93 protein-coding genes (2 of these 93 only partly in view) are annotated in these 115343 nt (G+C 55.4%); 61 read left to right on the top strand and 32 right to left on the bottom strand.

Going from position 1 to position 115343, the window contains the following annotated elements; translation table 11 throughout:
• Together mfd and Q0796_RS00955 are read right to left on the bottom strand one after the other, a co-directional pair.
• Positions 1-963: the 5' end (the start) of a transcription-repair coupling factor gene (gene mfd / locus Q0796_RS00960; protein ID WP_298439316.1), read on the bottom strand. The gene continues 2490 nt to the left of window position 1, outside the view; the window shows 963 of its 3453 coding nt (coding positions 1-963); its start codon is at positions 961-963; the stop codon falls past the left edge of the window.
• A gap of 58 nt (positions 964-1021) precedes the next feature.
• Positions 1022-1594 carry a hypothetical protein gene (locus Q0796_RS00955; RefSeq protein WP_298439314.1) on the bottom strand — a complete coding sequence of 191 codons (573 nt, stop codon included), beginning with the start codon at positions 1592-1594 and terminating at the stop codon, positions 1022-1024.
• Between the two features lie 72 nt (positions 1595-1666).
• Here Q0796_RS00955 and Q0796_RS00950 point away from each other — a divergent pair, with 72 nt between their 5' ends.
• The 4 genes from Q0796_RS00950 to ppiC all read left to right on the top strand — a co-directional run bounded on the left by Q0796_RS00950 (position 1667) and on the right by ppiC (position 5142).
• Positions 1667-2860, top strand: a complete 1194-nt coding sequence (locus Q0796_RS00950; protein ID WP_298439312.1) for a lipoprotein-releasing ABC transporter permease subunit — start codon at positions 1667-1669, stop codon at positions 2858-2860.
• Positions 2853-3539, top strand: coding sequence for a lipoprotein-releasing ABC transporter ATP-binding protein LolD (gene lolD / locus Q0796_RS00945; RefSeq protein ID WP_298439309.1), 687 nt, complete (start codon positions 2853-2855; stop codon positions 3537-3539). The genes Q0796_RS00950 and lolD overlap by 8 nt, the downstream gene beginning before the upstream one ends.
• The gene (gene lolE / locus Q0796_RS00940; protein WP_298439307.1) at positions 3532-4761 is read left to right on the top strand and encodes a lipoprotein-releasing ABC transporter permease subunit LolE; all 1230 of its coding nucleotides are present in this window, start codon (positions 3532-3534) and stop codon (positions 4759-4761) included. The genes lolD and lolE overlap by 8 nt, the downstream gene beginning before the upstream one ends.
• A gap of 99 nt (positions 4762-4860) precedes the next feature.
• Positions 4861-5142, top strand: a complete 282-nt coding sequence (gene ppiC, locus Q0796_RS00935) for a peptidylprolyl isomerase PpiC (protein WP_298439305.1) — start codon at positions 4861-4863, stop codon at positions 5140-5142.
• Positions 5143-5207: 65 nt separating this feature from the next.
• On the opposite strand, the gene Q0796_RS00930 is transcribed toward ppiC, so the two are convergent.
• Positions 5208-5735, bottom strand: a complete 528-nt coding sequence (locus Q0796_RS00930; RefSeq protein WP_298439303.1) for a DUF2062 domain-containing protein — start codon at positions 5733-5735, stop codon at positions 5208-5210.
• A gap of 26 nt (positions 5736-5761) precedes the next feature.
• On the opposite strand from Q0796_RS00930, the gene Q0796_RS00925 reads away from it, so the two are divergent.
• From Q0796_RS00925 to kdsB, 5 genes are all read left to right on the top strand, one after another.
• Complete coding sequence (locus Q0796_RS00925; RefSeq protein WP_298439301.1) at positions 5762-7954, top strand: DNA internalization-related competence protein ComEC/Rec2; 2193 nt, start codon at positions 5762-5764, stop codon at positions 7952-7954.
• A 71-nt stretch (positions 7955-8025) separates the two neighbouring features.
• Positions 8026-9771 carry a lipid A export permease/ATP-binding protein MsbA gene (msbA, locus tag Q0796_RS00920; protein WP_298439300.1) on the top strand — a complete coding sequence of 582 codons (1746 nt, stop codon included), beginning with the start codon at positions 8026-8028 and terminating at the stop codon, positions 9769-9771.
• Position 9772: 1 nt separating this feature from the next.
• Positions 9773-10759, top strand: coding sequence for a tetraacyldisaccharide 4'-kinase (gene lpxK / locus Q0796_RS00915; RefSeq protein ID WP_298439437.1), 987 nt, complete (start codon positions 9773-9775; stop codon positions 10757-10759).
• Positions 10749-10928: a Trm112 family protein gene (locus Q0796_RS00910; protein WP_298439298.1), complete on the top strand. Its 180-nt coding sequence runs from the start codon at positions 10749-10751 to the stop codon at positions 10926-10928. Before lpxK ends, Q0796_RS00910 begins: the two co-directional genes overlap by 11 nt.
• On the top strand, positions 10928-11668 hold the full coding sequence (gene kdsB / locus Q0796_RS00905; protein WP_298439296.1) for a 3-deoxy-manno-octulosonate cytidylyltransferase: 741 nt from the start codon (positions 10928-10930) through the stop codon (positions 11666-11668). The genes Q0796_RS00910 and kdsB overlap by 1 nt, the downstream gene beginning before the upstream one ends.
• 122 nt (positions 11669-11790) lie before the next feature.
• On the opposite strand, the gene Q0796_RS00900 is transcribed toward kdsB, so the two are convergent.
• The 6 genes from Q0796_RS00900 to Q0796_RS00875 all read right to left on the bottom strand — a co-directional run bounded on the left by Q0796_RS00900 (position 11791) and on the right by Q0796_RS00875 (position 22035).
• Entirely contained in the window at positions 11791-12177 is a 387-nt protein-coding gene (locus tag Q0796_RS00900) for a hypothetical protein (RefSeq protein WP_298439294.1), read from the bottom strand.
• A gap of 1 nt (position 12178) precedes the next feature.
• The gene (locus Q0796_RS00895; RefSeq protein WP_298439292.1) at positions 12179-13033 is read right to left on the bottom strand and encodes an MBL fold metallo-hydrolase; all 855 of its coding nucleotides are present in this window, start codon (positions 13031-13033) and stop codon (positions 12179-12181) included.
• Between the two features lie 107 nt (positions 13034-13140).
• Positions 13141-16185 (bottom strand): efflux RND transporter permease subunit, encoded by a 3045-nt coding sequence (locus tag Q0796_RS00890; RefSeq protein ID WP_298439289.1) that lies wholly within the window; start codon positions 16183-16185, stop codon positions 13141-13143.
• Entirely contained in the window at positions 16178-19387 is a 3210-nt protein-coding gene (locus Q0796_RS00885; protein ID WP_298439287.1) for an efflux RND transporter permease subunit, read from the bottom strand. The genes Q0796_RS00890 and Q0796_RS00885 overlap by 8 nt, the downstream gene beginning before the upstream one ends.
• Positions 19388-19399: 12 nt before the next feature.
• Positions 19400-20467 carry an efflux RND transporter periplasmic adaptor subunit gene (locus tag Q0796_RS00880; protein ID WP_298439285.1) on the bottom strand — a complete coding sequence of 356 codons (1068 nt, stop codon included), beginning with the start codon at positions 20465-20467 and terminating at the stop codon, positions 19400-19402.
• 281 nt (positions 20468-20748) lie between these two features.
• Positions 20749-22035 (bottom strand): citrate synthase, encoded by a 1287-nt coding sequence (locus Q0796_RS00875; RefSeq protein WP_298439283.1) that lies wholly within the window; start codon positions 22033-22035, stop codon positions 20749-20751.
• Positions 22036-22441: 406 nt separating this feature from the next.
• Here Q0796_RS00875 and sdhC point away from each other — a divergent pair, with 406 nt between their 5' ends.
• The 21 genes from sdhC to Q0796_RS00770 all read left to right on the top strand — a co-directional run bounded on the left by sdhC (position 22442) and on the right by Q0796_RS00770 (position 51239).
• A complete protein-coding gene (sdhC, locus tag Q0796_RS00870) occupies positions 22442-22840 on the top strand; it encodes a succinate dehydrogenase cytochrome b556 subunit (RefSeq protein ID WP_298439281.1) in 399 nt (132 codons plus the stop codon).
• A complete protein-coding gene (gene sdhD / locus Q0796_RS00865; protein ID WP_298439279.1) occupies positions 22834-23181 on the top strand; it encodes a succinate dehydrogenase, hydrophobic membrane anchor protein in 348 nt (115 codons plus the stop codon). Before sdhC ends, sdhD begins: the two co-directional genes overlap by 7 nt.
• The gene (gene sdhA, locus Q0796_RS00860; protein ID WP_298439277.1) at positions 23182-24942 is read left to right on the top strand and encodes a succinate dehydrogenase flavoprotein subunit; all 1761 of its coding nucleotides are present in this window, start codon (positions 23182-23184) and stop codon (positions 24940-24942) included. It begins immediately after the preceding gene.
• Positions 24943-24954: 12 nt separating this feature from the next.
• Positions 24955-25662, top strand: coding sequence for a succinate dehydrogenase iron-sulfur subunit (locus tag Q0796_RS00855; RefSeq protein ID WP_298439275.1), 708 nt, complete (start codon positions 24955-24957; stop codon positions 25660-25662).
• 124 nt (positions 25663-25786) lie between these two features.
• Positions 25787-28588, top strand: coding sequence for a 2-oxoglutarate dehydrogenase E1 component (sucA, locus tag Q0796_RS00850; protein ID WP_298439273.1), 2802 nt, complete (start codon positions 25787-25789; stop codon positions 28586-28588).
• A gap of 25 nt (positions 28589-28613) precedes the next feature.
• Positions 28614-29810, top strand: coding sequence for a 2-oxoglutarate dehydrogenase complex dihydrolipoyllysine-residue succinyltransferase (odhB, locus tag Q0796_RS00845; RefSeq protein ID WP_298439271.1), 1197 nt, complete (start codon positions 28614-28616; stop codon positions 29808-29810).
• A complete protein-coding gene (gene sucC, locus Q0796_RS00840) occupies positions 29807-31063 on the top strand; it encodes an ADP-forming succinate--CoA ligase subunit beta (RefSeq protein ID WP_363322297.1) in 1257 nt (418 codons plus the stop codon). Before odhB ends, sucC begins: the two co-directional genes overlap by 4 nt.
• A complete protein-coding gene (sucD, locus tag Q0796_RS00835) occupies positions 31064-31936 on the top strand; it encodes a succinate--CoA ligase subunit alpha (protein ID WP_298439269.1) in 873 nt (290 codons plus the stop codon).
• A 164-nt stretch (positions 31937-32100) separates the two neighbouring features.
• Positions 32101-32937 (top strand): 2OG-Fe(II) oxygenase family protein, encoded by an 837-nt coding sequence (locus Q0796_RS00830; RefSeq protein WP_298439267.1) that lies wholly within the window; start codon positions 32101-32103, stop codon positions 32935-32937.
• A 287-nt stretch (positions 32938-33224) separates the two neighbouring features.
• Positions 33225-35252: an ATP-binding protein gene (locus Q0796_RS00825; RefSeq protein WP_298439265.1), complete on the top strand. Its 2028-nt coding sequence runs from the start codon at positions 33225-33227 to the stop codon at positions 35250-35252.
• A gap of 223 nt (positions 35253-35475) precedes the next feature.
• Complete coding sequence (locus Q0796_RS00820; protein ID WP_363322296.1) at positions 35476-37266, top strand: type I secretion system permease/ATPase; 1791 nt, start codon at positions 35476-35478, stop codon at positions 37264-37266.
• The gene (locus Q0796_RS00815) at positions 37263-38537 is read left to right on the top strand and encodes an HlyD family type I secretion periplasmic adaptor subunit (protein WP_298439263.1); all 1275 of its coding nucleotides are present in this window, start codon (positions 37263-37265) and stop codon (positions 38535-38537) included. Before Q0796_RS00820 ends, Q0796_RS00815 begins: the two co-directional genes overlap by 4 nt.
• Positions 38538-38556: 19 nt before the next feature.
• Complete coding sequence (locus Q0796_RS00810; RefSeq protein WP_298439261.1) at positions 38557-44490, top strand: calcium-binding protein; 5934 nt, start codon at positions 38557-38559, stop codon at positions 44488-44490.
• 857 nt (positions 44491-45347) lie between these two features.
• Positions 45348-45902, top strand: a complete 555-nt coding sequence (locus Q0796_RS00805) for a GNAT family N-acetyltransferase (protein ID WP_298439259.1) — start codon at positions 45348-45350, stop codon at positions 45900-45902.
• A gap of 11 nt (positions 45903-45913) precedes the next feature.
• Positions 45914-46177, top strand: a complete 264-nt coding sequence (locus tag Q0796_RS00800) for a hypothetical protein (protein ID WP_298439257.1) — start codon at positions 45914-45916, stop codon at positions 46175-46177.
• Between the two features lie 32 nt (positions 46178-46209).
• A complete protein-coding gene (locus tag Q0796_RS00795) occupies positions 46210-46740 on the top strand; it encodes a GNAT family N-acetyltransferase (RefSeq protein ID WP_298439255.1) in 531 nt (176 codons plus the stop codon).
• 238 nt (positions 46741-46978) lie between these two features.
• The gene (locus Q0796_RS00790) at positions 46979-48721 is read left to right on the top strand and encodes a formate--tetrahydrofolate ligase (RefSeq protein WP_298439253.1); all 1743 of its coding nucleotides are present in this window, start codon (positions 46979-46981) and stop codon (positions 48719-48721) included.
• 118 nt (positions 48722-48839) lie between these two features.
• Positions 48840-49226 (top strand): hypothetical protein, encoded by a 387-nt coding sequence (locus Q0796_RS00785; RefSeq protein WP_298439251.1) that lies wholly within the window; start codon positions 48840-48842, stop codon positions 49224-49226.
• Between the two features lie 108 nt (positions 49227-49334).
• Positions 49335-49793, top strand: coding sequence for a DUF1456 family protein (locus tag Q0796_RS00780; protein WP_298439249.1), 459 nt, complete (start codon positions 49335-49337; stop codon positions 49791-49793).
• Between the two features lie 270 nt (positions 49794-50063).
• Positions 50064-50321, top strand: coding sequence for a Rho-binding antiterminator (locus Q0796_RS00775; protein ID WP_298439247.1), 258 nt, complete (start codon positions 50064-50066; stop codon positions 50319-50321).
• A 90-nt stretch (positions 50322-50411) separates the two neighbouring features.
• Positions 50412-51239, top strand: a complete 828-nt coding sequence (locus Q0796_RS00770) for a prohibitin family protein (protein ID WP_298439431.1) — start codon at positions 50412-50414, stop codon at positions 51237-51239.
• Positions 51240-51358: 119 nt separating this feature from the next.
• Here Q0796_RS00770 and Q0796_RS00765 read toward each other — a convergent pair whose 3' ends face one another.
• A complete protein-coding gene (locus Q0796_RS00765) occupies positions 51359-51733 on the bottom strand; it encodes a hypothetical protein (protein ID WP_298439246.1) in 375 nt (124 codons plus the stop codon).
• A gap of 34 nt (positions 51734-51767) precedes the next feature.
• On the bottom strand, positions 51768-52298 hold the full coding sequence (locus Q0796_RS00760) for a prepilin-type N-terminal cleavage/methylation domain-containing protein (RefSeq protein ID WP_298439244.1): 531 nt from the start codon (positions 52296-52298) through the stop codon (positions 51768-51770).
• Positions 52299-52514: 216 nt separating this feature from the next.
• Between Q0796_RS00760 and Q0796_RS00755 the strand changes: the two genes are divergently transcribed.
• A complete protein-coding gene (locus Q0796_RS00755; protein WP_298439242.1) occupies positions 52515-52901 on the top strand; it encodes a VOC family protein in 387 nt (128 codons plus the stop codon).
• 150 nt (positions 52902-53051) lie between these two features.
• Complete coding sequence (locus tag Q0796_RS00750; RefSeq protein WP_298439240.1) at positions 53052-54029, top strand: transposase; 978 nt, start codon at positions 53052-53054, stop codon at positions 54027-54029.
• Between the two features lie 699 nt (positions 54030-54728).
• Here the strand turns inward: Q0796_RS00750 and Q0796_RS00745 are convergent.
• Positions 54729-55310 (bottom strand): hypothetical protein, encoded by a 582-nt coding sequence (locus tag Q0796_RS00745; protein WP_298439238.1) that lies wholly within the window; start codon positions 55308-55310, stop codon positions 54729-54731.
• A 116-nt stretch (positions 55311-55426) separates the two neighbouring features.
• Positions 55427-56056, bottom strand: a complete 630-nt coding sequence (locus Q0796_RS00740; RefSeq protein WP_298439236.1) for a hypothetical protein — start codon at positions 56054-56056, stop codon at positions 55427-55429.
• A 523-nt stretch (positions 56057-56579) separates the two neighbouring features.
• Here Q0796_RS00740 and Q0796_RS00735 point away from each other — a divergent pair.
• The 7 genes from Q0796_RS00735 to Q0796_RS00705 all read left to right on the top strand — a co-directional run bounded on the left by Q0796_RS00735 (position 56580) and on the right by Q0796_RS00705 (position 66282).
• Positions 56580-57512, top strand: a complete 933-nt coding sequence (locus Q0796_RS00735) for a DmsE family decaheme c-type cytochrome (protein WP_298439234.1) — start codon at positions 56580-56582, stop codon at positions 57510-57512.
• A gap of 14 nt (positions 57513-57526) precedes the next feature.
• Positions 57527-59551, top strand: a complete 2025-nt coding sequence (locus Q0796_RS00730; RefSeq protein ID WP_298439232.1) for an MtrB/PioB family decaheme-associated outer membrane protein — start codon at positions 57527-57529, stop codon at positions 59549-59551.
• A gap of 63 nt (positions 59552-59614) precedes the next feature.
• The gene (locus Q0796_RS00725) at positions 59615-62116 is read left to right on the top strand and encodes a DMSO/selenate family reductase complex A subunit (RefSeq protein ID WP_298439230.1); all 2502 of its coding nucleotides are present in this window, start codon (positions 59615-59617) and stop codon (positions 62114-62116) included.
• A 12-nt stretch (positions 62117-62128) separates the two neighbouring features.
• Positions 62129-62764, top strand: a complete 636-nt coding sequence (locus tag Q0796_RS00720) for a DMSO/selenate family reductase complex B subunit (protein WP_298439229.1) — start codon at positions 62129-62131, stop codon at positions 62762-62764.
• A gap of 348 nt (positions 62765-63112) precedes the next feature.
• Positions 63113-63763, top strand: coding sequence for a molecular chaperone TorD family protein (locus Q0796_RS00715; RefSeq protein ID WP_298439227.1), 651 nt, complete (start codon positions 63113-63115; stop codon positions 63761-63763).
• A 280-nt stretch (positions 63764-64043) separates the two neighbouring features.
• On the top strand, positions 64044-65639 hold the full coding sequence (locus Q0796_RS00710) for a hypothetical protein (RefSeq protein ID WP_298439225.1): 1596 nt from the start codon (positions 64044-64046) through the stop codon (positions 65637-65639).
• Positions 65640-65751: 112 nt separating this feature from the next.
• Positions 65752-66282, top strand: a complete 531-nt coding sequence (locus Q0796_RS00705) for a hypothetical protein (protein ID WP_298439224.1) — start codon at positions 65752-65754, stop codon at positions 66280-66282.
• A 60-nt stretch (positions 66283-66342) separates the two neighbouring features.
• On the opposite strand, the gene Q0796_RS00700 is transcribed toward Q0796_RS00705, so the two are convergent.
• Positions 66343-66675, bottom strand: coding sequence for a PBPRA1643 family SWIM/SEC-C metal-binding motif protein (locus Q0796_RS00700; protein ID WP_298439222.1), 333 nt, complete (start codon positions 66673-66675; stop codon positions 66343-66345).
• Positions 66676-66815: 140 nt separating this feature from the next.
• Here Q0796_RS00700 and Q0796_RS00695 point away from each other — a divergent pair, with 140 nt between their 5' ends.
• On the top strand, positions 66816-67253 hold the full coding sequence (locus Q0796_RS00695; protein WP_298439220.1) for a hypothetical protein: 438 nt from the start codon (positions 66816-66818) through the stop codon (positions 67251-67253).
• A gap of 57 nt (positions 67254-67310) precedes the next feature.
• Here Q0796_RS00695 and yidZ read toward each other — a convergent pair whose 3' ends face one another.
• The 4 genes from yidZ to torS all read right to left on the bottom strand — a co-directional run bounded on the left by yidZ (position 67311) and on the right by torS (position 73063).
• A complete protein-coding gene (gene yidZ / locus Q0796_RS00690) occupies positions 67311-68273 on the bottom strand; it encodes an HTH-type transcriptional regulator YidZ (RefSeq protein WP_298439216.1) in 963 nt (320 codons plus the stop codon).
• Positions 68242-69441 (bottom strand): MFS transporter, encoded by a 1200-nt coding sequence (locus Q0796_RS00685; RefSeq protein WP_298439214.1) that lies wholly within the window; start codon positions 69439-69441, stop codon positions 68242-68244. The genes yidZ and Q0796_RS00685 overlap by 32 nt, the downstream gene beginning before the upstream one ends.
• A gap of 180 nt (positions 69442-69621) precedes the next feature.
• Positions 69622-69903, bottom strand: coding sequence for a hypothetical protein (locus Q0796_RS00680; RefSeq protein ID WP_298439212.1), 282 nt, complete (start codon positions 69901-69903; stop codon positions 69622-69624).
• 217 nt (positions 69904-70120) lie between these two features.
• Positions 70121-73063, bottom strand: coding sequence for a TMAO reductase system sensor histidine kinase/response regulator TorS (gene torS, locus Q0796_RS00675; protein ID WP_298439209.1), 2943 nt, complete (start codon positions 73061-73063; stop codon positions 70121-70123).
• Positions 73064-73244: 181 nt separating this feature from the next.
• Between torS and torT the strand changes: the two genes are divergently transcribed.
• Positions 73245-74252, top strand: coding sequence for a TMAO reductase system periplasmic protein TorT (torT, locus tag Q0796_RS00670; RefSeq protein WP_298439207.1), 1008 nt, complete (start codon positions 73245-73247; stop codon positions 74250-74252).
• Positions 74253-74345: 93 nt separating this feature from the next.
• Entirely contained in the window at positions 74346-74597 is a 252-nt protein-coding gene (locus Q0796_RS00665; protein WP_298439205.1) for a PfkB family carbohydrate kinase, read from the top strand.
• A gap of 167 nt (positions 74598-74764) precedes the next feature.
• Here Q0796_RS00665 and Q0796_RS00660 read toward each other — a convergent pair whose 3' ends face one another.
• The 3 genes from Q0796_RS00660 to Q0796_RS00650 are packed head-to-tail and all read right to left on the bottom strand — an operon-like array spanning position 74765 to position 75958.
• Positions 74765-75103 carry a hypothetical protein gene (locus Q0796_RS00660; RefSeq protein WP_298439203.1) on the bottom strand — a complete coding sequence of 113 codons (339 nt, stop codon included), beginning with the start codon at positions 75101-75103 and terminating at the stop codon, positions 74765-74767.
• Entirely contained in the window at positions 75100-75477 is a 378-nt protein-coding gene (locus tag Q0796_RS00655) for a hypothetical protein (RefSeq protein ID WP_298439201.1), read from the bottom strand. Before Q0796_RS00655 ends, Q0796_RS00660 begins: the two co-directional genes overlap by 4 nt.
• A gap of 46 nt (positions 75478-75523) precedes the next feature.
• Positions 75524-75958: a hypothetical protein gene (locus tag Q0796_RS00650; RefSeq protein WP_298439199.1), complete on the bottom strand. Its 435-nt coding sequence runs from the start codon at positions 75956-75958 to the stop codon at positions 75524-75526.
• A gap of 361 nt (positions 75959-76319) precedes the next feature.
• Here Q0796_RS00650 and Q0796_RS00645 point away from each other — a divergent pair, with 361 nt between their 5' ends.
• On the top strand, positions 76320-76655 hold the full coding sequence (locus tag Q0796_RS00645; protein ID WP_298439197.1) for a zinc ribbon domain-containing protein YjdM: 336 nt from the start codon (positions 76320-76322) through the stop codon (positions 76653-76655).
• Between the two features lie 48 nt (positions 76656-76703).
• Here the strand turns inward: Q0796_RS00645 and torR are convergent, their stop codons facing one another.
• Entirely contained in the window at positions 76704-77438 is a 735-nt protein-coding gene (gene torR / locus Q0796_RS00640) for a two-component system response regulator TorR (protein ID WP_298439195.1), read from the bottom strand.
• Between the two features lie 268 nt (positions 77439-77706).
• Here torR and Q0796_RS00635 point away from each other — a divergent pair, with 268 nt between their 5' ends.
• Both Q0796_RS00635 and Q0796_RS00630 read left to right on the top strand, forming a co-directional pair.
• Positions 77707-78351 carry an MBL fold metallo-hydrolase gene (locus Q0796_RS00635; protein WP_298439193.1) on the top strand — a complete coding sequence of 215 codons (645 nt, stop codon included), beginning with the start codon at positions 77707-77709 and terminating at the stop codon, positions 78349-78351.
• 14 nt (positions 78352-78365) lie between these two features.
• On the top strand, positions 78366-78836 hold the full coding sequence (locus Q0796_RS00630; protein WP_298439191.1) for a hypothetical protein: 471 nt from the start codon (positions 78366-78368) through the stop codon (positions 78834-78836).
• Between the two features lie 136 nt (positions 78837-78972).
• Here Q0796_RS00630 and Q0796_RS00625 read toward each other — a convergent pair whose 3' ends face one another.
• The 5 genes from Q0796_RS00625 to Q0796_RS00605 form a co-directional block, all read right to left on the bottom strand.
• Positions 78973-80112, bottom strand: coding sequence for a glycerate kinase (locus Q0796_RS00625; protein ID WP_298439189.1), 1140 nt, complete (start codon positions 80110-80112; stop codon positions 78973-78975).
• 218 nt (positions 80113-80330) lie between these two features.
• Positions 80331-82307, bottom strand: coding sequence for an MtrB/PioB family decaheme-associated outer membrane protein (locus tag Q0796_RS00620; protein ID WP_298439187.1), 1977 nt, complete (start codon positions 82305-82307; stop codon positions 80331-80333).
• A 12-nt stretch (positions 82308-82319) separates the two neighbouring features.
• Entirely contained in the window at positions 82320-83273 is a 954-nt protein-coding gene (locus Q0796_RS00615; RefSeq protein ID WP_298439185.1) for a DmsE family decaheme c-type cytochrome, read from the bottom strand.
• Between the two features lie 55 nt (positions 83274-83328).
• Positions 83329-85287 carry a hypothetical protein gene (locus Q0796_RS00610; RefSeq protein WP_298439183.1) on the bottom strand — a complete coding sequence of 653 codons (1959 nt, stop codon included), beginning with the start codon at positions 85285-85287 and terminating at the stop codon, positions 83329-83331.
• Positions 85288-85554: 267 nt separating this feature from the next.
• On the bottom strand, positions 85555-87993 hold the full coding sequence (locus tag Q0796_RS00605) for a hypothetical protein (RefSeq protein WP_298439180.1): 2439 nt from the start codon (positions 87991-87993) through the stop codon (positions 85555-85557).
• 424 nt (positions 87994-88417) lie between these two features.
• Between Q0796_RS00605 and Q0796_RS00600 the strand changes: the two genes are divergently transcribed.
• The 13 genes from Q0796_RS00600 (at position 88418) to Q0796_RS00540 (ending at position 105307) form a co-directional block, all read left to right on the top strand.
• Entirely contained in the window at positions 88418-88975 is a 558-nt protein-coding gene (locus tag Q0796_RS00600; RefSeq protein ID WP_298439178.1) for a NapC/NirT family cytochrome c, read from the top strand.
• Between the two features lie 200 nt (positions 88976-89175).
• Positions 89176-89403, top strand: a complete 228-nt coding sequence (locus Q0796_RS00595) for a FeoA family protein (RefSeq protein WP_298439176.1) — start codon at positions 89176-89178, stop codon at positions 89401-89403.
• 4 nt (positions 89404-89407) lie between these two features.
• A complete protein-coding gene (feoB, locus tag Q0796_RS00590; protein ID WP_298439175.1) occupies positions 89408-91585 on the top strand; it encodes a ferrous iron transport protein B in 2178 nt (725 codons plus the stop codon).
• Between the two features lie 308 nt (positions 91586-91893).
• On the top strand, positions 91894-92463 hold the full coding sequence (locus Q0796_RS00585; RefSeq protein ID WP_298439173.1) for a NapC/NirT family cytochrome c: 570 nt from the start codon (positions 91894-91896) through the stop codon (positions 92461-92463).
• Positions 92464-92572: 109 nt separating this feature from the next.
• Positions 92573-93148 (top strand): NapC/NirT family cytochrome c, encoded by a 576-nt coding sequence (locus Q0796_RS00580; RefSeq protein WP_298439171.1) that lies wholly within the window; start codon positions 92573-92575, stop codon positions 93146-93148.
• Positions 93149-93266: 118 nt separating this feature from the next.
• Positions 93267-94937 carry a glutamine--tRNA ligase gene (gene glnS, locus Q0796_RS00575; protein WP_298439169.1) on the top strand — a complete coding sequence of 557 codons (1671 nt, stop codon included), beginning with the start codon at positions 93267-93269 and terminating at the stop codon, positions 94935-94937.
• A gap of 492 nt (positions 94938-95429) precedes the next feature.
• A complete protein-coding gene (locus tag Q0796_RS00570; protein ID WP_298439167.1) occupies positions 95430-97445 on the top strand; it encodes a hypothetical protein in 2016 nt (671 codons plus the stop codon).
• Positions 97446-97561: 116 nt separating this feature from the next.
• Positions 97562-98062 (top strand): hypothetical protein, encoded by a 501-nt coding sequence (locus tag Q0796_RS00565; protein WP_298439165.1) that lies wholly within the window; start codon positions 97562-97564, stop codon positions 98060-98062.
• Positions 98063-98082: 20 nt separating this feature from the next.
• Entirely contained in the window at positions 98083-98901 is an 819-nt protein-coding gene (locus tag Q0796_RS00560; RefSeq protein ID WP_298439163.1) for an FTR1 family protein, read from the top strand.
• Entirely contained in the window at positions 98898-100310 is a 1413-nt protein-coding gene (locus Q0796_RS00555; RefSeq protein WP_298439161.1) for an FAD-dependent oxidoreductase, read from the top strand. The genes Q0796_RS00560 and Q0796_RS00555 overlap by 4 nt, the downstream gene beginning before the upstream one ends.
• 22 nt (positions 100311-100332) lie before the next feature.
• Positions 100333-100905, top strand: a complete 573-nt coding sequence (locus tag Q0796_RS00550) for a hypothetical protein (RefSeq protein WP_298439159.1) — start codon at positions 100333-100335, stop codon at positions 100903-100905.
• A gap of 11 nt (positions 100906-100916) precedes the next feature.
• A complete protein-coding gene (locus tag Q0796_RS00545; protein WP_298439157.1) occupies positions 100917-102368 on the top strand; it encodes a hypothetical protein in 1452 nt (483 codons plus the stop codon).
• 11 nt (positions 102369-102379) lie between these two features.
• The gene (locus tag Q0796_RS00540; RefSeq protein ID WP_298439155.1) at positions 102380-105307 is read left to right on the top strand and encodes a hypothetical protein; all 2928 of its coding nucleotides are present in this window, start codon (positions 102380-102382) and stop codon (positions 105305-105307) included.
• Between the two features lie 94 nt (positions 105308-105401).
• On the opposite strand, the gene Q0796_RS00535 is transcribed toward Q0796_RS00540, so the two are convergent.
• The 4 genes from Q0796_RS00535 to fur form a co-directional block, all read right to left on the bottom strand.
• A complete protein-coding gene (locus tag Q0796_RS00535) occupies positions 105402-105929 on the bottom strand; it encodes a hypothetical protein (protein WP_298439153.1) in 528 nt (175 codons plus the stop codon).
• A complete protein-coding gene (locus tag Q0796_RS00530) occupies positions 105922-108636 on the bottom strand; it encodes an Ig-like domain-containing protein (RefSeq protein WP_298439151.1) in 2715 nt (904 codons plus the stop codon). Before Q0796_RS00530 ends, Q0796_RS00535 begins: the two co-directional genes overlap by 8 nt.
• A gap of 262 nt (positions 108637-108898) precedes the next feature.
• Positions 108899-110500 carry an NAD(P)/FAD-dependent oxidoreductase gene (locus Q0796_RS00525; RefSeq protein WP_298439149.1) on the bottom strand — a complete coding sequence of 534 codons (1602 nt, stop codon included), beginning with the start codon at positions 110498-110500 and terminating at the stop codon, positions 108899-108901.
• 160 nt (positions 110501-110660) lie between these two features.
• The gene (gene fur, locus Q0796_RS00520) at positions 110661-111089 is read right to left on the bottom strand and encodes a ferric iron uptake transcriptional regulator (RefSeq protein ID WP_298439147.1); all 429 of its coding nucleotides are present in this window, start codon (positions 111087-111089) and stop codon (positions 110661-110663) included.
• 155 nt (positions 111090-111244) lie between these two features.
• On the opposite strand from fur, the gene cobB reads away from it, so the two are divergent.
• On the top strand, positions 111245-111958 hold the full coding sequence (gene cobB, locus Q0796_RS00515) for a Sir2 family NAD+-dependent deacetylase (RefSeq protein WP_298439145.1): 714 nt from the start codon (positions 111245-111247) through the stop codon (positions 111956-111958).
• Here cobB and bioA read toward each other — a convergent pair.
• Entirely contained in the window at positions 111951-113243 is a 1293-nt protein-coding gene (gene bioA / locus Q0796_RS00510) for an adenosylmethionine--8-amino-7-oxononanoate transaminase (protein ID WP_298439143.1), read from the bottom strand. The genes cobB and bioA overlap by 8 nt on opposite strands.
• A 104-nt stretch (positions 113244-113347) precedes the next feature.
• Here bioA and bioB point away from each other — a divergent pair, with 104 nt between their 5' ends.
• A complete protein-coding gene (gene bioB, locus Q0796_RS00505; protein WP_298439141.1) occupies positions 113348-114382 on the top strand; it encodes a biotin synthase BioB in 1035 nt (344 codons plus the stop codon).
• A protein-coding gene (locus Q0796_RS00500; protein WP_298439139.1) for an 8-amino-7-oxononanoate synthase crosses the window boundary here: on the top strand, positions 114369-115343 show its 5' portion. The gene runs 174 nt beyond the window's last position; the window shows 975 of its 1149 coding nt (coding positions 1-975); the start codon lies at positions 114369-114371; the stop codon falls past the right edge of the window. Before bioB ends, Q0796_RS00500 begins: the two co-directional genes overlap by 14 nt.

Raw genomic sequence — 115343 nt, 5'->3', positions numbered from 1 at the left:
GTGCGGCGCCAACAGGGGCCGCAGGGGATCGATCCGCTGATTGTCGTAGCGGCTGTTGGCGTCATTAAGGTAGCGTTCACTGGCGTGTTGTATGTCACCAACGCTTAACAGCTGCACTTGCTCGGGCAAGAAATCAAAAACGGTGCTGGTTTGGGCAAAAAACAGCGGCAGGTAGCTTTCGATCCCCGCAGGCATAATGCCTTTGCTCACCTGCTGATAGATGGACTCGGGTTCGTTGCTGATCCGCTCAAAGTGCTGGCGGTAGTTGGTGCGGAAGGTGTCGATCCCCGCCTTATTGGTTGGGAACTCGCGTGCGGGCAGCAAGGAGATCGCGTCGATGCTGCCTTCCGAGCGTTGGCTGTCGATATCAAACGGGCGGATAGACTCCAGTTCATCGTCAAACAGATCCAGTCGCAGCGGTTGCTCGGCGCCCATTGGGAACAGATCAACAATTGAGCCGCGTACGGTAAACTCGCCATGTTCATACACCTGCTCCACGGTGTGGTAACCCGCCCGCGCCAGTTGCGATCGCAGTGCATCAATGTTGACGGTTTGCCCTTGCTTAAACGCCAGTACGTTGCCCGCCACAAAATCCGCTGGGCACAGCCGCGTTAACGCGGTTGATACAGGCAGGATCACCAGCCCTGCTTGCATTGATGGCAGCGCATTCAGTGCTTCTAAGCGTTGCGAAATAATATCCTGATGAGGCGAAAAGCTGTCGTAGGGCAGGGTTTCTCTGTCTGGAAACAGCTGCACCGGATAATCGCCGTTACTGAGGTAGCGCAGTTCCTGTTCGAGCTGCAAGGCCGTGGGGGTGTCTTCGGTTAGCAGCAAGGTCAGTTGGCCGTGGCGGCGGATCAGTTGATCGGCGCTGAGGCTTAAGGCTGAACCAGTTAAACCGGTTAATTTCATCTTGCTGCCTGCACCACCTTGTGGCGGCTGCAGTGGGGAAAATCGACTCATACAGGATTCCGTGGGCGCACTGGGCAGGCAGTGCACCGTTTTTAGCTTCAAATAGGGGTTATTCGGAACGGCGCAGCTTGGCGCGATCTCGCAGCTGTTTTTGTTGTACTTGCAAACTGGCACGCACCAACTGTTCTTGGGCAACTTCGCTGATGCTGCAGAAGCGGATCTGCGCCACCATGCCCAGTTCGTCGTGGTTGCATTCCACCACTTCACCGTGGGCGTAAACCGCCACTTGTTCTGCCGCAATAAATATTCTCATCGCTAAGGCTTGCCCTGGTGAGAGTGGGTTTGGCAGCACCACGCTCAGCCCCGAGCCGCCAAAACGCAGCCCACCGGCTTTGATCTCGGCGTTGGGATCTTGGGCCAGCTGTTGTTGCAGCACCAGATCAATTTTGCTGGATTGCAGCTTTAAGTACTGGGCTAAGCCTTTGGCGTGCTGTTCCATATTTTGCAGCAATGGTAAGCATTCATGTTCTAAATCGGTAACTTGCGCCATCAATCTAAAGGCCGTGGGCATCGCTTCAAGCAGCTGTGGCGGCTCTAACCACAGCTGTTCAGGGGAAATTTTGTCCAGCAAAACATCAAATGAACTGGCGACACTAAAGAACGATTCGTCGGATGCTGACATTGCCAGTCCTTGTTAGTTACATGGATTTGCCATTATTATCTGCGAACTTATGGATTTAGCCAACCTAACCCTATGATTTCTCCTGTCGCCTTGAATATTGGGTTGCGCTATTGGCGTGCTCGCAAAGACACGCGCTTTGTTTCATTTATCACTTTGTTTTCAGTGCTTGGGATCACCATTGGGGTGGCGGCATTGATCATCGTTAGTTCGGTGATGAATGGTTTAGAAGATCGTTTAAAAGGGCAGATCCTTGGTTCCGTACCACAGATCACCCTTTCAACCGTAGCCCAAACTCCCATTCCTACCTTACCGCCCTCGGCGTTGATCAAAGCGCAGGTGCCGATGCTCACCAGTGAAGCGTTGCTCAGCCAAGGCAGTAGCATGGCGGGGGCGCAACTCTTGGGGATCGATCCTGCCTTAGAACAAACGGTATCGCCACTGGCCAGCGCCATGCTGCAAGGTCAGTTAAGTCATTTGCAGGCCGGCAAATACCGCATCGTACTGGGCAGTGCCTTGGCCAACAAACTGAATGTGTGGAGCGGCGATACCGTGCGAGTAATGACCGCAGGCGGTGCCCGTTATACGCCCATGGGCCGAGTGCCCGGGCAGCGCTTGTTTACGGTTGCGGCGGTCTTTGAGCTGGGGGCGGAGGTGGATCAAGCGATGGCGCTAATTCACATCAGTGATGCCAAGCGCTTGCTGCGCCAGCCAGCACAAAGCCGCTTGTATCTGTACGATGCTTTTACTGCGCCGCAGTTAAGTGCCGAGCTTAGCCAGCAGTATCCGCAGCTGCAGGTTGAAGATTGGCGTGCCCGTTACGGCCAACTGTTTGCCGCGGTGAAAATGGAAAAACGGATGATGTCGTTGTTACTGGGGCTTATCATCGCCGTCGCGGCATTTAACATTGTGTCGGCGTTGGTGATGATGGTGACCGACAAAACCGCCGATATGGCGATTTTGAAAACCCAAGGCTTTGGCCGTGGCGCCATTATGCAGGTGTTTAGCGTGCAGGGCATGAGCAGCGCGGCTTTAGGCACGGGGATCGGTGCCGCCATTGGCTTATTGCTGGCGTGGGATCTGCAGCCGATCTTAACGGCGCTGGGGATCTGGTTATTGCCACCGGGGCAACCGCTGCCGGTACTTATTGATTACCGCCAAGTCGCTTTGGTGGTGATGGGTGCGTTGGCGCTCAGTTTTTTAGCAACGTTATACCCCGCGTGGCGGGCGTCTCACGTCAATCCTGCAGAGGTTTTACGGCATGAATAAGCCATTACTACAGTGCTCTGGTTTGGGCAAAGTGTATCAAGAGGGCAAACAGCAGACACGGGTGCTGACGGATCTGTCGTTAACCATCAATGCCGGTGAACTGGTGGCTATTATCGGCAGCAGTGGCTCGGGCAAAAGCACGCTGTTGCACTTGCTGGGCACTTTAGACAGCCCAACCGAGGGCAGCATTGAATTTAACGGTCACGATATTGCCACGTTGTCAGAGCGGGCTCGCAACACATTGCGAAATCAACAGCTGGGGTTTATCTACCAGTTTCACCATCTGTTGCCGGAATTTACCGCCTTGGAAAACGTGGCCATGCCACAGCGGATCGCTGGCAGCAGCGTGGCCGAGGCGAACGCCCGTGCCGAACAGCTGCTGAGCCGCGTAGGGTTAGCCGAGCGGTTGCACCACCGCCCCAGCGAACTGTCTGGCGGCGAACGCCAACGAGTGGCCATCGCCCGTGCCTTAGCCAACAAACCCGCGTTGGTGCTGGCGGACGAACCCACCGGTAACTTGGATGAAACCAGCGCCAATTCGGTGTACGAACTGCTGCGCGAATTGGCGCAAGAACAAGGCACAGCCTTTGTGGTGGTAACCCACGATCGCGAATTGGCCGCCAAGCTGGATCGGCAGCTAGAGATGCGCGCAGGCCAGTTGGAGTTCAACCATGGCTAAAGGGTTGGCGCTGCAAATTGGCTGGCGTTTTTGGCGTGGTCGCAACAACAACGGTTTTGTGTCGTTTATCTCGCTGTCGTCGGTAGTGGGGATCACCCTTGGGGTGGCGGTACTGATTTTAGTGCTGTCGGCCATGAACGGCTTTGAACGTGAACTGCAACAGCGTTTGTTAGCGGTTGTGCCCCACGGTGAATTTATCGCGGTGGATGCGCCGCTGCACGACTGGCAAGCGTTGGTGGCCGAAGCGGAAGCTGAAAACGAAGTGCTCGCCGCTGCGCCGTTTGTGCCGATCCAAGGGCTGTTGCAGCGCGGCGATGCAATGAAACCGGTGCAATTGCGTGGCATCGACATCGAGTTGGAGCAGCGAGTTTCGGCGGCACCGCAGTTTATTGATGCGGCGGGCTGGCAAAGTTTGCGTTCCGAGCAGCCCAACGTAGTGCTGGGCTCCGCATTGGCGCAACACCTTAATGTTAGCGTTGGTGATCGAGTCAGCTTGTTGATCCCCGCCAAAGAGGCGCGACAGGGGCCAACGCGGCAGGTGCTCACCGTAACCGGCCTGTTTGATTTAGGCGGTGAAATCGACAACAGCATCGCCTTCAGCAACATCAACTTCGCCGCATCGATGGCGGGGCTGGCCGGCCCCAACGGCGTACGGATTAAGGTTGCGGATCTGTTCAGCGCCTCGCGGGTGGTCCGTCGCATCGGCTTTCGCCAAAGCCAATACATGATGCTGCAAGATTGGACCCGCACCCAAGGCCACCTGTACAGCGACATTCAGCTGGTGCGGATGTTGACCTATCTGGTACTGGTATTGGTGGTCGCCGTCGCCAGCTTTAACATCATCTGTTCCCTGGTGATGGCGGTGCGAGATAAGCAGCACGAAATCGCCATTTTACGCACCATGGGCATGAGCAAAGGCAGCATTCTTTCTAGCTTTATGGTGCAAGGCGCGGTTACGGGCGCCATTGGCTGTGCCCTTGGGGCGGCGATTGGCTCGTTGCTGGCGTGGCGCTTACCGCAGCTGGTGGCTTGGGTGGAACAGACGTTCTCGGTGAAGGTGTTGTCTGGCGATGTCTATTTTATCGACTTTTTGCCGTCGCAACTGATGCTGCGTGATGTGGTGCTGGTGTCGTTGTTGGCCTTTATCGTTACCCTAATTGCCACCTGGTATCCGGCGTGGCAAGCCAGCCGCTTGCAACCGGTGCAGGCGCTGCATCGCTAACGCGGATCGCAGTGCTGGCGTGCGGCAGGCATCGCTGCTAGGATCCGCGCGCTTTGCAACAGGTATCAATCCGCACCACGAAGTCTGAAGGAGACGGCAATGGCGAACACCGCAGCAGCGTTACACATTTTGGTGAAACACGAAGATAAAGCGAAAGATCTGCTGGCGCAGCTGGAAAAGGGCGCAAACTTTCAGACTCTCGCGAAGAAGCACTCCACCTGCCCATCGGGCAAAAAAGGCGGCAGCCTTGGCGAGTTTCGCAAAGGCGACATGGTGCCACCGTTTGATAAAGCGGTCTTTACCGGCGCCATCTTAAAGCCCATTGGGCCAGTAAAAACCAAATTTGGTTACCACATCATTAAGGTGCTGTACCGCACTTAATTGAACGATGGCCTTTCAGCCCGATAACGAAAAACGGCAGTGCTAAAAGCACTGCCGTTTTTGCATCAACTGTAGCGATCGGCGCGCAGTCGCTGCCGCTTGCGCCAATTGAACAAGATGCCGTAGCGCCACAGGCTGTTGATGATGAAGTAGGTGAAGATGGCGCTGATCGCGCCGAGCAGGGCGCAGCCAAACAACATCGGTGGGCCCACCGAGTGAATGCTTTGCGCCAACCAATGCCAACTGAGCTCAAAGTTGAAGTCAGTCCGTTCCCATCCTAAGACCGATGCGCCACAAAGGTAGGCGCTGTAAAACATCACCGGCATGGTCAGCGGGTTCGAAACCCAAACCGTGGCAACCGCTAACGGCAGGTTAACCCCAAAGACGATGGCGGAAAACGCCGCCAATACCATCTGAAACGGAATGGGGATCCAGCACACTAAGATCCCTAACGCCAACGCGCCAGAGGCGGAGCGTCTGTTCAGATGCCAGATATTGGCTTGTTGCATCCAAGGCCCGAATAGCTTGAGGTACTTATGCTGCCGCAAGTTTTCTGGATCGGGCATGATGCGTTTAAATGTTCTTCTTGGCATAGAGCTGCAACGCCACCTTGTACCCAATGATCAATCACATTTTATTGGGGTGGGTATTGGCACTGTCCACAGTGGTTATATGGCCAGATCTGCTCCCACTCCCTTTTATTATCGCCAGTATACCTGCGTTTGGGCTACTTAAACGTTACCCAGTGCTACTTGGTGCTACCGCAGGGCTGCTATTTGGTCAACTTGCTTGCCACCGATTGGCGGGCGAGTTGCGCTCGTTTCCCTACGGGCAGGTTACCGTGGTGGCAGAACTTTCTTCACCAACAACCGGCGCCGCACTATACCAGCGTAACCGTTGGTTGGTCGAGTCCATCAACGGCGAAACGCTGCCTTGGTACGCCAGCCGTAGCATCGAATTAAGTTGGTACCGACCACCGCCATTACGCCTTGGCCAGCGCTACCGATTGCAGGTAAAACTGCGGCCGCCAAGCGGCTATTTGAATCAAGGTGGATTCAATCGATATCGACACCAACTGGCCAATCACATCGCGGCCAGTGGTTATGTGCGGCAGGGCGAATTAGTTGAAGATCGCCGCCATTGGCGCCAACCGTTGCTGGCAACCTTAGCGCAGGCAACACAGGAACTGCCCCAAGGGGATCTGTTGCGTACCTTGGTTTTGGCCGATGACCGTGGGGTCAGCAGCGAACGGTGGCAGCAGATGCGTCAAGCGGGCTTGATCCATCTGTTGGCGATTTCGGGGTTGCACCTGTCGATTGTGGCTGGGCTGACACTGGCGGTGGGGACGTGGTTACGACAGCGGCTGTTTGCCAACCCTTATGGTCGCGGCCGCGGGATGGTGTGGCTGCTTACGGCCGCGATGGCGCTGTTATACGCCAGCTTGGCTGAAATGGCGCTGCCAACCATGCGCGCCACCGCCGCGGTGTTGTTGACGTTGCTGCTGTTGTGGCAACGGCGGCAGGGGCGGCCGTGGGAACTGCTATTGCGGGTGGCCGCGCTGGTGTTATTGCTGCAACCGTTGGCGTCGTTAGCGCCGGGCTATTGGCTTAGCTTTGGGGCGGTGGCGCTGATCTTATTGGTGAACTGGTGGTGGCCGCTGCCTGCAACGCGCTGGCGGCGATTGGTGTGGTTTGGGCGGTTGCAACTGCTGCTGACCTTGGCGCTGTGTGTCTTGCAGGGGCTGTGGTTTGGCCAATTCAGTGTGCACGGGGTGTGGACTAACCTGCTGTTGTTGCCCTATTTCTCGCTGTTGGTGCTGCCGCTGTGTCTGCTGCTCAGTACAGTAGTGTTGCTGGGGGCCGATCCTATGCTGCTGCAACTGGCCGATTGGTCGTTGTGGCCCTTAGCGCAGTTGGCGCGTGGCGCCAGTGCGGCAGAGTTTGGCTATGGCACCTTGCCATTGCTGGCGGTGGCGGTGTTGGCGCTGATCGGGTTTAGCCTAACGTTGCTGCATGCGCGCCAGTGGCTGGCTGCTGCCATTGCCTTACTGTTGGCACTGGCGTGGGCGACGCCACCGCGAGTGCAATGGCAGTTGGATATGATTGATGTGGGGCAGGGGTTGGCGCTGTTAATTACTCAAGATCAGCGTGCCATGGTGGTGGATACCGGTGCGGCTTTCGCTGGCGGCTTCAGTTACGCCGAAGCGGCGTTGTTGCCACTGCTGCGCCAGCGCGGCATCACGCAGCTGGATCTGTTGTTGTTGTCCCACGGTGATAATGATCACGCCGGTGGGGCTAAGATCTTGGCGCAGCAGCTGCCCATTGCCCAACAGTACGGTTTTGGCGGTGGCGCTTGTGGCCGCGGCCCCAAACGCTGGGGGCAGTTAACGCTGCATTGGTTTCAGGCGCCGCTGGAGGGCAATGACGGTTCCTGTGTGTTGTTGCTGGATTCGGGCCAACATCGATTGTTGCTGCCTGGCGATCTTGAAGCGGCAGGCGAACAGGCGTGGTTGGCGGCCACGCTTCAGCCCCAAGTGGACGTGCTGGTGGCACCGCATCATGGCTCATCCACATCGAGCAGCGCTGCATTTGTTGCGGCCACAACAGCGAAGTGGGTGCTCGTGGCCGCAGGGCGCAATAATCGTTGGCGGTTTCCGAAAGCGGAGGTGTTGCAGCGTTATCACGAACAAGGGGCTAAGGTTTTGGTCTCTGGGCAACTTGGGCAGATACAGCTGAGGTTTACCGAGGATGGTGAAATAACCGCCAGCAACTACCGTCAACACTGGGCACCTTGGTGGTATAACCAGCAGTAGAGGCGGCAAAATTTGGTATCAACCCGATGGCGAAGTAGAATGACCGACTTTCTAAGCAACGAAGTGCTGACATGAGCTCAGACAATTCCAGCCCATTTGTGGCCACGTTTAAACGGCTTTGGCCTTACGTCCGCGCCTACAAGGCGGGCTTTTTCGCGGCCATCATCGGCATGGCGATCTATGGTGGCGTTGATGCCTCCTTGGTTTATATGGTTAAGCCGCTGATTGATAACGGTTTGGCTCAAAGCGACTCCACCACCTTACGGTTAGCGCCGTTTGTGATCGTGGGCTTATTTGTGCTGCGCGGCGGCGCCAACTTTGTCTCGACCTACTGCTTGGCTTGGGTCAGTCAAAACGTTATCCACACCATGCGTCAGCAGGTGTTTGAAAAATATCTGCGCCTGCCGGTCACCTTCTTTGATAGTCGTTCCAGCGGCGATCTGATCTCTAAAGTCACCTACGATGCCGAACAGGTATCCCGTGCTTCATCCGGTGCGTTGATCAACATGGTGCGGTCCACCTTCACGGTGATCGGCCTGTTATTCATCATGTTTTGGGAAAGCTGGCAGTTGTCGGCGGTGTTCTTTTTGGTTGGGCCGGTGATTGCGGTGGTGATCAACATCGTCAGCAAGCGCTTCCGAATGATCTCGAAACGGATCCAAGGGGCGATGGGCGGCGTTACCACCACCACCGAGCAGATGCTCAAAGGCCATAAAAACGTATTGGCTTTTGGTGGGCAAGAAGTGGAAAAAGCGCGCTTCGGCCAAGCCAGCAATCGCAACCGCCAACAAAACATGAAGTTGTCGGCGGCCACCGCCATTAGCCAACCGGTGATCCAGATCTTAGGTGCCATCGCCTTGGGCGTGGTGCTGTTTATCGCCAGCTTCCCCGCCATTTTAGAAACCCTGAGCCCTGGCTCCTTTGTGGTGGTGATTGGCGCGATGATGGGCTTAATGACCCCGGTGCGACAGCTCACCAAGGTTAATGCTGAGCTGCAACGGGGCGTGGCGGCGGCAGATAGCATCTTTTTGGTGCTGGATCAGGCCGACGCCAACGACAGCGGTACTAAGGAGCTCACCGATTGCCAAGGCGCGATTGATGTCACGGATCTGAGCTTTCAGTATGAAACCTCTGATGGGCCGGTATTGAAGCAGATCAACCTGTCGGTACCTGCGGGGAAAACCGTGGCACTGGTGGGCCGTTCTGGCTCCGGCAAATCGACGTTATCCACCCTGTTGCCACGCTTTTACGAGATCGGTTCGGGCAGCATCAGTATTGATGGCGTTGATATTCGCGAGTTGACCATGGCGAACCTGCGCAGTCAGATGGCCATTGTGTCGCAGCAAGTGACGCTGTTTAACGACACCATCGCCAACAACATCGCTTATGCCTGCGAAAACGTCAGCCGCGAACAAGTGGAAGCCGCCGCCGAAGCCGCCTACGTGATGACCTTCGTTAAGGATCTGCCCGAAGGGCTGGATACCGTGGTTGGTGAAGATGGGGTGATGCTTTCCGGTGGCCAGCGCCAGCGCATCGCCATTGCCCGTGCCATTTTACGCGACACGCCAATCTTGGTGTTGGATGAAGCCACCTCGGCGCTGGATACCGAATCGGAACGCGCCATCCAAACGGCGTTGGATAAGTTAGCGGCCGAGCGCACCTCGATAGTGATTGCGCACCGTTTATCCACCATTGAAAATGCCGATGAAATTATTGTGCTGGATCAAGGCGCGATAGTTGAGCGCGGCAGCCACCACGAATTGCTGGCGCGGCAAGGCGCCTACGCGCAGCTGCATTCAATGCAGTTTGGTGACTAAGGTGCAGCGTTGGTTTGAACAAGCCTGGCAACAGGGGCACCCGCTGCTGTGGTTATTGCTGCCGTTGAATTGGTTGTTTATCGCGCTTAGTCAGCTGCGTCGGGCGCTGTTTTCGTTGGGGCTAAAGCCGGTGGTCACGTTGCCTGTGCCAGTGGTGGTGGTGGGTAACATCAGCGTTGGTGGCAACGGCAAAACCCCAGTGGTGCTGTATCTGGTGGAGCTGTTGCAGCGCAATGGTTACCAACCGGGAATCATCAGCCGCGGTTATGGTGGCGACGCCAGTGCTCAGCCAATGTTGGTTAATGCACAAAGCGATCCCCGTTTGTGCGGCGATGAACCCAGGTTGTTGGCCCAGCGCAGCGGGGTGCCGCTGGCGGTGGGGGCCGATCGGATCGCGGCGGCGCAGTTGCTGCTAACGTCTGGCGAGGTGGATATCATCATCAGCGACGATGGCATGCAGCATTACCGTTTAGGCCGCACCCTTGAAGTGGCTGTGATTGACGGCCAGCGCCGTTTTGGCAACGGCCATCGTTTGCCAATGGGGCCACTGCGCGAGCCAATATCGCGATTGCAGCAGTGCGATCTGCTTATTTGCAACGGGGGCCGCGCGCACGGAGCTGAGCACCGAATGACCCTAGAGCCCAGCGATTGGCAACGGGTGGACGGCAGCGGCGCCGAAGCCCCCCAAGGCGAGCTGATCGCCATGGCCGGCATTGGTCACCCACCTCGATTTTTTCAAACCCTTGCCGAGCTCGGGTTGTCTCTGAGTGCCAGTCACGGCTTTGCCGATCACATGGCTTACAGCAGCGCGTTATTGCAGCCGTTAGCGCACGCCCAGCAATCCCTATTAATGACCGAGAAAGATGCGGTTAAGTGTCGCGACTTCGCCCAGCCTAACTGGTATTACCTACCGGTCAGTGCTAGTTTGGGCGCAACGTTCGACAGTCAATTTATGACCCAGTTAAAGGAAAAACTCGATGGCGTTTGACCACAAATTGTTGGAAATCATTGCTTGCCCAGTATGTAAGGGCAAGTTGGAGTATGACCGTGACGGCCAGCGTTTGATCTGCCGTGCCGACAAACTGGTGTACGCCATTGATGAAGGCATTCCGGTACTGTTGGAAGACCGTGCTACGGCACTTGAGAGTAACGACTAATGAGCTTTGTGGTTGTGATCCCCGCCCGTTACGGTTCAAGCCGGTTACCGGGTAAGCCGTTGGCCGACATTGCAGGCCAGCCGATGGTGGCCCATGTGGTTGCGCGGGCGCAGGAATCCGGTGCGGATCGCGTGGTCGTTGCGACCGACGATCAGCGGGTGGTTGCGGCGTTAGGCAATCGGTGCGAGGTGTTGATGACCTCACCGGATCACCAATCGGGCACCGAACGCTTGGCTGAAGTCGTGGAGCTGCTGCAGTTAAGTGACGACACCATCGTGGTGAATGTTCAGGGGGATGAGCCTTTGATCCCGGCGGCGAACATTCGCCAAGTCGCCGATAACTTGGTGGGCAGCAAGGCGCGGATGTCGACCCTGTCGGTTTCGATTGATGACGCTGAAGAGATGCACAACCCGAATGCGGTTAAGGTGATCAGCGATAACGAAGGTTACGCGCTGTATTTCTCTCGTGCCGCCATTCCGTGGCACCGCGATGGCTTTGCTCAGCAGCTGGGGATCAGCCCCGGGGCGCAACGTCATGTGGGCATTTACGGCTACCGTGCTGGCTTTATCCGCGATTACGTGGCGTGGCCAATCAGCCCGTTAGAGCAGATTGAATCCCTCGAGCAGTTACGGGTGTTGTATCAAGGTGAGAAAATTCACGTAGCTGAGGCGGTAGAGCCGCCACCGGCTGGGGTGGACACCGCTGCAGATCTTGCCCGAGTTCAGGCGATATTACGTTAATTTGCCTCGCGGCGTATGCCGTGGTTGAGGTGAGCTTCAGTCGATAAAAAAGAGCACGCTTAGCGTGCTCTTTTTTGATCTGGTGGACTGACTCGGCGTTAGCGCGCAGCGGCTTTTGCTTATCAGTAGTAATCCGGCCACAGCTCTTTTTGGGTTTCCAGCACCAGATGGCTTAGGTGTTCTGGGGCTGGGGTGCCCCCCAAGAACGCGTTGGTGGCCAACACTTGGATCAAGATAATAAAGGCGCAGATGATGGCGGCTTTCCAGTACGGGCAGTCGAGCATCAAACTGACCGCAAATGAGCCAGCAAAGATGCTGGCAATCCAGGCGAGATCGGTGTCTTCAACAAAGCGAAATGCCATGTCCTGCAGGGCAAATACCGCCACCAAGGCCAGCACCGCGCCAAACCAACTGGGGTTGCCCGTTCGCAGTATTCGTGCCCCAAGGTAAATTGGCGCTAGGCCAACAGCTAAGGTGGCCATGATAAAAACCACTAATTGAATCAACATATTATTTGCCTTGTATCTCGGTCCAGAGGGTTTCTATCCAGCGTTCATTGCTGATGAATGACCACTGCCAAGATTGCAGATGGACAGGCAAGCCTTGGGCTAACCAGACCGATTTCGGGTGTTCTTGCATCGATTCTGCCCACGCGAGCGACTGTTGCAACATCACTTTAAAGCGGGTGAGGTCGTTGCGGTTGCCTAAGTCGCCGTGACCGGGAATGATTTTGGTTTGATCATTCACCAGCTGCAGTGCTTCTTCTACCCGAGCGAGGTAGTGACGCACGCTGCCGCCGTGGCCTTGATCCACATAGGGGAAGGTGTTGTTGAAAAACAGATCGCCCATGTGCAGCACGTTTTGCTGGGCAAACCACACCATCGAGTCGCCATCGGTGTGGCCAATGCCTTGGTGCATCACCTCAATTTTCTGCTGGTTAAAGTGGAAGGTGATGCCATCGTCGTAGGTGACCACCGGATAGGCGGCGGCACTGACGCTGTTGTCAGCCTGCAGGTGTTTAAGCACATTATGGTGGGCGAAGATGGTGCCATCGCGGCCAAAGGTGGCGTTAGCCCCGGTGTGATCGCCGTGGTGATGGGTGTTGATCACAAACTTGGGTTTACCGGCAGAATCCGGGTGTAAGGGCGTCAGTGCGGCAATAATTTTGTTGGCCAAGGGCGCAAACTGATCATCAATAATCAATAAGCCGTCGCTTCCAGCACTCACGCCGATGTTCCCGCCAGCGCCTTGCAGCATATGGATCCCTGGGGCGACTTGAGTTGGGGTGATCACCACATCGGCAAAGCGATCGGCGGCCAACGCGGGCCAAGCCAGCAATGCCAGCAGTAAAGTCCGTTTACGCATGATTGATGGTTCCGTTATCAAAGGTGAGCATCAGCCTAAAACAAAGCGGCACGACAATGAAGTGCCGCTTGCGAACTGTTGCAACGGATTATTCTACAAACCGTGTATTAGCGTAACCATGATGGCACCTGTTGTTGCTGCCATTGCCAAATTCGGGTGATCCCTTGGCTGCAGCGATGGCGTAAGCGGCTGAGGATCAAGTAGAGGTAGGGCACCAGCAACAAACTGGTGGCGGTAGAGAAGGTGAGCCCACCAATAATGGCAATGGCCATCGGCGTGTAGCTGGGGCCGCCGCCAGCGATGCGGGTGTCGCCCAACGCTAACGGCAATAGGCCCAAGATGGTGGTGGCCACGGTCATCAATACCGGCCGCAATCGACCCACGGCGGCATCCAAGATCGCTTGCTGTAAGTTTTCCAGTTTGGGTTGGCGTTGATTGATTTGATCCACCAGCACAATGCCGTTATTGACCACCACCCCCATCAACACCAAGATGCCGATCATCGCCATCACGCTCATGGTTTGGCCGGTAAACATAAAGGTCCAAAATACGCCAGTAATGGCAAATAAGATCGAGCTGATCACCGCGGTTGGCAGCAACAGCGATTCAAACAGCGCGGCCATCACGATGTAGATCATCACCACCGCCAGCAGCATGTTGGTCAGCATTAACGCTTCGCTTTCATCTTGGTACTGAAAGCCACCACTGAAGCTGTAGCTGTACCCTTCGGGCCAGTTGATGCCATCCAGTACGGTGCTGATCTCTTGCTGCAACTCATCGAAGTCGCGGTCGTCGATGTTGCCGCCAATGGCCAACGAGGTTTGTCGATTGTAGTGGCGGATCTCGTCCAGGCGTGGTTGCTCGGTAAAACGAGCGACCTGCTGCAAGGTGATCACTTTGCCATCGACTTTGCCGAGGGGCAGCTGCGCCAGTTTGTCGCCGGACTGCTGCCACGGCTCTGGCCACTGCAAGCGGATGGCGACTTCGCCGTTGGCGTCGTGACGGTAAGAGCGCAGGGTTTGCCCGCGCAGCGCCGTTGCTACGGTGGCGGCGCTTTGTTGCAGCGAGAGCCCCAACTGCGCCAAGCGTTGTCGGTCGAAGCGGATCAGCAGCTCTTGCTGACCCGCAGACAGATCGCTGCGTACATCGGATAACCCTTCGATGCCAGTCAGGAGCGGAATGACCTGTTCAGACAGCGTCATCAGCTGCTCGGTGGAGCGGCCGCGCAAATGAATGCGCATGCCGCGATCGTCGCCGCCATTCCAGCCAAACATCGGCTTGGCGTAGGCATACTTAGGAAAGCCAGCGGCGATCTTCTCTTTCAATTCGTTCATCGGCAGAGGCAGTTCATCCCGCATCAGCAAGGTGGTTTGCAGGTCATGGTTGGCGTAATAGCTGTACACCGATTCAAACCCAAACTCCTGCTGGTTGGCGTACAGGTACTCCTCCATGGTGTTGATCATCGCTTCGCTGTAATCCAGATGGTGCCGTCCTTGCATCTGGTAGTTGATGAACAATCGCTCTTGGCTGCCTTCATCGTCGTCACCACCGGTTACTTGGGACAGCGGCAAGGCGGTGCTGGCCAACAGCCCCACGGCGATAACGCCGCTGGCAACCGGATGCGCCAAGGTCCAGCCCAGCATGCGTCGATAGCGGGGGGATTCCATCTTTTTGCCGCTTTGCCCTAAGTTGCTGAACTTAAACAGCAGCAGCGGCAATAAGGTGCGCGAGATCAGCAAGCTGGCCAGCAGCGATAAACAGATAGAGATGGCTACGTGCTCCAGAAATACCGTGAGCTCGACCTTAACCCCAAAGATGTTCGGCAAGAACACAATGGCGGTGGTTAGGGTGCCGGCCAACACCGCCAAGCCCACATTATCAACGCCGTCGATCACCGCTTGGCGGCGATTTTCCGGCGGCTGCTGCAACACGCTTTCACTGACCACCACGGCGTTATCAATCAGCATTCCCACCGCCAACAGCAAGCCCATCATCGACAAGATATTGAGGCTGTAGCCCAGCAGATACATCAGCCCTAGGGTGATGCAAATGGACATCGGCACCGAAATCACAATGATGGCAGTGGTGAGCGGGTTACGGATAAACAGAAACAACACGGCAAACGACAATAACGCCCCAAGGCCACCGGCTTGAGCCAGCGAGCTGAGGGAGTTTTTGACTCCGTCGGCCTGATCGTCCATCACAAACAGTTCAATGCCATCAAACTGGGCGCTGTTGCGTACCGCTTCAATCACCGGCATAACCCGATCCGCCACCTCAACCAAGTTGGCGCCGGACTCTTTAAACAGATCCAAGCCGACCGCGTAGCTGCGATCCAGATGACGACCTTCGGTGGCTTCGGGCTGCTTGAGGCTAATGTCGGCGATGTCACCTAGGCGCACATCACGGCGAACCACCAGTTGTTCGATCGCCTCTAGGCTATGGTATTCCCCTTGTTGCGACACCTGCCACAGCTGTTGGCCGTTACGCAGATTACCGGCGCTGAGGATAAAGTTTTGCTGTTGCAGTTGCTCGCTGAGCCACTGTTGATCAATGCTTCGTGCCAGCATCCGCTCTGGGGAAACTCGGATCTGGATCTGCATCGGCTCCACCCCATACAGGCTGACTTGCGAGATCCCTTCTATCCGCTCCAGAGGCCGTTTTAACTGCTTATCAAGCATGTCGAAGGCACGGGACAGATCCCGCTGCGACGACAAGCGCAGGGTCATGATGGGGGCATCGGAGGTGGCGAATTGCCAGATCATCACCCGTTCCACATCGGCGGGCAGCAGGTGCCGCACGGAATCGACCCGTTCGCGCACCTCCACCACTTTATTGCCGATGGACTCTTCCCAGGCGAAGTCCATTCGCACCCATGCTTCATCTTGGTTGGAGCCAGAGCGCATCTTTTTAACGCCGCTTAAGGTGGCCAGTGATTCCTCTAACACGGCGGTGATCTCGCGCTCGACTTCACGCGGTGAACTGCCGCCATAGGGCACCTGCACCGTGATCTGTGGAATATCCAGCCCCGGAAACATCTCCAGTGGCAGCAAGCGGGTGGACAGGCCGCCCAGTAACAGCAGGGCGATAAAGACCATGGTGATGGTAACGGGGCGCTGTAACGCCCACGCGCTGAGGCTGAACTTAGTCATGGGCAGGCTCCTTGCCGATAAAGCTGGCGTACAACACCGGCAGCACCACTAACGTCAGTAAAGTGGCCAAGCCCAAGCCGAAGATCACCGTAATGGCCATCGGCGCGCGCAACTCGGCACCGGCACCAAAGCCAATCAACATCGGCAATAACCCCAAAATGGTGGTGAGGGTGGTCATCATAATTGGCCGCAAACGGTTGGCGGCGGCTTGTTTGATCGCCTCGGTTAACGGCACCGATTGGCTGCGAAGCTGGTTGATCCGATCTAACAGCACAATGGCGTTGTTGACCACGATGCCACACAGCATGATCAGGCCGATGAACACCAACACCGAAATTTGGGTGCCGGTAAGCCATAAGCCCATGATGCTGCCCGCTAACGCCATGGGTACTGCGGCCAAAATCAGCAAGGGCTGACGGAAGGATTCAAACTGGCTGGCCATGACGATGTACACCAAGAATACGGCCAAGGCTAAGGCGATATAGAGCGAACGGCTGGACTGTTCCATCTCCTCGTTTTGACCACCAAAGTGCAGCTCTAAGCCAGGCGGCAGGCTCATTTGCGCCAGCATCGTTTTCGCTTCCGTCACCGCGGCGCTGAGGCTGCCGTAGCTGATCCCCGCGCTGATCACCGCGACCCGCTGCTGATCAATGCGGCTGATGGCGGCCGGCCCCACGGATTCGGTAATGTCGGCGACCGCACTCAGTGGGATAGGGCGGCTGCTGCCGGGGTTGATCACCAAGGCGCCAATGTCGGCCAGTTGATCCCGTTGCTGCACTTGGGCGCGCACGCGAATGTCGATCTTTCGATCCGCTAAGGTGTAGCGCGAAGCCAAGCTGCCACCGACCATTGTTGCCACCTGTTTGGCCACCTCGGGGGCGGTTAGACCAAGGCTGGCTAAGCGAGCGTGATCGAAGCGGATAGCAAGCTCTGGTTGGCCGTTACGCAAACTGTTGCTGATGTCGCTAAAGCGGTTGTTGTCGGCCATCGCTTTGGCAATGCGGCGGCTGGTGGTTTTTAGCTGTTCTAAATCGTAGCCACTGAGCTCAATCGCCAGTGGTTGTTTAAAGCTCAGCAGTTGTGGCTGTTTCAGCTCCGATTCCAGATCGGGAATGCGTTGTGCTTGCTGGCGCAGTACGGCCATAACCGTCTGCTGTTGGCTGGCATCGTCTAACACCACTTGCAACCGTCCCCAGTTTTCACCGCTGCGGCTGCTGGCGGACGCCATCTGGCTGGCACTGCCAGCTTGCGAGTAGGCGTGTGCCACCCCTTGCAGTGGCAACACCGCTTGCGCCAATTGATCCAGTACTGCATCGGTTTGCTGTACATCGGTGCCCGGGGGCAGTTGCAGCTCTAGGTAGAATTCGCCTTGGTTAAGGCTTGGCACCAGCTCCATGCCTAAACGTGGGGTTATCCAGGCGGCCACGGCGGTAAAACCAACCGCGATGACTAAGGTGATGGTTTTTTGCTTCAGTGCGGCGGCCAAAAGGTGCGGGTAGAACCATTCGACGGCTTGGTAACTGCGATTGAACAGCCAGCTTAGCGGCGCAAACAGCAAGCCAAGCGCTTTGCCTAATACGGTACCGAGCCATAGCAACAGCACCAATAGGGCACTGGGCAACCACTGAAACAGCAACACAAATGGGAAGCTGGCCAGCGTAGAACCGTAGTGACCGACTTTACCTAAGGTGCTGCTTGGTACTGGCTTTTTGTGACGTTTGGCCAAGGTTGGCCATTGCCACTGTTCACGACCGGCGAGCATCGGGATCGCGGTTAATGCAATGAGGAGAGACGCCACTAATGCAAAGGTGACGGTGAGGGCCTGATCGCCAAATAGCGCACCAGCAACGCCCTCCACAAAGAGCAGCGGTACGAACACCGCTAAAGTCGTTAAAGTTGATGCGGTAATTGCGGTGGCCACTTCACGTGTGCCTCGCTCTGCCGCTTGTTTGGCGCCTAAGTCTTTATGGCGATCGATGTTTTCCAATACCACGATGGCGTTATCAACCAGCAAGCCCACGGCAAGGGCGATGCCACCCAGCGACATCAGGTTGAGGCTGATCCCAGCGAAGTACATCAGGTTAAAGGTGGCGATCACCGACACTGGAATGGTTAACGAGATGATCAGGGTGGGCTTGAGTTGGCGTAAAAACAGGAAGATCACCAGCATCGCCAGCAGGGCACCAATAATGGCGGCGTTGGTGACCTCTTTTACGGCCCCAGCAATGAATTGCGATTGGTCGTATAAGATCTCCAGTGGGCGGCTGTCTGGCCGTTCTTTCAGCTGTTCTAACTTGGCTTTGACGGCGTTGGCTACCGCGACGACGTTCGCATCGCCTTCTTTATAGATGGCCACTTCGACCGCATTGGCGCCATCAACCCGAGACACATCGGTGCGCTCGGCATAGCCATCAACCACAGTGGCAATGTCGAGCAAGCGCAGTTGGCGATTGCCGTCGCGATAGATAACGATGTTGGCCAGCTCATCAATGCTGTTGAACTGATTTAAGGTGCGGACCAGCAGCTCTTTGCTGCCTTGGTTGAGCTTGCCCGCAGACAAGTTAATGTTTTCCGCACTAATGCGGTTGATGATCTGCTCTGGGGTTAACGCCAGCTGCGCCAACTTATCTTGGTCGAGTTGGATCTGCACTTCGCGCACCAAGCCACCGGCGGGGCGAACCGACGCCACTCCGTCGATGATCTCCAGTTGCCGCTTCAGATCGTCATCCGCCCAGGTGCGTAGGGCAATCAGTTGCGACAGTTCACCGCTTTCGCTTTTTAGCCCCAGCCGCATGATCGGGTCTAAATTGGGGTTAAAACGTAAAATCAGCGGCTTATCTACATCTAACGGCAGCAAGATGGCGTCGAGTTTTTCTCGTACGTCCAGCGCCGCGAGATCCATGTCGGTGCCCCAGTTAAATTCCAGCTGCAGATCCGATAAGCCAGAGCGCGAGGTTGAGCTCATGCGGCGCAGCCCTTTCACCGTGCCGACCGATTCCTCAATCGGTTTAGAGACCAACTGCTCTAACTCTGCCGGCGCAGCGCCGGGGTAGAGGGTACGTACGGTTAACGTGGGGTAGTTCATGTCGGGCAGCAGCGTTACTGGCAAGCGGCCAAAGCCAACCATGCCGAACAACATCAGGGTTAACATCCCCATCCACACGGTGACCGGCCTTTTGATGGCGGTTTTAATTAGGCTCATGCTGATCAGTCCTTAATCTTTGGCGGCTAAACGCAGGGTGTTAACCACCTCAACATCGGCGTCATCCTTCAGCTGGTGCTGACCTCGGATCACCACCTGCTCTCCGGCATCCACCCCACTGAGCACTTCCACTTGACCGTTATCGCTGTATCCCAAGGTGACGTTGCGGATCTGCGCTTTGTTGTTGCTGATCACAAACACGGCGTGGCCGTTGTCTTGGCGCAGCAGGGCGTTGCGCGGCATGACGGTGGCGTCCATGTGGGTATCAAACTGCAACTTGGCTTTGGCTAACATGCCGCTGCGCAGTTGGCCGTGTTGGTTGGGCACCGCGAGGGTTACTTTGATGGTGCCACTGGCGCTGTCTACGGTCGGTGCAATGCGCAGCACCTTGGCGTTGTGGCTGTGAGCAAGGCCATCAATCTGTAATTTAGCCAATTGGTTTAAGGCCACATTACTGATCTCTTGCTCCGGCAGGTGAATGATGGCGTGCAGCTGCTGCTGTTGCACTACATGGAACAGGTTGGTGGCCATTTCGGTGGCCATGTTGCCACGGTCAATCTGGCGCTTGGCGACGACACCGTTGATGGGGCTGCTTACTTGACTGTATTGCAGGTTGAGCTGGGCTAAGTCGCGATCGGCGAGGGCGGATTGGCGCCGGTAAGATAACTTCGCCATCGCTTCTTCACTCACCAATTGTTTGTTGGCAATCGCCTGCATCCGCGCTAATTCTTGGTCAATCACGTCCAATTCCGCTTGGGCCTTGTTCAGGGCCAAGCGGTAGTGTTTGGGATCGATGCTGGCCAGCAGTTGCCCAGCCTGAACGTTATCGCCCTCTTCGGCATGAATTTCTTCCACCATGCCGCTGACTCGGGCCACAACTTGCGCTTCTTGGGGCGCTTCTAGTAAGGCGGTGGTTTGATAAAAGTGCGAAATGGCACTGCTACTGGCCAATTGAATTTCCACTGGCATGGCGATGATTTTTGCCTGTTCAGGCTCAGCATCAACGCTTTCTTCCGCGGTGGGTGCGCAGGCACACAGTAATCCAGTAGCAAAAACAGCGGCGACAAGTTTCAATTCCATGATGACAGTACCCATTTGGTTAATTTTCTGAGGACTAACCAAGCTAGAATCGTGCCAACAAATAAATCCTTTAATTACAGTTATTTATATTGGATTCGGGATAATGAAGTGACCGGTTGGCGCACTTGTTGGTGAGATGTGAAATTTCGGTGGTGAATTTAACAATCTTGTTTTTGGGCAGTGAATATCGATTGCCATAATCGAGGTAAACGGTTGCGTAACCCTTTTTTATGGATAAAAAAAGCCAGCCCGAAGGCTGGCTTAGTTAACGCAACATCGTATTAACGTTCCGTACCGGGCACGTATTGGCGTTGTTTGGCGCCGGTGTACAGCTGGCGCGGGCGGCCAATTTTGTGGCCGGGTTGGCTTAACATCTCTTGCCAGTGAGATACCCAACCTACGGTACGAGACAGGGCGAAGATCACCGTGAACATCGAGGTTGGAATGCCAATGGCTTTCATGATGATGCCAGAGTAGAAATCGACGTTCGGGTACAATTTCTTCTGGATAAAGTACTCATCAGACAGCGCGATGCGCTCCAGTTCCATCGCTACGTCGAGCAGTGGATCTTGAATGTTGAGCTCAGCCAGCACCTCGTGACAGGTTTCACGCATTACGGTGGCACGCGGATCGTGGTTCTTGTAAACGCGGTGACCGAAGCCCATCAGACGGAACGGATCGTTCTTATCTTTGGCTTTGGCAATGAACTCAGGGATGCGATCCACGCTGCCGATCTCAGCCAGCATCTCTAGGCAGGCTTCGTTGGCGCCGCCGTGTGCTGGGCCCCACAAAGAAGCCACGCCAGCAGAGATACAGGCGAATGGGTTGGCACCAGAGGAGCCCGCCAGACGCACGGTCGAGGTTGACGCGTTTTGCTCGTGATCCGCGTGCAGGATAAAGATCCGATCCATGGCGCGTTCAACGATTGGGTTCACCACGTAATCTTCGCAGGGTACCGAGAACATCATGTTCAGGAAGTTACCGGCAAAAGAGAGGTCGTTACGTGGGTAAACGAATGGCTGACCCAAGTTGTACTTGTACGCCATCGCCGCCAAGGTTGGCATCTTCGAGATCAAACGGATGGCCGCGACAGCGCGGTGGTGCTCATCGTTGATGTCCAACGAGTCGTGGTAAAACGCAGACAAAGCACCGACAACGCCACACAAGATGGCCATTGGGTGTGCATCACGACGGAAGCCCTTGTAGAAGGTGGCTAACTGCTCGTGAACCATGGTGTGGTTGGTTACCAAGTCTTTGAAATCTTGCATCTGTTGAGCAGAAGGCAACTCACCTTTCAACAACAGATAACACACTTCTAAATAGCTGGACTGGGTGGCCAATTGGTCAATTGGGTAACCGCGGTGCAGCAAAATACCCTTGTCACCATCAATAAAGGTGATCTCGGATTCACAAGAGGCAGTCGCCATGAATCCTGGGTCGAAGGTGAAATGGCCATGCTTCCCTAGAGAGCTGATGTTGATCACATCGTGACCTTCAGATCCGGATTTGATCGGAAGCTCAATGGCGTCTTGACCAGGGATCTGGAGTGTAGCAACGTTCTCAGCCATAGCTGATTCTCCTTACTTCTTTTGTTATTCCATTTCTAACAGCGGGCTCATATTAAGTGAGCTAACTCACAAAAGCCAATTTGCAGGAATTAAACCATTTTTACGCCCCTGTAACATCTATCTGTTCGCCATGGATTAATAATCACTCGAGAGTAAGGGTCTGATTCTCAAATATTCCCAAAGTGTGATGTTTGTATTTGTTTCGGCACGTTTGTATACTGGCGCCGTCTCTCCACCACGGCCTGTTCTTAGGCTTATCTCAGGGTGAGTATCAAGTGATAAAAAATGTGACCAAGTACTATTAAAGTCGCATGTGGAGAGGGCTTGGCGAAGTGCTAGTTTCATGCTTGTGAGGCGTGAGGTTACAAATGACTCAGCCTGGCTAAAAACGATAATTATTTGCTCAATGGAGCTGAGTGAGCAGAACGTGAATAAGCAAAGACCTGTCAATCTGGATCTATCCCAGATCCAATTCCCGGCAACGGCTATTGCATCTATCTTGCATCGTGTTTCTGGTGTGGTGATGTTTGGTGCCCTTGCGGTTTTACTTTGGCTATTAGCCACTTCCTTGCAATCCGAAACTGGATTCAATTACGTCACCAGTTTGCTTTCCGGTGCGTTCTTCAAATTTATCCTGTGGGCTATTTTAACCGCCTTCGCTTATCACCTGTGTGCCGGGATCCGTCACCTGCTGATGGACCTAGGGTATTTTGAAGGCTCAATGGAAAGCGGCAATAACTCCGCTCGAGCAGCGTTTGGTATTGCGGCGTTGTTGTCGGTCATTGCGGGGATCTGGTTATGGTAAAGAATGCAGCAACCCTTGGACGCAGCGGCGTTCACGATTTTGTTTTACTGCGCGCCAGCGCACTGGTGCTGGCCAGCTACCTGATTTTTATTGTTGGTTACCTAGCCCTTACACCGAACGTTGATTACGCCGTCTGGCAGCAACTGTTTTCTGGCATCATGATGAAGGTTTACACCTTGATGACGTTGCTGGCGGTACTTATCCATGGCTGGATTGGCCTGTGGCAAGTACTGACCGATTACGTTAAGCCTGCGGGCTTACGTGCTGCTGGCCTGTTTGCGGTCATCCTAGTGTTACTGGCGTACTTATTCGCTGGTGTTGTAATCCTGTGGGGTGTGTAAGTGTCTATTCCAGTTAAAGAGTTTGACGCCATTGTAATTGGCGCTGGCGGCGCAGGCATGCGCGCTGCCCTGCAGATCTCCAAAGAAGGCAAAAGCTGTGCCTTGCTTTCTAAAGTGTTCCCGACCCGTTCTCACACCGTATCGGCGCAAGGCGGCATTACCGTCGCGCTGGGCAATGCCCACGAAGATAACTGGGAATGGCACATGTACGACACCGTTAAGGGATCCGATTACATCGGCGACCAAGACGCGATTGAATACATGTGTAAAACCGGCCCTGAAGCGATCATCGAAATGGAGAACATGGGTCTGCCATTTTCTCGCTTCGAAGATGGCCGCGTGTACCAGCGTCCATTTGGCGGTCAGTCAAAAGAGTTTGGCGGTGAACAAGCGGCTCGTACTGCCGCCGCCGCTGACCGTACTGGCCACGCGCTGCTGCACTTGCTGTACCAGCAAAATGTAAAGAACAAAACCGAAGTGTACTCAGAGTGGTACGCCTTGGATCTGGTGAAAAATGAAGACGGTGATGTGGTCGGTGCCACCGCCATCGACATTGAAACCGGTGAGATCGTTTACTTCAAAGCCAAGGCCACCGTCTTAGCCACTGGCGGCGCAGGCCGCATCTACGCTTCGACCACCAATGCCCACATCAACACCGGGGACGGCGTTGGCATGGCACTGCGCGCTGGCGTGCCAGTGCAAGACATGGAAATGTGGCAGTTCCACCCAACCGGCATCGCTGGCGCAGGGGTACTGGTAACGGAAGGTTGTCGTGGTGAAGGCGGTTACTTACTGAACAAAGACGGCGAGCGCTTTATGGAGCGTTACGCGCCCAACGCCAAAGACTTGGCCGGCCGTGACGTTGTAGCCCGCTCCATCATGACCGAAATTCGCGAAGGTCGTGGCTGCGATGGTCCTTGGGGCCCGCACGCTAAGTTGAAGCTGGATCACTTAGGCGCCGAGGTCTTGGAGTCTCGCCTGCCGGGGATCTGCGAACTGTCCCGTACCTTTGCTCACGTTGATCCGGTGAAAGAACCCATCCCAGTGATCCCAACCTGTCACTACATGATGGGCGGCATTCCAACCAACGTAACCGGTCAGGTTATCGACGTTGAAGAGAAGCCGGTGAAAGGGTTGCTGGCGGTAGGCGAGATCGCTTGTGTATCAGTACACGGCGCCAACCGCTTAGGCGGTAACTCGTTGCTGGATCTGGTGGTATTTGGCCGTGCTGCAGGTAAGCACTTGGGCGCAACCTTAGACGCTCAAGGCGAGCTAAAAGAAGCGACTCAAGCCAACATTGATGCCGCACTAACGCGCATTAACCGTTGGAACGCGTCGGCGGATGGCAACGGCGAAGATCCGGTGCAGATCCGCAAAGATCTGCAGCAGTGCATGCAGCTGAACTTCTCGGTATTCCGTCAAGGCGAAGCGATGGCCGAAGGCTTAGAAGAGCTGAAGAAAATTCGCGAGCGCCTGAACAACGCCAAGTTGTCTGACACCTCCAAAGCGTTCAATACCCAGCGTATTGAGTGTTTAGAGCTGGATAACTTGATGGAAACGGCCATTGCTACGGCAACCGCAGCCAACTTCCGTACTGAAAGCCGCGGCGCACACTCACGGGAAGACTTTACTGCCCGTGATGATGCCAACTGGCTGTGCCACACCATCTTCGATCCGCGTACTGGCGAGATGGGCCGTCGTGACGTCAACATGTCACCTAAGTTGCGGGAAGCATTCCCGCCGAAAGAGCGTAAGTACTAAGGAGGGCGGAAGATGAGTTTGCAAGTTTCTATCTATCGCTACAACCCGGAAACGGATCGTAAGCCGATGATGCAAGATTACACCTTGGATCTGCCGGAAGGCTCCGATGTGATGGTGTTGGATGTGTTGCACATGCTGAAAGAGCAGGATCCCACCCTCTCTTTCCGTCGCTCTTGCCGTGAAGGCGTGTGTGGCAGTGATGGCGTTAACATGAACGGTAAGAACGGCCTCGCCTGCATTACCCCAATTTCCGCCTTCGGTGGCAAGAAACTGGTGATTCGACCCCTGCCGGGCATGCCCGTGGTGCGCGACTTAGTGGTGGATCTCACTCAGTTCTACAAGCAGTACGAAAAAGTGAAGCCATACCTGATCAACGATGGCAAAACTCCCGCTCGTGAAAACCTGCAATCACCGGAAGAGCGTGAAAAACTGGATGGTTTGTACGAATGCATCTTGTGCGCTTGTTGTTCTACCGCGTGTCCGTCGTTCTGGTGGAACCCCGATAAATTTGTTGGCCCAAGTGGCTTGCTGCACGCCTACCGCTTCTTGGTAGACAGCCGTGATACCGCCACCGATGAACGTTTAGGTGAACTGGATGATGCCTTCAGCGTCTTCCGTTGCCACGGCATCATGAATTGCGTCGACGTATGTCCAAAAGGACTGAACCCAACAAAGGCGATTGGTCACATCAAGTCGATGCTACTAAACCGCGCGGTCTGAAGTAGGATACCGTTCTCGGACGGTTGAAAAGACACAAGGCCACGCTGTCAGAAATGATGGTCGTGGCCTTTTAGTTTGATGTTCGGGAAACGAGTTCCCGTGACGTATTACTCAAGGAATAAGAATGCGACAGGATTCCCTCAAGGCATGGCAGGATAGTACGCACTTCGCCGGCGCCAACGCAGCTTATATAGAAGAGCTGTACGAGGCCTATCTGGAAGAGCCGACTTCGGTCAGCGAAGAGTGGCAGGCAATTTTTGCTGAGCTACCGGGGCAGGGAGATGAAGTCGCCCATACCCCAATTCGCGAGTATTTCCGTGCCGCAGCACTGGATACCAACCGGTCTAAAAAGACCACGGTTGATCCAGAGCTAAGCGAAAAGCAGGTGCGGGTTTTACAGCTGATCAACGCGCACCGCTTCCGTGGCCATCAAGGCGCCGATCTGGATCCATTAGGTTTGTGGAAACGCGAGCCGGTAAAAGAACTGGATCCGCAATACCACGGTCTGACAGAAGAAGACATGGCTCGCCAATTCAACACCGGTTCTTATGCCGTTGGTGGCGATGCAATGAAGCTGGGCCAGCTGATCGATTCATTGAAACGCACCTACTGTGGTCATGTGGGCGCTGAGTACATGCACATCACCTCCACCGAAGAGAAACGCTGGATCCAGCAGCGGCTTGAAGGGGTCGTTGGGGTTGATAAGCTGTCGAAAGAGAAAAAAGTCCAGATCTTAGCGGGCCTGAATGCCGCGGAAGGGCTGGAAAAATACCTTGGTGCTAAGTTCCCCGGTGCAAAGCGATTCTCGTTGGAAGGCGGCGATGCCACCATTCCAATGATGCGTGAACTGATCTACCGCAGTGGCGATCATGGCGCCAAAGAGATGGTTATTGGCATGGCCCACCGGGGTCGTTTGAACATGCTGGTTAACATCTTGGGGAAAAAGCCTGGGGATCTGTTTGACGAATTTGCGGGCAAACACGACGAACTGCTGGGCTCTGGCGACGTGAAATACCATCAGGGCTTCTCGTCCGATTTTGCCACCCCAGGCGGCAACGTACACTTGGCGCTGGCGTTTAACCCATCCCACCTCGAGATCGTATCTCCGGTCGTGATTGGCTCGGTTCGCGCACGGATGGATCGTCGCGGCTGTACCGATGGCAAAAAAGTGGTGCCGGTGACCATTCACGGTGATTCGGCTATTGCCGGGCAGGGCGTAGTTCAAGAGACCTTGAACATGTCGCAAACCCGCGGCTTCTCTGTGGGCGGCGCTATCCGCTTGGTGATCAACAACCAAGTTGGTTTCACCACTTCAAACCCAATGGATACCCGTTCGACCGAATACTGTACCGACATCGCCAAAATGGTGCAGGCACCGGTATTCCACGTGAACGCAGATGATCCTGAAGCGGTGGCGTTTGTCGCTCAACTGGCGATTGATTACCGTTACGAATTTGGCCGCGATGTGTTTATCGATCTTATCTGCTACCGCCGTCATGGCCACAACGAAGCGGACGAGCCCAACGCCACGCAGCCGTTGATGTATCAGAAGATCAAAAAACACCCAACCCCACGTCGGATCTACGCCGACAAGTTGGTGGCCGCGCAGGTGATGGCCGCTGAAGAGGTGACCGAGCAAATCAACACCTACCGTGAGCAACTTGATGCCGGTGATTGTGTGGTGCCAGAGTGGCGCACCATGACCGAGCACAGCGTCGATTGGAGCCCATACATCGGCCACGATTGGGACGTTGAGTGGGACGCTAAGGTTGACGTAGCAGAGCTGAGCCAGATGGCGGCAATGCTGTCGGAAGTGCCAGAGTCGCATAAGCTGCAATCCCGAGTGGCCAAGATCTACCGTGACCGCCAAATCATGGCCAACGGCGATAAGCCGTTGGATTGGGGCATGGCGGAAACGTTGGCCTACGGCACCTTGCTGAAGCAGGGCTACCGTGTGCGCTTAACCGGCCAAGATTCCGGCCGTGGTACCTTCTTCCACCGCCATGCGGTTTTGCACAACCAAGAGAACGCCACCACCTACATGCCGTTACGGCATGTGGCCGCAGAGCAAGGCCCGATCGAGATTCACGATTCGGTGTTGTCTGAAGCCGCGGCGATGGCGTTTGAGTATGGCTACGCCACCGCGGAACCCTCAGGGTTAACCATCTGGGAAGCGCAATTTGGTGACTTTGCCAACGGCGCCCAAGTGGTTATTGACCAATTCCTGTCCAGTGGTGAACAAAAGTGGGGCCGTTTGTGCGGCTTAACGTTGTTGCTGCCACACGGTTATGAAGGCCAAGGGCCAGAGCACAGCTCGGCGCGTTTAGAGCGTTTCTTGCAACTGAGTGCTAACCACAACATGCAGGTGTGTGTGCCAACCACGCCAGCACAGGTTTATCACATGTTGCGCCGCCAGACCGTACGGCCAATGCGCCGCCCACTGGTGGTGATGAGTCCGAAATCGTTGCTGCGCCACCCAATGGCGGTCAGCAGCCTTGAAGAGTTAGCCAACGGCACCTTCCAGAACGTGATTGCGGAAATCGACGCGCTGGATCCAGCCAAGGTTGATCGGGTGGTGTTCTGTTCCGGTAAAGTTTATTTCGAACTGCTGGAGCGCCGCCGCAAAGAGGAACAGGATAACGTTGCCATTATTCGTATCGAGCAGCTGTACCCGTTCCCCGCGCAAGAGTTAGGCGACATTTTGGAAGCCTACCAGCACGTAACCGATTTCGTTTGGTGTCAGGAAGAACCACAGAATCAGGGCGCTTGGTATTGCAGCCAGCACCATTTCTGGGCCGCCATTCCAAAGCGTGCTCAGTTAACCTATGCCGGCCGGAGCGCGTCTGCGTCACCAGCGGTAGGGTACATTTCATTGCATAACACTCAGCAACAAGCGTTGATCGAAAGCGCGCTGAATCTGAACTAAGAACAAGACAAGGATTGAAGAACCGATGAGCATCGAAATTAAGGTCCCCGTTCTGCCGGAATCGGTAGCCGATGCCTCCATTGCGACGTGGCACGTTAAACCAGGCGAAGCGGTAAGCCGCGATCAAAACCTGGTGGACATCGAAACCGATAAAGTGGTTTTGGAAGTGGTTGCTCCAGAGGATGGTCAGATCAGCGAGATTTTGCAGGGTGAAGGCGAAACCGTCTTAGCAGAGCAACTTATCGCGAATTTTGTGGCGGGCGTGAAAGCCGGTCAGGAAGTGTCTAAAGCGGAAGCCGATGCCGCCCCTGCGGTTGAAGAGGGCGACGATGCCCTGAGCCCATCCGTGCGTCGCTTGGTGGCTGAGCATAACATCGACATCAGCGCCGTTAGCGGCAGCGGTGTCGGTGGTCGCATCACCAAAGAAGACGTAGAAGCCTTTATTAAAGCGAAACCGGCCGCCGTGGCGAAAGCCCCGTCTGCCCCCGCTAAGGCGCCAACCCCCGCCCCAGCGCTGAACGGCCGTACTGAAAAGCGCGTGCCAATGACCCGCCTGCGTAAGCGCATTGCGGAGCGTCTGCTGGAAGCGAAAAACTCTACCGCCATGCTAACCACCTTTAATGAGGTGAACATGGCGCCGATCATGAGCCTGCGTAAGCAGTACAAAGACGTCTTCGAACAGCGCCACGGGATCCGCCTTGGCTTTATGTCGTTTTACGTTAAAGCGGTAGTGGAAGCCCTGAAACGTTACCCAGAAGTCAATGCTTCTTTGGATGGCGATGAGGTGGTTTACCATAACTACTTCGACATCAGCATTGCGGTATCCACCCCCCGTGGTTTGGTTACCCCAGTACTGCGCGACGCCGACAAACTGTCGGTGGCGGAAATTGAACAAGGCATTAAAGAGCTGGCGGTTAAGGGCCAGCAGGGCAAACTGACCGTCGAAGAGTTGACCGGTGGTAACTTCACCATCACCAACGGCGGCGTGTTTGGTTCATTGATGTCGACCCCAATCATCAACCCACCACAAAGTGCCATCTTAGGCATGCACGCCATCAAAGAACGGCCAATGGCGGTTGATGGCCAAGTGGTTATTCAACCGATGATGTACCTGGCTCTGTCATACGATCACCGTATCATTGATGGCCGCGAGTCAGTTGGTTTCTTAGTAACCATTAAAGAGTTACTGGAAGATCCAACTCGTCTGCTGCTGGACATCTGATCTACCTGGGGCAGCGGTGCTGTCCCAGTTTCTACCCCAGCCGTGGTTGGGGAAAAGGACAACAAGAAGCACAACGGACTAAAACCATGAATTTGCACGAATATCAGGCAAAACAGATCTTTGCGGAATACGGCTTGCCGGTTTCTGAAGGTTACGCGTGTGAGACCCCACAAGAAGCAGCTGAAGCTGCCGGTAAAATTGGCGGCGACAAGTGGGTAGTAAAATGCCAAGTCCACGCCGGTGGCCGTGGTAAAGCGGGCGGCGTAAAGCTGGCCAGCAGCAAAGAAGAGATCAAAGAGTTTGCTCAAAACTGGTTGGGCAAAAACTTGGTGACTTACCAGACTGACGCCAATGGTCAGCCGGTAACCAAGATTTTGGTTGAGTCCTGCACCGACATCGACCAAGAGCTGTACTTGGGCGCAGTGGTAGACCGTGGCACCCAGCGTGTGGTGTTCATGGCATCCACTGAAGGCGGCGTAGAGATTGAAAAAGTTGCTGAAGAAACCCCAGAGCTGATCCACAAAGCCGCCATCGATCCACTGGTAGGCCCAATGCCTTACCAAGGGCGTGAATTGGCGTTTAAATTGGGCCTGAAAGGCGACCAAATTAAGCAGTTTGTCAAAATCTTCATGGGCTTGGGACAGATGTTCCTCGACAAAGATTTCGCCTTGCTGGAGATCAACCCACTGGTTATCACCGACAGCGGCAACCTGCACTGCTTAGACGGCAAAATTAACATCGATTCCAACGCCCTGTACCGTCAAGCCAAGGTTCGTGAAATGCACGATCCTAGCCAAGAAGATGAGCGCGAAGCGCACGCAGCGCAGTGGGAACTGAACTACGTGGCATTGGATGGCAACATCGGTTGCATGGTCAATGGTGCAGGTTTGGCCATGGGCACCATGGACATCGTTAACTTGCACGGCGGCAGCCCTGCGAACTTCTTGGATGTGGGCGGCGGCGCCACCAAAGAGCGCGTAACCGAAGCATTCAAGATCATCCTGTCTGACAGCAACGTGAAAGCGGTTCTGGTGAACATCTTCGGCGGCATCGTTCGTTGTGATTTGATCGCTGAAGGCGTTATCGGTGCGGTTGAAGAAGTGGGTGTTGCAGTACCTGTAGTGGTTCGCTTGGAAGGTAACAACGCCGAACTTGGCGCTAAGACCCTAGCGGAATCTGGTTTGAACATCATCGCTGCAACCAGCTTGACCGACGCAGCGCAGCAAGTAGTAGCCGCAGCGGAGGCCAAGTAAATGAGCGTGTTAATCAATAAAGACACCAAAGTGATCTGTCAGGGTTTCACCGGCGGTCAGGGTACTTTCCACTCAGAGCAAGCGATTGAGTACGGAACGCAGATGGTTGGCGGCGTATCCCCAGGCAAAGGCGGCAGCGTGCACTTGGGCTTGCCCGTGTTCAACACCGTACGCGAAGCCGTAGAAGCCACTGGCGCCACCGCCACGGTTATCTACGTACCAGCGCCGTTCTGTAAAGATGCGATTTTAGAAGCGATTGACGCGGGCATCGAACTGATCGTTACCATCACCGAAGGCATTCCAACGTTGGATATGCTGGAAGTGAAGGTGAAGCTGGACCAAGCGGGCGTACGCATGATTGGCCCTAACTGCCCAGGTGTTATCACCCCAGGCGAATGCAAAATTGGCATCATGCCAGGCCACATTCACAAGCCAGGTAAAGTGGGCATCGTGTCGCGTTCCGGCACCTTGACCTACGAAGCCGTTAAGCAGACCACCGACGAAGGGTTTGGTCAGTCTACCTGTGTTGGTATTGGTGGCGATCCAATCCCAGGCTCTAACTTCATCGACGTACTGGCGATGTTCCAGAACGATCCGCAAACCGAAGCGATCGTGATGATCGGCGAGATTGGCGGTACTGCTGAAGAAGAAGCGGCGGCTTACATTAAAGCCAACGTAACCAAGCCAGTGGTTTCTTACATTGCGGGCGTAACTGCACCACCAGGCAAACGCATGGGCCACGCTGGCGCCATCATTGCCGGCGGCAAAGGCACCGCAGACGAGAAGTTCGCGGCACTGGAAGACGCCGGTGTGCGCACCGTACGTTCGCTGGCCGACATCGGCAGCGCGTTGCGCGACATTACCGGTTGGTAATGAGCTAAATCACTAGATTTACAGAAAAAGCCCACCTTTTTGGTGGGCTTTTTGCTAAAACTAGCGCTTGGCAGTACGATTTGAGCACAATCCCAATGCGCCATCACGATGGTGCATTGGGATTGAACAGGATCGCAATTTTAACCCATAAGGAAATCTGCACTATGGAATTGGTAGCTGTTGATTATCAGGCCCCAGATGCGGCCGAGCGCTTTGTCGAATCGCTGCATAAAACCGGCTTTGGCGTATTAAAAAATCATCCGATTTCACAGGATCTGGTCGAAACCATTTACGAGCAATGGGGACGCTTTTTCCAAACCGAGCAGAAGCATAACTTCCGCTTTGATCCCGCCAAGCAAGATGGCTTTTTTCCGGCTGAAGTATCGGAAACCGCCAAGGGCAACAACACCAAAGATCTGAAAGAGTATTTTCACTTCTACCCGTGGGGGCAATGCCCAGATTCGCTGCGCTTAGACTTGGCCAGTTACTACGCCCAAGCCAACAGTTTGGCCAGTGAATTATTAACCTGGGTACAGCGTTTTGGCCCAACCGAAATGACCGAAGGCTACAGCGAACCGCTGCCAAGCATGGTGACCGGCAGCGAGAAAACGTTGCTGCGAGTGCTGCACTACCCACCAATGACCGGCACCGAACCGGCTGGCGCGCTGCGTGCCGCCGCCCACGAAGACATCAACCTACTGACCATCTTGCCGGCGGCGAACGCCAAAGGGCTGCAGATCAAAAATGGCGACGACTGGGTTGATGTGCCTGCGGATTTTGGCACCTTGGTGGTGAACATTGGTGACATGCTGCAAGAGGCATCGAAAGGGTACTTCCCATCCACCACCCATCGGGTGATTAACCCGGAAGAGGGCGTGCAAAATGGCTCGCGGATCTCATTGCCGCTGTTTTTGCACCCACGACCAGAAGTGGTGTTGTCCGAGCGTTATACCGCCAACAGCTACTTGATGGAGCGCCTGCGCGAGCTTGGGGTGATTTAAGCGCCTGCGCGGTCAGTCTCGCAGTAGTCGCATCAACAGTAACGGGGCCGCAAGGCTCCGTTTTTTGTTTGAACTGTGGCGTTACGGGATGCTCAATGTTGCAACGCCCCAATCGACGGATCTTCATCAAGGTCAGATCCCAGCCGATAACTGGGTACTGAACCGGCCATATTATTGGGCAGATATGCCCTAAAAATAGATCGATAGCCACCGGATCAATGTGGGTCAGACTACACTTTCGTAGCACCGTTTGGTGCAGTGGTAGGCTAACAGGGAGTGTTCGTACCATGCGGATCCGCCGGCTGACGTTTAAATTGTTTGGTGCCATCGCAACTGTATTTTCAGTCTTGGTGGTGCTACTGCTGTATTGGAACATGCACGATCAATATCAGCACAAGCTGACGCTGGTGCAGCAGATGATGAAGACGCAGGCGGCGCAATTGGTGGTTGAACAAGAGGGGCAGCTGCGGTTGGATCAGGCCAACATCGATGCGCTGCTGCAGCCGCACGCTCAAGTGAATTATGCGGTGTTTTCATTAGGCGGGCTAAAGAACGCGTATCGCTACCAAACCCAAGACAGCGCCGGCGCCTGTACCCCCCCCTATTTTCAACTGCCTTACGATCCGGTGGCGCGCTGTGTGGTGACCGATGGCTCGTTGCAATACCCCTCAGGCAAGTTGTATTACTCGCTCACTCACGACGTCAGCGCCTTGTTTGAAGCCACCGTAGCGCGGTTGTTGGTGATCTTGGCGTTTTTAGCGGCGGGGTTTTCTTGCATCTATCTGTATGCGGCGCAGCTGTTCATTCGCCCACTGTCGTTGATTTTAAAGAAGCTCGAGCAGATGGGCAGCGGCAAGGCTGACTTTGCCCAACCGATCACCTTAAAAAGCGAATTGGCCGAGCTGGCTCAAGCGCTGGAGCGCACGGATAAAGAGCTGTTGCAAAGTAAGCAGCAGGATGAAGAGTTAAACAATCGCTTGCGAAAAGCGTTGTTGGCTCGCAGTGAATTTATGGCCAATGCCAGCCATGAGATCCGCACCCCCATCAACGCCATCATCGGTTTTGTGGATGTGATGGGGCAAGATCGTGATCAATACCCGCCGGAGGTGAGCGAACACCTGGAACACATCTCTGGTGCCTCTTATGCCCTGCTGAGCATCGTTGACGAGGTGCTCGACTTCTCGAAATTAGATTCCAGCAACATGAAACTCGAACCCATCGATTTTGGTTTGCGAGAATCCTTCTCGAAACGGATCTCGGGCTTTTCTGGGCAGGCGCAGTCCAACGGCGTACAGCTGGTCAGCGAAGTCGACGAACGAGTGCCGCAGTACGTAAAAGGCGACGAAGGTCGCATCGGCCAGATCATCAGTAACCTGCTGAGCAATGCCATTAAGTTCAGCCCCAACGGCAAGGTCACGGTGCGCTTGGTGCTGGATAAGCAGCACAGCGATGGCTGCACCATTCGAATTGAAATTGAAGACACCGGCATTGGCATCGATCCCACGGCGTTGTCGTCAATCTTTGATGCCTATTCCCAAGCCGATACGTCAGTGACTCGTCAGTTTGGCGGCACGGGGCTGGGGTTGGCCATCTGTAAAAAACTGTCGACCCTAATGGATGCCAAGTTAGAGGTGCGTTCCGCGCTGGGCAAAGGCAGCTGCTTTAGCTTGATATTGCCGCTGGCCAAAGGGGTGCCACCGCCGCCGAAGCCCCATGTCGAGCCCGTTATTGAACGGCCTAAACTGCGGAAAATTCACATTACCGCCACCGAACCGGAAGCCGCGCCAGCGGCGGCTTATGGCAGTCAGTTCAATGGCCAGCCCCAGTCAAATGGAGACGGGCCGGTACGCACTCCGCCAACGGCCGCCCCAACGCCACCGCCAGCGGTTACGGCTACTCCTGCCGCGCCAAACCGCGACGTTGATGCCGATAAACCGTTGTCGAATGTGGCGGTGATGTTGGTTGAAGACAACAAAAGTAACCAAGCGGTGATGAAGGTGTTTTTGCATAAATTGGGGGCAGGGGGAGCCACCATCTGCAACAACGGTCAAGAGGCCGTTACGGCGGCGCAGGAGCAACCCTATGAGCTGATCCTGATGGATTGCCAAATGCCAGTGATGGATGGGTTCACTGCAACCCGAAAAATACGTGAAGGCTTAAGCCGTCACGCCACCATTATTGCCATTACTGCCAACGTAACAGCGCAAGATGAAAAAATGTGTCGTGAAGCGGGCATGGATGACTTTTTAACCAAGCCACTGACGCTGGGGGCATTGCAGCAAGGCATTGCCACGGTGGTGGCCGAGCCCGCCTGAAAGCCACGCAATTTCTGACCACCAATGCGGCGTTTATCGCCGCATTTTATTTGCCATCCCCAACTTTTTCCCACCGGGAATAACCCAGCTAACCACCTGCTTTCAGGTTGTTTTTTTTTCACCCTTACTGTGACCGTGGTGGTAACCGCTGCCGTTCAACGCAAAAGCACGTTTTTTATGACTAATCTTTGAAATACCAGTGGGGTGACAAGGAGTGTCACGAATGTCCCAAGGCGCCTTTGGAAGTGCTTTGATGCAGGGTCGGCGGTACCTTATCGTCGCGGTCGGGTTAAGCTTTTTTACCAGCTTAATGTTACTGACCATGCCTATCTATACCTTGCAGTTATTTAACCGCGTTATGGTCAGTCACAGTGTCGCCTCGTTGGTGGCCTTGATGTCGATTGCGTTGTTTTTGTTGGCGGTGCAAAGCGTGCTTGATTTTGCGCGCGGTCAACTGTTGCAGCAAACCGGCCATAAGCTCGATCTGGATCTAACCCCGCCGCTGTTGCTCAGTGCGTTGGACGACAGCGCCCGCCAAGGCAAAGTCAGCCGTAATGGCTTAACCGATCTGGCCGAGCTGCGGACCTTTTTTTTAAGCCCGGGCAGTGTTGCCGCCTTTGAGCTGCCGTGGGTGCCGCTGTTTTTACTCGTACTCTACTTCCTGCATCCGCTGTTTGCTGCGGTGGCGGCCATTGGGGCATTGGTGCTGTTGGCGGTAACCAGTTTTACCTACCGCATCTCCCGTGGCCTGTTTGCTGAAGTAAACAGCAGCAGCAACGAAAGCCAACAGCGATTAACGGATTACCTCAAACGCAGCCACATCATTAAATCGATGGGGATGGGCCCGAGCCTGAGCCTGCAGTGGCGCGATCGCAACAGCGAACAAGTGGCGCACAACTGGCGCCTAAGCAGCCGCATGAGCGTACTTGCTGGGGTATCGCGTGGGCTGCGCCAATCGATCCAGATCTGCTTACTTGCCCTTGGGGTCTATCTGGTGATGCAACAGCAGATCGGCCCCGGTGCGGTGATTGCGGCATCGATGCTCAGTGGTCGCTTTTTTGCCCCGATTGAACCGGCGTTAACCCAGTGGCGCCATTGGCAGCGGGTCTACCAAAGCTACCGCCGCTTAGCGGAATACGGCGCGATATTGGATGCCGATGAAGGCAAATTACCGCTGCCGCGTCCGGTGGGCGAACTGCTGGTGAACAACGTCTCCTACATTCCGAGCGGTCAGAAAATGCCGCTGTTGAAGCAAATTGGCTTCCGTTTAGCGCCGGGGAAATCGCTGGCGATCTTAGGCGGAACCGGTGAAGGCAAGTCAACCTTGCTGCATCTGTTGCTGGGCATGGACCGACCCAGTGCCGGCGAGATCCGCATTGATGGCGCGTCGTTGAATCAGTGGGAACCCGAAACCCTTGGGCAATACATCGGCTTCTTGCCACAAGAGGTGGAGCTGATCAACGGCACCGTGGCGCAAAACATCGGCCGCTTTGGTGAAGCCAATGGCGAACTGGTGCTGCAAGCAGCACAGCTGACCGGAGTGCATGAGTTAGTAACCCAACTGCCCCAAGGCTACGAAACCAAAATTGGCGATGCTGGCATGCAGCTTTCTGCGGGGCAGCGGCAACGGATTGCGTTAGCGCGGGCGTTGTATGGCTCGCCGCAACTGCTGGTGTTAGATGAACCTGCCGCCAACCTCGATCCCGATGGCGAACGGGCTTTAGCCAAAGTCTTAGCCCACTGCCGCAAGGTGGGGATCACCGTGGTGATGGTAACGCATGCACCGCAGCTGCTTGCCAAGGTGGATTGGGTTATCGCCTTGAAACACGGTGGCATCGCGCAAGCGGGGCCGCGCGAGCAAGTCTTAAAGGCCCCGGCGGTGAAAACCAACAGCCCACGGCTTAATACAACCAAAACCCGCGAAGCCAACACCAAAACGGTCGGCGTGGATGAGGCCGTTCCAAGCCCCGCCACCAAAGTCACTCAGGCGGTGAGCGCCAAGGAGGTTCTATGAGAGACGCATTTGAACTGTCGCCGCAGCGCTGGGCCAAGCGAGCCGGGGTTGTGGTTGCGGTGGGCTTTTTAGGGTTTCTGCTGTGGGCGGCCCTGATGCCCTTGCAAGCGGGCACCGTGGTTGGCGCCACCTTGGTGGTGGGGAAAAACGCCCAAGTGATCGCCCATCGCGATGGCGGTTGGATCAAAGCGATCCACGTCAGCGACGGGCAAAGCGTGCAAAAAGGGCAGCTGTTGATGGAGATCAGCGATGGTCGCAGTGCCGCAGAATTGGAAAAGTGGCAAGAGCGGGTGTGGCAATTTGCGGCTGAGAAAGCGCGTTTAGAGCAAACCTTGAATGAAGGTAAAGGAAGCCAAATCAATAAATTGGATATTCCTGAGACCATCAAAAATCAGCACAAACAGCTGATGGCACAGCAGTTGCTACATCAGCAACTCACCATGCAGGAGCTGGAGTTAAAGCTCAGCAGCCGCCGCAGCGAATTGCAGGCATTAGACATTCGCCACGGCAGTTTGGTGGCACGCAAGAAGCTCTCTGACGAGGAGCTATCCATCGCCAGTCAATTGCAAAAACAGGCTTATTTGGCGCGCATGCAGCTGTTGGCGATTGAACGAGCCAACGCCGAACTGGGGGGAGCCATCGGTGCCAGCCGCGCTAAGCGCACCGCAGTGAAGGCCGACATTACCGGCTTAACGCGGCAGCTAGAGCGGGTACAAAGCGAGTTTGTTGCCAACGTCATGGTGCGCCTTGGTGAGGTCGACCTGTCGTTAATCGAAGCCAAGCTGTCGTTGCAAAACATGCAGCTGCGACACGACACCGGCATGATCTACGCCTTGAACGACGGCACGGTGGCGGGGCTGCGAGCCCAAGCGGTGGCCACCGATCAGATCTGGCCCGGCGAAGTATTGATGCGGCTGGTGCCTCAGGATCCTGAGCTGGTGGTGGAAGGGGTGTTGCCCTTAACCGACATCGACAACGTTTGGGCAGGGCTAACCACCAAAGTGCACCTACGGGCGTTAGATGGCGGGGCGCTAGCCCCAGTGGATGGTCAAGTGGTGCACGTAGACGCGGATCCCACCTCGTTTGGCGAAGAACAAGGCTACCGCTTTCGAGTTCAAATTGTGCCAAACCAGCTGCAACAGCTGGCGGATCGGCGCCTAGCCCCGGGCATGCCGGTGGACGTGTTTATTCAATTGCGACGGTCAACGTTGCTGCGTTATTTGCTGGATCCGGTGTTAACCCATACCAACCGGGCCCTTCGAGAAAGTTAATCCCTGAGGAGTATCAATCATGTCAGGCACAAATGAAGATGACGTAATCGTAGGATCAGGCGAAGGCGAGCACATTGATGCTTTTGCTGGGGATGACATTGTTACCGGTGAAGGTGGCGATGACTATCTGGTGGGGAACGATGGCAGCGACAGCATCGGTGGCGGCGGCGGCGACGACGTGATTTTAGGGGATGCAGGTCAGGATCCCGAGGCCGAGCCTGAGGAAGAGGTGGATCCCACCGACAGCTGGTCTGCCAACGAAAACGTCACCGAGTTCTCGGGTGAAAATGCCCCCGGGCGTTACGAAGTGGGCGACACCTTCAGCGTGATGGTGGCGATCCCCGATGGCGGTAACCAGTTCAAGATGAAACTGGACATCGACAGCAGCGACGAATCCGAAATTCAAGTCACCGTTAAAGACGCCCAAGGCAATGTGATCTACACCGGCCCCGCGCTGGTGGTGGGTGAAGACACCGGCATCATCACCATCGAGATCGATCCAGAGTTAATGCCCGAAAATGGGTTGGTATCAATCGAGCTGAATGTGTTGTCGGGCCCCGGGGTTGATATCGACACCTTAGCCATTGACGGCAGCGGCGAATGGGATGACACCATCACCGCTGGCGCTGGGGATGACACCGTATTTGGCATGCAGGGCGACGATTACATCCACGGCGGCAGCGGCGATGACGTGCTGGATGGGGGCGGCAACGACGACACCCTTAAAGGCGGTTTAGGCGACGACAAACTGTTTGGTGGCCAAGGCAACGACAGCTTATCCGGCGGCCAAGGCAACGACGAAATGCTCGGCGGCGATGGCGACGATCAGATGTGGGGCGGTGACGGCGACGACGTCATGATGGGCGAGCTGGGCGACGATTTCCTGCAAGGGGGTAAAGGTAACGACACCCTGCTGGGCGACGACGGCAACGATACCCTGCGTGGCGGCCAAGGCGATGACTTACTGGTGGGCGGCAAAGGCGAAGATGTGCTGCAAGGGGGGCAAGGCGACGACACCCTGTTGGGCGACGAAGGCAACGACGAACTGTATGGCGGCGACGGCGATGATGTTTTGATCGCCGGTGATGGCGACGATCTGCTGGTTGGTGGTGTTGGCGCCGATATCTTGCTGGGCGGTGATGGTAATGATCTGCTCGACGGCGGCGAAGGCAACGATGAACTGTACGGTGAAGTGGGCGACGACACCCTAAGCGGTGGCGAAGGCAACGATTTTCTGGTTGGCGGTTTAGGGGATGACACCCTCAGTGGCGACGAAGGCGACGACACCCTGCTCGGGGGCGAAGGCAACGACACCCTAAGCGGTGGCGACGGCCATGATGTCTTGGTGGGTGAAGCCGGTAACGACACCTTACTCGGCGGCGCGGGCAACGACGGTCTTTATGGTGGCGCTGGCCACGACACCATCAGCGGCGGCGACGGCGACGACATCATCACCGGCGACGAAGGCGATGATGTGCTGAGCGGTGGTGCCGGTAACGATGAAATTTACGCTGGCACCGGTGACGACATCTTAGAAGGCGGCGAAGGCGACAACCAGCTGCACGCCAACGAAGGGGACGACATCATTACCGCCGGAGCCGGTAATGATCAGGTGTTTGCGGGCAGCGGTAACGACGACATTAACGTTGGCGATGGCGACAACCTGGTGTACGCCGGAGAAGGCAACGACAGCGTGATCACCGGCTCAGGCCGCGACATTATCTTTGGCGAAGGCGGTGACGACACCATCGACTCTGGCGCTGGTAACGATGAGATCTTTGCCGGTGAAGGCGCCGATGTTGTTGATGCTGGCGCAGGCGATGACGTGATCTTTGGTAATGAAGGCGACGACCTTATCGACGGCGGCGAAGGCAACGACGCCATCTTTGGTGGCGAAGGCGCAGACACCGTGACTGGTGGCGCAGGCCACGATTACATCGAAACCAACGACGGCGATGACAGCATCGACGCCGGCGCAGGCAACGACACCGTATTTGCTGGCGAAGGCGACGACACCATTGTGGCTGGGGCAGGCAACGACGTGGTGTTTGGCGAAGGGGGCGACGACAGCATTACCCTTGGCGAAGGGGATGATTTTGCCGACGGCGGCGATGGCGACGACACCATCAGCGGCGGCTTAGGCAATGACGTTATCATCGGCGGTGGTGGCGACGATTACCTCGATGGCGGCGAAGGGGAAGACGTGCTGGTGGGCGGCGCAGGCAACGACACCTTAATCGGTGGCGATGAACGCAGCGAACTGCATGGCGGGGATGGCGACGACACCATTATTGGTGGCGCGGCCTCGGATCTGATCAGCGGCGGTGCGGGCAACGACACCATTGAAGGTGGCGAAGGCGACAACGAGATTTACGCAGGCGATGGTGACGACACCGTTACCACGGGCTCGGGCAACGATCTGATTTCGGCAACCAGCGGCAGCAACACCATTGATTCTGGTGCCGGTGACGACACCATCTACGGCGGCTCTGAATCGGATCTGATCAATGCGGGCGACGGCAACGACAGCATCTTTGCCGATGCTGGGGACGACGTGATCCACGCTGGCAGCGGCGACGACAGCGTTGATGCCGGCGCCGGCAACGACCAAGTCTTTGGTGGCGAAGGCGATGATGTGCTGTTTGGCGGTGGCGGCGATGATCACATCGAAGGCGGTGTGGGCGACGACGTACTGATGGGCGGCAGTGGCGACGACATGCTGCTTGGGGGCGAAGGGATCGATCGCCTAGATGGCGGGGATGGCGACGATTATCTCTACGGCGGTGAAGAAGGCGGCGAACTGCACGGCGGCGACGGCGATGACCGCATCGTTGGTGGCGCGGGGGCGGATCTGATCTCCGGCGGGGATGGCAGCGATCTGATTGAAGCGGGCGCGGGCGATGATGAAATTTACGCGGGCGATGGTGACGACACCGTAACCGGCGGCGAAGGCGCCGACACTATCTATGCCTCGGGCGGCAGCAACACCCTTGATGGTGGCGTTGGTGATGACCAAATTTACGGCGGCAGCGGCCAAGACACCATCAGTGGCGGCGTGGGCAACGATGCGCTGTTTGGTGGCGCAGGCGATGACGTGATTCACGCGGGCAGCGGCGACGACACCATTGATGGCGGGGCCAACGATGATCGCCTTTATGGTGACGCGGGCGACGACCACATCATTGGTGGCGGCGGTGCCGACATCATCGAAGGGGGCACTGGCGACGACTTGCTGCAAGGGGGCAGCGGCAACGACCACCTGCTGGGCGGCGAAGGCATTGATGTGCTCGAAGGCGGCGCAGGCGATGACGTGTTGTACGGTGGCGAAGAGTCCAGCACCTTGTCCGGTGGCGATGGCAACGATCACCTTATCGGCGCGAACGCCGGTGATGTGCTTTCCGGTGGCGCAGGCGACGATCTGATTGAAGCGGGCAGCGGTGCCGATGAGATCCACACAGGTACCGGTGACGATGTGGTTACCGCAGGGGCAGGCAACGATCTGATTTTTGCAGAGGATGGCCGCAACACCATTGATGCCGGTGATGGCGATGACTTTGTGCAAGGCGGCATCGGCGCCGACACCATCATCGGTGGTGCTGGTAACGATGTGTTGATCGGTGGCGCCGGTGACGACACCATCACCGACACCGAAGGCGTGGCAGAGATCTACGCCGAAGATGGCGATGACACCATCTTAACCGGAGCACAAAACGACACCGTCTTTGGCGGTGCCGGTGCCGACAGCATCGAGACCGGAGCCGGGGACGATACCGTCTACGCCGGTGAAGGCAACGATACCGTTGATGCTGGGGCTGGCGACGACACCATCTACGGTGAAGTCGGCAGCAACACGCTGCTTGGCGGCGAAGGCAACGACACCATCTACGGTGGCGTGGGGGCTGACACCATCGACGGCGGCGTTGGCGACGATGCCCTGTATGGCGGCGATGGCGCCGATACCCTTCGTGGCGGTGATGGCGACGACTTACTGGTTGGTGGCGCTGGTAACGACAGCCTTGATGGCGGCAGTGGCGCCGATACCTTACTGGGGGAAGCGGGCAACGACACCATCAGCGGCGGCGCAGGCAGCGATTTCATTGACGGTGGCGATGGCCACGATGTGCTGGATGGCGGTGCCGATGATGATCACATCATCGCCGGTGCCGGTAACGACACCTTAATCGGCGGCAGCGGTGACGATCTGCTTGAAGCCGGCGCCGGTGACGATACGGTGTCCGGTGGTGAAGGGGACGACACCATTCTTGCTGGTGATGGCAACAACACCATCGACGCAGGCATTGGCAACGACAACATCGAAGCGGGCAGCGGCGACGACATCATTGATGGTGGCGACGGCGACGACACCATCGTGGCGGGTGGCGGCAATAACACCATCAATGCGGGCAGCGGCAACAACAACATTGAAAGTGGCGACGGCAACGACACCATCGACGGTGGTGACGGCGATGACACCATCGTGGCGGGCAGCGGCAATAACCTGATCAGTGGTGGCGCTGGCGCCGACAACATCAGCAGTGGCAGCGGCAATGACGAGATCGACGGCGGGGAAGGTGACGACACCATTACTGTGAGCGGTGGCCACAACGTGATCAGTGGTGGCGCCGGGGATGACGCCATCACCACCGGCGCAGGCAATGATCAGATCGACGGCGGCGACGGCAACGACAGCATCCGTTCCAGCGGCGGCAACAATGTTATCTATGGTGGCCTGGGTAACGACACCATCGTTACCGGTGGCGGCGATGACATTTTGGATGGCGGCGACGGCAACGACAGCCTCAGCGGTGGCGCGGGCAGCGACAAACTGTTTGGTGGCGCAGGTGACGACACCCTTGAAGGCGGTGCGGGCTACGACGAACTTTATGGTGGCGATGGCGACGATACCCTGCGCGGTGGTGACGACACCGATCTGCTGCAAGGGGGGGATGGTAACGACAAACTCTACGGCGACGGTGGCGACGATCTGCTGCAAGGGGGCGAAGGCAACGATAAGCTCTACGGCGGTGATGGTAACGACCAACTGCAGGGCGAAGCCGGTAATGATTATCTGGATGGCGGCAGTGGCGACGATCTGCTGTTGGGCGGAGCAGGGAACGACACCCTGAAAGGCGGCAGTGGCAACGATCAACTGCAAGGCGGCGACGGCAACGACAAGCTGTACGGCCAAAGCGGTAATGACCATCTTGATGGTGGCAGCGGCGATGACAAACTCTACGGCGGCTCCGGTGACGATCTGCTGCAAGGGGGCGACGGCGCCGATTCCCTTGATGGTGGCAATAACGACGACGTGCTGCTTGGCGAAGCGGGCAACGACACCTTAACCGGCGGCAGTGGCAACGACCAACTGTTCGGCGGAGCAGGCAACGACAGCCTGGATGGCGGCAGCGGGGTGGATGAACTGTATGGCGGCGAAGGCAACGACACCTTGGTGTACGACAGCAATGACACCGTGATCCAAGGGGGCAGCGGCTTCGACATCCTCACCGCAGGCCCGCAAGGGGATGGCATCATCGACATGACCGAAGCCGGCGTGAATGGCATCGAAGCGTTGATCATTGACGATGGCGTGGATGCCACCTCGGTGAAAATCTCGCTGGAACAGATCCTGCAAGAGTCCGATGGCGATGGGATCTTACTGAACGACGGCAGCACCGACGCCATGGAAGATGTGTTCCTGTTGCTGGGGGCGGACGAAGTCAATCTGGAAGGCGGCGGCTGGAACTACAGCCAAGAGTTGGATATTGGCGACATGGATGCGGATCTGGTTGCCCGCTATGAAGCCGAAGGGGTCGACGTGGATTCGCTCCAAGGCTACCAGTTCACCAACGATTCCGGTGAAACCGTGACCATCTGGACCGATTCCGACTTAAGTGAAGTGAATCTGAACGACATGGCGCTGCAGCCAGACGAGGAGCAAAACGGCGGCTTGTAATTCACTTTTTCGTTTACACTAACTTCACTAAAACCGACGGCATTGCCGTCGGTTTTTTTGGGCTGTGTACCAATTAGCTGTTGAACTTATTGTGCATGACCAGCTGCGGCATAAAGGTCATTGCCGGGACCGCCCGGCGGCGGGCAAGGGACTCGTCCCTTTGCAATCCCGAGCGCCTCCGAGGTGACGACAACCCCTCGTTTTTGCCGCATTGCGTTGCAGCAACGGCCAGATGCGCCATCCATGGCTTAACTGGCCTCTACGGCATCCTGCCTTCGGCTTTACTCCATCACTGCTGCACTCGGCGTCACCAAGTCGGCAGAAAGTTATCACCGCCAGATGATCACTTAGCCGTGACAGATACGCCGCACCGGCTTTACTGCCGCATCACAGCGTTGAGCGGTGTACTGCAAAATGAGGTTGAGCAACAGGATGTTGCGAGTGCATCGCTAAGCCATGGATGGCGCATCGATGCAGTGCCGAATGGCGCAGTGCAAGGAGCGAAAGTTGAGCTGTGCTAAGGCAATGGGATCCCAAAGGGAGAATCCCTTTGGGTGCCGTCGCCACGGCGACATAACCATTTGAAAGCAGTGCCATCGAAGCTCGCCGCAGGCGACAATAGCTACTGCGCAGCAACGCCAACAGTTAACTAATACACAGCCTTTTTTTGTGGCTGCCGATTCGCGGAAGCCACAGCGCGGTTGGGGGGGAGCGGGCGGTTGCTTTGCGACCATTTTTGTCCGCAAAACTGCGGCCTTTATGGGGCGGGGTTTAGGTCAAGGTTTTGGTGATTTACAGTAACTATTAATAGGTAATCGCAGTATCATCGGATGAAGCCTAAATCAGGGAGTAGACGAGTGGTGTTATGTGAGTCAGAACGATTGTTGATCCGGCAGTTTCAAGCCGAGGACGCCAAATTTATTGTTGAGTTACTCAATCAAGAATCGTTTATTCGGTACATTGCCGACAAACAGGTGCGTACCGAAGCCGATGCCATTCGTTACCTAGAAGAGGGCCCGTGGGCCAGCTATCAACAATATGGCTTTGGGCTTAACGTGGTGCAATTGAAAGGGTGCAACACCCCCATTGGCATGTGCGGCTTACTGAAGCGGCCAGAGCTGGACTTTCCCGATTTAGGCTACGCTTTTTTGCCCCAATATTGCGGCCAAGGCTACGCCTTAGAAGCGGCGCAAATTGTGTTGCATCATGGCTTTAGCATCTATTCGCTGAATCAAGTGCTGGCGGTAACCCTACCGGAAAACCTGGCGTCCAATCGGTTGCTGCAAAAAGCCGGATTCCGCTGCACTGGCACCGTTAATCTTTATGGCAGCGACAATAACTTGTACCAGTTTGCCCACGACTATCAGCCGATAAAGTCGATGATGTTCGCCAGTTGGCAGGCTGAAAAATAGAGGAATAGAGGGTGGAACAGGGCATGTTGTGGGGGGCGATTGCACTGGTCGTCTGTGCGTTACTGGCCGCCAAAGTGTGGTTATATCGCTGGGTGAAATTCAAAATGGATGAAGGGGCAATAACGCAGTTTTTGCACAGCGACGCCGCGGCCGCACATGGCCACAGCAGCGACGCCATCGCCGCTGCCACCCACATCGCCGTGGCGCGGGTTCGCTTGGTGTGTCAGCAAAGTAAGATCATCGGTGGCGCCGAGCCCCAGTGGCGACGGTTATAATAGCCACTCTTGGCGAGCAAAGGGGCGACACAGTGGAAACCAGCATCATCAAATTAGAGCCACCAACGATGGCGCGGCAACCACAGATCCTAGCCGCCATTCACGCCAGCCAAGCAGAATTAGCGCAATACCTTACTTGGGTAGAGCAGGCGTTGGATCCCGCCCAATCGATCGCCGATACCCAGCAAGCCATTGATAACTTTCAACAGCAAAATAGCGAGCTGCGTTACAACATCATCGATAAACGCAGCGATGAACTGCTCGGCGCGATCGGATTGCTGATCCGCGACGCCAGTGTGCCCTATTTTGAGCTGGGTTATTGGCTGGCTACCCACGCGACCGGCCAAGGCTACGTCACCAGCGCCGTTACGCTGCTAGAACAGCACGCTTTTAACCAACTTGGGGCGAAGCGCTTAGAGATCCGCATGGCCGAATCCAATCGCAGCAGCCGCGCCGTGGCAGAACGCTGCGGCTTTCCATTGGAAGGCACCTTATTGAACGAACGTCGGTTACCTTCGGGGCCGTTATGCAACACCTTGGTGTACGCCAAAACCGCACTGTAATCCCGCCATTGCGTTCCGCAGCAGGGTAACGGCACCGGTGCCAGCCGCAATTTAAGTTGCAGCAATGCGCTTACGCAAGTGGATTGTTTGCCAATAAGAACAGGCTAAACGCACCTTAAAGCTGTGATCTGGATCAAACTAATTGCCCTTTGCGCCGACGGACAACGGCGCAATCGGCAATCGCTGGGGTACAATTTGCGCCGCCAAATTCACCGCCCTACGGAAACCGATAACAAGAATGAAATCCGATCTCGCTATCTCTCAACAAACGCCATTGCAGCCGATCAACGCCATTGCTGAACGCGCCGGGATCTTACCCAGTGAACTGGTGCCTCAAGGCAGCGCCAAAGCCAAGGTTAAGTTTGCCGCGCTGCAGCGTCTTACCGAACACAAGCAGGGCAAACTGGTGGTGGTTACCGCCATTACTCCCACGCCATTGGGCGAAGGCAAAACCGTGACCACAATTGGCTTGGCGCAAGGGTTAGCGCAGGTGGGCACAAACGTGATGGCTTGCATTCGTCAACCCTCTATGGGGCCGGTGTTTGGGGTTAAAGGCGGAGCGGCTGGCGGCGGTTACAGCCAAGTGGCGCCGATGGAAGAGCTTAACCTGCACCTGACCGGCGACATTCACGCCGTAGCCGCTGCCCATAACTTAGCGGCGGCCGCAATCGACGCGCGTTTATTTCATGAACAGAAGCAGGGCGACAACTTCGCCGCCAAAACGGGGTTAACCCCCGTCAACATTGATGCCAATCGCATCGTGTGGCGCCGCAGTGTCGACATCAACGATCGCACCTTGCGCCGCATTACCATCGGCATCAATAACCCCGGTTCGAGCGCCAATGGCATCGAACGGGAAAGCGGCTTCGACATCACCGCCGCGTCAGAGCTGATGGCGGTGTTGGCCTTGGCCAGCGATCTGACTGATCTGCGGCTTCGCATTGGCAAGGTGGTGCTGGCCTACAACACCGCGGGCGAGCCGATCACCGCAGAAGACATTCAAGTTGCCGGTGCCATGGCAGCGATTTTGCGTGATGCCGCCCAGCCAACCCTAATGCAAACCTTAGAAGGGGTGCCGACTTTGGTGCACGCAGGCCCCTTTGCGAATATCGCCCACGGTAACTCGTCAATCATTGCCGATAAGATGGCACTGGGGCTGGCGGACGTGGTGGTAACCGAAGGGGGCTTTGGCTCAGACATGGGCTTTGAAAAAGCCTGCAACATTAAAGCGCGCGCTGCGGGTAAAGCCCCAGATGCGGCGGTAGTAGTCGCCACCTTACGTGGCCTTAAAGCCAACTCGGGCGTGTACGATTTACGCCCAGGGCAATCGCTGCCCGCCGCTATCTTTGCGCCGGATCAAGCGGCCTTAACCGCCGGTTTTGCCAATTTAAAGTGGCACATAGATAACGTAAAACGTTATGGCATTCCGGTTGTGGTGGCCTTGAATCGTTTCCCTCAAGACAGCGACGAAGAGCTGAACTGGCTGCAAGCACAGGTGGAAGCGTTGGGGGCACAGGTGGCGATCTCTGAAGCCTTCGGCAAAGGGGGCGCTGGGGCCGTGGCGTTGGCCCATAAAGTGAATGAGGCCCTTAGCCAGCCAAGCCAATTCCAATATCTGTACGATTGTCAGCAGCCGATAGAGCATAAGTTGCTGAGCATGGTTGAGTCCGGTTACGGCGGCGCAGGCATTGAACTGTCGGCGCAGGCTAAGGCCGACATCGCTCAGTTAACCCAGTTAGGTTTTGCTCATCTGCCGGTGTGCATGGCCAAGTCGCCGCTGTCGATCAGCCACGATCCCGCGCTGAAAGGGGTGCCAACCGGCTTTACCGTGCCGATTAACGAGCTGAAGCTGTGCGCCGGCGCCGGTTTTATCTATGTGCTGACTGGTAACGTAATGACCATGCCGGGGCTATCGGATAAACCCGGCTACCTCAGTGTGGATATCGACGCCGACGGCAACATTATCGGCCTCGACGACTAAACTCGGTAACACCGCTGACAAGATGAAAACCGCTGACCGCTAAGGTCAGCGGTTTTTTGGTTTTTGCAGGGTGGGTTAAAAATTCTTTGTCACTAAGTAAATAAAAGGAAGTATTGCTGTGGCTCAATGTTATCGCGCCAATTGGCTGTGCGTCAGCCTTGTGCTGATCGGCCTATTTAGTGTCAGTACGGCAATGGCTGCGGCCAGAACCGCCCGTAACGGTCAACATCAAGCGGACATGGTGCGGGTGTGTGGCAAGCTGGCCGAAGTATCGCGGTTTGAACAAGGTTTATACCTGAGCCTCAACGAACGCGAACCCAACCTGCCGCTGACCCTAATCGTGTGGAATGACGACGTTACCGATGTGATGGCTCGAGACGGAGCGGTTTATCAAAGCATGGGCAAGCGGATCTGCGCCCGTGGCATCGTTAAAACCCAGCAAGACTACCGCCAACGCCGGGGCAAACACGCCTCAATCCAGTCTGGATCGCACCACAGCCGTTAGCGGCTGTTTACGCAGGCTCAGACAATGGCCACAGATTCAGTTATCATTGGCGTCAGATCCGTCTTTTAATGCTTGCCCTGCCAAGCAGCCTCCCAATAGGAATACTGAATGATTAACAACGATGTGCTGCGCATGGTGCGCGATATGCTGCAATACGATGATGCCGCCATGACCGATGTGTTTGCCCAAGCAGAGCACAACATCGACGTAGACACCGTGCACGCCATGCTGCTTACCAACGGCGATCAGAACTACCAAAAGTGCGAAGACGAGCTGCTGTCGGTGTTCTTAAACGGTTTGATCAACACCCTTCGTGGCAAGAAAGATGGGCCACAGGCGTTGCCAGAAAAACACATCAACAACAATGGTGTGTTCATGAAGCTGCGGATCGCCTTGAACCTGCAGGCCGATCAGGTACTGGAGATGCTGACCTTAGGCGGCGTAGAGCTGAGCAAACATGAGCTGAGTGCCTTTTTCCGTAAGGCCACCAACAAGCACTACCGCGATTGCAACGACGCGACCTTAGTGGCCTTTTTGCGCGGTAACATGATCAGCCGCGAAGGGTGATCCTGCGGTTCGAATCATCAAAAAACGCCAACGGCATTATGCGGTTGGCGTTTTTTTATGGCTGGAATTTGCGATCCGTTGCTGATCAAAGTGCTGCAGAGGCTGCCATCTCGGCGCATCCCTGCAGCGCGCCTCCTTCAGCTTGTGCCGCGTAAATTTGCCTTTTTAACCGGCACCTTCTGCCACACTCTAGCGGCGTAAGCTGAAATGCAGGTATGCTGCCAGCTTGTTGTAAGTTACTATTAATATTCACAAAAATGGCTGGTTATTATGATTAGTTGCCAAGATCACGATTACATCGAAATCGCTTGTCTCTACCGCTATCCGGTTACGTTAACTCTGCGGCAAGGCGCGCCCCAAAGCGGCATTGCGGTGGATACCGCGTATAACGAACAGCGGCAAGAGTGCCTAGTGCTGGCGACGGACTGCGGTGAACAGCTGGTGCCATTGGATCAGGTAGCGGTGTTAACAACCAGCCAAGATAACCCCCACTTTCAGTCGCTCAAGCTGACATCGAGCGATGAATAGCTCTCGTTAAAAATGGAATTTCAGATGCGAACCTTAAACCTCAACCCGTTTAATCCCGGGATCCTAAAAAAGATACTGCCCTTTGGGATCATGGTGCTATTGGCCTTTAACTCTTACTTTATTGTGATTGAAGGCCACGTTGGCGTAGTAAAGCGTTTTGGTGAAGCCAAGCATCAGCAAAACCCGGGGCTGCACTTTAAAATTCCGCTGATCGAAACCGTAGAGATGATTGAGGTGCGTACGCGCAAGAACGCCGAGAAGATGGCATCCAGCACCAAAGAGCAGATGCCCGTGACCATCGAAGTGTCGGTAAACTGGACAGTGAACAAAGAAGCGGCCTTAGAACTGTTTAAACGCTACGGTGGCTTAACTCAGTTTGAACAACGCATTTTGGATCCGCGGTTTCGTTCTGCCACGAAAGACACCATCCCGCAGTTTGAAGCCGAGCAGCTGATCCAAGATCGTGCCTCAGCCATTCAAGGGATTGAACGTCGCCTGTCGGAAGAGATGGCGGAATTCCCCGTTGTTGTGGATAACATTCAAATCGAGAACATCGTGCTGCCGAAAAAGTACATCAACTCGATTGAGATTAAGCAGACTGAAAAGAACCTCGCCGCCGCCGAAGAACATAAATTGGAGCGTCAGCGTTTGGAAGCCTTGCGCGCGGTAAACACCGCCGATGCGAAGGCGAAAGGGATCTTGAAAGTGGCAGAAGCGGAAGCGCAGTCGATATTGCTGAAAGGCCGCGCGGAAGCCAAAGCGATCGAAGCGAAAGCCAAGGCACTGAAGAACAACCCATTGATTGTTAAGTTGACCGAAGCGCAAGCGTGGGATGGGCAGTTGCCACAAACGATGCTGGGGCAGGGGGCGATGCCAATTATGGATATGCGGCAGTCGGTGTCACCACCCAAGCCATAGCCGCGTTGCTACATCGGTTCCCCCCGCGGTGGCAACCGTATCAATGGGGTTAATGGCACTAAAAAGGCAACCTAAATGGTTGCCTTTTTTGATCGCCGTTGGGGCGCTGGCGGAGTGCGTTACTGCCCCAAAAGGTGATCAAAATGGGCGTGCTGCTGTTGGCAAAAACTGGGCAGCATCACCATCGGCACAGGGCTAAATTCAACGCAACCGTCGCTGCGGTATTGCGGCAGATTGGCAGGGCAAAAAGCGTCATCAAGGCTGGTTAACGGTGCCCAGCGAAAGTCGACAATCACCGCAGACTGTGCTGGTGGCAGCCACAACACCCAATGGTGAGGCGCGCCGGCATGGTGGCCAAAATGCAGCTGCGCCGGTTGCTGATGATGGGCTAACACGCTCACAATCACTTGGCTTAACTGCAGTGCCCCCAACCCTTGAGTTGGCAGCGAGAATAGGCAATCCAGCAGTTGTTCGCGTTGAAAAACAGGCGCCATATTGGGCTCCGAAGGGGGGGGCTGAAAAGCGGCTTTAACAGCCGCTGAAATCCGTCAGGATCTGATATTTCTGCAGTAGCGGGCCGGTGTGATCGCCGGTTACGTAGCGGGCTTCTTCGTATTCAACGTAACACTTGGTTGGATCCGGTGCATCAGCAATGCTGATGCGCGCAATGTTGGGGTTGGTTGCGCCAACAACCGCTCGCCATTCGCGATCGGTAATGAATTGATCCGACAGTTCGATAATATCAATGATGTCAGGTTCGCCGCCTGGGCGGCCAACGTGCGGGTAGCCGCCCCAAGTCGTTACGGCTAAGTTACCGGCAACGGGGAAGTTTTTGATGTGTTCCGTAGGTTTGTTGCCATTGCTTATCAGCTTCAACTTAACCATATCGGCACTGCTTTTTAGCGTGCCCGCCACCCCTTGTAGGGTAGCAATGCGCGCATCGCTGTTCAGATTAATGAATTTAGGGGCAGCAACCGCCGCTAAGATCCCCAAGATCACAATCACCACCACCAGCTCGATTAAGGTGAAGCCACGTTGGTGTGGAGCTAACTTTGGCATAGGTAGGCAAGGCCATCAGCAGTGTTTGAAATTACCCACCAAATTATCAAAAGCCGCACCACGGAACAATTAGCGTATGCTCTTTTTAAGGCGTAGAGCATAGTAATTCTCTTGATATTACTGTGACGTAACCACGCATTGTTCAACACTTACCCAAATTAGATGGGATCCACCACCTCAGCAGCATCGAACTCGAAAATGAAGGAAGGAATCGGAATGAGTGACTTAAATACCCACCAGAACCGCGCCGTATGGTTTGATATCCCCGTGGCGGATCTGGATCGTGCCGCCGCATTCTACGCTGCGGTATTGAACATCAACGTAGAGGTGCTGCAACTCGATAGCGGCCACTTTGCGGTGCTTGAACACGGCGAAGGCAATGGGGGGTGCTTGGTGCCAAATGAAGCGGAGATCAGCGCCACTGCAGGGGTGATGCTGTATTTGAATGTGGATGGCCGCTTGCGCGACGCCATTGCACAGGTAACCCTTCATGGCGGCCACATTGTGCAGCCGCTGCACAGCATTGGCCCACACGGTTATCGAGCGATCTTTTTAGATAGCGAAGGCAATCGCCTGGTATTGCACGCCAACAGCGACAGCTAATTTGGCCTTTTCCGAACGAACGGTACGGCAAACGGTACGGCAGCGTTGTCGTGCCGTTGATTTGTTTCTTTTTAACAAGACACCCACCTTAACTGGCACTTTTTTAGGTCTCTTCTATCCTTGATTTTTAACCAAATTGGGGGCGAGACCATGCCAAGGGCACGAAAGCATCAAATTAGTCTGCAAGACACGCCGTACTACCATTGCGTCAGCCGTTGCGTGCGGCGTAGTTTTCTTTGCGGAATAGATAGTTACACTGGCAAAAGTTACGAGCATCGCCGCGACTGGATTGAGCAGCGTTTACTGGCACTCACCGATACCTTCGCCATCGAGATCTGCGCTTATGCCATCATGAGCAATCACAGCCATGTGGTACTGCACGTTGATGCAGCCCGCGCCAAGCAATGGGATGCTGAAGCCGTGTTGAACCGCTGGCATCAGATGTTTGCTGGCACCCGTTTAACCCAACTATATTGCGTTGAAGAGGAACGAGAAAATCTCAGCAGTGGCGAGTTGCATCAAGTAGAACGCTTAGTAGAACTGTACCGAGAGCGGCTGACCGACATCAGCTGGTTTATGCGCAGTCTTAACGAATACATCGCTCGGCAAGCTAACAAAGAAGATGGATGCACCGGCCGCTTTTGGGAAGGCCGCTTCAAATCACAAGCTTTGTTAGACGAGCAAGCACTGCTGTCGTGCATGGCTTATGTGGATTTAAACCCGATCCGCGCACAGATGGCGAAAACGCCAGAAGAGTCCAAATACACCAGTATTCGCCAGCGCATTAAGGCTGCTATCAAAGGGGCTCAGCCAACCAAGCTCAAACCGTTTGATGCCAACCAAGGTGAGCCAGAACAGCTGCCTTGCCACCTTAATCAATACTTGGATCTGATTGAATTCACAGGTCGCGCCATCCGCGCTAACAAAGCCGGCCATATCCCAGCGAACTGCGATGCACTGCTAACCCGGCTGGAAATTGATGTTGCTAGCTGGCTAGAGCTAACCCAAGGGTTTGAGCATCAGTTCTCTGGTTTGGTTGGCAGATTAACGGCACTGCAATGCTGTCGACAACACGATAACAGCCAACGAATACGTGGTAGTGGTAACGCCAAACGACTGTTTGGTTAGCTTTCTTTCACATTCATTGAGGATTAATGCTTTCGCCCAGCTGGGAAGCTTGGCGCTGCCTGAATTTCTCTGCTCTTTCCTACTAAGCCCCCAAACAGCGCCTTTCCAACTAAAAATCAGCTCAGACTCGCCCCAACAAGCACCTACAACCTTAACAAACAGTGCAGATGCCACGATGGTCGAACGACCTCCACTAAAATGGGTGTCTATTTAATGCTTTCTATTTAATGCTTTCCTACTAAGCCCCCAAACAGCGCCTTTCCAACTAAAAATCAGCTCAGACTAGCCCCAACAAGCACCTACAACCTTAACAAACAGTGCAGATGCCACGATGGTCGAACGACTTCCACTAAAATGGGTGTCTATTTAATGGTATTTCATGCCGTTTAACTAAACGAAGCCAAAAGATAGTTAGAGCGTAATTCACCTGAAAGCATTGCAACAGATTGATGATTAAACGGTTATTTTGGCTTCGCAAGAGCCTGGTTTGGATAAGGGCTGATTAAGCCCGTGTGGGTGTATAGGCGGCGAAGTACGGAACACATCAAGGCGCGGCGAGCATAAAATTTCGCCACAGTGACGCCGGATATATGTCAGCATGCCGATCTATCATCAAGCACCTTGCGCTTTCGGGGGCGTCCATATATGTCTATTTAATGTATTTAATGATCATTGTTAGCCATGACTTAAACGCATCACCTAATTAATTTCTGTCTTAATTAGGCGTGCAGCGTCATCCATCAGAGTTAACGAAAAAAGTAATCCTGCAGCCAATATTAATAATAAAATAGAGCCAACAAATGCAAACATTGCAGGGATAAGACCTAATTGTTTTAAAAGTAGTTCATATGCAATTAGGGGTGAAATCCCTAACGTTCCGCAAAAAGTATAAAGAAGAAAAATAGAGATCTGTGTTTTCCACCTATTTTTTCTTTCAACATATTTTGTATTCCAAATAAATTTATTAGATTCTATATCAATCGAAAGATACTTTTTACACATTCCAAACTTTTTGATGTGACAATACGCGCCCGGTGTATATAAAAACCATTCAATAAATTTGGGCTCTAACGCTCTCTTAGTTACACAATTTAGGGCCACTAATAACGTACTTAAATTTTCGTTTGCATCTTTACCACATAATTGTCGTAGTTTTTCGTAGTGTTCTAAATTTAAGGTGTGGTATTTAATTGATGTCATTCTAATTCTAGAAATTAAAAAGGGGATTGTTACACCTGAAATGATTAGTGCTAAAAATGATGAGATTAATTCAATTGGCACCGAGATATCCTTGTCTGGCTAACGCTTTGCTAAGCGGCAATAAAGTAGCTGGCTAAATTTAGCGAGGAACGAGCAAAAGCCAGCTGTTTTTTGTCCGTTTAAGCAACTTGTTAGAGCTAAATTTCTTCCAACATAGCTCCAAAGTTGTTCCATTTTTCGAGTATGACATTATGCAAGGAATTAGAAACTGTATCAATCGATTGCCCAACTAAAGCAGCAGCGCTATTAAAGCCTTTAGTGCTTGAGTTAACTTCTATTTGCATTGAACCTTGCCCAAATACATGAGAAACGCCGTCAGTTGGATTTGTATATCCTTTAAATAAACCACGAAGAAAACCACCTAAACCTGAATTGGTTTCCAATGTGTTTAGGTGAGATACAGCTAAAACAGTTAACTCATTTAGAAGGTTTAAAGTTAAGTTAAGTTCATTGAGTATTAGTGATTTGATAAAGCCGGAATAAAAATAGTTTGATAAGTACTCTTTGGCTTCAATTTCAGTGTAGTTATGTTCAGCTAAAAGCATTATTGCATTTAATTTTATATTATTCTCAATATCATTAATTACTTGAAGAAGTGAACTTTTAATCTTAGGTATATCGAGAGAAATTATGGCTCTCATCGATATCTTACGATCTCCATTGGGGTTACTTAAAAGAGAAGAAACGTCGGATAAAAACAATAAATTGAATTTTGATATTTGAGAGCCAATATCATCTTTGAATTTATCTGCATCCCAGCAATTCATATGCTTAACCTTACTATAGCCCTAACCGCTTATTACGAAGCCAACGTCTCTAGTCTTGCAGCAACGATTGGCACCTTTATCACAATGTCACTATTTGGTGACGATCAAACCCACCATCATAGTCAGTAGACTACCCCTGAATATCGCTCAACCCAAGCGCTGCTTCGATAACAAAAGAAGACAGAGGTGTATTACTGATGCGCCTTACCACAGACATAATCGCCGCATCAGAAATCCCGGTTGCTAAAACTCCCCAGCTCCACCACTCGCTCGGTGTTTTTGCTACTTATTTGTGGGTATAAGATCACAATTTGGCAGCTTAAATCGCCGCCATGGCAGGCTGTTGGGGCGCTAAAGTGTGATCCGTTCGGCACTTTTGTTGCGGTTGTTCATAACTTTTCACAACTTGCCTTAACCCGTTCATAGGTTGGCACCACCTGTTCATACCTGATCCGTAATCTGCCCTTATCGGAAAAGATCTGAGTCGCTCAGATCTTGAATTTAACTGATGAGAGTTACTCGGATGAAACGTCGTCTGTTTGTTGCATTACTGCTGGTTAGCACCAGTGTTGGCCTTAGCGCCGCCCCGTGGAGTCAGCAAGATCCACAACAAGTAATGGCCACCTTAACTGCCAAGTTTGAGCAGGGTCAGTATTCGAAAAAAGGCGCAGACAGCTGTTTGATGTGCCACAAGAAAAACCAAAAAGTAATGGCCATTTTTGATGGTGTCCACGGCCAAGCTAACGGCAACAGCCCGATGGCCGGTTTGCAGTGCGAAGCCTGTCACGGCCCGCAAGGCAAACACAATCGCGGCGGCAAAGAGCCAATGCTGGACTTTGGTGCCAACGCCAGTGCCTCGGTTGCGGCGCAAAACTCGGTGTGCATGGGCTGTCACCAAGACGCCGAACGCATGAGCTGGCACGCCTCTACCCACAACATGGAAGAAGTGACCTGCGCCAGCTGTCACAGCGTCCATGCCGCGCAAGATCCGGTGCTCAACCCCGTGACTCAAAACGACACCTGTTTGGCCTGTCACACCGAGCAGAAGATGAAGTCGCATCAGCGTTCTAGCCACCCAATTGAGTCTGGCGAGATGCTGTGCAGCGACTGCCACAACCCGCACGGCAGCATGAACGACAGCGCCCTGACCGAGATCACCGTGAACGACAGCTGCTACAACTGCCACGCCGAGAAACGGGGCCCATTCCTGTGGGAGCACCAGCCGGTTATCGACAACTGCGCCAACTGCCACGACGCCCACGGCAGCGTGAATGACGATCTGCTGAAAGTGCGGGCACCACTGCTGTGTCAGCAATGTCACGCTGGCAACGTGCACAGCCAGCGCCCATACAGCGATAACGGCGACAGCGCCTTTACCGCCGGTGGCAGCTGCTTGAACTGCCACAACCAGATCCATGGCTCTAACCATCCGCAAGGCCAAGCGCTGCAGCGCTAAGCAAGGAGATCACGATGAACAAGAACCTGATTACCTTAGCGATTTTAGCGGCTGCTGCGGCACCGGTAAGCGCAACTGATTTTGGGGTTGGTGCCGCCAATACCCACAAGGTGAATTTTGACAAATGGCAGTGCAAAAAGTGCAGCAACCGGAACGGTTGGCGCGCGGAATTGGCGCTGAACAGCCTGACCGCAAACGTTGATGACGCCCACGCCAGCAATGCCCTTGGGATCGATGGCAACGGCACCACCGTTGCGATTGATGGCACGGTGCAGCAGCGCAATAACCAAGGTTGGCAGTTGCAGGCACAGGCGCAAGGTTTGGGCTTAGAGCACGGCGATGCCAATGCCACGCTGAGCAAGGACGATTTCAGCGCCAACGTTAGTCTGCGTCAGTTCTATCACGTCGACAGCACCGCCGCCCGCACCAATCTTGACCAAGTGGGTAACCAACTGGTGATTGGCGCTGAACACGACGTCGCACTGGAGCTGAAACGCCAGCAGCTGGGGTTGGCGTTAGGCCAAGGGCTTCACGTATTTGGTTTGCCGCTGCAAACCGAGTTGAGCGTGGCCAGCGAAAAGAAAACCGGCCAGCAGGCCAAAGGCTTAACCTACGGCACTCACACGGTGGATGGCGTATCGGTACAGCAGTTGGCGGCGCGGGTTGATCAGCGCACGGATCAACTGGCGGCCAGCGCAGCCTTAAATGGCGGCGATTGGCAGGCCAAGCTGGCTTACCAAGGGTCGCAATTTGAAAACCAGCAGGGTGAGGTGTTCCACAACACCTTTGGCAGCTTGTACGCCGCCGCCCCAGATAACCAAGCGCACCAGCTGCAGCTGTCGGGCAACTACCTAACCGAGCTGGGCCAGTTTGATGGTCGCATCGCTGTGGGCCGCATGATCCAAGACGACCAACTGCACAACGTTGCCGCCAGCCCAATCAGCAACTGGGATGGCGAAGTTGACACCCAGGATCTGCTGCTGCGTTACACCACCATGGTGTCGCCAAAGCTGCGGCTGCAAGCCAGCGTGAACCAGCGCGAGCGCAACAACAACAGCTCGGTACACGCCTTTGCCAAAGATCGTTTCGATTACGACGGCGTAAGCGGGGTGGTAGAGCAAAACGTGCTGCTGGACAGCGAACGTCAACAAGCCAAATTGCGCGCCAACTACCGAGTTGATGCGGATCTGCGTGTTGATGCGGGCTATCAGTGGCAGCGCGATGATCAACACCAAAGCGACGGTCTTGGCCAACAAGAAGCGGTAATCACCAACAGCCTGTGGGCCAGCGCCAACTACCGCGGCTTTGACACGTGGCAGCTGCGCTTCACCGCCGGTGCCGAGCAGCGCGATGGCTCTCAGTTTGAAGCCAACGACGTGACCTCAACCCAAAGCAATAAGTTGCTGCGTAAGTACTATCTGGCGGATCGCAACCGCATCCACACCGAGCTGAAGCTAAGCCATCAGCCCAACGCCAAACTGGCGTTAGAACTGACCGCCAAACTGGCCCAAGACGACTACCACAACACCAACATTGGCCTAACCGAATCCCGCGATAGCCAATATCAGTTCAGCGCCAGTTACCAGCTGAGCCAACACAGCAGCCTGTATGGCTTTGCTGCCCAGCAGTGGATCGATTCCCAGCAGCAGGGCGAATACAACGGCCAGTGGCAGGGCGACATCGACGATCGCTTTATCACGCTGGGTGCCGGTGCTGAAGTGGCCCAGCTGTGGCGCGACGAGCTAAGCGCTGGGGTTGATTACGCCTACGCCGATTCCAGCTCTGACGCCGACAACTCGGCGGCGGATCACGGTGGCTTTGACGATTACCAAAGCGTCAGCCACAGCGTCAACCTGTGGGGCCGTTACCAGCTGTCGCAGCGCAGCGCCGTCAAGCTGGATTACCGCTACGAACGCTTAAACGACAGCGACTACCAAAGCGTGGCCACCAACGCCGTTAGCGGCCTGCGCACCTTGGGTGACTTAGATCACAACTACAACGCGCATCTGCTGATGCTGACCTATTCCATTTCCTTGTGAGCGTCTTCGTGTAAACGAGACATGGGCGGTTACGCCGCCCATTTGATTAGAGGGTTTTAACCTATGCAACGCCGCGATTTTTTGAAAATGAGCGCCACCATGAGCGCCGCCGCCGTGGTTACTGGCTGCAGCTCTGAATCGAGCAAGCCAACCGCGCCAACCACGCCAACCCCAGTAAACGAAAAGATGAACTGGTCGGCTTGTTTGGTGAACTGTGGCTCTAACTGCCCAGTGCGGGTGTTCTCCCGTGATGTCAATGGTCAGCAAACCATCACCCGCATCGAAACCGACTTCACCCGCGAAGGCGAAAAGGATGAGTACGGTGTGGATCAGAACGTGCGCGCCTGTTTGCGTGGCCGCTCTTTGCGTAAGCGCGTATACGCACACGACCGCTTAAAGTACCCAATGAAGCGCGTTGGCCCTCGTGGCAGCGGCAACTTTGAGCGCATCAGCTGGGATGAAGCGCTGAGCACCGTGGCGTCTGAACTGTCGCGTTTGCGCGGTGAACATGGGCCAGAATGTACCCACTTTACCTACAACTCGGGCGCCGGTTACCACTTTACCGGGAAGCAGTGTCTGTTCCGCCTGATGAACATCATGGGCGGCTACATGGGCAGCTACGGTGATTACTCGTGGGCGCAGCTGTATAAAGCCTCGCAGTACACCTTTGGTGCGGCCAAATACGGCTGGAAGGGCTCTTCCAACTCCGAGATGAAGAACTCTGACTTTGTGTTGATGATTGGCCACAACCCATCAGAGATCCGCATGTCGGGTTCCGGTGAATCTTACGATTACTTGAACATCATCCAAGCTAAGCAACGCGCTCGCGCTGCGGGAACCGAGCAGTTTAAGTGCGTGATCATCGATCCGCGTTACACCGATTCGGCCTTGGGTAAAGAGGATCAATGGGTGCCGGTTCGTCCGGGCACCGATGCGGCCTTAGCGGAAGCCTTGGCTTACGTGATCATCAGCGAAAACCTGCACGATCAAGCCTTCCTTGATACCTACGTACAGGGTTTTGACGACAGCACCATGCCCGCGGAATACCAAGGCAAGGGCCTGTCTTACTCTGAGCACATCTTGGGCAACGGCGAAGATAACACCGCCAAAACCCCAGAATGGGCAGAGAAGATCTGTGGCGTACCCGCCAACGACATTCGCACCTTAGCCCGCGAATTTGCCAACGCCAGCACCCCGTTTGTGCACATTGCCGCCTCGCTGTCTCGTCAAGCCGCCGGTGAAAACAACACCCGTGCTTGCTACATGTTGCCGCTGCTGGTGGGCGCAGTTGGCCGCTCTGGCACCAACAACGGTGGCCTGTGTTCTGGTTCTTCGCTAACGGCACCGAAGATGCCGACACTGGGCAACCTCAGCACCGTAAACAAAAAGATCTCGTTCTTCACTTGGACTCAAGCCATTGAAGACGGCAAAAACATGTCGGTACTGAAAGACGGCGTGATCTTGGCCGATGAGGATAAAGACGCCAACGGCGACGGCAAGCTTGGCGTTGATATCAAAGCGATCATCAACTACGCCGGTAACGCGCTGATCAACCAGCACTCTGACACCACCGAAACCAAGCGCATCCTGTCTGACGACAGCAAGTGTGAACTGATTGTGGTGATCGACAACTGGATGACCCCATCGGCGGAATGGGCCGACATCGTGCTGCCGGACATCTCGTGGCTGGAAGCGGAAGACGACTTGGTGAACCAATCCTACGCCGCCGGCGATGTTGGCACCTTGGTGCAGATGTCTTCTGCCGTTGGCCCAATGTGGGAGTGTCGTGATGCCTACGACATCGCCTTAGGCTTGGCTAAGCAGTGGGGCGTTGAAGGGCAGTTCACGGAAGGCAAAAGCAAGGATCAATGGCGTGCCGAGTTCTACGCTACGGCGCAGAATGCGACCCCAGAATTGCCAAGCAAAGCGGTCATGATGGAGCAGGGGATCTTCCGTAAGTACCTGCCAAACGGCTCTTACATCGTGCTAGAGGATTACCGCAACGATCCGGTGGCCAATAAATTGGGCACCCCATCGGGCAAAATCGAGATGTTCTCTACCGAGCTGCAAACCATGGCAGACACGTGGACCCTCGCCGCCGGTGACGTGATTTCGGCGCTGCCGAAGTACGTACCAACCTGGGATGGCTACCAAGAGAACAGCGCCATTGATGGCGAAGCGGATAAGATCGCCAAGTACCCATTGCAGCTGCACGGCTACCACACCAAAGGCCGCGCGCACTCTTCTTACCACAACGTGCCGTGGCTGCGTGAAGCGGTACAGGATGCGGTATGGATGAACCCGGTTGATGCCGCCGAACGTGGCCTGAGCAGCAACGATTTGGTTCACGTTTACAACGATCGCGGCACCATTGAACTGCCGGTGAAAGTAACCCCACGGATCATGATTGGCGTAACCGCATTGGGCCAAGGCGCTTGGGTTAAGTTCAACGACAGCGGCATTGATACCGGCGGCTGTTTGAACACCGTCACTTCACAGCGTCCCACCCCAGTGTCGAAAGGTAATGGCCAACACACCAACCGTGTTGAGATCAAAAAGGCTTAATAGGAGCGAATGATGTCTAGCAATAAACAGTACGGCTTTTTTGTCGACACCAGTAAGTGTACTGGCTGTAAAACCTGTCAGGTAAGCTGCAAAGATCGCTCCGATCTGCCAGTGGGGGTTAACTTTCGTCGCGTCTATGAATACGGCGGTGGCACCTGGAACAAAGATGAAAACGGCGTCGTAAGCCAAAACGTGTTTGCTTACTACACCTCAATCAGCTGTAACCACTGCAGCGAGCCAGCGTGCACCAAAGCGTGCCCAACCGGTGCCATGCACAAGCGCCGTGAAGACGGCTTGGTGCACGTAGACAAAAACGTCTGCATTGGCTGCGAAAGCTGTGCCCGCGCTTGCCCATACGATGCGCCGCAGATGGATCACGCCAAAGGCTACATGACCAAGTGCGATGGCTGTTACGACCGCATTGCCCAAGGCTTAAAGCCAACCTGTGTTGAATCCTGCCCAATGCGAGCATTGGATTACGACACCATGGATAACCTGCGCGCCAAGTACCCGACGGCTGCACAGCCGGATGTGGCACCGCTGCCAAACTCCAACATCACCAACCCGAACCTGCTGATCGCTAAGAACCGCTTAAGCCAAGCCAGCGGTTCGGCCGCGGGTGAAGTGTTGAACCACGCGGAAGTGTAACGCGTTCGGGGGCCATTGGCCCCTTGTTTGATGTTGTATCTTTTACTGTTGCGGCGCCGAATGCGTTATCGCCTTTGGCGTTGTGCAGCGAGTTTGCTTTGATGGGGGAATGTCGCGGTGGCGACGGCACCCAAAGGGAGCTTCGCCTCTTTGGAATCCCCTTTGCCTTAGGTCGGCACCCAAAACGCTGCGCTGGGCACCTCCAATGCGGTGGTAGATCAAAGGCGACATCGCTGCTGCGGTAAGTGAGCATGCGAGTGAACTCATCGCTGTGGATGGCAAGAGCCAACATCAAACTGCCTGCAACCTTGTTTCATCCCCATAGGATCCGTGAAAGGAATTGATATCGTGTTGACCCAAGCTCAAATTCAGGACTTCCAAGCTCAATGCAACGTGCTGTATCACGCGCTGTATTTCGAGCCAAGCGATTGCCTGTTGGATCAGTTTCGTGCCACTGGCATTGAGCACAGCTGGCCGCAAACCGGCCGTGCCGAGCCACGACAAGCGGGGTTGAATAAACTGACCAGCGCCTTGCAGTTGGATAACGACAGCCTACTGAGCGAGATAAAGCGAGATCATATGGCGCTGTTTGTTGGCCCCAGTGAAATCAAAGCGATCCCGTGGGGCTCGCCTTACCTGCATGAAAAACGCTTGTTGTGTGGCCCTTCAACCATCGCCTTGGCTGAGTTTTATCAGCACCACGGGATCTTGGTTGAAACCCAAACCAACGAACCGGTGGATCACATCGGCTTGGTGTTGTCGGCCATTTCCGCCTTGCTGGCGGACGAAGCCAAACAGCAAAATGGCCATGCGCTGGCGGCGCTGAACGTGCTATTGGCAGAGCATCTGTTGCCGTGGTCAGGCCGTTTTCTGGCGATCATGCAAGCGCAGGCGCAAAGCGATTACTACCAAGGCATCGCCCTCCTAACCGATTCGGTGCTTGGGGATCTGCAGCAACAATTGCAGGTTGAAGCGTTGCAACTGCAGTTGTTTCAGTAAATCGGTTGCGTGCAAAAAAAACTAAGAGGCTTCGGCCTCTTTTTTTTGATCTTGCCTTGGGCTTCACGTGGGGGGGCAGATCACAGTTTGGCTTGGCCATCGCGGCGATCTTTTGGTCTTTGCCGAGAATGAAATTACCATCGCTGCCACAACAAAGTGCGGTGGTTATGGAGCAACGGCTGCAGCTTAGGTACGCGGCAAAGCCCCTTGTGGGCATGCGCGGGTTTAAGCCCATTTGAAATGCCATCACGGCGATTGCCGCCAAAGAGTGAACCCACCAATGACAATGACCTACCGCCGCAAAGTGTTGGCCACCACCGCGCAAGAGCTCACGGCGCTGATTGCCAGCCACAACCGTGCCGGAAAGATGCAGTTGGTGGCGCTGGACGAAGCCAGCGTCGCGGACAACACCATCACCAATACCACCTTAGCCACGCTGCGCTGCACTCAGTGCGGCAACCACAGCGGCTATTTGGCGCGGGATCTGGTGGTACACCCAGCCAAAAACTTGAATCAATACTGTGCCCAATGTCGGCCAGCACCCGCAGCGGCAACCCCTGCTGCGGGGTCTAAGGGCTACACCATCAAGGGGGCGTACTTTGCCAATAAAAAGGCTTTGTTGGCCCACGTGAGAGCCAAGTTTGATCACCATAAGCAGTGCCAGCGATTGCAGCTGTTGGAGAAAGAACGGTGGCTGGAACTGCAATTTAACTGCACTCAGTGCGGCAATAAAAAAGTGGTGCAGCCATTGAACCACCTGTTTCGTGACGGAGCCGTGCATTGCCACTATTGCGCCAGCGTGAAAGCAGCGCAGTTAAGCGATCAGCTGGAACACAGCCGTGATGGCCGCGAGTTCTATGATCTGTTTCAGCTGGATGGCTACCGTTTTGCCACCATCGAAGCGGCAGGATCGGAGTATCGTGTCCTGCCCGATGGCTACGATCCGCAGCAGGCGCAAAGTTGTCATGCCAATGGTTGGCACGGTGCCGACAGCAAGGTGTTGATGGAGTGCATCGAGTGCGGTTATTTGCTGTCTCGCTCTGCGTATTACGATCTTCGCAGCCACCTGTTACTGAACAAACGCCCGGCCATCCCGTGCCCGGCTTGCCACGATACCGCCGCAACCTATCAGCAGCGTACCGAGGAACTGCAACAGAAACTGCCGGGTTCGAAGGTGGAACAGTGGCTGGATGGTTGGGGCAAGCCAATAGCGCACAGTAAGAAGACCTGGCAGCAACGAGCGGTATTAAGTTACGCGGTGCAGATGCAGTGCGATCAAGGCCACCGTTATCAGCGCCCATTGAGTGACATCATCAAGCAAGGCGCCAGCTGCCCAGAGTGCACCGGCTTTCATTGGCACATTAAAAGCTTGCTGCGTTTGGCTGAACACAATCCCGATGAACTGTATAAACGGCGGGTGCTGTATTGGCTTACCTTTGTTGAAATCGACACGGGTGAGCGTTTCTGGAAAATCGGCTTGGCCTCCAGTGATAACCTGAGTGGCCGTTATCCCCGCGCCAATTTGCAACGTGATGGGGTAGAGATAATCGAACAAAAGGTGCTTACTTGCAGCAATTTTGAAGCGATCGTAACTGAACGCACGGTATTGCAGCAGCATCAACAGCAGGCGCTGGATAAACGTCAACGCTTGGTGCATTCGGCGGGTGGCACCGAATGTTTTGCCACCGATGTGTTGGCGGGGCAATCGTTGGCGCAAGTGGTTCAGGCCAGTTTGGCCCGGCCATTATTGATTGATGGCCAGCCGGTGCAGGTTAACTTTGATCCCGCGCGGGCCGCCAGCTTGCGCCGCCACAAACAGCCAGAGCCCGCCATCAGCGCTTATTCGGCTGATTTCACAACCAATACTGAGCATTAAACAGTGGCCTTTTAGCGCCTGCGAACGATGTTAGGTGCTGACACAGCGGTAATGTGTCCCAAGGCTTGTTCGCGCAAGCTTATCGATCCCTTCATTATCCAAGGAACGGTTTATGGCGCTTACCACGGCACAACGAAAATTCATCTTCATCGACAACGGCATTGGGGCCGTGCTGTTTAATACCCTGTTAAACGCGGGGATCGGCTGGCTGTTGTTCAGTTCGATGGCCTTGGTGCCGCTGTGGGGCGAGCACAGCATTGGCGGAGATCTACTGGCGTCGGGGCTGCTGCTGCCGTTGCTGGTGGCCTTAATTGCTGGGGCGCTGATTAAGAAGCAACTGCAGCACGGTAAAGTGGAAGCGATTGCTGTGCCTGGGGTGTTAGCCGGATCTTGGCTGCGCTGGACAACGGGCCGCTTCGGCTTGGTGTTGGGGCTGTTCTGCGTGTGTTTCGCGGCGTTACCGATGGTGGCTTTGTTGCAACTGAGCGGTGCGGAAGCGGTAACGGGCACGCAGATGATCGCTTTTAAAGCGGTTTGGAGCGGGGTGTTGTCGGTGTTGGTGTCGCCACTGGTGGCGTTCTGGAGCCTCTTGCGCTTTAACGGCTTAACCAGCGCCGATCCCAGCCAAGCAGCCGCAGTGTAAATTGCCGCCACAAAAAAACGGAGCCCGATGGCTCCGTTTTTTGTGGCGTTAGCGCAGCGGTTAACCGCAGCACTTTTTGTATTTTTTACCACTGCCACAGCGGCAAGGATCGTTGCGGCCAGGAGTTTTCTCTGAGGTGACGGTGGTGTTTTTGTTGATCAGCACATCCAGCTCGGCGGTTTGCTCTGGTTCATCAGCCACCACCGTGATGTTCGCAACCAGCTCCTGCTCCGCCACAATGGCCGTCAGTTCGTGCAAGCGCTCCGTGGTGGCAACTTGCAGGGTCAGCGGGTTGTCGGTGCTGCCCAGTTTGGCTTCACGCTTGGTGTTATAACCAAAACTTTCGTGTTTTGGTTTCTTTTCAATTTTGCCTTTATAGAAGAACTTGGACATGAGCGTGCCTATGTTGAAACGGATGCTGGGCGCAGGGTTATACCGTTTATTGCCCTAGGCTGCAACGGTTGTTAATTGCACTTATGTTTGGGGCGGTATCGTTTGAGTAAAGGTAGCCACAATAAACACAGGGATCGAGGATGAAAAAAGCAGTGATGTTAATCGCCTGTCTGCCGATGTTCGCGCAGGCAAAATCGATTTTTGCTGATGTGCAGATCAATCAATTGGCGCAGTCACAGCAATCGCAGTGGCAGCTCAGTGAGCAACCCGCGCCGCAATACCCGAAGGCGTTGGCGCAAAAGATGAGCCGAGGTTGTGGCGTGTTTCAACTGAGGTTGGCTGCGGATGCCAGCATCACCGAAGTCACCATGGCGGAATCGGTGGTGTTAGGCACGTCGAAACGGGTCTTTTTGACCGAAACCAAGAAGCTGTTATCGCAGTTGCAGTGGCAGGCGGCTCATCAAGTTGCCTTGCCATCGCAGGCGACAGTACGGGTGGATTACTGCCTAAGCAGTGAATCTAGCCAACACAGCGAAGCGATGTGCCAGCGTCAGGCGCAAACGGCTTGCCAGATGTGATCCGTGCTAACGCGCTTATTTCCTTATGAACCGGGGCTGCATCCGCAGCCCCTTTTTTTATGCGCCCAGAGGCTGATACAGCTGCCGCACCGTTTGCTTTAACCACTGCACTTTGGGGTTATGACCATTGCGCTTATGCCACAACATCGCGAACGAGATCTCCAGCAGTTGCAACTGGGGCGGAGTGAGCGGCAACGGCAGCGTGACTAAATCCGGATGCAGCTGCTGGCAATAATGGCGACAGTAAGCGGGGGCGGTGGTGAGCCGCTGTTGATCAGGCTGAGCCGCCAAAAACAGCGATTGTTCAAAGCTGGATGCCGTAACCGTAACCCGACGGTTTAAGCCGGCTTCGGCCAGCACCTCGTCCAGTGCCCAGGTGTCGCTTTTTTCCCACAGAATGTTGATGTGGTCGTAGCGTAAAAAGGCCGCCAGATCCCACGGCTGCGACAGCGCCGGATGGTCACGGCGCAGATACACCTGCGGCAGATCGGTAAATAAGATTTCGTGATCGATAAAGTAGGGCAGCAGCGCCAACGACTCTTTGGATCGAGGGTGAATTTCGCGGCCGCTGAACCCCAGATCCGCCTCGCCTCGAATAATGGCGTCAACGGAATCGTAATCCCAGTTGCTGATCTTCACCGTGGCATCACCATAATGTTGCTGCGCCAGCTGCAATAACTCATTCATCTTGATCAACTGCAGCGGCGATTCCATCTGCAGTTGCAGCCGCACCTCTTTCGGTTTGGCATCGCTGCGTTTGGCTAAAATTTGGCTGCCGATTTGCAGCCATTCGGCCAGTTCCGGCTCAATCGATTGCGCTAATGGCGTTGGCCGCAGCCCCAATGGGGTTTTAACAAACAGCGGATCGGCAAACCACAGCCGCAGCTTATTCAGGGATTTGCTGACGGTGGACGGGGTGACGTTGAGCTTCTTCGCCGTGTGGCTCACGCTGTTTTCCTGCAGCAGCAGTTGCAACGTAAGCAGTAGGTTAAGATCCAGCGGTGCCAGAGATTTTTTCATTGTTCGCGGTCGCCGTAACGGGGGCAGGGGATAGCGGCCATAGTAAGAAGCCAAGGCTGATAACGCCACCTCCGGCCAGAATAACCAGCAGCATGGTGCTGGCGCTGACTTGCAGCCAGCCGAGCAGCCATATGTACAGGGCGCTGCTGCAGATCTGGGCGATCCCCAGCAACGAACTGGCCACCCCAGCCCGAGCTTGATAGGGCGCTAACGCTTGGCTCATTGCCACCCCAAAGCCGCAGGCAAAACCCGCGCAGATCAACGCCAGCGCGACCAACAGGGTGCTGTTACTTGAACCGATAAGCAACAGCAATGCCGCGCCAATAAAGCTGACTTGGCTGAGCAGCAACAGTGGGCGTTCGCCGACGCGGCCGAGTAACCACGGCGCCGAGAAAGACACCATCATGCTGATCAGCGCCGTTGCGGCCATGACGCTGGCGTAGTCACTGCGGCTGAACCCCAACTGTTGCATCAGCAGCAGCGGCGACACATTTACGTAGGTCAGAATGGCAGTAACCCCGAACGAGGTGATGATCAAAAAGCGGATGAAAGGGGCCTGAAGGAACGATTCAGAGCGTTGTTCTGGGGCGGATGGGGTGTTGGTGGCCGTGAGCGGCCCAGGCCGACTTTCGTTGAGCACCAGCAGCGCCAGCACCACCACTGCCGCGCCCAGCGCCGCCATGGTGTAGAACAGCGCGGTCCACGGTTGTTGCAGCATGATCAAATGCCCCAGCACGGGGGCCAACACCGGCATGATGCAGGTGATGCCGTTAAGCATGGTCAGCACCTTCGCCCGTTGTGGCTCTGCTAAGGTGTCGCGCAGTATCGCAAACGCCACCACGTAACAGCCCCCTGCGCCAATGCCTTGGCCAAGTCGAGCCCATAAGAAGGCGCTGCTGTGCAGGGCTTGGGCAGCGTACAGCGATGCCGCCATAAAGATAACCGCAGCAACAATGGCAACCGGTTTGCGCCCCAGCTGATCCGAAACCCGACCCGCCACCGCCATGCTGGCGGCCATGCCGGCAAGGTACACCGAAAAGGCCATGTGCAGCTGCGCTTCACTGGCGCCAAGGGCGGTGGCAATGTTAGGCAACCCCACCAGATACAGATCAATGGCGGTGGGATAAAGCAAGACTAGGGCGCTGGCACACAGTAAAGAACGGAACATAAAGACCTCGTTAGTTGATAACGAGGAGGATAGGCGCTTAGGCAGAGGCAGCCGAGTGGTTTTGGCGACAACAGCGATGTCGGCTGGCGACATCGCCGTTGGCTTGGGGCGCGCACCAAGGCGCGGGCAGGGTCATGTCAGCTGGCGTGAGTGACGCTGGCGGTAACGTGCCCACGCTCGTTAGCGCAGCACCACCCCTTCGGTTTGCAGTACCGAGCTGACTTCGGCTCGATCGATGATCTTCACCAAGGTGGATTGAATGGTTTCATCTTCGCGCGCGTCGGTTTGGCTGGCAAAGCGTTGCTCTTGGGCGGGAGTGCCTTCGGCAAGGATAAATTCAATCGCCACCTCGGTGGCGCAATCGGCGCTGTTACCAAAGTAGGTCAGGGTGATTTGCGGGTAACCTTTAAAGCCTTTTTTTACGTGCTTGGCGATGCGTTTTTTCGCTTTATCGATGTTCATCCAAAATCCTACGGTTAACGATGTGAACGAGCAGCCACAGGGTGTTGTGCGCCAGCGCTGCGGCAATTAAGCGGTCAGGGCGGGCTGTGGTTATCGTGCGGGCAATGGTAACAAAACCCCATCAATTAGCGATGGTTAATCGGTGCTGACGGGCGCTGAGCGGTGAACGGCCAGCCGCGAATCGCCGCGCGTTGCAACCGCGCTGCCCCCGAGGGGGTTAGCGGTTATTCTGGGCGCTTAACCACTGTTGCAACGCCGCCAGCCCTTGCTGCTGCAAGGCGATTAAAGGCGCGATTGCGTCGGTTTGTGCCGGTTGCTGTTCCAGTGCGGCGCAGTGCTGGCTTAACTGGATTAACCCTACCGAGGCCGCGCCCCCTTTTAATCGGTGCAACAGTTGCCGCCAATCACCGCCGCTTTCCAACTGCAGCAACAGCTCGTCGCTGTCGTCGCCAAACTGTTGCGCCATCCGTTGCATCAGGCTTAACCCTAATACCCCCAGATCTTGCTGCAGTTGCTGTGTGTCGAGCTGCTGTGTGTCGAGCTGCTGTGTGTGGTGCGGGCTCGATGCCGGTGTTGGTGCTGGTGTTGGTGCCGTTGGCTTGGCAGCAACCGCTGCCGTGCTGGCGGGTGATTTGGGTGAGCTTTCGGTCGTGGCAATGGGCGCGGCAGCGGGCGTACTGAGCGGCAGCGGCGCATGGTAACGCGAGAGCACCTGAGCCAGTGCGGCAATGCGGATCGGCTTGGCCACAAAATCATCAAAACCGGATTCAATAAAGCCGCTGATCTGTTCGTTAAAGACGTGCGCCGACATCGCGATGCAGGGCAGGGTATGGGCAAACCGTTGTTGCTGCACTTGTTTCAACCCGCGTTGTAATTCGGAGCCGTCACCGTCGGGCAGATTGATGTCGACTAAGGCCAGATCGTACTGCCGCTGCTGCACTTGTTGTTTGGCGCTGGCCACATCGGCCACGGTGTCAAACTGCTGCCCTAAGCGGCGCAAAAAACCTTCGATCACTAATTGATTGGTGGGGTTATCCTCGATCACCAAAATGTGGTGGCTGGGCAGGATGTTAATGGCGGTGCTGTGTTGCGGCGGCAATTGGGTGGAACGGCTGAGCCGCAGCTGGAACTCAAAACAGCTGCCCCGATCCACTTGGCTGCTGACGCTTAAGCTGCCGTTCATTGCTTCTACCAACCGCTGGCTGATGGCCAAACCCAGGCCGGTGCCGCTGACGCTGTGATCCCGCTGGGCTTGCTGGAACGGCGCAAATATCCGTTCCAGCTTGGCGCTGGGAATGCCGATGCCGCTGTCGCTGACACTGAAGCGCAGTTGGTGTTGTTCGGCATGCACTTGGGTTAGCTCAACGTCAATGGCGATGCTGCCTTGTTCGGTAAACTTGATGGCGTTGTTGACCAAGTTCATCAGCACCTGTTTTAGCTTGTTGCGATCGCCGACGTAAGCCAGTGCCAGCTTGAGATCGACGTTGATGATCAGATCCAGCCCCTTGGCCTGCGCCCGTGCCGCCATGGTGTCGCGCACCTCGGTGACCATGGTGGCCAGCGCAAACGGTTGGTTATCCAGTTCGATGTGGCCCGCGTCGATTTTGGAGTAATCGAGCACGTCGTTCAGAATATCCAGCAGCGATTCCCCCGAGCGGCGGATCACATTCACAAAGCGGCGCTGGCTGGGATTAAGCTGTTCATCCCCCAGCAGTTCGGCGGTGCCCAAGATGCCGTTCATCGGCGTGCGAATTTCATGGGAGATGGTGGCCAAGAAGGTGGTTTTGGCGCGGCTGGCTTGTTCGGCTTCGGCGCGAGCGTTGGCCGATACCGCCAATTCGCTGTTGAGCTTGTCGTTCACGATCTGCAGTTCGGCGGTGCGTCGAGACACGGTTTGTTCCAGCTGTTGGTGCTGTAAGCGCAGCTCTTGTTCCGCTTGTTGCTTGGCGATGGCGGTGGCCTTAAAGGTGGCGATGGCGTCGGCCAAGCGGGTTAATTCGTCTTTGCCTTTGGGGGTAACGGTGACCGACAGATCGCCACGGCTTAGGCGCATCAAGGCGCTGGAAAAGTAGTTCACCCGATACACCACATCGCGATACACCACCTTCCACACCACCCAAAAACTGACGCTCATGGCGATGGCGCCGAGCAACAGCAGCAGCAAGCGAGCGCGGTGGTGGCTGGCATCGGTTTGCTGCTGGGCGCTGCGGATCAACTGGTTGGCTTCGCGCAGCACCACCGCCACTTCCTGATTGAGGCGATCGAATTGCAGTTCCAGATCGTTGCTGAGTCGAGCCATCCGCACCGCTTCGCCCAGTTGCAACTGGCGGGTGTTGTACAGGCTTTGCCCCTGTTGCAGCAGATCCACTTGGGCGGCAATTTCGCTGCGACTTTCCGGATCGGCCACATCACCCAGCTGCAGCGCCAGTTGCTCTAGCTTGTCTTGGTAGTGGCGCTTGAGCCGCCGCACCACGGTAAAGGTTTTCACGTGGGGCAGGGTAACCAGCTGTTGCCGCAACTGAATGACGTTGTATTGCAGTTCGCTGAGGCGGCGCAATTGCAGCAGATCCAGCTCAATCAAATCGTCAACCTGTTGCGGTAACTGGTTTGGCTGCTGATACAGGCCGATGCTGCGCGCCACCATGGCGGTTTCGGCGTTGGCTAACTGGCTGTCCACCAGATCGGCGATGGTGCGCGAGGCTTGGTTGGCCTCTAAAAAGGTGCGATCAAACTTGGCCCCAATGGCGATCCGCTTCTGCACCTGTTGGGTTAAGCGGTTGAGCGACTGCTGCACCTGATTGACGCTGTTGATCAGCGCGTGGCGATCGGTTTGCGGCTGATAGTTGCTCAGTTGCTCCATCAGCCCATACAGCGCCTCCATATCTTGATTCAGGCGGGCACTGGCGCGGTTAAGATCGTCGCTGTTGTTCACCTGCGACAGAAACTGGCCGCTTAACACCACGCGGCCGCCCAGCTCGGCCACCGAACGCGACAGGTTCAGGGTCGGAATGGCGCCGTCGTTCAGCGATTGCTGGCGGTCGCGCACCTCATCAAGGCTGAGCCAACCTACCCACGCCGCGAGCCCCGACAACGAGGCCACAAACAAAAACGCCAACAGCAGCTTGGCGGCGATAGACAGGGAAACAGGGGTGGATTGCACAGGCGCAGCATCGTTTACAGAAGGTGGAGTAATTCTACGATATTGCGCTGATTTTTGAGTGCGACAACACACAGTTTTGTGCGGCGTTGACCCGGCCAGCCGCTGGCGTTTGATACACTTTGGCTATTGTCTGGGCTATCGAATACTGAACACGATGCTGTCTCGTTTACTCTGCGGTCTTTTGTCTTGCTTGCTGCTGCCCATCGCCGCAGCGGCTGCTGTTGTTGATGGTGTTGATGGCGGTGGTGTTAGTGCCAGCGCCGGTGCGGATGCCAACGTTCGCCCAGCCAAGCTGTGCGCGCTGTTCCCCCACATGAAGGATTCCTACTGGCTGAGCGTGAATCAGGGCATGGTGGAACAAGCGCAGGCCGCCGCCGCCCAGCTGAAAGTGATGGAAGCGGGCGGTTACCACAACTGGCCAGTGCAGTTGGCGCAGTTTAAAAAATGCCAACAGTGGGGCGCCGATGTGGTGCTGCTGGGCAGCGTGAGCCATCGCCTGCACCGCGATATTGAAACCTTGGTGGCGCAAACGCCTACGGTGGCGATGATCAACAAAGTGGACAGCAGCGGGGTGGTGGCCAGCGTTGGGGTTTCGTGGCAAGCGATGGGGGGGCAAGTGGGCGAGTTCATCAACCAGCGCTACTCTGTGCCGGTAAAGGCCCTGCTGATGATGGGCCCCAAAGGCCGGGGCGGCGATCTGTATCTGCGCCAAGGCATTTTAGCCAGCGTCACTCCCGCCAGTTTTGAACTGATTGGCACCTTAAATGGCAGCAACAGCGTGGCGGTGCAGCGCCGTTTGTTGCGGCAATACCTGCAACACAACCCCGCCCCAGAGCTTATTGTGGCCGGAGCCGTGGCAGCCGAAGTGGCGATCGCCGAGCTGCGCGCCTTAGGGTTAAGTAACCAAGTGGATGTGATCGCCACCTACATGACCCACGCCGTGTATCGCGGTTTGCTGCGGGGTAAAATTCTGATGGCCAACAACGACAGCATGCGCGAACAAGGGCGCATGGCGGTGCAGATGGGCTTGGATCACCTGCAAGGCAAATCACTGCCAACCACCCTTGGCCCAGCGTTGATGGTGATCACCCCGCAAAGCGCGGATGACTGGGTTCGCAGCAGCTTATCTGAGCCGGATTTCCGGCCGGTGTATGGGGTGAATTTGCCCAGCGTTACGGCAAAACCGTAATCGCGGCCATTGCCGCACCACTTACCCTGATGGCGCGGTTGCAAGGTGAGGCGACGGCCACGTGGGGCTGCCTTCGGGCGAGGAGCCTCGGCGGTGCCGGCGGAACGGATTGCAGCCACGGCCAGTAAAGCCGCCAAGCGGATCCATGCACTTGGCATCAACGTCGTTATTATTTGGTTTGGCGTTAAAGAGGCATTCGTTTCCGAGCGCAATCAAACGGTTAAGAACCTCCCCACTCACGCCGTGAATGCGATTGATACCGTGGCTGCAGGTGGCACCTTTAACGGGGCGCAAGCCAGTGCGCCAAGCCAAACGGGGCTCGAGCGGTGTTCATTGGCCGTATAAGCATCGAGCGAACGGTTGAAAAATGGAGTGTTGCTGAGGTCAGCGAGGGGGTAAAGCGAACGGCAGATGAACATAAGCAGATAACAATAAGCCGATGGCGTTCATCCGCGCTGCCAAAGAGGCCAGAATGCAATGGGTGGATGGGGGATCCCATCGCTTGCTTGGGGCTACCACTGCGCCGCGGCCACCGCCTCCATCGCTTTGATCTGTTGTTCCAGCTGTTTTAATCGGGCTTCTTTGGCGCGCAATTCCATTCGATATAGCGCATCACAATTCAGGCGTTTGGGGCCACCAAATTTATAGGTGAATTTGATGCCAACATTCGACTCGCGCTGAGACTGATCGTAGTTGTAGCCATCGTAGTGATCGGAGCCCTTATCAACGTAGGTTTCAAGCTGATAGGGGGTGTCACCAGAATCGAAGGAGCAGGTGACGCCGTCGGAGGTGCGAACGGTGTCGGCCAATGCCGAGGACGACAGCAGCAGGCAAGCCAAAAACAGTCTCATGGCTTCACCCACAGCAGTTTGGCTCGGGTGCAAATTCGAGTGCTGAACGCCGATTCTTGAGTCGCGATGCTGGTAGAGCAAATTTTTAAGGTTTCAACCTTACCGATGGTTTTCAGCCTTACGGGCACATGCACGATCTGGGAATTATTTTTCGCAATGAATGAGGTCTCCATCAGCGGAAGATCATTAACGGTGATCAGATATTGCTGCGGAAAATCATTGAGGTTGCCGACGGTGATTGGCACGTTTTTCAAGCCGGTAAAGGTAACGGCTTGGTCGGGATTGTTTTTGCCGCCAAAGCGTTGTGGACCGTGGCTGTGGGCCGCCACGTGGCAGCTGATAACGGCAAGGAGAATTGGGAAAAATGTTTTCATCGCGATTTAAAAGAGGGAGCTTGGCTCCCTCGGTAGATCCTATCCGTTATAAACAGGTCAGTTCGATAACGGCAGACGCTTCGTATGAACCCGCAGCAGTGACCGCGTTGGCAACGGCCACGTAAAACTTAACGCTTTCGGCGTCCGTAACGTTTACTGCGCTGGTGACCTGAGAAACGGAACCGCTGTCTTTGGCCATCAGTTTAAGATCCGCTTCAGTCAAATTATCGGTGCCGGTTGAGGTTAGGCTTTTAACGTCGTAAGAGGCATTGCCCGCGCTGCCAGAAAAAACCAGCGTTACCATGTCAGCAGGTTCAGTTTCGCTGCCATCCAGTACCAGACCCCCACTGGTGTCACCGACCGTGGTCACCCCACAGGTGCCGGTGATCACTCGGGAAAAGGTTAACGTTTCGCTGTCTGCGGCAGTGGCGGTAAGTGCCGTTGATGCAGCAAATAGTGCTGCCAAAGTGAGCTTTTTCAAGTTTAGTGCCTTCGTTCTCGGTTTTTCTGGAATATATACTCTAAACCTCGGCGCGAACCAGATTCATCGGCCACTTGTGCGTTGCGCGTCACAAAATTGACGCCATTAAGGGTGATCCGCTTAGTATTTTGCGCTCGGTTTTTGTAATGGGTATCACTTTCCTGTTGTCTTGTGGTGGTTTTGTGACCGTTATGGCGGGCTGTCGATTTTCTGGCGGAGGTTTGTGCTGGCGAGCGGCTGCGGGGCGAGACTCGGGTTGGGCTGGCCACGGTGTGGATGTTTTCGTGGCAGCGTGGCCTTTTCGCAATAAGGGTTAATGCCGTAAAATAGCGCCAACATTCACCCCTTATAAGTTGCTGTTATGTCTTTACCTTCTTGCCCCAGTTGTCAGTCTGAGTATGTTTACCAAGATCAAAATCAGTTGATCTGCCCAGAATGTGCGTACGAATGGGATCCGGTTGAAACCGCAGAAGCGGCAACGCCAAAGGTGAAAGACGCCAACGGCACCTTGTTGGCTGAGGGCGATAAGATCACCCTCGCGAAAGACTTGAAAGTGAAGGGCAGTTCACTGGTGTTGAAAATTGGCACCAAAGGGGTGATCCGCTACATCAATGATGGCAAGGATCATCAGCTGGACTGCAAGTTGGACGGCGCTGGCGAGATGATGGTGACCGCTAAGTTTGTGAAACGGGCGTAGCGGCACAAAGCGCCTACGCCGATTCGGATTGCACTCCCCCCAATTGGGTTAACGGCTGCTGACCGCAGTGCCGAACAGATAGCCTTCGCCGTGCACGGTAACAAACAACTTGGGGCTGTCGGCCAGCTCCATTTTGCTGCGAAGGCGCCGCACTAATACGTCAATCGTGCGATCGTTGGGGGCGTCGACCCGCTTAGAGATCAAACTGATCAACCGTTCCCGCGCCAGCACTTGCTGCGGGTGGTGCACAAAGGCGCACAGCAGTTCATATTCCGCTTTGGTTAAATTCACGTCTTGACGGCTGGCCCCGTCGCGCCACAACTGGCGGCTGCCTAGATCGAACGACCAGCCGCCAAACTCGGCGATGTGGTGCTGGGGGGCGTCGGCTTGGTTGCCGTTACGTTGCTGCAGCGACATTCGCCACAGCAAGTTCTTCACCCGCACCAGCAGTTCGCGCATCTCTACCGGCTTGGTGACGTAATCATCGGCGCCCATCTCTAGCCCAACAATTTTGTCTACCGCTTCGCTGCGGCCAGTCACCAAAATAATGCCCAGGGTAGACTGTGCCCGCAGTTGGCGAGTGAGCATCATGCCATCGGCGTCGGGCAGGTTTACGTCCAGCAGCACCAAATCGATGTTGTTGCGGCTGAGCTGCATCGTCATTTGGGCGGCGTTGCTGGCGGTGGTTACTTGGTAGCCTGCCTGCTCGAAATAACCGGCGTGGCGCAGTTGGGTTACGGGATCGTCTTCAACAACTAAGATGCGATGGGCTGATGCGGTCATGGGCTGCTTTGGTTACGTATAATTCTGGGGTTCATAATGCGGATTCCAACAGTTTGGCTCAAGCATTAACCGTGGCACCAAGCCATTAAATTTGGCGGCTTGTTCACACTCTGGCAGGCAACGGCGAATTGTTGCCCAGTGTGGTGTGGCGGCCATCGTCCTGGTGCGGCAATGCAGGCATAAAAGGATGATCTTAGCGGCATGGCCACGGTGTTTTTGCCGCCAAGAATTTGCTAATCTGCCTGCACTTGATTCAGTGAGAATAGCCATGAAATACCAGATCATTCCAGTGACGCCGTTCCAGCAAAACTGTTCCCTTGTGTGGTGTGAAACCAGTAAGCGTGCAGCGGTTATTGATCCCGGCGGCGATATCGAGCGGATCACCGCAGCGGCCACCACCCTTGGCGTAACCATCGAACAGATCTGGTTAACCCACGGCCACATTGATCACGTTGGTGGTGCCGATCTGCTGGCAAAACAACTTAATGTCGACATTATTGGCCCCCATCTGGCGGATAACTTTTGGCTGGACGCACTGGATCAACAGTCGCAGAAGTTTGGCTTCCCACGGATGGAACCGTTTAAAGCGACCCGCTATCTAGACGACGGCGATCGATTGTCGCTGGGCGAGCTTGAACTGGAGGTGATCCACACCCCTGGCCACACCCCTGGCCACGTGGTGTTTTTCCACCGCGCCAGTGAAACCGCCTTTGTCGGCGATGTGTTGTTCCATGGCTCGATTGGCCGCACCGATTTCCCCATGTCTGATCACCAAGCCCTGATCGATTCGATCACCCATAAGCTGTGGCCACTGGGCAATGGCGTTAACTTTATTCCCGGCCACGGCCCCGGCGCCACCTTTGCCGACGAGCGCCGCAGCAATCCCTTTGTTGCCGACAGCGTGCTTGGCTAATGCGCTGGCTTAACGTGATTCAAACCGTCCTGTTGGGCGGTTTGTTGTATTCGGGGGCCGGTTGGGGCAGTAACCTTGGCCAGCTTGAACTGGAGGATCAGTTTGGGCAGTCGCATTCGTTGCAGCAGTTCAGCGGGGTGGTGTTATTCAGCGCCAGCCGCATTGGCAGCAATGTGGCGCAGCAGGCGTTAAATGCGCTGAGCCCTGCCGAGCGTGAACCGCTGCGTTATGTGGTGGACATCAGCGGCATGCCGATGTTGGTCACCAAGCTGATGGCGCTGCCGCAGTTGCGTGATTTGGGTTATCCGGTGCTGCTGGATCTGGATGGCGCCCCCACCTTGGCGTTGCCACGCCAAGAGGATCAGGTCACGCTATTGTGTGTGGACTCCGGCGCGGTGGGGCAGCACCGTTTCTACGCCGATGGCAGCGCGCTGCAACTGGCGTTGCAGCAGCCTTGGTGCCGCCAGCGCCGTGTTGAGCGTTAACGGCAAAGACAACGATAAAGATAAAGTGCCAAAGCCCTAAGGGCAGCCATTGTGGCCGTCACCCCGTTGTGCGGTGACATCATCAAGCCTCAGCAGCAGTCACCGCCACTCCATCACACCATCAATCTCCCCCGCATTAATTCTGTGGGCGCAGTGCCCACAAGGCCAACACATTGCGGCTGGTTTGCTGCAACAGCGGCCCCGCTTGGGGTTTCAATTGGGCAAAACTCATGGGGGCAGGCACGCAGGCAAACATGGCATCAATCCCATGCTGGTGCAGCTGCTCGGCATCGGCACCTAAGCTGCCCGCAATGGCGATCACCGGCACGCCCGCTTGTTGGCCGCGCTTGGCTACCCCAACCGGGGTTTTGCCGTGGGCGGATTGGCCGTCTAAGCAACCTTCACCGGTGATCAGCAGATCGGCTTGCGCTAGATGGGCATCCAGCTTAATGGCATCCAACACCAACTCTATGCCCGGTCGCAGTTGCGCCGACATAAACGCCAAAGTGGCCGCGCCCATGCCACCGGCGGCGCCCGCGCCCGCGCAGTTGGCCACGGCAATGGCGAACTGCTGTTCAATGATGTTGGCGTAGTGCTGCAAGGCGCTGTCCAGTTGCGTCACCATCTCGGTCGTGGCCCCTTTTTGCGGGCCAAATACCGCCGAAGCGCCCTGTGGCCCACATAACGGATTGCTGACATCGCAGGCCACTTGCAGCTCGATCTGCGCCAAGCGTGGATCCAGTTGGCTTAAATCGATGTGCGCCAGCTCGGCCAGCGCGGCACCACCTGCGGCAAGGGGCTGATGATTGCGATCGGTAAATTGGGCCCCCAGCGCCTGCATCATGCCCACGCCGCCATCGTTGGTGGCGCTGCCGCCCAGCCCCAACAGCAATCGCGACACGCCGCAATCCAATGCCGCGCGGATCAATTGGCCGGTGCCAAAGGTGCTGGTGTAGCGCGGATCCCGCTGTGCAGGATCAAGCAGATGCAGCCCTGAGGCTTCGGCCATCTCGATCACGGCGGTATCGCCATCGCCCAGCAGGGCAAAGTGGGCTTGGATCGGCTGGCCAATCGGGTTTTGCACTTCAACGTAACGGTACTCGCCACCAAGGGCATCCAACAACGTTTGTACTGTGCCTTCGCCGCCATCTGCCGCGGGTAGGGTGATCACCTGCGCTTGGGGCAGCGCTTGCAATATGCCCGCGCGAATGTGGTTGGCAACCGCTAAGGCGCTCAAGCTTTCTTTGAATGAATCGGGGGCAACAACAATCTTCACAGGCAATCCGCTGGCGATGGGCACTGTGGTTATTATTGTGCAAATTCAGCGTCTTTCACTTGGTTTGCTCACAAATAAGAAAATCGGATCGAAGCGAGGATAAGTCGGCTGGCCGTGACCATGTGTTGTGGCCACAAAAAAGCCCGCCACAACAAGGTGGCGGGCTGACGGATTGCGGTTAGCGTTTGGCTATGCGCGCATCGGTTGGTTATTCAGGCTTACAGTTGGTAGTTGAAGCTCAACATGATCCGATGGGCGTTGTAGTTGTGATCCAAGTTACCCAGAGTCACCAAGCTGGTGATTTCATTCGGCTCTGCGTTGCTGAAATCACTGTCTTGATAGCGCTGGTATTGGTAATCAACCCGCACGTCCATGCCTTCGCCAACCGCCAGTTTGGTGTACAACTCAATGCGGTGGCTGGTGGCAAAATAGTCGCCATAAGGTTGGCTAACACCTTGCTTGACCATGGTCTCGCTGTCGGAGTCGGCGTATTGGTAATCGATGCCGATAACCGCCATTTGCCCCAGCGGGTAATCGGCACCAACGCCAGCACTGACAAAGGTATCTTCCACTTCCGCAAACCAGTTGGCGTTGCCGCCATTGCTGCTGCCCGCCTGATCGGAGTTGATCCACTGCATGCCAGTAAAGGCGTGCAAGTTGGCTTTACCCAGCTGGTAATTAACGGCCAAATCGTAACCGTGATCTTCGCCTTCGGTTAGGCCGATTTCGGTTTCGCTGTAGTCGTCTTTGGCCCAGTGAGCGTTAAAGTCGATGCTCAGATCCGCCAGTGGCGTATGGGTTACGGCCAGCTCGGCGATGGTGCGATCGCGATCCGCTAAGTTGTAGCGGCGCAGCAGCGCATTATCACCACCAGACAGCAAGCGATCGGCGTCGTATTGCGACATATCACGCTGGCTGTAGCCTGCTTTAACGGCGATGTCCCACTTATCAAAAGCGTTGATCTTCAGTTTCAGGTTGCCACTGTGCTGCTGAGTTTCTTCCTCGTCCCAACCCGCTGCGGTTTGCTGCTTTTGTTGGTAGCGGTAGTCACCCAATAAGCGGTAACCAGAAGCGATGCGGTAACTGGCACCCAAACGAGCGCTGGTTTTGGTGGTGTCCAACATGGTGGCACCATCAATCTGTCCGGTCAGTTCGTCCACCGTTAGGCTTGGGCCAGCCAAGATGGTGGACTTGTTGTCGCGGTCGCTGTGATCCAGTGCGGCAGTTAAGCGCAGTGCCGAGCTGACCAAAGTGGTGAACTTAAGACTGGCGTCTAAGGTGTCCACTTGGCCATCAAAGCCGTTGATGCTGGTGTTGGCCACCAAGCCGCTGTCTTGATTCATCTGGCCACTAACAATGCGGCCAGCAAGGTTGCTGCGACCAAATTGGTAGGCACCATTTAACATCAACTGCGAGGCGTCGTTGCTGGGGGCGTAGGCCATCGCGTTCTGCAAGTTGTCAAAATCCAGCGCGGTTCCCAGATTGTTGTCGTACTTAGCGTAGCTGTAGCTCACCCCAGTAAACCAGTTGCTGCCAACGAAGCGAGCGCCGGTTTGCCAGTGGCTGCTGCTGCCATCCACGGGGGCGACAACGTTAGTGCGAGTGGTGCCAAAGATGGAAGCGACTTTGCTGCCGGTTTTCTCTTCTTGGCGGTAGTTGGCGTAGGTTTCTACTGGGCCAATGTTGGCTTCGATGCCAAAACCGTAGCGTTCCCGTTGCAGCTTCAGATCCTGCGTGTGCAGGGCGCCGCTGTCGATCAGATCACCGCCTTGCGCCACATAACGGCTTTGGGCTTGGGCGCTGTATTGGCTAAGACGAGCGTACTCTGCCGAGATTATCGCTACCCCAGTTTTGCCTGCGGTGAGACTGGCGTTGCCATTTTCGCTGCCCAGTTCGTTGGCGGTAAAGTTGGCTTGATGATCGGCGCGGTAGTAATCCACATCGGCCGTTAACCCCAGTTGCGGGCCATCGGTTTCGCCGCTAAAACGGTTGCTGGCGTGATCGTCATCCGCGCTAATAAAGCCTGCGCTTACGCCGATGGTGCCACGGCTGCCTTGATCGCTAACGCACTTCTTACACTGCCATTTGCTCAAGTTGACCTTGTCGGTATTGGCGTTGGCTAGGCCATAGTTGGCCATGGCGGTGCCAGAGAATGTCACCAGCGCCAATGTGATCAAATTCAAAGATAGTTTCATGAGGCTTCTCCCTTAGCGCTGCAGCGCAGAGCCATTCGGGTGGTTAGACCCATGGATCTGGTTGTGGCAGTTCAAGCAACTTTGGCCTGCGGTCATGGTGTCGTTGCCACCGTTAAACAGTGGGTTACCGTTGTGAGCGCTGGCGTGACAGCTTTGGCAAAGCTGGGGTGCGCGGCGGGTCAGCATGTTGTCGTTGACGCTGCCGTGTACGTTGTGGCAACTGGCACAATCTTCAACCACCGGCTGGTGTTCAAACAGAAACGGGCCGCGTTTCTCTTGGTGACACTGGTAGCAGTTGTCGTTGATGCTGGTGCTGGTTAACGCCGCTTCCGACATCGACCCGTGGGCGTTGTGGCAGCTGGAGCAGGTTAGGCTTTGGCCATCCAACGGGTGGCTGCTGCGCTTGGCCATGTCCGCTTTTTGGCGGGTATGACAGGCGGTACACACTTCCACTTCCGTGGCGGGTTGCATGATTGGATCTTGGGCGGCGTGCACTTGGTGACAATCGGCACAATCAAGCTGTTCCAGATTGTGGGTTGAACTGTGCCACGCCATGCGCTGTTCGTCTTGGTGGCAAGACATACAGACGCTGTTCTGCTTTTCTGACGACAACGGCGAGCCTTCACCAAAGCTGATCATTGGCTCTTTGCCGCCACGATTGTGCTTGCCCATTGGGCCGTGACAGGCTTCACATTGCAGCCCAGCCATGGGGCTGGTGCTGCTGTCGGTACGCCCATGGACGCCATCAAACAACGCCATCACGGTGTCATTTTTCTTGTGGCACATTAAGCAGTTATCGGCGCCTTTCTTAGAGTATTTGCCTTCGGCAAACTTCTGATCCAGCACCGCTTCAAATTCCGCTTGGTCCATCTCGGCCCATTTGCCTTGAGCGGCCGCTGGGGCACTCAAACCAATGGCCAAAATGGCACTACCAAGCACAGAGGTAATAAGGTGTTTTAGTTGCATAACGAGGATCCCTTGTATGCAGGATTGGGGGAGGCGAGCCTCCCCCAAGGCTTGGTTAGAACTTAACGTTGTGGGCTGTGGTCAGCTTTTCGGCGTCGTGACAATTGCGGCAGCTTTCTAGGTGCTGAGCTGGTTCAACCGTGTCGAAATCTTGGTTGATGATGGCACCGCCGGCGCCTTCCATGTGCTCTTGCACGGTGATGTTACCCAGTGCTTTTTCGAAGCTGTGGCAAGAGGAACAGGTGGCTGCCCAAGGCGTAGAGAACAGCTCGAAGTTGGTTGCCAGTGCGGTTTTGCTGTTAAAGGCATCCACATTGAAGCTGGTGTGACACTTAGTACAGTCACCGGCCACAATAAACTCAGCCTCTGCCGCGCTGTGAGCACTGTGCAGCTTCATTTCGATCGCGCCTTGGTTAGCACCGCTGGCGTAGGTGCCTTGGGTGTTGTGACAGGCGGCGCAATCGCCAACTTGCATGTTGTCGTTGAAGGTGTAGCCCGCGTGGTGGCTCACTTCTTTACCGGAGTTGTGAACCTGGAAGTTGTCGCCGTGGCAGTTAAAACAGCTGCTGCTGTCGATGGAATCGTAATGGCGCTGCTGCACGGTTACGCCGTCCATCGCTACGGTGCCAGCGGCACTGTCGATAGAGACGTATTCGGTGCTGTCGGAACAGGCAACGAAGGCACCGCCTTCGGCACACAAACGCAGACCCGCAATAACCAGTGCGGTTTCGTTGGCGGCGCCGTCAGATAGCAAGCCGTCAAACTGCACCACCAGATCGCCGTCAACAATCAGCTCGGCAATCTCGTTACCATGTTTTTCCAACTTGGCTTTGTCTTCGTAGCTTAGCTGGGTCGCTTTCGGATTGAGGTTGCCAACCACTTCCAAGAAGTCCATGGAGGCAGACAATTCGGTGGCATCAACGTCGGCACCGCTGGCATCAACCAAACCGATGGTGGCGGTAACGTCACCGTTGGCGCTGGTGGTTAAGCTTAAGGTGGTCGCCAGTGAATCCGCCGCTTCATCCGCTAATACTTTGGCGCTGATGTGATCGGCAGTGATCTTCGCTGGGGTATGACAAGCGGCACAATCGCTGTTGCTTTGCTCGGTCATGTGGTTGGTGTACAGGGTGTGCTTGTCTTCATCGTAACCGACGTTGTGACAAGAGGAACAGGTTTCCTTGGTTGGTACGCGGTTCCAGTTGCCCCATTCGCTTAAGTTGTCATCGGCGATGTGACAGCTGCGACAGTCGTTTTGGATCAGGTGTTCAGCTGCAACGCCGGTGTACTCGTTGCCTTTCTTATCGGTGAACGACTGATTGGCGTTGTGGATGTTGTGCACCATGTGCTGGAAGCTTGGGCGCTGGCCGTCCATGCGAGTTTCGTTGTGGCAACTTACGCAGGTTTCCACCTCGGCAAAGCTGCTGTGGCGACGAGTCAGTGCTTCACCTTCCACGTGACAGGCGGCACAAGCGTCGTGGGAAACCACATTTTTGGTGTACAGCGCAGGGTTGCCCGCATGATCAAAGTCGAACGTGGCTTCTTGGCGCGGCACGCTGGTGTTGCCGTCGGCTAAGGTGCCAGCGGCAGACATCACGTTGTAACGCTGGGTCAGATCGGTATTTTGATCGATGCCAGCAAAGCTCACGGTGTAGTAGCCGTTGCCGTTGTCGGCGATGTCGTTGGCGCTGCCGTTCATGCTCCAGCGAGCTGAGCTGCCGGATTCGCTGTAGCCTTGAGGGTACAGCTGGTATTGGTACACCTTGATCTCGGTTAAGCCAACCACGGATTCATCGTCTTCGTTGGTGGCTAACACGGTGAGCTGAGGTTGGCCGTCAACCTGTTTTACCTCAGTGATCTCAAGATTCAGTTGGGCAATTTCTGCCGCCGGATCGCCACCTGGGCGCCCCGGTTGGCCAGCGTCACCATCGCTGCCACTGCCGCCACAACCGGTCAAAGCGGTGGCCATCATTGCGGCTAAGGCGGTTAAGCGCCATGCATTTTTGGAATGAGTCATTGTTATTATTCCCTGCAAAAAGAATATGGGTCGCCGAAAAGATAGTTGTCGGCGTGGAACTTTTTTTAGTTTATGAAAAACAGTCCCTTTCAATAGGACTTATAACAGGAGAAATGAGCAAGAACCGTGATCTGGATCCGTACCTACTTAGGGATAGTTATTTTCTTCTTCACAAATATGCACTGCTTCGCATTTGTTGGTTCTGTCGTTGATATAGGCAGAAAAAAAGCGGCCCGAAGGCCGCTTTTTTTGAGTTTGGTTCAGGGCTTAGTGGCCGCTGCTCCAATTCGCGTGGGCTTCCAACAGTTGTTCACTGTTGTGGCACACAGAACACGCTTCCTTAGCGTTGGCGGCGTCATATTCCGCCTGCGTAACGCCGTAGTTGTAGCTGGTGGTGACCTTGCCGTCAGCGTCAGTCGAGTCAAACGCGTTGATCGCCATTACACCACCATTTTGGTTGATGTGGGCAACGATGCCATCGTTCATGCCGTACGGCATCTGGTGGCAACTTACGCACGCCGCTGCTTGTGGTGACACAAACAACTGCTCGTTATCCGCCCCCAAACGTTGGCCATCATTGGTACCAAAAGCAACCGGCGCGGCATCGGCGTGGATGTTGCTTAAGCTGAAGCCATCAGCGCCGTGACAGGTCTGACAATCGGTCTTCTTAAAGAAGCCACCGATGTAGTGCTTGGAGTGAGTGATGTAGCCCAAGTTGGACGAACCCATCCCGTTCTTATCACGGGTGCCGTTGTGACAAGAGGCACAGCCATCCAAATCATTACTGAAGCGGTGCTGGATGCCGGTGTCGTGACACTGCTGACAGTTTTCCATCGCCGCGTGCTGCACTCGTGGGGTCTCGCCTACGTAGGTGCCGTCATTGGCTTGGAAGTACTGGGTGTCAGAGGTGACGTATGGGGCTTCTTGGCTGTTCAAGTTGTCGATGACTTTCTTGTCCTGAATTTCGACTACGTCACCCAATGTTCCACTGCCGTTGCTGTCGAGCACGACGCAATCAACCGGAACATCCATAAAGCCATCTGAGCCATGTTGTTTTTCATGGCAAACGTGAACTTGGCTGCTCAGTGCCAGAATTTCGGCGTTAGCCAGCAACTCTTTGACTTTAAAGCCGGTATCGCTGTCGCCGTCATTGCTGATGTCAGGAATGGTGACGGTGATGGTGCCGTCAGGATTAGCGCTGGCATAACTGGCTTCTTTACCAAATCCGCTTAATGCGACACCAACTTTTTGGTAGTTCAGCAGGAAGTCGTCGCCACCTTTGGCTAGGCCATTAAATACAATGGCGCTGCTTTTACCACCGTACTTGTAATCACGCGGGTCAATTTGGCTTAGAGGAATAAGCTCGTCGCCATTGTTGATCGCCATGGTTACGGTGATAACTGAAGCGCTTTTATCGATAGTGACGTTGCTGAACGTCACTTTATACTGAGACCCACTTAGCGCATGGGCGTTGTGAGTAACGTGCGCTTGCTCAGCGCCACGTGCATAACCGTCTTGGGTATGGCATTGGGTACAGTTATCGAAACCGGTGCCAAACGGTAACCCTTCCTCGAACTTGTCTGGATCAGCTAAACCTGCGTGGCGATAGGATGGGGCGAACTGGTGACAACTTACACAAGTTGCTGCATCTTGATCCGCTTTCCAGGCATCCACTTGCGCCACGTCGCCGCTGTGACAGCTTTGACAGTTAGCCGCAGACTGCGGGAACGGTGTCTTTTCGTTGGCTTCTAGGTTCAAGTGCAGGTTGTGCGCCAAGCCTTTGATAGAGCCGTCGTAGTTACCAATCACGTTTTTATCGGCGTCTTTGACGGCATATTGGTTGAAGTCAACGTGGCAGAAGCTGCACGATTCCATCTTGGTGTGCTTACCAGCGTGGTGCTGGTTGCCCAAGTTGCCGTCGTGCTCTGGGCGGTGACAGCTTTCACAGGTTGCATCGGCGATAACCGCTTTTGGTCGCTCAACTACGGTGTCGCTGCTTGGCTGCCAGTAGTGGAAGGCCGCGGTGTTGAGGTAGATGTTGGCGTTATCGGCGGGGTGGATCGGATCTAAGTTGCCGTCGCGTACTTTAATGGCCATGTAGACGCCGTTGGTGGCGTCGGCATTGTAGCCATAGTTCAAGCCAAACTCTTCTGGGTTGATGGCCACTTTGTATTCGCTGCCATCGGCTTTGGTGCCTTGGGTAACCAAGGTGTAGCTGCCGTCACCGTTGTCGGTTAAACAGTCGGTACAGTTAACCGAACCGTTGTAGCTGATGCCAGAAAAGTAGGAAGAACCAGCCAACAGTTGTTGGCCTTCAAATTCGCCTTTGCTCTTAACGTAGTAGCTTAGCCAGATGTCGCGGTCGTTGTCGGCACCGCCTTCAATGGCATCGTTTAAGCCCACTTCGGATTCTTTGCCCATGCGGCCAAAAGAGAGACCGGCGATGTCGGTGTCTTTAAGGCTGTGCAGAGCAACGCCATTGGCGTTCGCCAAGGTGAAATCCAAGGAGATGGTGCCGTTATCAGCCACGGACACCGAAGTGATGTCGGCATTGATCGCTTTGGCTTCGGTTACCGCAAGACCGATCAGGCCGGGTTCACCGGGTTTGCCGGCATCACCGTCGTCGCCGCTACTGCCACAGCCCGTAAGTGCTACGGAGACCAGCATGGCGCTGGTCAGCAGCTTAAAGTTTGTTCTGGTGGTCATATTTTATCCCTGCAAAAAGAAGAAATGACACGAATGTTATTATGTACCCACAAGGGGGTATTGGCAGTGTAATTTAGCTACTGACGGGGAAATGTGATCTGAGACAGGTTATTGCGGCGGATTGAGAATTTAAAAATGCTCAAAAAGATCGAATTGTGATCTGGGTTGCTGGTCGCCACTTGCGACTGTTTCCGCTGGTGAAAACAAGTCTGTTGAGCAACTACGCAAGCCTTTGTAGAAAATAGGAAAACAAATTACTAATCGGGGACTTAATTCGCTGTCAAAATGCTTTTTTTAAAAAGAAACGTGATAACGGTCAAAACGCGAAAGGTGTTCTGCCCGTAAAATTCGCCCCATCAAAAGATTTAGCAATTTGTTATTGCGGGAACAAATTGTTGCTACGCGAATATAAAGAGGATAAGCGATGAGCAAGCAAAGTAATCTGTGGGCACAACCAAAATCAAAGTGGCTGCTGGGCATTCCAGTAGGCGCATTCTTGGCCTTGGTTATGGGTGTGGTTGGCACCGTTGGTTTTAACACCGTGATTCACGCCACCAGCAGTGAAGCATTCTGTACTAACTGTCACGTACCGGGTTACGCGGCGGAAGAGTTCCAGCTGTCTGTGCACGGCACGAACGCCACTGGCTACAAAGTCGCTTGTGCCGACTGTCACGTACCAAAAGATTTCATGGGCAAAATGTGGCGTAAAATTACCGCCATGCGTGAGGTTTACTGGCAGGTTCAGGGCGATTACAACACCCCTGAAGGCTACCAAGCTCACAAGAAAGAGATGCAGAAAAACATCATCGAAGGTTTCCGTGCGAACGATTCTAAGGCATGTCGTAACTGTCACGACGTGAACCAGATGAACTTCAAGAAGCAGAAGAAGATGGCTGCTAAAATGCACCAGCGCATGGACAAGATGAAGAAAACTTGTATCGATTGCCACAAAGGCAAAATCGCGCACAAGAAAGCGAAATAAACGAACTTAATTCGGTTACAAAAAACGCCCTGACCATATTGGTTAGGGCGTTTTTTTATGCTCAATGATTGAGAATGGTTTGCATACTCATTTGTAGGTATACAAATTTAGATCTAGGTCAGAGTTTTTCATTATTCAGTCCGTATACTAACGGTAAATGAAAGTAATTAACATTTAGCCTTTTGGTTAGGGAAAAGAAAATGACCTTGTCAGAGATGAAAAACGGCCAACAAGCCAACATCGTTGCATTGGACGTTAGCGGGTTAGATACCGGTTTGCTTATTAAGTTAACGGCCATGGGGTTTGTTGCGGGTTCCGCGGTTGAAGTGATCCGCCGTGCGCCGTTAGGGCGTGGCATTCAACTGAAACTGCGCGGCAGCGATCTGTGTTTAACTCCCTCCCTAGCCAGCCGTGTCAAGGTAGCGTAGCGCCATGAAAAATTTTGTAGTTGTAGGAAATCCAAACTCCGGTAAATCCACCTTATTCAATTTGCTCACCGGCGATAACGCGCGGGTAGGCAACTGGGCTGGGGTAACGGTTGCGGCCCGTCAGTCAACGCTAGAACTTGGCGCGAAAACGGTAAATTTGATTGATCTGCCCGGCCTGTACGAATTGGGTGCGGCGAATGGCCCAGAAGATGAAGCGGTATCACGCCAAGCGCTGCTTGGCCGCGATTACGACGGCATCATCAACGTGGTTGATGCCACTCAGCTTGAACGCCACCTTTACTTAACGGTACAGCTGCGCGAGCTGGGCATTCCGATGATCATTTTGCTCAACAAGTGGGACAGCGCCCGCGAGCAAAACTTGAACATCGACACCGACGAAGTGGCGCGCCAATTTGGCTGCCCCGTGTTTGGGATTTCAGCCCGCACCGGTAAGTGCCGTGATTACACCATCAATGCCATCACCCAATTGAGCGGCATGGGTGAGCAGAACTGGCAGATGGATTACGGCATCGAGCTGGAATCGTTGTTGGAACAGCAGCAAGGCGGTCGCGTTGAATCGATGATCGCATTGGTGAATGGCGAGCAAGCCGCGCAGCATCTGCAGCAGGTGTCCGCCGCCCGTTTTGGTTTCATCGAATCGGTATTGGCGCAGGCGCAAAAGCCAACCGCCCAAAGCAGCAACTTCACTGAGCAGGTTGATAAGCTGGTACTGCATCCTGTGCTGGGGCTGCCAGTGTTCCTGCTGATGATGTACCTCACCTTTATGTTTGCCATCCACATGGGCGCGGCCTTTATCGATTGGTTCGACATCATGGCGGGCACCCTCTTTGTGGATGGCACCGCGTTGGCGCTGGAGTCCATCGGCGCACCAGATCTGCTGGTGGGGTTGCTGTCTAACGGCGTCGGTGCAGGCATTCAGACCGTAGCGACCTTCGTTCCGGTCGTGGCCTTTATGTTCATCGCCCTGGGCGTGTTGGAAACCTCTGGCTACTTAGCTCGTGCCGCCTTTGTGGTGGAAGGACTGATGAACCGCATGGGTTTGCCCGGCAAAGCGTTCGTACCGCTGATTGTGGGCTTTGGCTGTAACGTACCGGCAGTTACTGCCACCCGTACCTTGGATCATAAGCGCCAGCGTATTATGGCGTCGATGATGGCCCCCTTTATGTCTTGCGGTGCTCGCTTGCCGGTGTACGCCTTGTTTGCGGCGGCGTTTTTCCCAGAATCGGGGCAAAACTTGGTGTTTGTGCTTTACATCGTTGGGGTACTGGCCGCGGTCTTAACTGGGTTGTTCCTGCGTTTCTCACTGCTGCCAGGCTCGGCAGGCATGTCAGTAATGGAGATGCCAAGCTACGAGATGCCGAAGTTTAAAATGATCATGAGCCGCACTTGGATGCGCACCCGCCAATTTGTTGTGGGTGCCGGTAAAGTGATTGTGATCATGGTGACCTGCTTAAGCTTCGCCAACACCTTGGGCGCCGATGGCAGCATTGGTAATGAAGACAGCGACAACTCGCTGTTGGCCATTGCCGCGCAGCAAGTCACCCCAGTGTTCGGCCCTATGGGCGTACAAGATGACAACTGGGAAGCCACCGTCGGCATCATCACCGGGATCTTCGCTAAAGAAGCGGTGGTGGGTACCTTGAACAGCCTCTACACCCCAAGCAACGAGGAAGAGGGCGGTGAATGGGATCTGTACGGTGCCTTTGTTGAAGCCAACTACACCATTCCAGACAACATGCTGGGCATCGACTTGCGCGATCCGCTGGGCATGAACATCGGTGACGTATCCGATATGGCCGTGGCCGCTGAAGAGCTGGAAGTGGAAGTGGCCAGCTTACGCAACTTGCAAGCGGGCTTTGTCTCAAGCACCGCCGCCGTGGCTTACTTGCTGTTTATCTTGCTGTACACCCCATGTGCGGCCGTGTTGGGTGCCATTGCCGGTGAGCTGGGCAGCCGCTGGGCGGTATTCTCAGGGGTTTGGACACTGGTTATTGCGTATTCAGTGGCAACCGCCTACTACCAGCTGGTGACCTTCGGCATCGCAGGCGCTTACTGCTTGGTGCCGATCACCGCGGTATTCGTTATCGGCTTTGTGTTGATGCGCCGCATGGGCAAAACCGAGCGCGAAGGCGCCGGCGACATTGCCATTGTGGTGAAGTGATTTGTTAAGCAAATCGATGCGTCAGCGTTAACATATCAGCGGCAGCCTTAGGGCTGCCGCTGTTGTTTTGCCAGCCAGATCACGCGACTGGCCTAGGGGCTGAATTGGCCGTAAAAACTGGCGTAATTGGGGTTGCTCCGCCACAGTTGAACGGTAGAATTGGCGCCGCGGCGTGGCCATTGGCAACGCCGCCAACGGCGTAAACCACGCACCACGGAAGGTCTCTCAGGCGTTTTTCCTGAAGCACGACAAAGGATGTTAGCAACCGCAAGGTTGCTTTTTTATGGATCTTTTTTGTGAGTAGAGCAATGACCAAACCATCCTCTTTGTGGCAACGGCCAACGGCACGCTGGCGCCTTGGCCTTCCGATCGGTGCGCTGCTGATGGTGGTGATTGGCGTGCTGGCTACCGTTGGTTTTAATGGTGTCATGCAGGCCACCAGCAGCAATGAGTTTTGCAGCTCCTGCCATGGTCCTGCCGCCTTTGCCGCCGAAGAGTGGCCCCAGCACACCCATTTCACCAGTGCCTCTGGGGTTAAGGTGCAGTGCGCCGACTGCCATGTGTCGAAGCAATTTCTGCCAAAGATGTGGCGCAAAGTGCAGGGGATGAAAGAGGTGTACCATTATGCCGTGGGCACCTACGACAGCCGTGAAAAATTTGAGCTGCATCGCCTCGATATGGCTAAAAAGGTCTGGGCTGAAATGAAAGCCACTGATTCCGCCACCTGCCGCAGCTGCCACAACTATCAGCGCATGGATTTTACCAAGCAGTCGGCCAAAGCCCAGTTGTGGCATCCCAGCATCGCCGAGAAAGGCTTAACCTGCATCGACTGCCACAAATACTTAGCCCACGATCGGGTGGCCACCGAACTGCAATAAGCGCGCTGCCCAAGAAATGATTAAACCGACGACCAACCCAGCGTCGGTTTTTCTTTGCCTATATTTTCAACTAGGCTAGGTCAATTCTTGTGAGTAAATGGGAGCGTATATGGCAGATCCAGAACGTGGATTATGGGCAAAACCAACCGCATGGTGGCGCTTTGGTATTCCAGTGGGCGGAATACTGGCGTTGGCGCTTGGTGCACTAGGCTGGATCGGTTTTGACGCCTCACTGCACTGGAGCAGCAGCGATCAGTTCTGTACTTCGTGCCACAATTCCCCATCGAAATGGGTTGAGGCCGAGTGGCACCAAAGCAGCCACTTTAACAACGCCTCTGGGGTGGGTGCCGGTTGTGCCGATTGCCATATTCCGCAAGAGTTCTTCCCTAAGCTGTGGGTTAAAGGCACCAGCGCCATGCACCACGTCACCACCCAGTTGCTTGGGGACTACCAAACGAAAGACGATTTTGAGGCCCAGCGCTTGATGCTGGCGCAGCGGGTGTGGCAGCAGATGGAGAAAACCGACTCGCGCGAATGTCGCCACTGTCACCAAGTTGAAGCGATGAATGCCAGCGCCCAAAGCAGCGATGCCGCCCAGTACCACCAAGTGCTGATGGAGCAAGATGGCCCCACCTGCATCGACTGTCACAAAGGGATCGCCCACCAATTGCCACAGGGTTGGTGAAGATCTAGCCGCCAAGCCGACAGCCCCCGCAAAACAACGCGCCGCGTGGTTGCCACTGCGGGGCGTTTATCGCATCATACCGCCTTTGTTTTAAAGAAATTAACTGTCGAGGAAGCGCATGAGCCAGCCGGACACCGAAGTACGTCCCAGCAACTTTATCCGTAACATTATTGATGAAGATCTGGCCACTGGTAAGCACACCAGCGTGCACACCCGTTTTCCGCCTGAGCCGAACGGTTACCTGCACATTGGCCACGCCAAATCCATCTGCCTGAACTTTGGCATCGCCAACGATTATCAAGGCAAGTGCAACCTGCGTTTTGACGACACCAACCCAGTTAAAGAAGACATCGAGTACGTTAACTCCATTAAGCAGGACGTACAGTGGTTAGGCTTTGAGTGGAACGGTGACGTTCAATACTCATCGAACTACTTCGATCAGTTGCACGGTTACGCCGTTGAACTGATTGAAAAAGGGTTGGCGTACGTTTGTGAGCTGAGCCCAGATGAGATCCGCGAATACCGTGGGCCATTAAACGCGCCGGGCAAAAACAGCCCATACCGCGAGCGCAGCGTTGAGGAAAACCTGGCGCTGTTCGCCAAAATGAAGAACGGCGATTTTGCCGAAGGCACCGCGTGTTTGCGCGCCAAAATCGACATGGCCTCGTCGTTCATCGTATTGCGCGATCCGGTGATCTACCGCATTAAGTTTGCCGATCACCACCAGACCGGCGACAAGTGGTGCATCTACCCGATGTACGATTTCACCCACTGCATCAGTGATGCGCTGGAAGGGATCACCCACTCGCTGTGTACCTTGGAATTCCAAGACAACCGCCGTTTGTACGATTGGGTACTGGATAACCTCAGCATCGGTTGCCACCCACGTCAGTACGAATTCAGCCGTCTGAATCTTGAATTCACCATGATGTCGAAGCGTAAGCTGAACCAACTGGTGGTTGATCAGCACGTATCCGGTTGGGACGATCCACGCATGCCAACCATCTCTGGCTTGCGCCGTCGTGGTTACACCTCGGGCTCTGTGCGCGAGTTCTGTAAGCGCATCGGTGTAACCAAAATGGATAACACCGTTGAGATGGGCATGTTGGAAGCCTGTATCCGTGACGATCTCAACCAAAACGCGCCGCGCGCGATGGCGGTATTGGATCCGATCAAACTGGTACTGGAAAACTACCCAGCCGAGCAGGTGGAAACCTTAAACGTAAGCAACCACCCAGCCGATGAATCGATGGGCAGCCGTGAAGTTCCGTTCTCTGGTGAACTGTACATCGAAGCGGAAGATTTCCGCGAAGAGGCCAACAAGAAGTTCAAGCGCTTGGTTATCGGTAAAAAGGTACGTTTGCGTGGCGCTTACGTGATCACCGCCGAGCGTTGCGACAAAGACGCCGACGGCAACGTAACCACCGTGTACTGCAGCGTCGATACCGACACCCTGGGCACCGATCCGGCGGATGGGGTTAAGCCAAAGGGCGTGATCCACTGGGTATCGGCTGCACACGCGCAAGACGCGGAAGTGCGTTTGTACGATCGTCTGTTCAACGTGCCAAACCCGAACGGTGCCGAGCTGGAAGAAACCTTGAACCCAGAGTCGCTGACCGTGGTTCACGCCAAGGTTGAGCCTTCATTGGTTAAGGCCGAAGCGGAAAAAGCGTTTCAGTTTGAGCGCATGGGCTACTTCTGTGCCGATAACAAAGACTCCAGCGCCGACAAACTGGTGTTTAACCGCACCGTGGGTCTGCGTGACTCTTGGGCCAAAATCTCTGGCTAAGGGTTAACTTAATGCTGCGGCTCCTACGGCGTTAAGCCAGCGCAGACAAGTTAAGCCAATGAAAACGGCGCCTACGGGCGCCGTTTTTGCGTTTGCACCACGGTAAACGGCTCTGGCTGGGCGGCAAAGCGCCGGCTTGCTCGGCAACGCGGATCAAACCGCGTTTGCGCCGGACTGACGTGCGGAGCCGCGGCCTTAACATCAGCCAATAACTTGATTCCCCTCAAGTGTTACGCCAGTTGTGCCCTCGCGCATGGCCGGAAGCGCCGGCTGCTTCAGCACCATCCGTTAACTCTACGACACAAAGCAGCGTCTTCATGGCCGTGGCAAACTGCGCCGTGGTAATGACTTATTCCATGGTGCGGCGTGAGGTGGCGCACAGTTTTTGCGGCTGGCCTGATAGACGCTATTGCAAATGAGAATAATTGTTAATATCGTGCCGTTAAAGCTGCATAAATGATGCAGCATCTTTTTTCCAAGTAAGGGTATGTCGTGAAAAAGACCGCGTTAAGTTTGGCCATTTCAGCCGCTGTATTTGCCTCTGTTGCCACTGCAGCGCCACAGGTGCAGGTGTTGGATAAGACCCACCAACCAGCGGGCAACTTTTTGGCTTACACCGAATTTGAACTGTCTGGTGAGCCATTGGCTGAAGGCTTAGGTTTGGATCTGGACGTACTTGATGCGAACCAAGCGAACGCGCCAACGGCGTTTGACTTTGCTGCTGGTATCGAAGCGTACGAATACTCTGAAGAGGCGATGTACGCCCTGAACTACCAGTCGAAGATGGGCCCACACATTGTGAATGGCCCAACCAACCAAGCCCGTGGCGGCAAGATGGCCGACTTTGGTCAGCGCGTAATTGCGATGGCGGATGCGGTTGGCTTCCCGGCCAGCGAGATCCCACTGAACATGTACCCAATCTCCATGCCGTACATGTCTGGCACCCCAGAATTTGGCCAAGCGGTTGATACCACTACCGTTAATGGCGAACAGCTAGAGATCACCACCGCCAAGGGCAACAGCAGCACCGTGCAAGCTGTGGTACCAGCGTACTTCCGTGACTACAAGTCACTGGCGTGGGATCAAAGCACGTTTGATAAAACCTTCAACCCAGCCAGCAGTGGCGGCATCATGCTCAAAGAAGTGATGTGGTCACAGGATTTCTTGGGCGGCATGCACGTCACCAAATCCGATGAAGAGGTGGAAGCGCAGTCCAGCAAGATGGATCAAGATGGCGTGCACAGCTTAGGCGTATCCGCCGCGGACGGTTTCAACGGCATGCTGTTGACCGAAATGACCATCGACAAACTGCGGATCATGCAGGAACAACTGGGTTACAACGGCAAGCAGCTGGGCGTTAAATTTGGCCCAGACTACAACGCCGCCAAAGCCCCAATCTGGTTTGCCCATCAAGTGGCCGTAACCGAAGCGGAGCAAAATGGCGTTAAAGCGATTGCTGGCCTGAAAGTGACGGATGGCAAATCAACGCTGCACGACACCTGGATGACCCTGTGGCCTGTGGCTGAATTCTTTGCCTACAGCGACCAACGTGTTGCCAACAGTGGCCAGAACCCAGCGTTCTTGGCCGTGTTTGACGGCGCCCCATTTGCGGCGGCACCCAAAGCCAACGTCGATGGCAACAACAGCAACGACGTGATCGCCACTGACGGCTTCTCTTTAGCCAGCAACGTCGGCAACCTGCTGTTCCAAAACATGGCGGCCCTGCACTTTAATGCAGAGCAAGGCACCTTCGTAACCGAATACCACGCGGGCAAGCAAGGCAAGCAGGTTAACACCTACGATGCGGCTTACTCTTTGGTGGCGTTGTCTATCTACCAGCGTGCTAAAGATGCATTGCCAGTAGGTTACGCTTCCGCGGAAGGCGGCGACGTAAACCTGCACACCGAACAAGGTAAGCAGGCACTGGCGATGATCACCGCGCAGGCGGACTTCATCATCAACAACCTGATCGGCAGCAATGGCTTGGTTGCCGACGGCATCATGCTGGGCAGCAAGGCAGACAAAGGCCAATCATTGGACGCCCAATTTGCTACTATCCGCGGCTTGGTTGCGGCGTTCCTAGCAACCGAAGACGCCAAGTACAAGCAGGCAGCACGCCAGCTGTACCTCGCCGTTGAAAAGCAGATGTACGACAAAGGCATTGATACTTGGGCGGCGAAGCCTGGCCAAGCAACCGTGCATACCCCGTACACCGCAGCAGCAATCTCTGGCGGCCTGCGTGAAGCGATTCTGCACCTGAAAAACCAAGAAGGCGAAAACGAGCCAGCACTGGAACTGTCGATGCTGACTCAGCGCTACGTAAGCTGGTTCCGCGGTGTGATTAACGGCGGCATGCAGTTGGCTGAATGGATGGGCGATTCCGGCGAGAACCAACTCAAAGGCAACGACTCCACCGACACCGACCAAGATGGCGTACATCAGGTGATTGCCGCTGGCGGCAAGCACGGCACCGCCATGACCATGGCGGCCAAAGTAAGCGTTAAGTAACCACAACATTGTGGGATAGCAAAGGCAGCGATGAGAGTCGCTGCCTTTTGCCGTTTAAAAACTGAAACCAACATCACTGACAGACAGTGGATTTTGTGCTGGCAAAGGTGGCACCTATGCAAAAAGACGCAGTTATCGGGCAGCAACGCCCAGTTAAAACCTTGAGCTTTCGTTCCGAAGGCTGGTGGGATCGGTTGGCTTTTCATCATCAAACCGCAGAGTGGCTGCTGTACCTGATGTTTGTCAGTGGAGTGGTGCTGTGGCAACCCCTGAGCTTGCCGTGGCAGGCACAAAACCTGCTGCTGTTGCTGCACATGGTGTTGGGCGCCACGGTGTTTACCGTGGTGATGGGCGGCTTTTGGCTGTCGCATCGGCGCTTGCTAACCCAAAGTGATAAGCCCTTTTTGCGCCATACCGGCCGGATCAGCGAATGGCTGCTGTTGCTTTGTTGCGGCAGCGGCTTTGTGCTGTTTTTCTACGGTGTGCCCGGCGACGCCTTGGGCAACCTGATGCAAGACATTCATTTCTACAGTTCGTGGCTGCTGGTACCGCTGGTATTACGGCATGCGTTGCGCTGGACCGTATTGCGGTTGCTGCGCCCAAGTTCAACTCAGTAATTTTTAAGGCCAATTACGTTATGTTCGCGAGTTTTTTGATCACCCTGCGCGAAGGGCTAGAAGCCTTTTTGCTGGTGGGGATTGCCCTTTCTTATTTGGCTAAGCTGAATGCGCGCCATTACAACAAATACATCTATGGCGGCGTGGCCGTGGGCTTGGTGTTGTCGCTGGCTGTCGCGGTCGTGTTTCAGGTGGTGGTGGATCAGTTCAGTAACGAACTGTATCGCAACTACTTGATGGCGGGCATTTTGCTGTTTGCCACCGTGGTGCTGACCTACATGGCGGTGTGGATGCAAAAGCAGGCCAAAAGCCAAGTGGCGCAAGTGCAGCAAGAGATCACCTCGATGGTGTCGAGTGGCAACTTACTGGGGTTGGTGATGTTGTCCCTGCTGGCGATTTTGCGCGAAGGCTTTGAAACCATCTTGTTCTTTTCTGCCTTGATGTACTCCAGCATGGGCGAATTCAGCACCCAAGATGCGGTGATCGGCGCCGTGGCGGGCTTAGTGCTGGCCTATGCGATGGTGTGGGCGATGCTGCGCAGCACCCGCCAAGTGCCGTTGCGTGCCTTCTTCCGCTGGACCAGCCTGCTGATCATCATCATTGCCGCGGGTCTGCTCTCTAGCGCGGTTAACATGTTGCAAGCGGCCGAGCTGATCCCAGTGTTGTACCCACAGGTGTTCGATATCTCCCATATCCTTGATGATCGCGGCGTGTTCGGCACCTTCTTGCGGGCGTTGTTTGGTTATAACTCGTCGCCAGGGCTGCTGCAGTTGGCCACATGGGCGCTGTATTTAGGTGGCTTTACTTACCTGTGGAACCGGAGCTACAACAAAGCATGAACACAGAACAACATGTGGTGATCTTAGGCGCAGGCCCAGCGGGCTTGATGGCGGCGTGGGAACTCAACGAAGCGGGCTTCAAAGTTACGGTGTTAGAGAAAGAGTCTTACGCCGGCGGCATGTGCGCCACCCAAACCTTCCAAGGAGAGAAGGGCGAATACCGCTTTGATTATGGCGGCCACCGCTTCATCACCAAAAACCCCAAGCTGTTGACGTTTGTTGACCGCTTGATGGGCGATGAACTGCTGTTTGCCCAGCGCAAAAGCGTGATCCGCTATCGTGGCCGTATTTATCAGTACCCGTTGGCGGCGCTGGATCTGCTGCGTAATGCACCCTGGTCGCTGCTGATCGGCGGCGGCATTGACTTGGCAAAGCAGCTGTTTAAAGCCAAGCCGCAACAGCGTTCTCAAGTCAGCTTTGCCCAGTGGATTGAAAGCCGCTTTGGCACCACCTTGTATAAGCACTTTTTTGAAGGCTATACCGCCAAATTGTGGGGCATTGATCCCAAAAACTTGTCTGGGGATTGGGCGTCGCAGCGGATCAGCCTGTTGGATCTAAAAGACGTGGCCAAACGATTGCTGCCGGGCAAGCGTTCCGCGGTGCGAACTTACGCGCGCCAATATCGCTACCCGAAATGGGGCTTTGGCCAGCTGTACACCAAACTGGCGCAGCAACTGCAACAGCAAGGGGTTGAGCTGGTGTTTAATGCCAACGTAACCGAACTGGTGCAGGGCGATGGCGCCATTGCGGCGGTGGGGTATCGTGATGGCAATGGCGAGCATCAAATCCACTGCGATCAGTTGATTTCCACCATGCCGCTGCCAGACATGTGCCGCATGACCGACTTCGACAGCGGCTTAAGTTTCCGTTCGTTGCGGTTTATGAATATGCCGATGGCCACCCAAGATATCTCGGACAACACATGGCAATACCTGTCGGATCCCGAGATCTTAGGCACCCGTTTGCAAGAACCCAAACGCCGCTCTGAATTTATGGCCCCCGCGGGGGAAACCTCGGTGATGGTGGAGATCCCTTGCGATAAAGGCGACGCGATCTGGACCATGGACAGCGCCAAGTTGCAGCGGCGAGTGCTGCAAGATTTGGCCACTCTTGGGGTGGATCCCAAGTTTGCCAGTGCCGAGCACTTTAGCAGTTACACCGAACACGCCTACCCACTGATGGACATGAGCTATCAAGCCAAGCGCGAAGCGGCCATCCGTCACTTAGCCCAGTTTGAGAATCTGATCATGACTGGCCGCCAAGGCACCTTCCGCTACATCTTCACCGACACCGCGATGGAGATGGGGATGATGGCCGCGCAATCGTTGATTGATGGTAAGGATCGTCGCCGCGAGATCTTTGATTATCGAAATGAAAGCACCGTGATTGAAGTACAAAGCGTCGCCTAAGGCGCAGATAGGAAGCACACACATGAGCAAATCATTCTGGGCGCTGGCGGTGTTGCTGCTGGGGCTAACGTTGGCACCACACAGCGACGCTTACTCTTACGCTGCGGCAGGCAAAGAACCACTCATTGAAGGCCGCGAAAAGATCATCAATGCGGTGGCCGCGAACGATTACGCGGCGGTGGCCGCAGCGGTGACGCAGTTAAAGCCAGAGTTTGATTACCTGCTGAGCGATCATCAGGTGGATCTGTTGACGCCGATGCAAGCGGCCATCGGCCGTGGCGATGGTGAGGCGGTTAGCCAGATCATCGATCACGCGGTGGTGGAAGAGATCATCCGGCGGCTGGATGGCGCCAGCAAAAACCTTGGCGATTACCAAGTGGCGAAGGTGCTGGTGGTGAAAAGTAAGCTGTTTTTGGATCTGGTTAGCCCCAAGTTAACGCCAACCCAACGTGAGCAGGCGCAACAGGCGATTGTGGCGGTGCTGGCATCCATTGGTAATCCGGGGGTCTTTGGCGTGGGCCAAGCTCCGGCGGATCCAGAGCAATTTGCGCTGCAACAACAGCGCTTGTTGCAGGCGTTATCCAGCTTAAAGTAACGGCGTAGCGGGTGCAGCAAGTGCAGCGGCGTGGCCCCCAGCCATCTTGGCAGCAAGGGGGAAAACAGGCACCGGCCTTGTGGTTGGCGCTGCTGTGCTACCCATTGTGGCTTTGGTGGTTGGGGCATTATCCGCTGGCTCTGAGCAGCGATGATGCGCTGAACTTTGCCCGTGGCATCGAGCGTTTTTCGGTGCTGGAGTTTCGGCCGCATTTTCCCGGTTATCCGGCCTTTATTGTGCTGGCGCGAGCGCTGCAAAGCCTTACGGCCAGCGCACTGGCCAACGTGCAGCTGTCGTTGCTGGCGACCACGTTGCTGCCGCTTGCTGCTGCAGCGGTGGCGGGGCAGTTGGTGGTTGGCGCTGCGCCGATGAAATCGGCTCAAAGGGGCACGAATGCCCCATCGTCGGTACCGGCCGCGCAAGCGGCAGGCGTTGCAGCGCTGCTGTTGATGAGCCAACCGCTGTTGTGGGCGGCGGGGCTCAGTGGCTTGTCGGATCCCTTGGCGTTGTTGTGGTTGTTGCTGTTGCTGCTGGCGGGGTTAGCCCAGCGGTCGTGGTTGGCGGGGTTGCTGCTGGGGCTGTTGCTGGCAACGCGACCGGCGTATCTGCCCTTGGTGGTGAGCCTGCCCTTATGGCCGCATCTGCTGGGGTTTGCTCGCCCTTGGCGTGCCTTATTGTACGCCAGTGCGATGGTGCTGTTAGTGGCGCTGCTGAGTTTAGGCTTTGTCTGGTGGCACGATGGCGCGGCCTATTTTAGTGAGGGGCTGCGCTTTAGTGCCGGTCACTTTCAGATCTGGGGCAACACTTCCGCCGATGCGGGGGGGCCGCTGCAGCAGTGGTTGATGAGCTTGCAAATGGGCTTTGGTTGGCCGCTGTTGGTGGCGGCTGCGGGCTTGATGGCGCTGATGTTGCTTCGTCTGCTGCGCTGGCGCATGGCCCCCGCCCATTCGGTTGCGGCGTATCTGCTGCTGTTGATGGCCTTGGGCTATGGCCTGTGGATGCTGTGGGGGCAAAACCCCGCCAATTTACGCCACAGCTTGCCACTTTTGCTGTTGGTTTTGATCCTGCTCGCAGTGCAGTTAGCGGGGAAAATGATATTGTGGTTGCCAATGGTAGTGGTTTTGATTCTCAATGGCGCCCAGCGGGTGCAATGGACGCAGCCGCTACCACCGCTCCAACAGGCGCTGCAACGCTTTGCCGCCGAGCCGCAGTCCCAATGGCTTGGCAGCAATTACGGCGTAAACCTGTTAACGGCGGCACTGCCCCAGCACGCGGTTGTGGATATGTATTATCCCAGCAGTCAGGTGGTGTTAGCGCAACAGGCGCACGCCAATAAGAGTTGGCGTTTGAGCGCCAGCCCGGTTGCTTCGGCAACCTTAATTACCGAATTTTCACCGCGGTTCCCAGGGGAACGGCGGCTCTATCTGTATCAGCTAAGCAACAACGCTGAACAGAAGCAGTAAAAGGACACACGATGTTTTTCAGCAAGTTTGGTCGCAGTGGTTGCTTGGCTTTAGTGGCGCTATTGAGCGTGAGTTACGGCGCCGTGGCGATGGAAAAAAGCAGCTCGATGTTGTTTGCCGATGGCGACAGCAAAATTGTGAGCGCCAACTTTGATGCGGGCAGCGTCAGCGTTATCGATCGCGCCACGGGTCAGTTGTTGCAGGAACAAACCATTGGTCGCGACATTCGCCGCCTCGCCTTTGGCGCCAATAACGCCACCTTGCTGGTCACCGATTACCTTAGCGATCAGGTGCTGCTGCTGGATGCGGCCACCTTAGCGGTACAGCAGCGCACCGCGGTGCCAGCGCGGCCTTTTGCGGCGCTGTACAACCCCAGCACCGATCAGTTTTACGTCACCAGTTTTGAAGGGCAGAAGTTGTTGGTGCTGAGCGCCAATGGCGAACTGCTGCAGCAACTGGATGTGGCCGACACCCCCAGAGGGTTAGCGCTTACTGACGACAACCGCCTGCTGGTAAGCCACTCCTTAAGTGGCCAACTGTCGATCTTTGATGCCTCTGGCGCCACTCCCAGCCTCATTAAGGTGTTGCAGCTGGCTGACAGCCCCGCGCACGACAAAAAGACCGTATCCCAAGGCAAGCCGCGACTGCTGGATAACATTGTGATCTCCCCCGATGGTCAGCAAGCGTGGTTACCCCATGTGCTGTGGTCGTTTGGTCACGATTTCCAGTTTCAATCGACGGTGTTTCCCGCCATCTCGATTGTCGATCTGACCCCTAGTGCCGAGCAAGAACTGACGCAACAACGCAAGCAGCTGTTTAAGCAGATCAATATTATTGAAAGCGGCAACCGCGTACGGATTGTGTCGAACCCCCACGATGGCGTGTTCAGTGCCGATGGCAAAAAGGCGGTGTTTTCTCTGTCGGGCTCGGAAGATCTGTTGGTGTTTGATCTGTCTCGAGTCAGTAAGAAAAAGAGCAAGCGTCACCGTCGTAAGAAGTTTCAAGGCGGGGTAAAGGCCACCCAAATTTACCGCAACGTGCCCGGCGATAACCCCCGTGGTTTGTTGCTGAGCGGCCGTGAGCTGTATGTGCAAAATGCGATGACTCTGGATCTGGCCAAGTTTGACATTGGCGAGGCGGGCCCCTTTGCTAAATTGAAACTGACCCAAGCCCACTTTGCGCCGCTGGTGCAGCACGATCCGCTGCCGCCGCAACTGCGTTTGGGCAAAACCCTATTTAACAGTGCCAACAGCGCCGAGTTTGCCGATGCGCCGATGGCCGGTGATTTTTGGATGAGCTGTAACTCCTGTCACTGGGATGGCTTTAACTTCACCAACCGGCAGCTGATGCAAGATGGCAAAGACGCCAAAGATCGCTTTAGCAACGCGGTCACCGGCCACGTGGATCCGCGTAAGATGATTGCGGGTGATCCGGTGGGCGCCTACATCGATATCATTCAGAAAACCCAAGGGGGCATGGGCGCCGATCCACGGCCACAGTCGCCAGAGCTGATCAGCGTTGAGCAGCCGCCGCTGGCTGTTGCCAAGCGGATGAGCGCCTTGAACGAGTATGTGCGGGCGCAAGAAAACCTGCCTTATCTGTCGGTGTGGTTGCGACTGGATGACGACAAACGTTACACCCACCCCGACGAGTGGCTGAACAGCGCTGAATGCGCCGACTGCCACAGCACCATTTACGATCAATGGGCCGATTCCAACCACGGCATGAACATGGATCATCCCTACTACCGCTTCCATGAAGATGTGGCTGCAGAGGCGGAAGGGGAAGAGTTCCGAGTGTTGTGTCGTGGCTGCCATATGCCGCAGATGGTGATCAATGGCGACAACAAACCGTTGCATGAATTTGGTGACATGTGGGAGAAAAAAGGCGCGTCACTGATGCAGGCCTTTGCCCACGGGAAATCGGTCAACGAACGCGGCACCGGTTGTGTTTTCTGTCACCGCATCAGCAAGGCGGAGAACGCCGGTGGGAACGCCGACATGACCGTAAACTTAAAAGATCGCGACGGTTACATCTTTGAAGACAGCACCAGCAGCTTGTTGAAGTACATGGAGCAGAAGCAGATCAATGCCTCGCCAGAGCGCCATAAAGCGTCGTACTCCAACCCAGAGCTGTACCAGTCGTCGCTGTACTGTGCCACCTGCCACAACGAATTTACCAGTGGCCCCGGCGCCAACATCAACGACAACTTTGGCGAATGGTTGGCGTCGCCATTTAATTCGCCAGAGGATCCAAGCCAGCATAAAACCTGCATCGATTGCCACATGAATCAAGATGCCACTCACTTCACTCAAGTGAGCGGTTACTCCACCGATAACGGCCCAGAAAAATCGAACCTGCGCTCCCACCACTTTGTTGGCGGCAACTACTTCTTTACCGGCATGCGTAATGCCGAGCATAAGAAGATGTCCATCGACATTTTGAAAACCGCGCTGCGCTTAGCGGTGGAAAAACAGGGGGATCGCTTTACGGCCAAGATCAGCAACGTCAACTCGGGCCATGCCATGCCCGGTGGCGCGCGTCGACAAGTGTGGGTTGAGGTGATTGCCACCGATGCCAACGGTCAACAAGTGCTGAGCAGCGGCGTCATGACCGATGGGGTGATCCCAAAGGACGCCCGTAAATTCGTGAAGGTTGGGGTGGATAAAGCGGGCGTGCCAGTGGGGCTGCGTTTCTGGCGCTACGAGAAAATTGGCAAAGATACCCGCATCCAATCCGGCGAGACTCGCTTAGAGCATTTCCAGCTGCCTGCGGATCTGCAGTACCCACTGACGGTGTCAACGCGGGTGCTGTATCAGGTGTTCGCCAAAGGCTTATCGGATAAGGTGCGCGCCGCCTATCCGGACGAGCAGATCCCTGAGCCCGAGGTGATTGAGCTGCAAAAAGTGGTGCAGGTTTACCACAGCCCCAGCGATTAACCGCGGTAACAAAAACGAGCGCCCTAGGGCGCTCGTTTTTATTTGCGTTTTTGGCCTGAGCTCAAAGCTGCGCGCCACATACCAGCAGTGTGCCTTAGCGACTTAACAGCAGGTATTTCATCTCAAACTGCGGCTGCTCGGCGCTGTAATTGGCGCTGGGCTGGCGTTTGAGCAGCTGTTCAAACCAGATCTCATAATGGCGGTTCTGGTAGCTAAAGTGAAAACCGGTTGCTGGGGCAATGGCGTAGTCGCGGCCTTCTACCGTAAGGGTAAATGCTTGGCTGCCTGCAGCTTGGCTGATCTTAAAGCGCAGCCGCTGATGGCCATTGATCAGTTCCACCCAAGGCAGGTAGGTGTGCGCCTTGATGGCTCGGACTTCCCCCCCTTGGCGCAGTTCGTAGCGTGTGGTTGGCCCTGCGGGGTGGCGCCGCACCTGTTGGCTCAGCTGGCACTGCTCGCACACCGCTGGGGCGGGCAGTTGCCACGTTACTGGGGTGTCGTGGTAACGCAGCACGCCATGCTGCAGTGACCACGGCGCGACAACAACGTCTTGTGGCAGTTGCTGCCCTTGGCAAGCGCTTAGGATGATGAGCAGCAGTGCGCTAATCAGGGCCTTAATCATGGTGAGCCAACGCACGGATCATCTGCAGCAACTGGGCTGATGGGGCGGCTTCTTCAATCAAGGCTTGGCGATCATTGGCCATGATGTCTTGGCTTTTTAGGGCGTTGCTGCGATGACGAGATTGGCTGCTGCCGCTGACATTGCCCGACCAATAGTGGCTGAATTGCAGATCAATGCGGCTCCATTCATCCACATCGTGCAGTTGATCGGTGCTGTTACCGTCGAAGTTAACATCATAATTTGTCAGCATTTCACCGGCCACGCCGTTGCAGTTGAAATCAACGTAATCGGAATTGTCGTGGCCTAAGCCGCGGCTTTCATCCACTAAGGCTTCATCAATGCTGGGCAGTAGGCCAGAGGAGTAGCTCATGTTGAACTGCGCCGGTGCCACTGTGGGGCCATTGATCAGCTCAATGTCGTCGGGGTTGCAGGCGGCAATGCCGTGATGGAAGTAAACAAAGTAACGATCCGCTTCGTGCTCCCCCAATTCCGGTAACCCATTCAGCTGATAGAGGTAGTTCATGATGCTGAGGTGGTTAGGTTTGGCGTTGGTGTTGACGTCGCCGCCGTGGCGCAGGCCCAGATTGTGCCCAAGTTCGTGCATGATGGTGGATGCCTGCATGTTAATGGTGCTGTTGCGGGCGCTTTCCTCTTCCATGGTGAAGCCCCAGTTCCCCATCGAGACCATCAGATCGTTGCCGTAGATCTCGGCGAACCCCGACGATCCCGCAGAGCCATCGGCCAGTTGGCTGTTGGCCATCAACAGGTAGTGAAAGATGGGGCGACGTTGCAGGGCAAAGTTCTGCGCCTTGTGATCCAAAATGCTGGGGGATCCGGCGCTGCTGACGAAGGTGGTTTGTGGGTAGAAATCAACTTGGTTGCCACCGCCCAGATCAAAATCCGCCGGCGAAAGGCCATCTTCGTTGTGGAACAGGTTGCCAGCATCAAAGTGCACCGCCACGTTGTGTTCGGCAAACGCCTCGACCACGCGCTCTAAGGCGCGCCGATGGGGGGTGATCCCAGGATCGGTGCTCTCCATGTAATCCACTTCAATGAAGATGTCTTTTACGCCGGTGCGAGCGCCCCATTCATACAGGGGCAAGCCTGCAAAGGTTGCGCCTTCGGTTTCAGCGCAATCGGGAATGTTGTCTTGGTCGAGATCGTCGCTGCAGTCGATGTCGTTGTCGCCAGCGGGGGTAATAAATTGGGCATAGCGCCAATCGCTGGCGCTGTTGCTGTCGGCTTTGCTGAGATCTCGCACCAAACTTTTGCCTAACAACTCTTCCAGTTGTACGGCGTTGTCGGCATGTGGCCACGCCGCTGCAGTTAACGGCGCTTGGGTGCTGCTGCCCCAGCGAACAAAGTCGATGGTGCGGGTGTTGTCGCTGTCGGTCAGTTCCACGTAGCTGTCTGCCCACCAAGCGGGGCGCACCCGTTGTTCTTCATCGCCAATCAACAGCAAGCTGGGGGAATCCGCCACGCTCGATTGCCAGAAGCCATCCCAGTATCGACCTTGCAGCACCATGTATGCCCCCGGTGCGATGGTTTTGCTTGTTAGGGCGAAGCTGGCAACGTCGTTGATGCTGTTGTTGTCTTCATTGATGCTGCCACTGCGAATGGCGTAGTCGGCCAGGTCGAGCACACGGCTGGTGCCGTTGTAGATCTCAACCCAGCGGTTGTCGCTGTAATAGCGTGACGCTGACACTTCGGTAATGTGCAGATCCGCCGATTCGGTACGGATGCTGCCGATTAAGGCGGGCTCGGCCGCCACCCCATGGAAGTTGCGGGCTTGCTCGGTCAGCTTAATTTGGTAGAGCGCATCCGCTTGCAGCGGCGCGTTTAGGCTCAGTTCAAGGGTTTGTTGATCCGTTTGCAGCGTGGCGCTGCTGATCGCAACGCACTGGGTAAAGTTGTCCATTGAGACTTGGATGGCGCCACTGCAGTCGTTGCCGCGATTGCTGAAGCTGTCGGCCAGCATGATGTCGTCAAACTGCACGGTGATGGGGCTATCAAGCGGGACGCGCACGTCGCTGCTGGCGGGGGTAACGCTAACGGCTTGTGGCGCGCTGGAATCGATAACGGCGATGGCGATAACGGCGCTGGTGCTGAGTTCGCCATCGGAGATCGCAATGGTGATTGCATCGGCGGCGATGCTGTTGGTGGCTGGGGTGTAGCGGTAGCTGAGCCCCGTTAATGCTGTGAGCGTCCCGTTGCTGGGTGGGCTGATGATCTCAGCGCTGAGCGCATCGCCGTCGGGATCGGTGGCGGCGAGGGTAAATTCGATGGCGTGGTTGAATTCGGTTTCCAGCGGCGTTGCCGCCAGTACTGGGGCGCGATTAACGTTAATGATGGTCGAGGCGAGCGCCAAGGTGGTGGTGGCGCCGCTGTTATCGCGGGCGCTGACGTCAAACCCGATGGCGGTGTCGGCGCTCACTTCTGGCGCGACAAAGGTGATCTGCTGGCCGTTGACACTGAAATCAACCGCTGGGCCTGTGGTTTGTTGCCACTGAATCGATTCGATGTTGCCGTCACTGTCGCTGGCATCAACCGCGAAGGTGGCGCTGCTGCGCTCCTCTACGCTGGCGGGCGTGGCTGTGGCATTCAGCACTGGCGCGCTGTTGGCGGGATCATCGCTGCTACAGCCACTCAGTCCGGCGAGTATGGCTAACGAGAGACTGCTAAGGCGCAGTGTTTTGGCAAACATCATTTCAAACGTCCTAATTGTTCGAGTGTATTGATTGAGGTGATCGACCGAGCTAATACGAAGCGCTGATCACGACGGGATGATAACAAAGCTGCAACCTTTGTCGTTGAAATTTTGTGCTTGATTCCAGCCGCGCACGGTCTGCGCCAGCCAGTCCAGCCATCGGGCAAGGAAGCGGCCCACAATGCAGTGCGGAAAGTGTGTCGCAGACAGCAAGTGGGTAACCCCCGAGCCTCTGAGCAGCGGCTCGGGTTGAAGCGCTACCTCAGCGGCCGATCGGCTCTGCTGGGGCGCGCGCGGGGGCGTGGGTTGCCGTTGCTGCCGTGGCCGCTGTGCGGGTTTCTTGCGCTTCTGTCGCCGTGGGCTTGAAGGGCTGGGAACCGGATTGCTGTTGCGCGGTTAATGCCGCCGCCAGATCGCGGTGCTGCTCAAACTGCAACACCCCATCTTGTATTGGGCTGTTTCGCAGCTGCTGGGCATCAACCCGGTACAGATCGCTGCTGCACCACGGAAATTGTTGGCCCCGTTTGGGCAGTATGTCGGCGCTGCGCTGCACATAGCCCGCGCTGAGGTTCAGCATCAGCTCCAGCGGCTGAGATTGCGGTTGCCAGTGGGGGTAGAAGCGTTGGCTGTCGTGGTTATCCAGCTGCTCGAGTAAACGGAAAACGTATTGGTAGCTCAGCTCGGCGCGCAGCGTCCACGAGGCGCTGATGTAGCCAAAAATATTGATGAAGTTGGGCACATTGCCATACATCAGCCCTTTGTAGCCGACCATGTCGCCGCTGTTGATGGCAACGCCATCCACGGTGACCGTCATGCCGCCCCACAGCTGCAGTTTCAGCCCGGTGGCGGGCACAATAATGTCGGCGTGCAGCCGTTGCCCTGAACGCAGCACCACTTCGTTGGCGCTGATGTGATCAATTTCATCGGTCAGCACCTGCGCCTTGCCTTGGCGAATGCAGTGAAAGAGATCGTTATCGGGCAGCACACACAGCCGTTGTTGCCACGGGTTGTAGTTGGGCTGAAAGTGACGCTGGTGATATTCGCGGCTGCGTAGGGCGCTGAGGTTTTGCAAGCGCAGTAACGCCTTGCTAAGCCGTGGCAGTTGTTTGGAAACAAAATAGAGGGTTTGTGCCAGCGAAATGTATTTGTGACGCGTGAGCTTTGCCAGCCAACGGGCGGGCAACAGTGGCTTCAGCAGTTTGTGGCTCCAATCGGTGGCCGCCAACGAGAAAAAGTAACTGGGGCTGCGTTGCAACATGGTGACCCGAGCGGCGGTTTTGGCCATCTCTGGCACGATGCTGGCGGCGGTGGCGCCGGAGCCAATCACCACCACCTGCTTGTGTTGGTGATCCAAGTCTTTAGGCCAGTGCTGCGGATCCGCCACCACCCCTTGAAACTGTTCAATGCCGTTGAACTTAGGCCGATGGCCTTGGGCGTAGTTGTAGTAACCGGCGCAGCTAAACAGCACCTTACAGTGCAACTGCCGGTGTTGGCCTTGATGGGCCACGGTGAGGGTCCAGCGCTGTTGCTGGCTGTTCCAGTCGGCGCTAAGCACCTTGTGATTAAATTGGATCTGCGGCTGGAGCTGTTGTTCTTGGCACAGCTCGGCAAGGTAGGCGCGAATGCGTTCGCCGCTGCTTAAAAATTCACTGCGTTGCCACGGCTTAAAACTGAAGCTGTAGCTGTACATGTCGGAATCGGAGCGAATGCCCGGATAGCGAAACAGATCCCAGGTGCCGCCTATGTTGGCGCGGGCTTCCAACATTAACCAAGAGTCGTTGGGGCGTTGCTGTTTCAGCTGGCTGGCGAGGCCAAGGCCTGATAAACCGGCGCCGATGATGATGTGATCGTAATGCGTTGCCATAGGTACCCACAGAAAAAGGGAGATCGAATACGGCAGACTTTCGATGGAATCCTATGAAGTTACGCGATGTTGCACACGGATGCTACTGGCGCTGTGGCCAAACGGCAGAGACAAAAAAGCGCCGGACAAACCGACGCTTTTGGTCACGACGGCTGCGTAATTACTGGTTGTGCTCGCAGGTGTCGTTGGTGCAGTGACCATACAGGTAGAGGCTGTGGTTGGTCAGTTTGATGTTGTGCTTCAACGCGATCTCGTTTTGGCGACGCTCGATGGTGTCGTCGCTGAATTCGATAACCTTGCCGCAATCCAAACACACTAAGTGGTCGTGGTGATGCTGACTGGCCAGTTCAAACACTGCTTTGCCACTTTCGAAGTGGTGGCGGGAAACAATGCCAGCGTCGTCGAATTGGTTTAATACGCGGTACACGGTAGCCAAACCGATCTCTTCACCGGACTCCAACAACAGCTTGTACAGGTCCTCGGCACTGATGTGCTGGTTCTGGGGGCGCTGCAATAGCTCAAGGATCTTTACGCGCGGCAAAGTGACTTTTAGCCCCGCTTTCTTTAACGCCTGATTCTCGTCAGCCATGGTACTCTCTAATCGTTAGTGGGCCATTCACCCCAGAATTACTAGCGGCCATTATAGGAAGCTTCGCGCCAAGTTAAAACCATTAGCTTTGTAGGGTGAAGATTCGATAACCTAGAAAACACAAATATTTAGCGCTAAATGGAAGTGAAGGCGGTATGTATCAACGGATTGTGATCTTAACCGGGGCAGGGATCTCGGCAGAATCGGGTTTAAAAACATTTCGTGCTGAAGACGGTTTATGGGAGCAACATCGAATTGAAGACGTTGCCACCCCAGAGGGTTATTGGCGTAATCCCGAATTAGTGCAGCGGTTTTACAACGAACGTTGGCAGCAGTTGCAACAAGGGGTTGAGGCCAATGCCGCCCACCGGGCGTTGGCGCGTTTGCAGCAGCAGTTTCATGGCGAGGTGCTGTTGGTCACCCAAAACATCGACAACCTGCACCAAGCCGGTGGCAGCCAATCGGTGCTGCACATGCACGGCGAACTGGTGAAGGGGCGCTGCCCCAAAAGCCAACAGGTGTTTCCTCTTACCCAGCCCTTTGGGGCCGATAACCTGTGCACCTGCTGCGCCATTGGCCAGATGTTGCGCCCCCATGTGGTGTGGTTTGGCGAGATGCCCTTTGGGCTGGATCGTACCTACGACGCATTGGCCAAGTGCGATCTGTTTATCGCGATTGGCACCTCGGGCACGGTTTACCCTGCAGCAGGCTTTGTGGAACAAGCCAATCAAGCCGGTGCCGATACCTTAGAGATCAATCTGGCCCCCACGGAACGCTACAGCCAGTTTGATTTTCATCGCAAAGGCAAAGCCGGCACCTTGGTGCCGGAAGTGGTGGAGCAAATATTGGCGGGGCAGCTGCTTAGCTAGTTTGGTAAACGTCTGCTCTGGCCAAGGTAGTGGACAGCGCCTTGGTCAGCTGGCTCAGTTGAGCTGAGTTGATGAGGTAGGGCGGCATGATGTACACCAGCTTGCCAAAGGGACGGATCCACACGCCTTGTTCCACAAAGTGACGTTGAATAACGGCCACGTCGACGGCTCGCTTGGTCTCTACCACCCCAATGGCGCCAAACACCCGCACCTCGGCCACCTGCTCAAACTCGGCACAGGGGGCGAGCTCTTCGCTGAGCTGTTGTTCAATTTGTGCCACCTGCTGCTGCCAATCCCCTTGTTGCAAAATCGCCATGCTGGCGCTGGCAACGGCACAGGCCAATGGGTTGCCCATAAAAGTGGGGCCGTGCATAAACACCCCAGCGGCGCTGGCACACACCCCTTGGGCAACGGCATCGGTTGCCAGCGTGGCGGCTAGGGTCATGGTGCCGCCGGTTAACGCTTTGCCTAAGCAAAGGATGTCCGGCACCACCGCGGCGTGTTCATAGGCAAACAGTTTGCCGGTGCGGCCAAAGCCGGTGGCGATCTCATCAAAAATCAGCATCACCCCATGCTGATCGCACAATTGGCGTAATCGCTGCAAGTAAGCGGCACCATAAAAGTGCATCCCGCCGGCGCCTTGCACCATGGGCTCGACAATCACCGCCGCTAAGCTGTCGCCATGTTGGGCGAAGCCTTGGGCTAAGGCGTCGGCATCTTCTGCGCTCAGTGGTTGCCCCACGGGTGTGGTTGGTCGTGGCAGAAAGTGCGCCTTAGACAACACCTTGCTGAACAAGCTGTGCATGCCATTGTCTGGATCGCACACGCTCATGGCAGCAAAGGTGTCACCGTGGTAGCCGCCTAAAATGGTCATCACTTGAGTGCGTTGGGGCTGTTCGATCCCTTGTTGATACTGCAGCGCCATTTTCAGCGCCACTTCGACGGCAACCGAACCGGAATCGGCCAAGAACAGTTTATTCAGCTTGGGATCGGTCATCTCGATCAGGTGCTTACCCAGTTCAATTGCCGGTTGGTGGGTAATGCCACCAAACATCACGTGGCTCATGGTGTCGATCTGCGCTTTGGCGGCGGCGGACAGCTGCGGATGCTGGTAACCGTGAATGGTGCTCCACCAGCTGCTCATGCCATCAATCAGTGGGCGGCCATCCTCTAACACAATCTCAACGCCCTTGGCGCTGGCAACCGGATAGCAGGGAAGGGGATTGGTGGTGGACGTGTATGGGTGCCATAGGTGGTCGCGATCAAATTGCAGATCAATGCTCATGGTCGATTTTTAACCGTTAGTAAAGGTAGGATGTGTTTATGGATTGACAGTGTATCGGTTCGCTTTATCCTAGCCAACAGAATATCCCTACCCTGACTACTGGAATGACCATGGCCGCTATCCGTCACGATTGGACGTTAGAACAGATCCAAGCCTTACTAGCCAAGCCTCTGAATGATCTGCTGTTTGAAGCGCAAACTGTGCATCGTCAGCATTTCGATCCAAACCAAGTGCAGATCTCGCGGCTGCTGTCGATCAAGACCGGTGCCTGCCCGGAAGATTGCAAATACTGCCCGCAAAGTGCCCGTTATCACACCGGCCTGGAAACCGAGCAATTGGTGGAAGTGGATAAGGTGTTAAGCGAAGCGAAAGCGGCGCAAGCGGCCGGTGCCAGCCGTTTCTGCATGGGCGCCGCATGGCGTAACCCCCGCGAACGCGACATGCCGTACCTGCTGAAAATGGTACGCGAAGTGAAAGCGATGGGCATGGAAACCTGTATGACCTTGGGCATGCTCAGCGCCGAGCAGGCTGAGGTGTTGGCGGAAGCGGGCTTGGATTACTACAACCACAATTTGGATACCTCGCCGGAATTTTACGGCGAGATCATCTCTACCCGCAGCTACGACGACCGTTTGCATACCCTTGATAACGTACGTAAAGCGGGCATGAAAGTGTGTTCCGGTGGCATTTTGGGGATGGGCGAGCAAGCGTCGGATCGCGCCGGTTTGCTGCAGCAGTTGGCCAACCTGCCAACCCAGCCAGAAAGTGTGCCAATCAACATGCTGGTGAAGGTGGCGGGCACGCCGATGGCGGATCAAGCGGATCTGGATCCGATTGAGTTTGTGCGGGTGATTGCCGCTGCGCGGATCATGATGCCAGCGTCCCACGTGCGCTTGTCTGCCGGTCGCGAAGACATGAGCGACGAACTGCAAGCGATGTGTTTCTTTGCTGGTGCCAACTCTATTTTCTACGGTTGTAAGTTGCTGACCACCGCCAACCCGAAAGAAAACGACGACATGACGCTGTTTGCGCGTTTGGGGATCACCCCGGAAGCGGGCGCGGCCAAGCACATTGAAAAGATGAAGCCGACGCTGCCACAACCGCAAGAGGATGTGTTGTTTTACGATGCCACGCAGTAACCCTGAAACGCGGCAATGGTGGCAACGCCGAGCGCAGCAGCGCTTGGCTGAACGTACGCAGGCGCAATTGTTGCGTCAGCGTCGCTGCATCGAGCCGGTGGATGGCCGCACCATTGAGCTGGACGGGCAACGGCTGTTGCAGTTCGGTTCAAACGATTACCTCGGGTTGGCGTTTGCGGCGGAGCCACTGCCTGCCCGTGGCGCGGGGGCATCGCCGTTAGTCAGCGGTTACCACCGTGCCCATCAGCAGTTAGAACAAACCTTGTGTGCCGTCACGGGCTATGAAGCGGCGTTGCTGTTCAGTTCTGGTTTTGCCGCCAATTCCGCCCCTTTGGCGCTGCTGCAACAAGGGGATCGACTGCTGGCGGATAAGCTGGCGCATGCCTCGATCATTGATGCGGCTCAGGCCAGCGAAGCCAATTTACGCCGTTTCCCTCACAACAATCTGCCAACGCTGGAACGTTGGCTTCGGCAAACCGAGGCCCCAACCATGGTGGCCACCGAATCGGTGTTCTCGATGGATGGCGATCAAGCCCCGTTAGCGTCATTTGTGGCGCTGTGTGCCGAGCATGGCGCCTTAAGTTGGGTAGACGATGCCCACGGCTTTGGCGTATTGGGTGCCGATGGTTATGGGGCGGCGCAGCTGGCCTCGCCGGATCTGCTGACAATTACCTTCGGCAAGGCGTTGGGGGCCAGCGGCGCGGCGCTGCTGGGTTCAAAGCTGCTGTTGGATGCCATCAGCCAAAGTTGCAAACACTACATCTACTCTACCGCGATGCCGGCGGATCTGGCGCAGCGAGTAACCGCTCGAATTCGCGGTTTGGCCGATCCGGCACCACGCCAGCATCTGGCTGAGCTGATTGCCTATTTTCGCGCCGGAGCCACTGAGCAAGGCTGGGCTTTACCCGCTTCTTCTACCCCGATCCAACCACTGTTGTGCCACAGCAGCGAGCATGCCTTG

Source organism: uncultured Ferrimonas sp., from assembly GCF_947489035.1.
Lineage (GTDB): Bacteria > Pseudomonadota > Gammaproteobacteria > Enterobacterales > Shewanellaceae > Ferrimonas.
This window is presented reverse-complemented; position numbering and strand designations above follow the sequence as displayed.

Coding starts and splice junctions, on each gene's coding strand:
- Q0796_RS00955 (WP_298439314.1), bottom strand. CDS start 1,594: ATGTCAGCATCCGACGAATCGTTCTTTAGTGTCGCCAGTTCATTTGAT.
- Q0796_RS00950 (WP_298439312.1), top strand. CDS start 1,667: ATGATTTCTCCTGTCGCCTTGAATATTGGGTTGCGCTATTGGCGTGCT.
- lolD (WP_298439309.1), top strand. CDS start 2,853: ATGAATAAGCCATTACTACAGTGCTCTGGTTTGGGCAAAGTGTATCAA.
- lolE (WP_298439307.1), top strand. CDS start 3,532: ATGGCTAAAGGGTTGGCGCTGCAAATTGGCTGGCGTTTTTGGCGTGGT.
- ppiC (WP_298439305.1), top strand. CDS start 4,861: ATGGCGAACACCGCAGCAGCGTTACACATTTTGGTGAAACACGAAGAT.
- Q0796_RS00930 (WP_298439303.1), bottom strand. CDS start 5,735: ATGCCAAGAAGAACATTTAAACGCATCATGCCCGATCCAGAAAACTTG.
- Q0796_RS00925 (WP_298439301.1), top strand. CDS start 5,762: ATGATCAATCACATTTTATTGGGGTGGGTATTGGCACTGTCCACAGTG.
- msbA (WP_298439300.1), top strand. CDS start 8,026: ATGAGCTCAGACAATTCCAGCCCATTTGTGGCCACGTTTAAACGGCTT.
- Q0796_RS00910 (WP_298439298.1), top strand. CDS start 10,749: ATGGCGTTTGACCACAAATTGTTGGAAATCATTGCTTGCCCAGTATGT.
- kdsB (WP_298439296.1), top strand. CDS start 10,928: ATGAGCTTTGTGGTTGTGATCCCCGCCCGTTACGGTTCAAGCCGGTTA.
- Q0796_RS00900 (WP_298439294.1), bottom strand. CDS start 12,177: ATGTTGATTCAATTAGTGGTTTTTATCATGGCCACCTTAGCTGTTGGC.
- Q0796_RS00895 (WP_298439292.1), bottom strand. CDS start 13,033: ATGCGTAAACGGACTTTACTGCTGGCATTGCTGGCTTGGCCCGCGTTG.
- Q0796_RS00890 (WP_298439289.1), bottom strand. CDS start 16,185: ATGACTAAGTTCAGCCTCAGCGCGTGGGCGTTACAGCGCCCCGTTACC.
- Q0796_RS00885 (WP_298439287.1), bottom strand. CDS start 19,387: ATGAGCCTAATTAAAACCGCCATCAAAAGGCCGGTCACCGTGTGGATG.
- Q0796_RS00880 (WP_298439285.1), bottom strand. CDS start 20,467: ATGGAATTGAAACTTGTCGCCGCTGTTTTTGCTACTGGATTACTGTGT.
- Q0796_RS00875 (WP_298439283.1), bottom strand. CDS start 22,035: ATGGCTGAGAACGTTGCTACACTCCAGATCCCTGGTCAAGACGCCATT.
- sdhC (WP_298439281.1), top strand. CDS start 22,442: ATGGAGCTGAGTGAGCAGAACGTGAATAAGCAAAGACCTGTCAATCTG.
- sdhD (WP_298439279.1), top strand. CDS start 22,834: ATGGTAAAGAATGCAGCAACCCTTGGACGCAGCGGCGTTCACGATTTT.
- Q0796_RS00855 (WP_298439275.1), top strand. CDS start 24,955: ATGAGTTTGCAAGTTTCTATCTATCGCTACAACCCGGAAACGGATCGT.
- sucA (WP_298439273.1), top strand. CDS start 25,787: ATGCGACAGGATTCCCTCAAGGCATGGCAGGATAGTACGCACTTCGCC.
- odhB (WP_298439271.1), top strand. CDS start 28,614: ATGAGCATCGAAATTAAGGTCCCCGTTCTGCCGGAATCGGTAGCCGAT.
- sucD (WP_298439269.1), top strand. CDS start 31,064: ATGAGCGTGTTAATCAATAAAGACACCAAAGTGATCTGTCAGGGTTTC.
- Q0796_RS00830 (WP_298439267.1), top strand. CDS start 32,101: ATGGAATTGGTAGCTGTTGATTATCAGGCCCCAGATGCGGCCGAGCGC.
- Q0796_RS00825 (WP_298439265.1), top strand. CDS start 33,225: ATGCGGATCCGCCGGCTGACGTTTAAATTGTTTGGTGCCATCGCAACT.
- Q0796_RS00820 (WP_363322296.1), top strand. CDS start 35,476: ATGTCCCAAGGCGCCTTTGGAAGTGCTTTGATGCAGGGTCGGCGGTAC.
- Q0796_RS00815 (WP_298439263.1), top strand. CDS start 37,263: ATGAGAGACGCATTTGAACTGTCGCCGCAGCGCTGGGCCAAGCGAGCC.
- Q0796_RS00810 (WP_298439261.1), top strand. CDS start 38,557: ATGTCAGGCACAAATGAAGATGACGTAATCGTAGGATCAGGCGAAGGC.
- Q0796_RS00790 (WP_298439253.1), top strand. CDS start 46,979: ATGAAATCCGATCTCGCTATCTCTCAACAAACGCCATTGCAGCCGATC.
- Q0796_RS00780 (WP_298439249.1), top strand. CDS start 49,335: ATGATTAACAACGATGTGCTGCGCATGGTGCGCGATATGCTGCAATAC.
- Q0796_RS00775 (WP_298439247.1), top strand. CDS start 50,064: ATGATTAGTTGCCAAGATCACGATTACATCGAAATCGCTTGTCTCTAC.
- Q0796_RS00770 (WP_298439431.1), top strand. CDS start 50,412: ATGGTGCTATTGGCCTTTAACTCTTACTTTATTGTGATTGAAGGCCAC.
- Q0796_RS00765 (WP_298439246.1), bottom strand. CDS start 51,733: ATGGCGCCTGTTTTTCAACGCGAACAACTGCTGGATTGCCTATTCTCG.
- Q0796_RS00760 (WP_298439244.1), bottom strand. CDS start 52,298: ATGCCAAAGTTAGCTCCACACCAACGTGGCTTCACCTTAATCGAGCTG.
- Q0796_RS00755 (WP_298439242.1), top strand. CDS start 52,515: ATGAGTGACTTAAATACCCACCAGAACCGCGCCGTATGGTTTGATATC.
- Q0796_RS00750 (WP_298439240.1), top strand. CDS start 53,052: ATGCCAAGGGCACGAAAGCATCAAATTAGTCTGCAAGACACGCCGTAC.
- Q0796_RS00740 (WP_298439236.1), bottom strand. CDS start 56,056: ATGAATTGCTGGGATGCAGATAAATTCAAAGATGATATTGGCTCTCAA.
- Q0796_RS00735 (WP_298439234.1), top strand. CDS start 56,580: ATGAAACGTCGTCTGTTTGTTGCATTACTGCTGGTTAGCACCAGTGTT.
- Q0796_RS00730 (WP_298439232.1), top strand. CDS start 57,527: ATGAACAAGAACCTGATTACCTTAGCGATTTTAGCGGCTGCTGCGGCA.
- Q0796_RS00725 (WP_298439230.1), top strand. CDS start 59,615: ATGCAACGCCGCGATTTTTTGAAAATGAGCGCCACCATGAGCGCCGCC.
- Q0796_RS00720 (WP_298439229.1), top strand. CDS start 62,129: ATGTCTAGCAATAAACAGTACGGCTTTTTTGTCGACACCAGTAAGTGT.
- Q0796_RS00710 (WP_298439225.1), top strand. CDS start 64,044: ATGACAATGACCTACCGCCGCAAAGTGTTGGCCACCACCGCGCAAGAG.
- Q0796_RS00705 (WP_298439224.1), top strand. CDS start 65,752: ATGGCGCTTACCACGGCACAACGAAAATTCATCTTCATCGACAACGGC.
- Q0796_RS00700 (WP_298439222.1), bottom strand. CDS start 66,675: ATGTCCAAGTTCTTCTATAAAGGCAAAATTGAAAAGAAACCAAAACAC.
- Q0796_RS00695 (WP_298439220.1), top strand. CDS start 66,816: ATGAAAAAAGCAGTGATGTTAATCGCCTGTCTGCCGATGTTCGCGCAG.
- yidZ (WP_298439216.1), bottom strand. CDS start 68,273: ATGAAAAAATCTCTGGCACCGCTGGATCTTAACCTACTGCTTACGTTG.
- Q0796_RS00685 (WP_298439214.1), bottom strand. CDS start 69,441: ATGTTCCGTTCTTTACTGTGTGCCAGCGCCCTAGTCTTGCTTTATCCC.
- Q0796_RS00680 (WP_298439212.1), bottom strand. CDS start 69,903: ATGAACATCGATAAAGCGAAAAAACGCATCGCCAAGCACGTAAAAAAA.
- Q0796_RS00660 (WP_298439203.1), bottom strand. CDS start 75,103: ATGAGACTGTTTTTGGCTTGCCTGCTGCTGTCGTCCTCGGCATTGGCC.
- Q0796_RS00655 (WP_298439201.1), bottom strand. CDS start 75,477: ATGAAAACATTTTTCCCAATTCTCCTTGCCGTTATCAGCTGCCACGTG.
- Q0796_RS00645 (WP_298439197.1), top strand. CDS start 76,320: ATGTCTTTACCTTCTTGCCCCAGTTGTCAGTCTGAGTATGTTTACCAA.
- torR (WP_298439195.1), bottom strand. CDS start 77,438: ATGACCGCATCAGCCCATCGCATCTTAGTTGTTGAAGACGATCCCGTA.
- Q0796_RS00635 (WP_298439193.1), top strand. CDS start 77,707: ATGAAATACCAGATCATTCCAGTGACGCCGTTCCAGCAAAACTGTTCC.
- Q0796_RS00620 (WP_298439187.1), bottom strand. CDS start 82,307: ATGAAACTATCTTTGAATTTGATCACATTGGCGCTGGTGACATTCTCT.
- Q0796_RS00615 (WP_298439185.1), bottom strand. CDS start 83,273: ATGCAACTAAAACACCTTATTACCTCTGTGCTTGGTAGTGCCATTTTG.
- Q0796_RS00610 (WP_298439183.1), bottom strand. CDS start 85,287: ATGACTCATTCCAAAAATGCATGGCGCTTAACCGCCTTAGCCGCAATG.
- Q0796_RS00605 (WP_298439180.1), bottom strand. CDS start 87,993: ATGACCACCAGAACAAACTTTAAGCTGCTGACCAGCGCCATGCTGGTC.
- Q0796_RS00600 (WP_298439178.1), top strand. CDS start 88,418: ATGAGCAAGCAAAGTAATCTGTGGGCACAACCAAAATCAAAGTGGCTG.
- Q0796_RS00595 (WP_298439176.1), top strand. CDS start 89,176: ATGACCTTGTCAGAGATGAAAAACGGCCAACAAGCCAACATCGTTGCA.
- feoB (WP_298439175.1), top strand. CDS start 89,408: ATGAAAAATTTTGTAGTTGTAGGAAATCCAAACTCCGGTAAATCCACC.
- Q0796_RS00585 (WP_298439173.1), top strand. CDS start 91,894: ATGACCAAACCATCCTCTTTGTGGCAACGGCCAACGGCACGCTGGCGC.
- Q0796_RS00580 (WP_298439171.1), top strand. CDS start 92,573: ATGGCAGATCCAGAACGTGGATTATGGGCAAAACCAACCGCATGGTGG.
- glnS (WP_298439169.1), top strand. CDS start 93,267: ATGAGCCAGCCGGACACCGAAGTACGTCCCAGCAACTTTATCCGTAAC.
- Q0796_RS00565 (WP_298439165.1), top strand. CDS start 97,562: ATGCAAAAAGACGCAGTTATCGGGCAGCAACGCCCAGTTAAAACCTTG.
- Q0796_RS00560 (WP_298439163.1), top strand. CDS start 98,083: ATGTTCGCGAGTTTTTTGATCACCCTGCGCGAAGGGCTAGAAGCCTTT.
- Q0796_RS00555 (WP_298439161.1), top strand. CDS start 98,898: ATGAACACAGAACAACATGTGGTGATCTTAGGCGCAGGCCCAGCGGGC.
- Q0796_RS00550 (WP_298439159.1), top strand. CDS start 100,333: ATGAGCAAATCATTCTGGGCGCTGGCGGTGTTGCTGCTGGGGCTAACG.
- Q0796_RS00540 (WP_298439155.1), top strand. CDS start 102,380: ATGTTTTTCAGCAAGTTTGGTCGCAGTGGTTGCTTGGCTTTAGTGGCG.
- Q0796_RS00535 (WP_298439153.1), bottom strand. CDS start 105,929: ATGATTAAGGCCCTGATTAGCGCACTGCTGCTCATCATCCTAAGCGCT.
- Q0796_RS00530 (WP_298439151.1), bottom strand. CDS start 108,636: ATGATGTTTGCCAAAACACTGCGCCTTAGCAGTCTCTCGTTAGCCATA.
- Q0796_RS00525 (WP_298439149.1), bottom strand. CDS start 110,500: ATGGCAACGCATTACGATCACATCATCATCGGCGCCGGTTTATCAGGC.
- fur (WP_298439147.1), bottom strand. CDS start 111,089: ATGGCTGACGAGAATCAGGCGTTAAAGAAAGCGGGGCTAAAAGTCACT.
- cobB (WP_298439145.1), top strand. CDS start 111,245: ATGTATCAACGGATTGTGATCTTAACCGGGGCAGGGATCTCGGCAGAA.
- bioA (WP_298439143.1), bottom strand. CDS start 113,243: ATGAGCATTGATCTGCAATTTGATCGCGACCACCTATGGCACCCATAC.
- bioB (WP_298439141.1), top strand. CDS start 113,348: ATGACCATGGCCGCTATCCGTCACGATTGGACGTTAGAACAGATCCAA.